The organism is Roseomonas sp. KE0001, from assembly GCF_016107285.1.
GTDB lineage: Bacteria > Pseudomonadota > Alphaproteobacteria > Acetobacterales > Acetobacteraceae > Pseudoroseomonas.
The window spans coordinates 285,047-398,488 of sequence record NZ_RCVQ01000005.1 but is presented as its reverse complement, the minus strand read 5'-3'; the positions used below and the strand labels follow the sequence as shown (position 1 = coordinate 398,488).

Here is a 113,442-nt window from a genome sequence, read left to right as displayed (position 1 = left end):
AGCAGCACCCAGACCAACCCCGAGATCACCGGCGAGACGGAGAAGGGCAGCTCGATCAGCGCCAGCAGCAGGGCACGGCCGGGGAAGTCGAACTTGGCGATGCACCAGGCGGCCGCCAGCCCGCCCAGGGTGTTGACCGGCACGGAGATCGCCGCGATCAGCAGCGTCAGGCGGATCGCGGCGAGGGCGTCGGGGTCGGTGATCGCGGCGACCACCGGCGTCCAGCCGCGGCGCAGCGCCTCCGTCGCCACGGCGAGCAGCGGCAGCAGCAGCAGCAGGCCGAGCACCAGCACGGCCAGCAGGATGGCCAGGCGGCGGACCCAGGGCGCCTCGGCCGCCACCTCGACACGGGGCTCGCCGCCGGGCCGCCTCATGCCGGCCGCCAGAAGCGGCTGGCCAGGTTGAGCACCAGCAGCAGAAGGAAGGACAGGAACAGCATGGCCAGGCCCACCGCCGCCGCGCCGGCGTAATCGAACTGCTCGAGCCGCACCACGATGAGCAGGGGCGCGATCTCGCTGACCATCGGCATGTTGCCGGCGATGAAGATGACGCTGCCATACTCCCCGATCGCCCGCGCCGCGGCCATGGTGAAGCCCGCCAGGAGCGCCGGGGCCAGGGCCGGCAGGATGACGCGCCGAAAGGTCTGCCCGCGGCCGGCGCCGAGGGTCGCCGCCGCCTCCTCCGCCTCGCGCGGCAGGTCGCGCAGCACCGGCTCCACGGTGCGGACCACGAAGGGGAGCCCGACGAAGGCCATGGCCAGCATCACGCCGAGCGGAGTGTAGGCGACCTTCACGCCCAGCGCCGCCAGCGGCGCGCCGAGCCAGCCGTTCGGCGCGTAGAGCGCCGTCAGCGCCAGGCCGGCGACGGCGGTCGGCAGGGCGAAGGGCAGGTCCACCATGCCATCCAGCAGGCGGCGGCCCGGAAAGCGGTAGCGCACCAGAACCCAGGCCGCCAGCAGGCCGATCGGCAGGTTCAGCGCCGCCGCCGCCAGCGCCGCCAGGAAGGAGAGCCGCAGCGCCGCCCAGACACGCGGCTCCGCCAGCGAGGCCCAGATCCCCGCCGGGCCCAGCTCCAGGGGCCGCAGCACCAGCGCCAGGAGCGGGATCAGCACGATCGTCGAGAGCCAGGCGAGGGTCAGGCCGAGACTGAGTCCGAAGCCGGGCAACACCCGGCGCCGCAGGCCGGAGGCGCCCCCGCCCCTCATCGTCCTGGTCGGTAGAGGCGGTCGAACAGGCCGCCATCCTCGAAGTGGTCCGCCTGGGCCTTGCGCCAGCCGCCGAAGAGCGGGTCGTCGATGGTGATCATCTCCAGCTGCGGGAAGCGGTCGCCGGCGGCGGCCAGGGCGGCGGGGTCGCGGGGGCGATAGAAATGCTGCGCCGCCAGGCTCTGGGCCTCGGGCTCGTAGAGCCCCTTCAGGAAGGCCTCGGCCGCGGCGCGGGTGCCGCGCCGGTCCACGTTCCGGTCCACCACCGCGACCGGCGGCTCGGCCAGGATGGAGAAGCCGGGATAGACGATGTCGAACTGCCCGCGGCCGAATTCGGCGAAGGCCAGATGCGCCTCGTTCTCCCAGGCCAGCAGCACATCGCCCTGGCCGCGCTGCACGAAGGTCGTGGTGGAGCCCCGCGCGCCGGTATCGAGCACCGGCACGTTGCGGAACAGCGCGGCGATATAGGTCTCGGCCGCCTGGGGCGAGCCGCCCGGCTGGCGCTGCGCCCAGGCCCAGCCGGCCAGGTAGTTCCAGCGCGCCCCGCCCGAGGTCTTGGGATTGGGGGTGATGACGGCGACGCCCGGCTTCGCCAGATCGCCCCAGTCGCGCAGCCCCTTCGGATTGCCCTTCCGCACCAGGAAGACGATGGTGCTCGTATAGGGGGCGCTGTTCTGCGGCAGGCGGCTCTGCCAGTTGGCGTCGATCAGCCCGCGCTCGGCGATGGCGTCGATGTCATAGGCCAGCGCCAGGGTCACGACATCGGCCTGCAGCCCGTCGATCACCGAGCGGGCCTGCCGCCCCGAGCCGCCGTGCGAGGTGCTGGCGCGGATGGTCTGTCCCGTCCTGCGCTTCCAGTCCTCGACGAAGAGCGCGTTGTAGGCGCGGTAGAATTCGCGTGTCGGGTCATAGGAGACATTGAGCAGCTGCGTCGCGCCCTGGGCGCGCGCGCCGCCGGCCAGGGCCGTGCCGAGCACCAGGCCGGCTCCGGCGACGCTGCGGCGGGAGACGGGAAATCCCTGCATGATGCTTCTCCTCCGGCGACGGCGGACCAGGCCCAGGGCGGGATCCTGGCCGCACAGGATAACAGAGACAGCGCCCGAAGCTGCAAGCGCCTGTCGGAGCTTTGTCCCAAGCGGGGCGTCCGGGCTGAATTCCGCTCCCCTGAATCGCCAATTCCGCGCCCGCGGCTGGATCTTGACGTTTTCAGAACGCTATTCGCGCGTCAACACAATTCAATGTGGTGAATTTGACGGCAGGCCCTATGGCGCGGGGGCGGCGTGCCGCAGGAAAGCGGCCAGTTCCCGATAGCTCTCCCGCCGCGGGTCCGTGCGCCGCCAGACCAGGCCGATGCTGCGCCCCACCCGAGCATCGGCCAGCGGCCGCATGGCGATCAGCCCGCCCAGGTCGGCGCCCTCCTGCACCGCCAGTTTCGGCAGCAGGGAGAAGCCTTCCCCGGCCGCGATCATATGGCGCAGCATCTCCAGGCTGCTGGCGAAGCGCTCTTCCCCGTCCGCGCGCGGCAGGCCGCAGAGGGAGAGCGCCTGGTCCCGCAGGCAATGCCCCTCCTCCAGCAGCAGCAGGCCACCGCCCTCGAGATCGGCGAGCGTCACCTCCGGGCGGGACTGCAGGGGATGGCCCTGGGGACAGGCCAGCAGGAAGGGCTCGAAGAACAGCGCCTCGCTGGCCAGGCCGGCGGAGGCGACCGGCAGGGCCACCAGGGCGGCATCCAGCTCCCCCTGTTCCAGCGCCCGCACCAGGGCGGCGGTGCGCCCTTCCTGCAGCCGCAGCACCAGTTGCGGAAAGCGGTCGCGCACGGCGCGCAGCACCATCGGCAGGTAGTAGGGGCCGAGGGTGGCGATGGCGCCCAAGCGCAGCGGCCCCGCCAGGGGGGAGGCCTGCTCCTGCGCCAGGTCGAGCAGGCGCCGCGCCTCGCGCATCACCGCGCGCGCCTGGGCCAGCAGCACCGCCCCCTGCGGCGTGACGCCGACGCGGCGGGCCTGCCGCTCGAAGAGCGTGACGCCCAGCATGGCTTCCAGCTTGCGGATCTGTTCGCTGAGGGTAGGCTGACTGACGCCGCAACGATCGGCGGCCTGGCCGAAGTGACGCAGTTCCTCAACGACCACGGCGTATTCCAGGTCGCGCAGGGACAGGCCGGCCAGGGTCTGTGCCGCCATGATCACCCCTTTCGATAGGTTAAGCCTATCGCAACAGAATAGAGGATCGATTTAACCGATCAAGCGGCGACTGGTAGAAGATCCTCACCCCTGCCGAGAGGAAATTCCGGAATGTCCGAAAACCGTAAGCCTCCCACCCTGACCACCACCGCCGGCGCCCCCGTCGCCGACAACCAGAACAGCCTCTCCGCCGGCCCGCGCGGCCCGCTGCTCCTGCAAGACTACCAGCTGATCGAGAAGCTGGCGCACCAGAACCGCGAGCGCATCCCCGAGCGGGTGGTGCATGCCAAGGGCTCCGGCGCCTATGGCACCCTGACCATCACCGGCGACATCAGCCGCTACACCCGCGCCAAGGCGCTGCAGCCCGGCGCGCGGACCGAGGCGCTGCTGCGCTTCTCCACCGTCGCCGGCGAGCGCGGCGCGGCGGACGCTGAGCGCGACGTGCGCGGCTTCGCCCTGAAGTTCTACACCGAGGACGGCAACTGGGACCTGGTGGGCAACAACACCCCGGTCTTCTTCGTCCGCGATCCGCTGAAGTTCCCCGACTTCATCCGCACCCAGAAGCGCCACCCGGCGACCAACCTGCGCTCGCCCACCGCGATGTGGGACTTCTGGTCGCTCTCGCCAGAGAGCCTGCACCAGGTCACGATCCTGTTCAGCGACCGCGGCCTGCCGCAGAGCTACCGGCACGTGAACGGCTATGGCAGCCACACCTACTCGCTCTGGAACGATGCCGGCGAGCGCCACTGGGTGAAGTTCCATTTCAAGACCCAGCAGGGCATCCGGACCTGGACCAACCGGGAGGCCAACGAGGTCATCGCCGAGGACCGCGAGAGCGCCCAGCGCGATCTCTACGAGGCCATCGAGCGCGGCGACTTCCCGCGTTGGACGGTGCAGGTGCAGATCATGCCGGAGCTGGACGCCGAGAAGACGCCCTACAATCCCTTCGACGTGACCAAGGTCTGGCCGCATGCCGACTATCCGCCGATCGACATCGGCGTGCTGGAGCTGAACCGCAACGCCAGGCACTATTTCGCGGAGATCGAGCAGTCCTCCTTCTCGCCCTCCAACATCGTGCCCGGCATCGGCTTCTCGCCGGACAAGATGCTGCAGGGCCGCATCTTCGCCTATGCCGACGCGCACCGCTACCGCGTCGGCACGCATTACGAGGCGCTGCCGGTCAACAAGCCGAAGGCGCAGGTCAACAGCTACCATGCCGATGGCGCCATGCGCTTCGACGCGCCGGTGGGCACGGACCACTACTACGAGCCCAACTCCTTCGACGGCCCGGTGCAGGACCCCGGCGTGAAGGAGCCGCCGCTGCGGATCTCGGGCGACGCCGACCACTACGACCACCGCGCCGGCAATGACGACTACACCCAGGCCGGCAACCTGTTCCGGCTGATGAACGCCGAGCAGAAGCGGCAGCTCTTCGAGAACATCGCCGGCGCGATGCAGGGCGTGCCCCGCTTCATCATCGACCGCCAGCTCGAGCATTTCCGCCGGGCGGACCCCGCCTATGCTGCCGGTGTCGAGGAGGCCATCAAGCGGGTCCATACCGCCCCGGCCTCGGCGCCGACCACCGCGGCCGACGTCGCCGCCGGATAAGGCTCCGGCCATCAGGAGGCCGGGCGCCGCGCCCGGCCTCCCCCTTCCCTCCCCGAGAGACTTCCCCGATGTCCGCCGTCCTCGACACCGCGCCGCCCCCGCTGGCGCGCCCGCGCCCGGCCGCCCTGCTGGCCGGGACGCGACAGAGCCCCCTCGCCCTGGCCCAGACCCGGCTCGTCCTGGAGGCGCTGGCGGCGGCCGGCGGCGCGGAGCCTGCCCTGGCCGTCCCGCTCGGCACCACCGGCGACCGTGAGGCCCGCCGCCTGGCGGATCTCGGTGGCAAGGGCCTCTTCGCCAAGGAGATCCACGAGGCGCTGCTCGACCGGCGGATCGACTTCGCCGTGCACAGCCTGAAGGACCTGGAGACCGAGCTGCCGCCCGGCATCGCCATCGCCGCCGTGCTGCCGCGCGCCGATGCGCGCGACGCGCTGGTGCTGGCCCCCTCCTGCCCGCCCGAGGAACACCGCCTGCCGCTGCCTTTCCTGCCCGTCGGCGCCCGCATCGGCACCGCCTCGGCGCGCCGCGCGGCGCAGCTGCGCGCCCTGCGCCCCGACCTGCGCTTCGGGCTGCTGCGCGGCAATGTGCAGACGCGGCTGGCGCGGCTGGAACAGGGCGACTTCGCCGCCGCGCCCCTGGCGCTGGCCGGCCTGGACCGGCTGCGCCTGCGGCACCGCGCCAGCCTGGTGCTCGAGCCGGAGGTGATGCTGCCCGCCGCCGGCCAGGGCATCGTGGCCATCACCGCGCGGGCCGGCGACCATGCCACCCGGCTGCGGCTGGCCGCCATCGACGATGCCGCGGCGCGGCTCGCGATGACCGCGGAACGGGCCCTGCTGACCGGGCTCGAGGGCTCCTGCCGCACGCCGATCGGCGCCCATGCCCGCCTGCTGCCGGGCGACAGGCTGCGGCTGGACGGGCTGGTGGCGCGGGAGGATGGTGGCTTTCTGCTGCGCCGCCATATCGAAGGCGCGCCGGACGAGGCCGCCCGCATGGGCGCCGCCCTGGCCGCCGAGCTGCGGCGCCTGAGCCCGGGAGACCTTCTCGCATGACCCGCCAGCCCCCCGGCGGCGCCTCCTCCGCCCCCGGCATCGGCGTGCTGCTGGTCAATCTCGGCACGCCCGATTCCACGGGCTACCGGGACATGCGCCGCTACCTGTCCGAGTTCCTGTCGGACCGGAGGGTGATCGAGAACAACCCCCTCCTCTGGCAGCCCTTGCTGCAGGGGGTCATCCTGACCACCCGCCCCTTCCGCAGCGGCGCCGCCTACCGCCGCATCTGGAACACGGCGCGCGACGAATCCCCCCTGCGCACCCATACCCGTGCCCAGGCGGCCCTGCTGCAATCGGCGCTGCTGCGGGATTGCGGGCAGGCGCCCGTCATCGACTGGGCCATGCGCTACGGCCGCCCCTCCATCGCCGAGCGGCTGTCGGCGCTGCGGGACCTGGGCTGCGACCGCATCCTGGTCGTGCCGCTCTATCCGCAGTACAGCGCCACCACGACGGCGACGGTGAACGACGACGTCTTCCGCGCCCTGATGCGGATGCGGCACCAGCCGGCGCTGCGCATCGCCCCCTCCTTCCCCGACCACCCGCTCTACATCGCGGCGCTGGCGGAGAGCCTGCGCGGGACCCTGGCCGGCCTGCCGCGGCAGCCGGAGCGCATCCTCGCCTCCTTCCACGGCCTGCCGGAACGCTACGTCGCCGCCGGCGACCCCTATCGCGCCGAATGCGAACGGACCATGGCGGCGCTGCGCGCGGCGCTCGGCCTCTCCGAGGCGGAGATGCCGCTCACCTTCCAGTCGCGCTTCGGGCGCGAACCGTGGCTGCAACCCTATACCGCCGAGACGGTGGTCGGCATGGCAAGGCAGGGGCTGCGTCACCTCGCCGTCATCACGCCCGGCTTCCTGTCCGACTGCATCGAGACGCTGGACGAGATCGGCCATGAGCTGCGCGACGAGTTCCTCGCCGCCGGCGGCGAAAGCCTGACGCTGATCCCCTGCCTGAATGACGGGCCGGGCGCCATCCGCCTGCTCGCGGCCATCGTCGCGCGGGAGACCTCCGGCTGGGGAGAAGTCCAGCCCCGCTGAGGGCGGCCTCCGGCGGAATTCATCCCGCCGGGCTTGCCGGGCGGCCGGACCGGGCGCAATTCTCCATCATGGAGTTCCATGCCCTCTACCGCCACGGCTTCGCCCGGGTGGCCGCCTGCACCACCCGCTGCCACCTGGCCGATCCGGCCCGCAATGCCGAGGCCATCCTGGCGGCGGCGCGGCGCTGCGATGCCGAGGGCGTGGCGCTCGCCGTCTTTCCCGAGCTGAGCCTGTCGGGCTACGCCATCGACGACCTGCTGCTGCAGGACACGCTGCTCGACGCGGTGGAGGCGGCGGTCGCGGAGCTGCTGGCGGCGACGGCGGCGATGCGCCCGCTGCTGCTGGTGGGCGCGCCGCTGCGCCATCGGGGCCGGCTGTACAATTGCGCCCTGGCCCTGCAGCGCGGCCGCCTGCTGGGTGTGGTGCCGAAGGTGCATCTGCCGAACTACCGCGAGTTCTACGAGCGCCGCCACTTCGCCGCCGGCGAGGGCACCGAGGGCGGGCACATCCGGCTCGCCGGGCAGGAAGCGCCCTTCGGCCCCGACCAGATCTTCCGCGCCGACGACCTGCCGGACCTCGCCATCCATGCCGAGATCTGCGAGGACGTCTGGGTGCCGGTGCCGCCCTCCAGCCAGGCGGCCCTGGCCGGCGCGCTGGTGCTCGCCAACCTCTCGGCCAGCAACATCACCGTGGGCAAGGCCGACACCCGCCGGCTGCTGGCGCAGGCGCAGTCGGCGCGCTGTCTCGCCGCCTATCTCTACGCCGCCGCCGGGGCGGGGGAATCCACCACCGATCTCGCCTGGGACGGGCAGGTCTCGATCTTCGAGAACGGCGCCATCCTGGCCGAGAGCGACCGCTTCCCCGAGGCCGACCAGATCGTCACCGCCGACATCGACCTCGACCTGCTGCGCCAGGAGCGCGCCCGCCAGGGCAGCTTCGACGACAACCGCCGCCGCCTGGCTCCCGCCTTCCGCGAGATCGGCTTCCGCCTCGACCCGCCCACCGGCGACATCGGCTTCCGCCGCGCGCTGGAGCGCTTCCCCTTCGTGCCCGCCAATCCGGAGCGGCTGCACCAGGACTGCTACGAGGCCTACAACATCCAGGTCTCCGGCCTGGTGCAGCGGCTGCGCGCCACGGGCAACGGCAAGCTCGTCATCGGCGTCTCCGGCGGGCTCGATTCGACCCAGGCGCTGATCGTCGCCGCGCGGGCCATGGACCTGATGCAGCGGCCGCGCACGGAGATCATCGGTTATACCCTGCCTGGTTTCGGCACCTCGGCCGGCACCAAGACCAACGCGCACCGGCTGATGGCGGCGCTCGGCATCGATGCCCGCGAGCTCGACATCCGCCCGGCGGCGCGGCAGATGCTGAGCGACCTCGGCCATCCCTTCGCCGCCGGCGAGCCGGTCTATGACGTCACCTTCGAGAACGTCCAGGCCGGGCTGCGCACCGACTACCTGTTCCGCGCCGCCAACCACGCCGGCGGCATGGTGCTCGGCACCGGCGACCTCTCCGAGCTGGCGCTCGGCTGGTGCACCTATGGCGTCGGCGACCAGATGTCGCACTACAATGTCAATGCCGGCGTGCCGAAGACGCTGATCCAGCACCTGATCCGCTGGGTGGCCGCCTCGGGGCAGTTCGAGGCGGAGGTGAACGAGACGCTGCTCTCGGTGCTGGACACCGAGATCTCGCCCGAGCTGATCCCGGCCGATGCCGAGACCCAGGCGCTGCAGAGCACCGAGGCCAGGATCGGCCCCTATGCGCTGCAGGACTTCAACCTGTTCTACACGCTGCGCTACGGGTTCCGCCCTTCCAAGATCGCCTTCCTGGCGTTGCAGGCCTGGGGCGATGCCGCCGCCGGCCGCTGGCCGCCCGGCTTTCCCGAGGCGCGGCGGCAGCATTACGACCTGCCGACCATCCGCCGCTGGTTGGAGGTCTTCCTGCAACGCTTCTTCGGCTTCAGCCAGTTCAAGCGCTCGGCCATGCCGAACGGGCCGAAGGTGGTGGCCGGCGGCTCGCTCTCGCCGCGCGGCGACTGGCGCGCGCCCTCCGACGGCAATGCCCGCGCCTGGCTGGAGGAGCTGCGCCGCAACGTGCCCGGCGACTGACACCGGCGGCTGGACACCGGCGGCTGACCGGCGCGCCGCCCTGCATCCCTCGCGCTCCTGGCTCATTCTTCACTCCGGGACAACGGGAGAAGGACGCCATGAGCAAGAAACCAGGTCTGCGCCAGGGCCCGCTCTCGGAGCGGTGCCTGCATCTCTGCATCGACATGCAGCGCCTCTTCGGACTGGGCTCGCCCTGGCACACGCCCTGGATGGAAAGGGTCCTGCCGGTGGTCGAGCGGCTGGTGGCGGCACATCCGGACCGCACGGTCTTCACCCGCTTCATCCCGGCCCGGCGCCCGGGCGAGGGGCACGGCACCTGGAAGCGCTATTACGAGAGCTGGTCGGAGATGACGCTGGAGGCACTGCCGCCCGGCCAGACCGAGTTGCTGCCCGAGCTGGCGCGCTTCGCACCGCCGGCGCGGGTGCTGGACAAGACCGTCTACTCGCCCTGGCTGGATGGCGCGCTCGACCGGCTGCTGCAGGAGCGCGAGGCGGACACGCTGATCATCAGCGGCGCCGAGACGGATGTCTGCGTGCTGGCGGCCGTGCTCGGCGCGGTCGATCGCGGCTACCGGGTGGTGGTGCCGATGGACGCCATCTGCTCCTCCTCCGACCGCACGCATGACGCGCTGCTGACCCTCTACAACGAGCGCTACGGCCAGCAGATCGAGACGGCGGACAGCGAGGAGATCCTGCGCGCCTGGGCCTGAGGGACGGGCGGCCTCACGCCTCCGGCGCGCCGCCGGGGGGATGGCGGGGGGGCAGGCTGGGCGCGAGGCGGTTGCGGGTCTCGCGCAGCGCGCGGTCCGCATAGCTGCCGCGCACCGCCTCCCGGCCCCCGGCCTCGTAGAGATCCAGCACCAGGGCGCTGTGGATCAGGCCGAGATGGCTGAAGGCCTGCGGGAAGTTGCCGAGGAACTCGCCCGCCTCGCCGATTTCCTCGGCATAGAGGCCGACATCGTTGGCCATCGCCACCAGGGCGGCGAAGCGCTCCCGCGCCTCTCGCTCGCGGCCGAGCGCCAGCAGCGCGTCGACCAGCCAGAAGGCGCAAAGGAGGAAGGTTCCCTCGTGCCCCGGCAGCCCGTCCTCGGTCTTGTAGCGATAGACCAGCGGGCCGTGCCCCAGCCGCGCGATCACGGCATCGACGGTGCGCTCCAGCACCGCGTCATCCAGCGGGAAGCCGAGCATCGGCGCCAGCAGCAGCGCCGCGTCCACGTCCTCGCCGCCCATGACCTGCGTGAGATGGCCGCGCACCGGATGCACGCCCTCGCGCCGGATCGCCTCCTCGATCGCCTGCCGCTCGCGCAGCCAGTGCTCGCGCGCTCCTAAGCAGCGGATGGCGCGGTCCAGTGCCACCCAGTTCATCAGCGCGGCATGGACGTAGTGCTGTTCCGGCTGGCGCGGCTCCCACAGCCCCGCATCCGGCTCGCGCCACTCCCGGGCCACGAGGTCGGCCAGGGCGATGGCGGTGTCGCGCAGCGGGCCTTCCACCGCGCCGCCGATGCTGTGGTGGAAATGGATCAGGTCCAGCACCTGGCCATAGACGTCGAGCTGGTGCTGCTCCGCCGCCTCGTTGCCGTTGCGCACCGGGCGGCTGCCGCGATAGCCCTCGAAATGCGCCACCTCCTCCTCTGCCATCCCCCGGCTGCCGGTGATGTCGAAGAGCGGCGGCAGGCGCCCGTTCTCGCCGCGGCAAAGGCCGAGGACGAAGTCGAGGAAGGCCTGCGCCTCCCGCACCTGGCCGTGCTTCTTCAGGGCATAGAAGGCCAGGCAGGAATCGCGCAGCCAGCAGAAGCGGTAGTCCCAGTTGCGAATGCCGCCGACCTCCTCCGGCAGCGAGGTGGTGGCGGCGGCCACCATGGCGCCGGTCGGGGTGTAGGTCAGGCCCTTCAGCACCAGGGCACTGCGCTCCACCATCTCGCGCCAGGGGCCGGCATAGGTGGCGCCGCGCGACCACTCGCCCCAGCGCCGGGCCGCCTCATCCAGCAGGGCCTGGAAGCCGGGCAGCTCCTGTGCCGCGCTGGCGGCATCGCCCAGCAGGAAGTGGCGCGCCGCCCCGGCGGCCAGGGTGAAGCGCGCCAGGGCGGCCTCGCCGGCCGGGGAGAACTCCACATCCGTCGCCAGGGAAGGACCCTCCGCCATATCGACCAGGCCGGGCGTCAGGCGCAGCGCCGGGAAGGCCGTGGCGAAGCCCGCCAGGGGCTGATGGCGCGCCACCATCACGACCTCGCCGACGAGGCCCTCGACGCGGCGCAGCAGCCGGTCCGGTCCCTGCCCGGAGGGCGGGCCGGCGACCAGGGCATCGGTCAGCAGCACCTCGCCCCGCGCCGTCCGGAAGCGGGTCTCCAGGATCATGGTGCCGGGGCGGTAGGCGCGCGTGACCGTGCAGGCCTCGGCCGGCCGGACCTGGAAGAAGCCGCCGCGGCGGCGGTCGAGCAGGCGCGAGAAGACCGGCTCGGCATCGAAGCGCGGCAGCGCCGCCCAGTCGATCGAGCCATCGCGCGCGACCAGCGCGCTGCCATGGCCGTCGCCCAGGAAGGCGTAATCCGCGATCGGCCGGTAGTCGCGCCCCGCCGGCTCGGCCTCGCCCTCCAGCGCCGGCAGAGCCAGCGGCTCGGAAGGCCGCATCAGCCGCGCCTCCGGCCCAGCGCGAGACCGACGCCGCAGGCCAGGGCCAGGGCCGCGCCGCCGGCCAGCGCCCGCGCCGCCCCGCCCGAGAGCCGCAGCGCCCGGTCCGTGGCCTCGGCGGCATAGGGGCCGTCCAGCCGGTCGAAGACGGCGCGCGGCTCGAAGAGATTCCCCGCCGCCTGGGCCGGGCGCGGCGGCGCGGCCGGATCCATCTGCCCGGAGGGCGCGGCGCGGGCCAGGTAGCGGTCGGCGAGGCCCGGCATCAGGGGCCCGAGCAGCGCCATCAGCCCCGCGCCGCCGAGCCAGTGCTCACGGCCGCCATGGATCAGCGCCGCCTCGATGGCGCGGGCCGCCGCCTCGGGCGTCACCGCGCGGCCCATCGGACGGGGGCGGTGCGGCAGGCGCGCCCGGGCCCAGGCGAATTGCGGGGTGTTGACCGCCGACAGGTGCACCTCGGTCACGCTGATCCCGCTGCCTTCCTGCCGCAGCTCGGCGCGGAGCGAATCCGTGAAGCCCTGGATGGCATGCTTGGCGCCGCTATAGGCGCCCTGCAGCGGAATGCCGTGATAGGCCAGCGCCGAGCCGACCTGGAGGATGCGGCCGGGCCGGTTCCGCCCCCGCATCCGCCGCAGGGCCGCCATGGTGCCGTGGACATAGCCCAGGTAGCAGACCTCGGTGACGCGGCGGAACTCCTCCGGGCTGACGTCATGGATCGGGGCGTAGAGCGTGACCATGGCGTTGTTGATCCAGGCGTCGATCGGGCCGAGCACGCGTTCGGCCTCGCTTGCCGCCGCCTCGACCGCCGCGGCATCGGCCACGTCGCAGGGCAGCGGCAGGGCCTCGGCACCCAGGGCCCGGACCTCGCGGGCCAGCGCCTCCAGGGGCTCGGCGCCGCGCGCGATCAGGCCGATATGCCAGCCGGCCCGCGCCAGGCGCAGCACCGTGGCCCGGCCCACCCCGGCCGAAGCCCCCGTGATCACCGCCACCCGGTCCCTGTTGCGCATGCCGGCTCCTTCCTCGAATGCCAGGGAAGAAGAGGCGGCCGGCCGGAAAGTTGCCGTTTTGTCATACGGTGCCGCTCTCGCTCCCCGCCCCGGCTTGCCGCATTCTGGAACCGGGGAGATGCCCGACGCGGACAAGGACCCGACGCGGACAAGGAAAGGTCATGCACGCCCGACGCTACAAGGGTCCGATCATCGACGCCCACCATCACCTGTGGGACCTGTCGATGCGCCGCCATCCCTGGATCTCGGGCCGGCATGTCGGCGTGCTGGGCGATGTCAGCCATCTGCAGCAGGACTACCTGATCGACGACCTGCTGGCGGACATGGCGGGCCAGGGCATCGTCGGCTCGGTGCATGTCGAGGCGCTGTGGGACCGGATCCACGATCCCTCGGAGGAGACGCTCTGGCTGGAGGGGCTGGCGCGCCCGGCGGGAATCGCCGGACGCTATGTCGGCTATGTGCCGCTCGCGGCCGGCGGCGCGGCCGAGATGCTGGAGCGCCAGCTCGCCGCCTCCCCCCGCCTCGCCGGCCTGCGCGAGACCATCCGCTGGCATCCCGATCCGGCGCGGAGCTGGACCCTGCGCGGCCTGACGGAGCACGCCGCCTGGCGCCAGGGGCTCGCGCTGCTGCGCGCGCACGGCCTGGTCATGGAGCTGCTCATGAACCCCTACCAGGCCGAGGAGGTGGCGGCGCTGGCGGCGGCCCTGCCGGACCAGGTCTTCATCGTCGACCACTGCGCCTCGCCGCTCGACCGCGATGCGGCGGGGCTGGAGCGCTGGCGCCGCGGGCTGAGGGTCCTGGCGGCGCGGCCCAATGTCGCCATCAAGCTCTCGCACCCGAGCGCCTACAGCGAGGGCACGGAGACAAAGGCGCTGGCGGCCGTGGTGCTGCCCTGCCTCGAGGCCTTCGGGCCCGGGCGGGCGATGTTCGGCAGCGACTATCCCATGGCCCGCCGCAGCATGTCCTACGCCGCCATCTGCGACGGCCTGCGGGAGATCCTGGCCCCCTTCAGCCCGTCGGAGCAGCGCGCCGTCTTTCACGACAACGCGGCGCGCTACTACCGCTTCCCACCCGCGGAACCGCCGCGCCTCAGCCCGCCAGATGGCCCGCGGACGGTGGCCCGGGCGGCCGGGACCCGGCGGCGGGGCTCGCCGAGGGAGAGGCCAGGGGAGCGGCCAGCGGATCCGCCGCCAGGGTGATCGGCCGGCCATGGGGTGTCGCCGCGGCCGCCCGCGCCCAGGCCTGGCGGCGCGCCTCCAGCGCCTCCGGCGCGACGATCCCCTTCTCCGCCAGCAAGGCCTCCAGCGCATCCAGCCACTGCGCGTAGTAGGAGCCGCCGCCGGAGGCGATGCAGCGGCCGAGCGCCTCCGCCCATTCGCCCCAGCCGAAGCATCCCGCCTCGTGCAGGGCCACGGCCATGGCGAAGGCCTGGGCTTCCCAGGGCTCGGCGAAGACCGGACCCTCCGCGTCGCGCGGCAGGCTCAGCGCCTCGGCCGTCGCATCGTCACACCGGCTCAAGATAGGACTCCCAGGCATCGAGGGTGACGGTGACGGCCGGATCGGCGCCCTCGCCCCAGAGCTCGCCGGCGGTGAAGCGGACGGCGTAGAGCCATTGCGGCGCCTCGTCGCCGCCCAGCGCCAGCGTGTCCGGAAAGACGAAGACGCCATGCACACGCTCGATGACACCCTGCCGCCCGCGCGCGTAGCGCGGCAGGCGGGTATGGCCGCTGGTCTGGAAGTTGCGCGCCCGCACGGCCTCCCCCTCGGCGAAGTGCGCCGGCGCCCCCGCCGGGCGGGAATAGGGCGAGCCGCGCGCCAGCATCGGCGCGACCTCGGCGGCGGCGAGCGGCTTCAGCGGCCTGCCGGGCCCGTATGCCTTGCCGTCGCGCAGTTCGGTCTCGGTCACCAGGCCCTTCTGCAGCAGCAGCTTCTCCAGACCCTTGATCCAGATCTCGTAGTAGCTGGAGGTCAGGTACTCGCCCGGCGGCAGGGTCTCCCGCGCATGCCGCGCGGCATCGATGCTCCATTGCCCGAGCGCCCCGGCCGCGAGCGTCACCGCCAGGGCGCGCCTCTCCCAGCCGGCATGGAAGCGGACCTCCTCCGGCTCCGGCCGCACCGGGCCGAAGCCCTGCATGCCGCCCAGGTCCTGCGCGCCGTTCATGCCGCCGGCTCGCGCGCCAGGGCGGTGCCGATCATGGAATCGCGGCTGACGAGATCGGCCAGCCGCGATTCCTCCCAGCCCTCGGTGCCGGCGGGCCGGCGGGGGATGACGAGGTAGCGCGTCTCGGCCGTGGAATCCCAGACGCGGATGCGCGTCGTCTCCGGCAGGGTGACGCCGAAATCGGCCAGCACGCCCCGCGGATCGAGCACGGCGCGGGAGCGGTAGGCGGGCGACTTGTACCAGGCGGGCGGCAGGCCCAGCACCGGCCAGGGGTAGCAGGAGCACAGGGTGCAGACGACCATGTTGTGCTCCGCCTCGGTGTTCTCCACCGCCACCATGTGCTCGCCCTGGCGCCCGGTATAGCCGAGGGAATGGATGGCGGCCGAGGCGTCGCGCCGCAGCCAGTCGCGGAAGTCGGGATCGGCCCAGGCCTTCGCCACGACGCGGGCGCCGTTGCGCGGGCCGATGCGCGTCTCGTAGGTCTCGATCAGCGCGTCCAGCGCGGCCGGATCGGCGTAGCCCTTCTCGACCAGCAGGGATTCCAGCGCGCGCACGCGCAGCGCCATCCCCGAGAGCTCGCTACCCTCGTCGTCATGGTCATGGTGGTGATGGTGATCGGGCCCACTCATCGCCGCTCTCCCTGCCTGGGGACACGACACCATTCCGCCGGGCGCCGAAGGGGTCAAGACCGGAGGGGGCGGGGCCGGAAATGTCGGGGGCGGCGGAGCACCCGGAGGCCTCCGCCGCGCGCCGTCAGCCGGCCTCGCCGAGGCGGCTCTTGAGATCCTTGGCCGGCTTGAACTTCACGGTGCGGCTGGCGGCGATCTCCACCACCTCGCCGGTGGCCGGGTTGCGGCCCTGGCGGGCGGCGCGCTCGCTCACCGCGAAGGAGCCGAACCCGGCCAGGCGAACCTCGCGCCCGGCCCCGAGGGTGTCGCCCAGGGTCGACAGCACGGCCTTCAGCACCGCATCGGCCTGGGTCTTGGGCAGGCCCGTGGCGGCGGCGGCGGAATCGATCAGATCCTGGCGGCTCAGCGGGCGGGTATCTTCGGTCAAGGCGTCACTCCGACTTGGTGGTAATGCCCGAGGAGAGACACAACCGCCCGTGGCCGGTCAAGCGCGCGCCCGGCCCGGAAGGCCCGCGAAGCCCCGCCTTCCACAGGTTTTTTGGCGGGACGGCCCGAAAATGACGCTCCTGTCATCCCCGGGCGGGCCGGGACCCGCAGCGGCGGGCTGGGCGGCGCGGCGGGCCCGGCCTAGAAGACGGGGAGAGACAGGGAGACAGAGAATGCCGGTTCACCCCCTTCACCGTCGCCAGGGCGCCGCCCGCTGATGCGGGTCCTCGTCGCCGGCCGCACCGGCCAGCTCGCCCTGGCGCTCTCCCGCCGCCTGCCGCGGGACGGGCACGAGGTCACCGCCCTGGAGGCGCCCGAGCTGGACCTGACGGACGCGGCCTCGATCGCCCGCGCCGTGGCCGACACGGCGCCGGAGGTCGTCATCAACGCCGCCGCCTATACGGCGGTGGACCGCGCCGAGGACGAGCGCGACCTGGCCTATGCCATCAACGCGACCGGCGCGGCCCTGCTGGCCGAGGCCGCGGCCCGGCGCGGCCTGCCCTTCGTGCATGTCTCCACCGACTATGTCTTCGACGGGCTGAAGGGCAGCCCCTATGTCGAGACCGACGCCGCCAGCCCGGCCGGTGTCTATGGCGCCTCCAAGCGCGCCGGGGAGGAGGCCGTGCTGGCCGCCAATCCCCGCTCCGCCATCCTGCGCACCGCCTGGGTCTGCAGCGCTGACGGCAACAACTTCCTCAAGACCATGCTGCGCCTCGGCGCCGAGCGGGAGACGCTCAGCGTCGTCGCCGACCAGCACGGCGCACCCACCTTCGCCGCCGACCTGGCAGAGGCCATCGCCCGGATGCTGCCGCGCCTGGCCGCCGCCGGGGCTGGCGACGAGGCCTTCGGCCTGTTCCACCTGACCGGCGCGCCCTGGACCACCTGGCACGGTTTCGCCGCCGAGATCTTCGCCCAGGCGGCGGAACGCGGCGCCAGGGTGCCGGCGCTGAAGGCCATCACCACCGCCGAGTATCCGACCAAGGCGCGGCGCCCGGCCGATGGCCGGCTGGATTGCGGGCGGATCGGCCGGGTGCACGGCATCGAGCCGGCGGACTGGCGCCGCTCGCTGGCCGCCGCGCTGGAGGTGCTGCTGCCCCGCTGAGGCGGGAGGGTCGATTGTGCTTGACGGCGCCGGCGCGGCTTTGCCACCCTGCGCCGCGTCCGCCGAAGCCAGGCAGGAGAGCGCGGCAGGCCCTCGTCAGAGGCGCCATGCCGCCGCCGACGGAGCAACCCCCCAGGAAACTCTCAGGCACCCGGACTGCAGGGCGAGGACGATCTGGAGAGAGGCGGACCGGGCATGGCCCCGGCACCGCCCGCCGAAGGGGATATCCCGGCGCGCCGGGTTAAGCTCTCAGGCACCGTGACAGATGGGGGCAGACGGCGCGGCCGAGGACCGCACCGCGCTGCCGCGCCATCCTCACGGAGACGGCTCGACCCATGAGCAAGATCGCCATCATCGGCGCCGGGATCACCGGCGTGACCACCGCCTATGCCCTGCTGCAGCGCGGCCACCAGGTGGTGCTGCTCGACCGGCACCGCTATGCCGCGATGGAGACCTCCTTCGCCAATGGCGGCCAGCTCTCGGCCAGCAATGCCGAGGTCTGGAACAGCTGGGCGACGGTGCTGAAGGGCATGAAGTGGATGCTGCGGCAGGATGCGCCGCTGCTGCTGAACCCCCGCCCCGGCTGGCACAAGTACAGCTGGATGGGCGAGTTCCTGGGACAGATCCGCCACTACCGCGCCCATACGATCGAGACCACACGCCTGGCCATCGCGGCGCGCAGGCACCTTTTCGACATCGCCGCGCTGGAGGGCATCGACTTCGACCTGGAGCGGCGCGGCATCCTGCACATCTACCGCGACCGGCCGGGCTTCGAGGCGGCGCAGCGCACCAACGCGCTGCTGACCGAGGGCGGGCTCGACCGCCGCGCCGTGACGCCGGAGGAGATGCGCGCCATCGAGCCGGCGCTGCAGGGCACCTATTACGGCGGATTCTTCACGCCCTCGGATTCCACCGGCGACATCCACAAGTTCACCCGCGGCCTGGCCGAGGCCTGCCAGCGCCATGGCGCCCGCTTCGTCGCCGAGGCCGAGGTCAGCCGCATCACCCACACCGCGCGCGGCATCGAGATCGCCTGGGACAAGGCCGGGCGGGGCGTGCCGGGCGGCGTGGAGGTGGTGGACCGCCTCGTGGTCTGCGCCGGCATTGCCAGCCGCCGCTTCGCCGCGCTGCTGGGCGACCGCGTCAACGTCTATCCGGTGAAGGGCTATTCCATCACCGTGCACCTGGACGATGCGCGGAGCCAGGACGCCGCGCCCCAGGTCAGCCTGCTGGACGACGCCACCAAGATCGTCACCAGCCGGCTGGGCCGCGACCGCTTCCGCGTCGCCGGCACGGCCGAGTTCAACGGCGAGAACCGCGACATCCGCGCCGACCGCGTCCGGCCCCTGGTCGATTGGGTGCGCGACCTCTTCCCCGAGGTCAGCACGGCGCGCAGCGTCCCCTGGGCGGGGCTGCGCCCGATGACGCCGGGCATGATGCCGCGCATTGGCCGCGGCAGTCGTCCGGGCGTCTTCTACAACACCGGCCATGGCCATCTCGGCTGGACCCTCTCCGCCGCGACGGCGCAGATGGTGGCCGAGGCGATCGGCGAGGAGGCGCGGCGCAACATCGCCGCCTGAGGCGGCCGGGCCGCGTTTCGCGGGATTGTGAGGCACGCCGGACTCCTCCGCGACTCCTGAGCCGAATCAATCGCTTGACGCGCCTCGTGACCGTCCCGCTAGCCTGCGGCGCATGAGCCTTCCTGTCCTCGCGGCGGCGCCCGACCCCACCACGCCGCTCTACTACGCGCATGGCTATGCGCTGCATCTCCTCTGCGCCTGCGGCCAGGAGGCCTGGCCGACGGTGGAGGAGATCGCGCTCTCGCGGCGTTTCGCCCGCGACACCCGCCTGGCCGACCTGCCGCGCCGCCTGCCCTGCGCGGGTTGCGGCGCGACGCCGGAGCTTCGGGCGGTCCTGCCGGCCCCCCGGGCGGGGCGGGGCGGGCGCTAGCACCAGCGGCGGCTTCACGCCCGGCGCCCTTCGGCGCACTCTGCCGCCTCGCGGGGAAGGAGCACGGCGATGCGGGGCATGGTGGTGGCGGCGCAGCCGGAAGCGGTGGAGGCCGGGGTCGAGGTGCTGCGGCGCGGCGGCAACGCCGTGGATGCCGCGATCGCCTGCGCCTTCAGCCAGGGCGTCGTCGATCCGCAGATGTGCGGCATCGGCGGCTTCGGCGCCATGCAGCTCTGCCTGCCGCGCCAGGGCGTGCACACGGTGCTGGAATTCTTCTGCCGCGCTCCGCTCGCCGCCACGCCCACGATGTGGACGGAGAAGTTCATCGGCCAGTCGCGCGACGGCTTCGTCTTCCTGCTCTCCGACCAGGGCAACGATCTCGGCCACGGCGCCATCGGAACGCCGGGCAATGTCGCGGGCTATTGCGAGGCGCTGTCGCGCTTCGGGACGATGCCGCTGGCCGAGGTGATGGCGCCGGCCATCGCCCAGGCGCATCGCGGCGTGCTGGTGCGGCCCTACATGCACTACTACTGGACCATCGACCACGGCGGCGACGGCCAGGTGAATGTCGAGGACAAGCTGCGCTTCAGCACGGAGGGGCGGCAGGTCTATTTTCGGCCGGACGGGCGGCTGAAGCGCCCCGGCGAGACGCTGCGCAACCCCGGGATGGCGCGCACGCTGGAGCGCATCGCCGCCGGCGGCGCGGAAGAGTTCTATCGCGGCGCCCTGGCGCGCGAGATGGTCTCGGACATCCAGGCGGGCGGCGGGCTGATCACCCTGGAGGATCTGGCCGCCTATCGCGTGCGGGAGAAGGCGCCCGTCTGGGGTCGTTACCGCGGCCTGCGCATCGCCTCCAACCCGCCGCCCGCCGGCGGCGCCTCGCTGATCGGGCTGCTGCAGATCCTCGGGCATTTCGAGCTCGGCGCGCTCGGCCATGGCAGCACGGAGCACCTGCGCCTGCTGGCCGAGGCGATGAAGTGGATGACCATCGACAGGGACGCCCATATGGGCGACCCCGACTTCGTCGACGTGCCGCTCGGCCGGCTGCTCTCGCCGGAGCACGCCGCCCTGCTCGCCGGCCGCATCCGCGCCGGCGAGGTGGCGCATGTCGAGCGCGCCGGGGAGCCCCTGGACCCGCCAGACACCACCGTGGTCTGCGTCGTCGATGCCGAGGGCAACGCCGTCTCGCTGACGCACACGCTGGGCATCCCCTCGGGCGTCATCACGCCGGGGCTGGGCTTCATGTACAATGGCTGCATGAGCGGCTTCGACCCGCGCCCCGGCCGCGCCGCCTCCATCGCGCCGGGCAAGAGCCGCGGCAGCGCCATGGCGCCGACGATCCTCTTCGAGGGCGAGGCCCCGGTCATGGTGCTGGCCGCGCCGGGCGGCACCTACATCGTCCCGGCCCTGGCCCAGGCGATCATGAACGTGGTGGATTTCGGCATGGGCATGGCCGAGGCCGTGGCGGCGCCGCGCATCGTCGCGCTGTCCGACACCATCGACCTCTGCAACCGCATCCCGCACGGCACCGAGGCGGCGTTGCGGGCCATGGGCTATCCCACGGCGCGCTCCTACCAGAGCCACGCCTTCGGCGCGCCGCATGGCCTGCTGCTGCGCGACGGCCGCTGGGAAGGCGGCGCCGACCCGCAGCGGGACGGGATGGCGATGGCGGCCTGAGCCGGACGGAAGCGCCGCCTCAGCCGCGGCGCGGCCCATCCTGGGCCGGATCGGTGCTCACCCAGTAGGTGCCCTCGAACGGCACGGCCGAGAAGCGGCGGTTGATCTCCTCCAGCGTCGCGGCGGGATCGAGATCGGCGAAGAGGTCCGGCCGCCCCCAGCGGGCCACCGCCTCGGCGGCGACCATGCCGATCGGGCTGCCGGTGAAGAAGTTCCACAGCCCGTGCAGCCGCCCGTCGCGCACCGCGCCGAGGCTGCGCCATTCCGCCTCGCGCGCCAGCCGGGCCAGGCTCTCCCGCGCCACGGCCGCCGGCACGCCGCTGCCCAGGGCCAGGCCGCCGTCCCGGCCATCGCCGGACAGCGCCAGGCCGGTGCCGATCACCAGATCCGGCCGCATCGCCAGCACCTGCTCCAGCCCGGTCAGGCCGCCATCCGCCAGCCCGGCCTGGCCCTCGGTCGCGTTGCGCAGCCCGGCGGGCGCCAGGTACTCGCCGCCGCCCGAGGCGCCGGCCACCCAGCAGCAGGGCCAGCGGCCGGGGAAGGCGGTCAGCAGGGCCAGGGGCCCCGGCGGGCGGCCGGCAACGCGCTCGCGGAGACGGGCCAGCCGCGCCTCGTGCAGGGCGACGAACTCCGCCGCGGCCTCGCGCCGGTCCAGCACCTCGCCCAGCAGGCGGATGCTGGGGCCGACATTCTCCAGCGGCCTGCGGAAGACATCGATGAACAGCACCGGGATGCCGGCGGCCTCCAGCAGCGCCAGCTCCTGCGCCGAATCGTCGCGCCGCCTCTGCCACGCGCCGAGGATGACGAGATCCGGCCGCAGCGAGAGCACGCGCTCCAGCGAGAAGGCCTGCCCCACCCCGCCCGTCACCTCCGGCACCGTGGCCAGCGCCGGGAAGCGGCGCAGCCAGGCCTCGTGGCTCCGCGGGTCGGCCTGGCGCAGATCACCGCCCATGCCGGCCAGCAGCGAGACCGGATCGGGGTGCAGAAGCCCCATGGCCAGGAGCTGGAAGCTCTCGCCCAGCAGGATGGCCCGTGGCGGCGCCTTCAGCGTCACGGTCCTCCCCGCCATGTCGGTGACGCGCCGCGGCCAGACGGGCTGCGCCGCGGCGCGGATCGCCGGCAGCACCAACGGCGTGGCCAGGAGCGAGAGGAAGCCGGCGCGGGTGAGGCGCACGGATCAGCCCAGCCCGTTCCTGACGAAGCGGCCACCGCGCAGGATGGCACGCAACGCCGCCTCCCGCTGCAGCAGCGCCGGGTCGCGGTAGGGATCGCCCTCGACCACCAGCAGGTCGGCATGGGCGCCGGGGGCGATGACGCCGATCTCCCCCTCCATCCGCAGCAGCCGCGCCGCGACGGTGGTGGCCGAGGCGATGATCTCGGCCGCCGGAAGCACCCGGGCGCGGATCTCGAACTCCATCGACTGGTGCCGGTGCAGCCCGCCCAGCAGGTCGGTGCCGAAGGCCATGGGCAGGCCGGCGCGGCGCATGATGTCGAGCGATTCGAGGCCCGAGCGCCGCACCGTCTCGATCTTGGCGACCGATTCCGGCTTCAGCCCCATGGCCGCGCCCTCCATCGCCAGGGCCTCGTAGGTGACCAGCGTCGGCACCGCGATCGCCCCGGCCGCCGCCGCCTGCGCCGCCGTCTCGGCGGTGATCAGGTTGCAGTGCTCCAGGGAATGGACCCCGCATTCCACCGCCCGGCGGATCGCCGCGTCGGTGTAGAGATGCGCCGAGACATAGGTTCCGAAATTCTCCGCCTCCTCGACCACCGCGCGGATCTCCTCGCGCGAGAAGCCGAGGGCGTGGATCGGGTCGCTCGGCGAGGCGACGCCGCCATTGGCCATGATCTTGATGAAGCGGGCCCCCGCCTTCAGCTCCTCGCGCGCGGCGCGGCGCACGGCGTCCACGCCGTCGCAGAGGCGGCCGAGCGCGCCGACCCGTTCGGAGAAGATGCCGGGCCGGTCGTCGAAGGGGCTGCGCAGGTCGGAATGCCCGCCGGTCTGGCTCAGCGCCTTGCCGCAGACGACGAGGCGCGGGCCCTCCACCAGCCCCTCCTCGACCGCGATGGCCAGGCCGGCATCGGCGCCGCCCACGTCGCGCACCGTGGTGAAGCCGCGCATCAGCATGCCGCGCATCACCGCCCCGGCGCGGAAGGCCGCCAGCGAGGAAGGCTGCATGGCATTGGCGCCCAGATCGACCATGGCGGCGATGACGTGGACATGCGCGTCGATCAGGCCGGGCATCAGCGTGAGGCCATCGAGGTCCAGGCGCGTCGCCGAGGCGCTGTGGATCGGGCGGTCCGACACCTCGCGCACCCGGCCGCCCTCGACCAGCACGGAGAAGCCGTCCAGCAGCCGGTCCCGCGCCGGGTCCAGCAGGCGTCCGCCGGTGAAGAGGAAGGATTCCATCGCGCTGCTCCATGCTCGCCGGCGTGGCCGGCGGCCCGCCTCTTGCTTCCTCCTCTAGGCACTTCAGCAGGGAGCGTGAAGATGGCTTTGTCACGTCGCGGACTCATGGCCGCCGGGGCCAGCGGATTGATCGGCGGCGGGTTGGGCCTGCCCATCCCGGGCGCAGTCCGCGCCGCGCATGCCCAGGCGCCGGGCACGGGTGGCGGCACCATCCGCTACGGCATCTCGATGGCCGACATCCCGCAGACCACCGGCCAGCCGGACCGCGGCGCCGGCGCCTACCAGTTCACCGGTCACACGATCTACGATCCGCTGGTGGCCTGGGAGATGGATGTCGCCGAGCGCCCCGGCAAGCTGGTGCCCGGCCTCGCCACCTCCTGGGAGACCGATCCCGCCGACCGGACGAAGTGGATCTTCCGGCTGCGCCCGGGCGTCACCTTCCATGACGGCAGCGCCTTCGACGCCGATGCGGTGATCTGGAACTTCGAGAAGGTGATGAACAGCCAGGCGCCGCACTTCGACAACCGCCAGGCGGCGCAGGTGCGGCCGCGCCTGCCCTCCGTCGCGGCGTGGCGGAAGCTGGACGCCATGACGGTCGAGGTCACCACCAAGGCGGTGGACAGCCTCTTCCCCTACCAGCTGCTGTGGTTCCTGATCTCCTCCCCCGCGCAGTACGAGAAGCTCGGGCGGAGCTGGGAGAAATTCGCCTTCGAGCCCTCCGGCACCGGCCCCTTCCGGCTGGCGAGGCTGGTGCCCCGCGCCAGCGCCGAGCTGGTGCGGCATGACGGATACTGGAACCCGGCCCGCCGGGCCAGGGCGGAGCGCATCATCCTGCTCTGCGCGCCGGATGCCGTCTCGCGCACCAACGCGCTGATCGGCGGGCAGTTCGACATGATCGAGACCCCCGCGCCCGACATGGTGCCGCAGCTGCGCGCCTCCGGCTCGCGCATCGTCGAGAACGTCACGCCGCATGTCTGGAACTATCATCTCTCGCTGCTGGAGGGCTCGCCCTGGCGCGACATCCGCCTTCGCAAGGCGGCCAACCTCGCCATCAACCGCGAGGAGGTGGTGGCGCTGATGAACGGCCTGGCCAAGCCGGCGGTGGGCGTGGTGGACCCCTCCTCCCCCTGGTTCGGCAAGCCGGGATTCGAGGTGAAGTACGACCCCGACGCCGCGCGCAAGCTGGTGGCCGAGGCCGGCTACGGCCCCCGCAACCCGCTGAGGACAAAGTTCCTGGTGGCGACCGGCGGCTCGGGGCAGATGCTCTCCATGCCGATCAACGAATACTGCCAGCAGTCGCTGCGCGAGGTCGGGCTGGAGATCGAGCTGGTGCCGGTGGAGCTGGAGGTGCTCTACACCTGCTGGCGCCAGGGCGCCGCGGGGGAGCTGGCGAAGCGCAACGCCGTCACCGCCAACAATGTCGCCTATGTCACCTCCGACCCGCTCTACGCGCTGATCCGCTTCTTCCATTCGAAGCAGGTCGCGCCGACGGGGGTGAACTGGAGCCACTTCAGCGACGCGGAGGTGGACCGGCTGATCGACCAGGCGGTGACCAGCTTCGACACCGCCGAGCAGGACCGGCTGATGGCCGAGGTGCACCAGCGCGTGGTGGACGAGGCGTTGCTGGTCTTCGTCGTGCACGACACCAACCCGCACGCGATGACCCGCAAGGTCGCCGGCTACACCCAGGCGCAGCACTGGTTCCAGGACCTGACGACGCTGGCCTGAGGCGCCGCCGGGAGGGCCGCGCCCCTCCCGGCCCCGCCGCTCACAGCGGCGGGCGCCGCTCCATCCAGCCCGCCGCCTGCTCATAGGCCTGGGCAACGCGCAGCAGCATCGCCTCGTCATGGTTGCGCCCGACGAGCTGCACCGAAAGGGGCAGGCCATTGGCCGCGAAGCCGGCCGGCACGGCGAGGGCCGGATGACCCGTCGCGTTGAACGGGCCGGTCAGGGGATGCTGCCGGCGGAACGGGCCCTCATCCACCGCATCGACCCGCGGCGCGGCCGCGGCGATGTCGGGGCAGAGGATGGCGTCGCAGCCAGCGAGCACGGCATCGACCTCCGCCGCGATCATCCGCCGCAGCCGCTGCGCCTGCACGTAATGCGGCCCGGTCACGAAGGCGCCGACCATCAGCCGCTCCCGCGTCACACGGCCATAATCCTGCGGCCGCTCGCGCAGGTCCCGCTGGTGGATGGCGAAGCCCTCGGCCAACAGGATGACCTGCAGGCAGGCATCCATCACCCGTCGCGGCGGCAGCCTCACCTCGACGATCTCGGCGCCGAGCAGGGCGAGCAGCTCGGCGGCGGCGGATAGCGCCGCCGAGGTCTCGGCATCCAGCAGCGCCTCCTCGTTGAAGCGCGGGGCGATGCCGATGCGCAGGCCGGCGACACCGGCCCGCAGCTCGCGCAGATAGTCGCCGGGCGGCACCGGGGCCGAGGCCGGGTCGCGCGGATCGTGCCCGGCCAGCACCTGCATGGCCAGGGCGCAGTCCTCCACCGTCCGGGTCAGCGGGCCGGTATGGTCCATGCCGAAGCTCAGTGGCACGACGCCGTGGCGGCTGAGCCGGCCATAGGTCGGCTTCAGGCCGACCACGCCGCAATAGGCGGCGGGCAGGCGGATCGACCCGCCGGTGTCGCTGCCCATGGCCAGCCCCACCATGCCCGAGGCGACGGCCACGCCGGAGCCGGAGCTGGACCCGCCGGCGAAGTGCTCGACATTCCAGGGGTTGCGCGCGTTCGGCCAGGGCAATTCGTCGGTCGGGCCGCCGCGGGCGAACTCATGCGTGGACAGCTTGCCGAGCAGGACCATGCCGGCCGCCTCGAGCCGCTCGGTCGCGTCGCTGTCGGCCTCGGCCACATGGCCGAGGCGCAGCCGGGAATGCGCCGTGGTGGGCAGGCCGGCGGCGTCGTAGATGTCCTTCAGCGCGAAGGGGACGCCGTGCAGCGGCCCGCGCCGGCGGCCGGCACGGATCTCGGCCTCGGCGCGGCGGGCGGCGGCCAGGGCGCGGTCCGCGGCCAGGGTGACGAAGGCATGCAGCCTGCCGTCGAGCGCGGCGATGCGCGCCAGCGCCGCCTCGGTCAGGGCGGTCGGGGATTCACCGGCGGCGATGCGCGCCGAGGCCTCGGCGAGGCCCGGGACCGGCGGCGGAAGGGCGGCGCTCACGACCGCCCCGCCGCCCGCCCGGCGCCCGGCGCCGCCGGCGTGAAGACGGCCGCCGGCTCGGCCGCGTAGGGGTAGGGCTCGTCCAGCACCGAGGCCAGCTCGGCATAGGCCAGATAGGCTTCGTACATGGCCGGCTCACGTTCGGGCGGGACGCTGATCCCGGCCCGCGCGAGGCAGGCCCTGAACTCGGCACGCAGATCCTGAGGCATCGTTCGTTCTCTCCAGTCGGGCGCCGCGGCGATCAGCCCATGCGGATCGGCGTCAGGTCCTGGAACCAGGACTGCGCCTGCACGAAGCCCTGCACCCTGGGGCTGATCGCCCGGGGATTGAGGTCGTGCGCGGCGAAGAGGAACAGCGCCTCGTCGACGATCTTCTCATGGACCCTGGCCAGCAGCGCGTCCTGCTTCGCCGCGTCGAAGGTGTTGTAGACCTCGGTGAACAGGGCATCGAAGGCGGGATCGTTGAACCAGCCCCAGTTGACGCCGCGCGGCGCGTGCAGATCCGATTTCAGCAGGCGGATGAAGGCGCTGTAGGGGTCGAAGGCGGCGTAGGAGAAGTTGATGCCGGTGCAGCCGCGCACATTGGGGCCCTTGGCGCCGCCCTGCCAGATGGTGATCAGCGTGTTCCAGTCGAAGACCTCGAAGCTGATGTCGAAATAGGCCTCCTTCAGCGCCTGCTGGATGTACTCGTTCATGGGCAGCGGCTGCATCTGGCCGGAGCCCGAGGAGGAGATGCCGATCCGGGTGCGCAGCGGGTTGGCGGCGCTGAAGCCGGCCTCGCCCATCAGCTTGCGCGCCTGCGGGAGGTCATGGACCAGCTTGAAGGACGGGTTGCCGGCCCAGGGGTTGCCCGGCGGCACCAGCCCGTTGCCCTCGATCATCAGCCCGCCCAGCAGTTCCTTCAGCTCCGCGCGGTTCAGCGCCAGGTTGGCCGCCTTGCGCACGCGGATGTCGCGCCACGGCGAGCCCTCGACCATCGAGAGGTGCCAAGTCCAGTTGTGCGGATAGGCATTGGTGATGATCCGGAAGTTGGCCGCCCTGAGGCTGTCCAGCGCATCCGGCGGCGGCGCCTCGATGAAGTCGACCTGTCCGGAGCGCAGCGCGGCGACGCGGGTATTGGCCTCGGGCAGCGGCAGCAGGGTCAGCCGCGCCGACTTCGCCACGCGCGCCTTGTCCCAGTACTCGTCGAAGCGGGCCAGCTCCGCCCGCTCACGCACGCTGAAGCTGGTGAGCTTCCACGGGCCGGTGCCCACCGCCTTCAGCAGGTAGTTGTCCCAGTTGCTGCCGGCCGCCTCCCAGGCGCCCTTGTGCACCACGCCGAGCCAGGTCAGCGCGTAGGGGATGGTGCTGTCGGGGATCGAGGTCTCCAGCCAGAAGCGGCCATCCTCCCCGGCGCCCCAGCGCGCGAGCGTCGGGAAGCGGGGCGTCACCTGGGCGGAGGCGCGGGCGTCAAACCAGGGCGCGTCGCGCTTGAAGGCGCGGTCGAAGGTGAAGACCAGATCCTCGACCGTCAGCACATGGCCGTCATGGAACGGCACGCCCTGCCGCAGGGTGAAGAGCCAGCGCTTCGGGTCGCCGGGATCGACGGCCCATTCCGTCGCGAGGCCGGGCTTCAGCGTGGCCGCCTTGTCGGACTGCGAGAGATCCCACATCACGAGCTGGTCGTAGAGGGTGATGCCCATGAAGCGCTGCCCCTCGCCGCCCTGGTCGGGGCAGCCGTTGGAGAGCGGCACGGCCGAGGCCGTCATGCCGACGCGCAGATGGCCGCCCGGCGCCTGGGCCAGGGCCGGGTCCCAGCCGATGGCGGCGGGACCCATCCAGGCCGGCAGGGCGGCGGCGGCAGCGGCGGCGGAAGCGCGGAACAGGCCGCGGCGGTCGAGAGAGAAGGTCATGTCCGGCTCCGGGAGGCGGGGTTCAGGAACGCACGTCCATGGCCGAGCGAAGCCCGTCGCTGACCAGGTTGAAGCAGATGCTGGTGGCGAAGATGCAGAGGCCCGGCAGCATGGCGATCAGCGGCTGGCTGTAGATCGCGGTCCGCAGCGTGTTCAGCATCAGCCCCCATTCGGCCTCCGGCGGGCGGGTGCCGAGGCCGAGGAAGGAGAGGCCCGAGGCCAGGATCATCGAGACGCTGATCAGGCTCGTGGCATAGACGAAGATCGGGCCCAGGACGTTGGGCAGGACATGCACCCGCACCACCGTCAGCGCGCCGGCGCCGCTGGCCCGCGCCGATTCCACGTAGTCGAGGTTGCGCACGGCGGTGGTGGTGGTCTCGGAGACGCGGATGATCTGCGGGATGAAGACCAGCGTCAGCGACAGCATGGCGTTGGAGATGCCCGGCCCCAGCGCGCCGCTGATGGCGACGGCCAGCAGCACCGAGGGGAAGGCGTAGAACACGTCGGTCGTGCGCATGATCAGCATGTTCACCCAGCCCCCGGCGAAGCCCGCGACGATGCCGAGCAGGCCGCCGATGCCGAAGGCGATGATCACCGGGGTGATGCCGAGGAACCAGGAGAGCCGGCCGCCATAGAGCAGGCGTGTCAGCATGTCGCGGCCCAGCTCGTCGGTGCCGAGGGGGTAGCGCCCGTCCTGGAACCAGACCGGCTTCAGGCGGCGGATCATGCTGGTCTGGTAGGGGTCGTGCGGCGCGATCCAGGGGGCGAGCAGGATCGCCGCCAGCATCAGCAGCAGGATGGCGCCGCAGACCAGCGTCACCGGATCGCGCGAGAGGCGCTTCATCACCCCGGCCCAGTAGCCCTTGCTGCGGGCCGGCGCGGCGGGCGTTGCGAGAAGGGTGGGGTTGTTGGCCACGGCGCTGTTCATGTGCGGCGGATCCGGGGATCGAGCGCGGTCTGCAGCAGATCGACCGCGAGGTTGAGCACCACGAAGAAGAGGGCGAGCACCAGGATCGTGCCCTGCAGCACGGGGATGTCGCGCTGGAAGATGGCGCTGTTCAGCAGGAAGCCGGTGCCGGGCCAGGAGAAGACGGTCTCGACCAGGATGGAGCCGCCCATCAGGTAGCCGAGCTGGAGGCCCATGATGGCCAGCACGCTGGGCGCCGCGTTCTTCACCACGTGGCGCACGACGCCGCCCCGGCGCAGCCCCTTGCCGCGCAGCGTGGTGATGAAGTCCTGGTTCAGGATCTCGACCACCGTGCCACGCACGGCGCGGGTGACGATGCCCATCGGGATGACGCTCAGCGTCAGCGCCGGCAGCACCAGGAACTGGATGTGCTGCCAGTCCCAGGCCCAGGAGGCCGAACCGCCCGGCCCCGCCCCCATCGCCGGCAGCGCGTTCAGCATGACGCTGAACACCACCACCATGACCATGCCGAGCCAGTAGTGCGGCACCGAGACGCCGGCCGAGGCGAAGGCCACCGCCAGCTTGTCCACCCAGGTGCCGCGGAAGGCGGCGGCGAGCGTGCCGAAGGCGGTGCCGGCGAGGAAGCCGATGCCGGCCGCGGCCAGCGCCAGCATCAGCGTGTTGCCGACGGCGGCGTAGAGATCCTCCGAGACGCTGCGGCCGGTGGCCAGCGAGCGGCCGAGATCGCCCTGCAGCACATGCCAGAGCCAGAGCACGAACTGCACCGGCAGCGGCTTGTCGAGCCCGTATTCGCGGCGGATCTGCTCGACCACGGCGGCCGGGGCGTCGGCGGGGACGATGGCGTTGACCGGGTCGCCCGGCGCGATATGCACCAACAGGAAGCAGACCAGGCTGACCGAGAGGGCAATCGGCACCGCGTAGAGCAGGCGGCGGAGCAGGTAGAAGAACATGGCCTTCTCCTCAGGCGGCGGCGTGCAGGGCGAGGTCGGGCACCCGCACGCAGCGGGCGGCGCGGCCGGGCTCGGGGCTGCGCCGGGACGGCACCGCGGCCAGGCATTCCTCGGCGGCGAAGGCGCAGCGCGGCGCGAAGGCGCAGCCCTGCGGCAGCCGCTCCAGGTTGGGCGGCGCGCCGGGGATGGTGGTCAGCCGCTGGCCGCGCAGCCCGGCATGCACCGTGGCGCCGAGCAGCCCCTGGGCATAGGGATGCAGCGGCCCGCGCATCAGCGCCTCGGTCGGCCCCTCCTCGATGAAGCGGCCGGCATACATGACGGCGATGCGGTCGGCGATCTCGCCCGCCACGCCGAGGTCGTGGGTGACGAAGATCACCCCCATGCCCAGCTCCTGCTGCAACTGGCGCAGCAGGAGCAGGATCTGGATCTGCACCGTGGCGTCGAGCGCGGTGGTCGGCTCGTCGGCCAGCAGCAGCTTCGGCCGGCAGGAGAGCGCGATGGCGATCATGGCGCGCTGCCTGAGCCCGCCCGAGAGCTCGTGCGGATAGGCGGCGAGGCGGCGCTTCGCCGAGGGGATCTGCACCAGTTCCAGCAGCTCCAGCGCCCGTGCCTCGGCGGCCGCCCGGCCGACGCCCTCGTGCCGGATCACGGTCTCGGTGATCTGCCGGCCGATGGTGAAGACCGGGTCGAGCGCCGTCATCGGCTCCTGGAAGATCATGGCGACGCTGCTGCCGCGCAGATCGGCCATCGCCGCCTCGGAGGCACCGATCACATCCCGTCCGGCGACCCTCAGCGTGCCCTTCAGCACGGTGCGGCGCGGCGGGTTCAGGCGCATCAGCGCGCGCAGCGTCACCGACTTGCCGGAACCGCTCTCGCCCAGGATGCACAGGCTCTCGCCCTGGGCCAGGTCGAAGTCGACGCCGTTGACGGCATGCACCGTGGCATCGCGTGAGACGAAGCGGACCTCGAGGTCGCGCACATGGACGAGCGGTGCGGGGGACGCGCTCATGCCGCCGCCTCCAGGGTGGGCGCGCGCGAGTGGCCGCTGCCGGGGACCAGCATCAGGCAGGCCGCCTCCTGGCCGGAGGGCGCCGGGCTGAGCGCCGGCACGCGGCCGGCGCAGAGGTCCTCGGCATATGCGCAGCGGGTGCGGAAGCGGCAGCCGGAGGGCGGGTTGATCGGGTTCGGCGGGTCGCCCGAGAGCGGTGGCTCGGTGCGGCGGCGGCCGGGGATCATCGAGGGCCGGCTGGCCAGCAGCGCGGCGGTGTAGGGATGCGCCGGCGTGTCGTAGATCGCGTCCACGGCGCCGATCTCGGCGACCTGCCCGAGATACATGACCAGCAGCCGGTCCGACATGTACTGCACGACGTTGAGGTCGTGGCTGATGAAGAGATAGGTCAGGCCGAACTGCGCCTTGAGGTCGGTCAGCAGGTTCAGCACCTGCGCCTCGACCGACTTGTCGAGCGCCGAGACGGGCTCGTCGAGGATGATCAGCCGTGGCCGCAGCGCCAGGGCGCGGGCGATGTTCACCCGCTGCCGCTGCCCGCCCGAGAGCTCGTGCGGATAGCGGCGGGCGAAGTTGGCCGGATCGAGCCCGACGGCGGCGAGCAGCTCGCCCGCGCGCGCCAGCGCGTCGCGTCCGGCCAGGCCGTGCACCTTCGGCGCGAAGGCGATGCTCTCCTCGATGGTCAGGCGCGGGTTCAGCGAGGCGTAGCTGTCCTGGAACACCATCTGCACCTGGCGGCGGTATTCCTTCAGCGTCATGCCGCCGGGCCCGACCGTCTGGCCGTCGAAGATCACCTCGCCCGCCGTGGGCCGCATCAGCGCCATGATGAGGCGGGAGGTGGTGGACTTGCCGCAGCCCGATTCTCCCACGATGCCGAGCGTCTCGCCCTTGCGGAGGGAGAAGCTGACGCCGTCCACCGCCTGGACGACGCCGGCACTGCGGCCGAAGAATCCCGATGAGAGGGGGAAATGCTTGGTCAATCCCCGCACCGTCAGCAGCGGCTGGGCGGGGCCGCCGAGATCGGGCATGGGATGCAGGATGGACGGGGTCGTCAGCGGACAGGCCCTCCGGGGCTGCTGGAAGGAGACGGCAATCACCAAGCAGGTTTCGTGCCAGCGGAGGCCATGCCGCCGGAGGAGGACCACGCCCGGCCGCCCTCGGCTTGCGGCCGGGCAGGACCGGCCATAGCCTGGACCGCCCGCAACGGAGAGACGCCCATGCCTGTCGGATTCCGCATCCTGCCACGCCGTCGCAAAGCGGAATCCCGCTGGATCGAGGCCTTCCGCCCGCTGCCCGTCGCCAATGTCAGCGACGTCATGGCGCGGATGACGGCGGGCGGCCCGCGCCTCCGTCCGATGCATCGCGCCGGTGCCACCGTGCTGGCCGGGCCGGCGCTCACCGTGCGCACGCGGCCGGGCGACAATCTGATGATCCACAAGGCGATCGGCCTGGCGGAGCCGGGTGATGTCATCGTCGTCGATGGCGGCGGCGACCTGACCAACGCGCTGATCGGCGAGCTGATGCTGGGCCAGATGATCTTCCGCAAGCTCGGCGGCATCGTCATCAACGGCGCCATCCGCGACAGCGCCGCCATCGCCGGGCAGGACTTCCCGGTCTATGCCGCCGGCGTCACCCATCGCGGCCCCTACAAGGACGGGCCGGGCGAGATCAACGTGCCGGTCGCGCTGGACGGCATGGTGATCGAGCCGGGCGACCTGATCCTCGGCGATGCCGACGGCCTGCTCTGCGTGCCCTATGCCGAGCTGGAGACGGTGCAGGCGGCGGCGGCGGCCAAGCAGGCGGCCGAGGCGAAGCAGATCGCCGAGATCGAGGCCGGCACCAACGACACGGGCTGGGTGGACGCGGCGCTGCGCCGCCTCGGCTGCGAGGGGCTGGACTGATCACGGCGGCCGGCCCCTCCCGCCGCGCGGCCTGAGGCGGAGCGGCGGCGATGCGCTGGCGCTGGCTGCGCCGGGGCCTGTCGGCCCTGCTGCTGCTGCTGTTGCTCGGCGCCGCCTGGCGCGGCACCGACTGGTATCGCGTGCGCGATCTCGTGCTGTCGGAGGAGCCGCCGCGCCGGGCCGCGCGCCTGGCCCTGCCCGCGCGGGACAGCAGCCTTTCCGTCGACCTGCGCGTGTCCTTCGATCTGCTCCGCCAGGCGGTGGAGCAGCGGCTTCCCGCCTCCTTCAGCCATGCCGGCGAAGGGGAGGACACGCGCTACGACTTCACCCTCCGCCGCACCACGCCGGTCGCCTTCTCCGAGGCCGGCGGGCGGCTGCGCGCCAGCTTCGGCGTCGATGCGCGAGGCACGGCGGGGCTGCGCGGCTGGCTCGCCGACACCGTCGGGCTGGGGCGGAAGAACTTCCAGGCCGCCGCCAGGGTGCAGGCGGATCTCGGCCTGCGCCTGGACCAGGGCTGGTGCCCGCATGTCGCCATGGACATCGCCTATGACTGGACCGAGGCGCCGCGGCTGGAGGTGATCGGCGGTGTCTGGATGGGGGTCGAGGGGCAGTTGCGCACCGCCGTCGATGCCGCCCTGCGCGAGCTTCCCGCGCAGCTGCACGGGCTGATCCCCTGCGAGCGGGTCCGCGCCGAGGTGGCGCAGCTCTGGCGGCGCCAGGAGATTCCGCTGCAGCTGCCCGCCGCGCCGCCGCTTTTCGTGCAGATCGAGCCGGTCTCCCTCGGCACGCCCGGTCTCGTCGTCGCGGCGGACCATCTGCGGCTGCCGCTGTCGCTCCGTGCCCGCACCGCCGTCACCGACACGGCGCAGAAGGCCGCCCCCGCTCCGCCGTTGCCGCCGCTGCGCGACCTGCCGCCGGAGGCGAGCCGCCTGCGCCTCGCCATCCCCGTGCGCGCCGGCTACGACATGGTGCGCGACTGGATGATGCGGGAGTTCGGCGGGCGCGATTACCCGCTGGATGTCGCCGGATGGACCGTCCGGCTGCAGATCCGCGACATCTTCCTCTACCCCAGCGATCCCGGGCTGGCGCTGGCCGTCCGCTTCTCGGCCAGGACGCCCGGCGGCTGGCTCGACACCTCGGGCCGGGTGATCTTCTGGGCCCGCCCGGTGCTGGAGCAGGGCGGCACGCGGCTGCGCCTGACCGAGCTGCGCTTCGCCCGCGAGCTGGACAACCTCGTCTGGTCCATCGCCAGCGCCGCCTTCGAGGAGCGGATCCGCGCCCGGCTGAGCGAACTGGCGGTCTACGACTTCGCGCCGCTGATGGCCGAGGGTCTGGCCCGGCTGCGCCGGAGCCTGGACGATCCGGCGCTGACCGCCGGCCTGCGCCTGGAGGTCGCGAGGCCCCGGCTGCGGCTGGAGCGGATCGTGGCGGAGGAGGACGCCCTGACGGTGCTGGGGGCGGCGGAGGCGGAGGTGGCGGCGGAGCTGGCCATCCTGCCGGAGGGGGGCTAGGCCGGCCCGCCGGACCGCGGCGGGAGGCCGGTCACCGCCCTGGAATGTTCTGTTTTCAAGGCTCTTCCTCCGGCCGGCTGGCAAGGTTCACAGGGACGCCGCCGCCCGGCCCGCTTGCCCCTACCCACCGGCCGGGCCTAATCACACGCCCCTGCCCCGCCGCCGCAGGAGGATCCATGCGCAACGACCCGATGTCCCTCGCCACCCTGTCGGCCGAGGTCGAAGCCAGGAGCCCCGCCTTCGCCGCCATGGCCGACCGGATCTGGGGCCATGCCGAGCTGCGCTTCCAGGAGCACCGCTCGATCGAGGAGCAGATCGCCCTGCTGGAGGCGGAGGGCTTCCGCGTCACCCGCAATCTCGGCGGCATCCCGACCGCCTTCATGGCCGAGGCCGGCTCCGGCGGCCCGGTCCTGGGCTTCCTCGGCGAGTTCGACGCCCTGGCCGGGCTGAGCCAGGAGGCCGGCATCGCCGAGCAGAAGGCGGTGACGCCCGGCGCCACAGGCCATGGCTGCGGCCACAACCTGCTCGGCGCCGGGGCCATGCTGGCCGCCGTCGCGGCGCGCGATGCCCTGGCGGCGCAGGGCCTGCCGGGCACGGTGCGCTACTACGGCTGCCCCGGCGAGGAGGGCGGCTCGGGCAAGACCTTCATGGCCCGCGCCGGCGCCTTCGACGACCTCGACGCCGCCGTCTCCTGGCATCCGGGCGTGGTCAGCAGCGTCATGTCCTCCCGCTCGCTGGCCAACTTCCAGGTCTACTTCCGCTTCCACGGCCGCGCCTCGCACGCCGCCGGCTCGCCCTGGCTGGGCCGCTCGGCGCTCGATGCCGTGGAGATCATGAATGTCGGCGTGAACTATCTGCGCGAGCACATGCCGCTCGACTGCCGCGTGCACTACGCCATCACCAACAGCGGCGGCAATTCGCCCAATGTGGTGCAGGCCGAGGCGGAGGTGCTCTACCTGATCCGCGGACCGCGCGTGAAGGAGGCGCAGGCGCTGTTCGAGCGGGTGAAGGCCTGCGCCGAGGGCGCCGCCGTCATGACGGGCACCCGCATGAGCCTGGAGATCGACAAGGCCTGCTCCGACACCATCCCCAACACGGCGCTGGAGATGCGGATGTTCGAGAATCTCGCCGCCCTCGGCGCTCCCGCCTTCGACGAGGCCGACCTCGCCTATGCCCGCGACATCCGCCGCACGCTGAGCGAGGAGGACATCGCCGACAGCATCGGCGCCGTCGGCGCGCCGGAGGCGGTGGGCGGACAGCCGCTGCACCAGGGCGTGCTGCATTTCGACGGCCAGTCGCGGCCCGGGAACGGCTCGACCGATGTTGGCGACGTCAGCCAGATCGTGCCGACGGTCCAGTGCTGGGGCGCCACCTGGGCGGTCGGCACGCCCTTCCACACCTGGCAGGCCGTGGCCCAGGGCAAGAGCCCGCATGCGCACAAGGGCATGGTGCAGGCGGCCAAGGCCATGGCGGCGACGGCGCTCGACGCCTTCCGTGACCCGGAGTTGCTGGCCCGCGCCAAGGCCGAGCTGCGCGAGCGCACCGGCGGCAGGCCCTATGCCTGCCCGATCCCGGCCGAGGTGCTGCCGCCGCCGCTGCGCGCGCCGCGGGCGTGACGGCCTGACCTATCCCGCCTTGGCCTATCCCGCGTCGGCCTATCCCGCATCGGCCTATCCCGCGCATGCCGCGAGATAGATCCGGGCCAGGGCCTCGATCCCCGCCTGGTCCTCCGGCGTGAAGCGGGCGGGGCGCGGGCTGTCGAGGTCGATCACGCCCAGCACGGCGCCGTCCCGCAGCAGCGGCACCACCAGCTCGGAGCGCGAGGCCGCGTCGCAGGCGATGTGGCCGGGAAAGGCGTGCACATCCTCGACCAGCACGCTCTCCCGCCGCACCACGGCGGCGCCGCAGACGCCGCGCCCGACCGGGATGCGGACGCAGGCGGGCTTGCCCTGGAAGGGGCCGAGCACCAGCATCCCGTCCCGCATGAGGTAGAAGCCGGCCCAGTTGAGGTCGGGCAGGCTGTGGAACAGCAGGGCGGACATGTTGGCGGCATTGGCCACCGGGTCCCGCTCGCCCCGCAACAGGGCCTCCAGCTGCACCGCCAGCTCGCGGTAGAGCCCGGGCTTGTCGGTGCTGGTCAGGATCGCGGCCTCGAACATGTCTGTCGCCTCCTCGTTTCCGGCTGATGCGGCGGCCGCGATATAGGCGGCCCGCCTGCCGCGGCCAATGTTCCCCGCTCAGCCGGGGCGGAGGCCGGACAGCTCGCCCAGCCGCTCCGCGGCCACGCGGTTGCTCTCCGCCTCGATGGCCCGGTAGTGACGGATCACCGTCTCGCCCGCCGGTGTCAGCCGCGCGCCGCCGCCCCGGGCGCCGCCCGTCGCGGTCTCCACCACCGGCCGGCCAACGGCCTGGTTCAGCGCCTCAACCAGCTCCCAGGCGCGGCGATAGGACATGCGCAGGGCGCGCCCGGCCCCCGAGATCGAGCCGTTGCGGCCGATCTCTTCCAGCAGACGCACCTTGCCCGGGCCGATCCGCCTGCCGCCGCCCAGATCCAGGCGGATGCTCAGGCGCGGCGCTTCCTCGGCGCCGTCGGCGGCGGCAGGGCGGAGACGGGGCATGGCGGCAACTCCATCACGCCCTCGCGGCGGGCGCAATCGTAGCTCTCCGCCGTCTCGGCCACGCTGCCGAAGCCGTGCCGGCGCAACAGCCCCTGCCCCTCCGGCGAGAGAATGAAGAAGGAGAGCCACGCCGCCTCGGGCCGGCCGGAGAGCAGGGCCAGCGCGAAGTCGGTGGTGGCGGCGAGATCGGCCGGCAGGTCCAGCACCCTGGCGCCCGGGCAGGCGGCCAGCGTGACGGCGGCACCGCAGCGCAGGCCGAGGGCCAGATCGAAGCGGCCGGTGCGCAGGCCCCGACCCAGGCCGCGCCCGGTGCCGGCGAGATGCGGCAGCGGCAGCGCCCGCGCCTCGGTCGCCGCCCGGGCGCCGGGTGCGAGCAACTCCGCCCGGTCCAGGACGCCGCCGGCCAGGGCGGCGCCATCGGCGGCGACGGCGAGACCGAGCCGCAGCCCCGGGTCCAGCAGCAGATCCAGCGCGGGGCGCGGCCGGTCCAGCAGGCCGGGCCGCAGATAGAGGCAGGGCAGGCCGCGGGCGAAGACCACGGCGGGCGCCGTCGATCCCGGCCGCGTCGCCGCCCGCGCCCGGGCCAGGCCGGCCACGGCGATGAGATCCGGTGCCGGGTAGATGTCGAGGCGATGGCGCATATCCTGCGGCGGGGTCGAAACGACCCGCGCCGGCGCGCGATGCGTCCTGGTGAAGGCCCCGGCGATCTCGCCCAGGACGGTTTCCAGCCCCTCCTGCGCCAGCAGCGTAACCTCGTTCCCCATGCGGGCGCCCTCACTCCGATGCCGGGCCGCCTGCCTCCGGGGTGGTGGCGCTGAAGGCGACGGACTTGACCAGCGCCCAGACGGGCATCCCCGGCACAAGCGCGAGTCTTACGATAGCATCTCTCGTTATGCGGGAAAGTATCCGCGTGTCACCGACCTTCAGTCGCAGCATGATTTCCGCCGGGCGAGGGCTCTCGATGGCCTCGATCTCCGCCGGCAGGATGTTCTGCACGGAGAGGCCGGCCGGCCTTTGCGTGGCGATCGAGACGTCCCGCGCCCGCATGCGGAGCCGCAGGGCGGAACCGGGCGCGGCGGCCAGCAGCGACACCAGCAGCGTGCCCCCGGCGAAGGACAGGCGGCTCAGCCCCCGGTCCGGCAGGTGCTCCAGCACCGTGCAGGCCAGCACCGCCCCGGCATCGCGGCGCAGGGCGAGCAGTGGCAGGTCGGTCCGGAGGGAAAGCGCCTCCGGCGTGTCCTCGGCCAGGACGCGGCCGGCCTGCATCAGCACCATGCGGTCCGCCAGGTGGTCCACCTCCTCCAGCGCGTGGGTGACGTAGAGGAGGGGGATGCGCAGCCGCTGCCGCAGGCGGGCGAGGAAGGGGAGCAACTCCGCCTTGCGGCCGGCGTCCAGCGCCGCCATCGGCTCGTCCAGCAGCAGCAGCCGGGGCCGCGCCAGCAGGGCCCGGCCCAGCGCCACCCGCTGCCGCTCGCCGCCCGAGAGCGCCGCGGGGCGGCGGCCCAGCAGGGGCTCGATGCCGAGCAGGGCCACCACCTCCCCGAAGCTCGGCTCCTCCCCCTCCGCCTCGCGCGGCGCCCGGCGCTGGCCGTAGCGCAGGTTGCCCTCCACCGAGAGATGCGGGAACAGCCGGGCATCCTGGAACACCACGCCGCAGCGCCGCTTCTCCGGCGGCAGCACCCGGCGCGCGGCGCTGTCGAGCAGCACCGTCGCGCCCAACAGGATGCGGCCGGCATCGGGGCGCAGCAGGCCGGCGACGGCGGCCAGCACGGTCGACTTGCCGCAGCCCGAGGGGCCGAACAGCGCCGTCACCCGGCCGGCGGGCGCGGTGAAGGCGGCGTCCAGCGCGAAGCCCGCGTTCCCCCCGCCGTCTGGAAAACGATGCCGCAGGGCCACCTCCAGCGGCGGTCGGAGCGGGTCCGGGCCGTGCGGCATCAGCGCGGGCCCTGGCCCAGCAGCACCCGCATGCGGCGCCCCAGCATCTCGGCCAGCAGCAGCCCGGCCACCGCCAGCACCAGGGAGAAGCCGGCCAGGCGGGCGGCCGTCGCCTCGCCCCCCGGCGTCTGGGTGGCGGCATAGATGGCCAGCGGCAGGGTCTGGGTCTCGCCGGGAATGTTCGAGGCGAAGGTGATGACGGCGCCGAACTCACCGAGCCCGGCGGCGAAGGCGGTCACGGCGCCGGAGAGGATGCCCGGCAGGGCGAGCGGCAGGGTGACGGTCAGGAAGCGGTCCAGCGGGCCGGCGCCAAGGCTGCGGGCCGCCGCCTCCAGGCCGGGATCGACGGCATCGAGGCTGAGCCGCACGGCCCGCACGATGAGCGGGAAGGACATCACCGCCGTGGCCAGGGAGGCGCCGGCGGTGGTGAAGACCAGCCGTAGGCCGAACCAGTCGTTCAGCAGCGCGCCCACCGGCCCGCGCACGCCGAAGGTGACGAGCAGCAGCCAGCCCACCACGACCGGCGGCATGACCAGCGGCAGGTGCACCAGGGCATCCAGCAGCGCCCGGCCCGGGAAGCGGCCGCGCGCGAGCAGCCAGGCCGCCAGCACCGCCGGCGGCAGGCCGAAGGCCACCGAGCGCAGCGCCACGGCCAGGCTGAGGCGGACCGCCTGCCACTCCTCCGGGCTCAACCCCAGCGCCCCGCCCTCCATGCGCCCTCCATCCCCCTGGCCTAGGGCGCGCGCAGGCCGAAGCCGAAGCGGCGCCAGGTGTCGGCGGCCCGCGGACCGGACAGGAAGTCCAGCAGGGCGCGGGCCTCGGCATTCCCCTCGGCGCGGCGGGTCAGCGCGAAGGGGTAGGTCACCGGCGGATGGCTGCCCGCCGGGAAGGTGCCGACCACCTTGACGGCCGGCGCGGCGGCCGCGTCCGTGGCATAGACGATGCCGAGCGGCGCCTCGCCGCGCTCGACCAGCAGCAGGGCGGAACGGACATTGTCGGCGCGGGCCAGACGCGGCGAGACCGTCTCCCACTGCCCCATCCAGCGCAGCGCCGCCTCGGCGTATCTGCCGGCCGGAACATGGGCGGGATCGCCGGTCGCGATGCGGCCGGCGGGCCCGGCCATGGCCAGCAGGTCGCTCTCCCGCTCCAGGGTGACAGCGGCCTGCGGCGAGGCGGCAGGCGCGATCAGCACCAGCGTATTGGCCAGCGGGCTGCTGCGGCTGGCGTCGAGGATCAGGCCGCGCTGCTGCACGTAGTCCATCCAGGGCTCGTCGGCCGAGAGGAAGAGATCGGCCGGCGCGCCCTGCTCGATCTGCCGCGCCAGGGCGGAGGAGGCGGCGAAGGACAGGCGTGGCGCCGGGTGGCCCTGGGCGCGCCACTGCTCGGCCAGGGCGCGCAGCGCATCGGTCAGGCTGGCGGCGGCGAAGACGGTGGGGCCTTCCTGGGCCCGGGCCACCGGCGCGGCGGCGAGGCCGGCCAGCAGCAGCAGGGCCGCGAGGCTTCCACGGAGGACGGAACGGCGCGTCATGGCGGGGCTCCCATCGTTGTTCCCGATTGAATATATCGTGGGGCGCCGGCTGCCAATCTCCACCTTCGCCTCAGCCCCTCACACGCCGGCCTCTCCCCCGGGCGGCCGCAGCCGGCGGGGCCGCCGGGTGGCGGGGGCCTCCGCCAGGCCGGCCTCGCTCATGGTGGCCAGGTCGAAGTAGTCGCGCGTGCCGGCATAGCCCTGGCCGCCCATCCGCCCCACCAGATCCAGCACGGCGGGATCGACGTGGAAGCGCGCATCCACCGCGTCGGCGCGGATATGCGCCTGCACCACCGTGCCCAGCACCACCTCGCGCGAGCCGCCGAGATCCAGGAAGGAATGCAGCCGGCACTCCAGCGCCGCCGGGGCGAGCGCGATGCGCGGGCTGGCCACCGCGACGCCCGGCCGGGTCTCCAGCCCCGCGCGGGCCAGCTCGTCGACCTCCGGCCCGAAGGGCACGGCGGTGACGTTCATCGCCTCCATCAGCGCGTCCGACACCAGGTTGACGGTGAAGACGCCGGTCTCGCGGATGTTGCGGCCGGTGTCCTTGGGGGTGCCGTCGGGGCGGAACTCGATGCCGAGGGCGACCACCGGCGGATCGGCCGACAGGCAGTTGAAGAAGCTGAACGGCGCCGCATTGGCCCGTCCCGTGTCATCCACCGTCGTCACCCAGGCGATCGGCCGCGGCATCACCGTGCCGATCAGCAGCTTGTAGCGCTCGCGCGGGCCGAGGGCGGTGAAGTCGAAAGCGGCGGTCTCCATCGGCGGGCGGTCTCCGGAAGGTCGGGTTCGGGGGCCGGATTGCTCCGGCGCGGCGGCTTCCCATAGGCTGCGGCGGCGGTCCGGTCGATGCCGCGACGCGAAGCGAGGGGGGAAAAGTGCCATGACCGCCGATCTGCTGCTGAGGAATGTGCGCCCGATGGGCGGCGCGGCCACGGATGTCCTGCTGCGCGACGGCCGCATCGCCCGCATCGCGCCGGATCAGCGGGTGGAGAGCGGCGGGATGGAGAACGTGGTCGTGGAGGACGGCGGCGGCGCCATTCTCCTGCCCGGCCTGGTCGAGGCCCACACCCATCTGGACAAGACGCTCTGGGGCATGGGCTGGGTGCCGAACAGCGCCGGCCCCTCGCTGCAGGACAAGATCGACAACGAGCGGGAGAAGCGCCGGGCCCTCGGCATCGATCCGGCGCGGCAATCGGCCCGGCAGGTGGTGCAGTCGGTGGCCAAGGGCACCACGGCGATCCGCAGCCATGTCGATGTGGATACGGTGGTCGGCCTCGCCGGCGTGGAAGGGGTGCTGGCGACGCGCGAGCGCCTGGGCGGGATCTGCGCCATCGAGCTGGTGGCCTTCCCGCAATCCGGCCTGCTGGTGCGCCCCGGCACGCTGGCGCTGATGGAGGAGGCCATGCGCCTCGGCTGCGAGGTGGTGGGCGGCCTCGACCCCTGCGGCATCGACCGCGACCCGAAGGGGCATCTCGACGCCGTCTTCGAGCTGGCGCAGCGCTTCGGCCGGCCGGTCGACATCCATCTGCATGAGGCCGGCCTGCTCGGCGCCTTCAGCATGGAGCTGATCTTCGAGCGGGTGCGGGCGCTCGGGATGCGGGGACAGGCGACGATCAGCCACGCCTTCTGCCTCGGCGACCCGGACACCGCCCTGGTCGAGCGCCTGCTGGCCGAGATCGCCGCGCTCGACATCGCCATCATGACCACCGGCAGCGCCAGCCGCCCGGTGCCCGCCGTGGCGCGGCTGGCCGCGCTCGGCATCCGCACCTGCGCCGGCTCCGACGGCATCCGCGACTGCTGGAACCCCTATGGCGATGGCGACATGCTGGAGCGCGCCATGCTGATCGGCCTGCGCAACAACTTCCGCCGGGACGAGGAGATCGCCCTCGCCCTCGATGTCTGCACCCGCGGCGGCGCCTCGGTGATGCGGCTGCCGGATTACGGGCTGGCGGAGGGCTGCGTGGCCGATCTCGTTCTCGTCGCGGGGGAGAGCCTGGCCGAGGCGGTGGTCGCGCATCGCGAGCGGAAGTTGGTGCTGCGGCGGGGCCAGGTGGTGGCGCGGGACGGCAGGGCCCTGGTCACGGTTCCCTGAGGCGGGCCCTTGTCCCCGCCCTCCCCGACGCGGCTCCATTGTTGGCGAGGGGGGATTGGCCCTAGAGTCACCCCGCCATCCGCGCGGATGGCCTGGAATGGCTGGTTGCGGGGGGCTGGCAGAAAACCGCCCCGGAGGGCGGAAGGCCGGGAAGGCCATGCTGCATCCGGATCGCTACTGACACGTTTCAGCCTCATCGACAGCCGTAAACGCGATAACCCTGGAGAACGGGATGCCAGCCAAGAAGACCGGTGAAGCCAAGGCCACCACCAAGCCGAAGGCCACCACCAAGCCCAAGGATGGCAGCAAGCCGAATGCCCTGCAGAAGCCGCTGACCCCCTCGGCCGAGCTCGCCGCCATCGTGGGCGACGGCCAGATCGCCCGCGGCGAGGTGGTCAGCAAGGTCTGGGACTACATCAAGTCGAACAACCTGCAGAATCCCGAGAACAAGCGGGAGATCCTGGCGGATGCGAAGCTGGAGAAGGTCTTCGGCAAGCCCAAGGCGACCATGTTCGAGATGAACAAGTTCCTGGCCGCTCACCTGAAATAGCCTCCTCCTGGGAGGAGGCGCCGGGGACGCGCGAGGCGTCCCCGCATGTTCCCCGTCATCCCGTGACGAGCTTGCAACCACCGTCGGCGATGGGCCGGAAGGCCTGATCCGCCGGTGTGGTGCCTACCAGCTTCAACAGGTCCCACGGGCCGCTGCTCTCCTCCGGCTTCTTGGCCTCGAAGAGGTAGGCCGGGTGGATCTTGCGCCCGTCGGCCCGAATCAGGCCCCGGCCGAAGCAGTCGTCATCCGTCGGCATGGCTTTCATCGCGGCGCAGACTGCGCGCCCATCCGCCTTGGCGCGTGCCACGCCCATCTCGGCCACCACCTTCAGGTAGTGCAGTGTGGCCGAATAGGCCGAGGCATGGTCCATGTTCGGATAGTTGCCATTGGCCAAGCGCGGCCTGACCCGCTGGGTGAAGGCCCGCGTGCGGTCATTCAGATCCCAGTAGAAGGTCTCGGTCAACGTCAGCCCCTGCGCGACATTCAGGCCGAGGGCCTTGACGTCCTGGATGAAGGCGACCAGCGCGGCAATGCGGATGCCCTGGCGGTTCAGGCCGAATTCTGCCGCCTGCTTGACGCAGTTCAGCATGTCGGTGCCGGCATTGGCGAGGGCGAGGACGTCGGCCCTGCGCGCCCGCGCCTGGATCAGGTAGGAGGAGAAGTCCGTATTGCCCGGGAAGGGATGCAGGGCGGCGCCGACGACCTCGCCACCCTCCGCCTCGATCATCCGCGTGGCATCGGCCTGCATGGTCTTGCCGAAGGAATAGTCGGCCACCAGGAAGAACCAGCGTTTGCCGCCGGCCCGCACCAGGGAGCGGGCGGTCGAATTGGCATTGCACCATGTGTCGTAAGGCCAGTGAATGGTGTTGGGGCTGCACTGGCGGCCGGTCAGCTCGGAACTGGCGGCGCCGGTGTTGAGGTGCAGCTTGTTGCGCTCCGTCACCAGGCCGTTCACCGCCAGGGCGATGGCCGATTGCCCTGCATCCATCACCACGTCGACATCCCCCTGGTCGAACCACTGCCGGACGATGTTGAGGCCGACATCGGGGCGGTGCTGGTGATCCGCAAGCAGCACCTCGACCTTGATGCCGCGCTCGGCGGCACCGAAGTCGAGCACCGCCTGCTCGGCGCAAATGGCGCCATTCTGGCCCGTGATGTCCTTGTAGGCGCCGGACAGATCAGTCAGCACGCCGATGCGCAGGGTGTCGCCCTTCTGCGCCCGCGCGGGCCGCTGCATGCCGGGCGCGAGGAGTGTGGCCGCGCCAGTGCCCAGCAAGGCGCGACGGCCCAGCCCCGAAGATACCAGCCCCGAAGATACCTGCATCTTGAATCCCTCCCTGATATCGCAATTTCATTGAATGAAATTGCATTTCAGGAATGATGGCAGTTTCTCGAACGGGATGGAATGTGATTCACGCCCCGACGCCGCTCAGGCCAGGGCGGCGTCGAACCCATCCGGCACCACGCCGCGCGGCGCGGCGGCGGCATAGGGGCCTCGTGCCAGGAACCGGCCGGAGCCGGGGCGCGCCAGCACCTCCCCCTCGCGCACCGCCACCTCGCCGCGCCGGATCGTTACCACCGGCCAGCCCTTCACCGCCATCCCCTCCCAGGGGGTGTAGTCGATGGCGTGGTGCAGTTCGGCATTGCGGATGGTGCGCTCGGCATCGGGGTCCCAGAGCGCCAGGTCGGCATCGGCGCCCGGCATCAGGCTGCCCTTGCGTCCCTCCAACCCGAAGAGCCGCGCGGCGTTGGCGGAGGAGAGACGGACGAAGGCCGGCAGGTCGATCCGCCCTTTCGATACGCCCTCGGAGAACAGCACCGGCAGCCGCGTCTCGATTCCCGGCACGCCGTTCGGGATGGCGTTGAAGGCCGGGGTGCCATCGGGGCGGGAGGCCGCCTCCCCCGTGCCATAGGCGCTGCTCCCCGCCACGCGCTTCTGCGTGGCGAAGGAGAAGCCGCAATGATCGGAGCTGACGACGTCCAGCGTGCCGTCCTGGATGCGCGCCCAGACCCGCTCGCGCTCCGCCGCCTCGCGCAGCGCCGGGGAGCAGACCGCCTTGGCGCCGGCGAAGTCCGGCCCAACCAGATCCTCGTGCGAGAGCGTCAGATACTGCGGGCAGGTCTCGCCCCAGACCTTCACGCCGCGCGAACGGGCCCGGGCGATCTCGGCCGCCGCCTCCTCGCAGGAGACATGGAACACCTGGATCGGCTGGTCCACCAGCTCGGCGAGCGCGATGGCGCGGTGCGTCGCCTCCCGCTCCACCACCGGCGGGCGCGACCAGGCGTGCTGCAGCGGATCCGTCAGCCCGGCCTTCAGCAGGGCCTGGATGCGCCAGCCGATGGCATCGAAATTCTCGCAATGCACGGTGACGAAGGCCCCGAGCCGCTTCGCCGTGGCCAGCACCTCCAGGTACTGCGCATCGGTCAGGCGCAGCGGGTCATAGGTCAGGAAGACCTTCAGGCTGCGGATGCCGCGGGCGACCAGCGCCGGCACCTCGCGCGCCATGACCTCGGGCGTCGGGTCGGTGATGATCTGGTGGAAGGAGTAGTCGGCGCGGGAGGCGCGGGCGCGCGCCTCGTAGCCGGGCGCGCTGGCGGCCAGGCTGTGGCCCTTCCATTGCGGCAGGAAGCAGAGGAAGGCGGTGGTGCCGCCGGCCAGGGCGGCGGCCGAGCCGCTGTCGAAGCTCTCCTCCTGCGCCGAGCCGTCCTGGCCCAGCTCCTCCAGATGGCAATGCGAATCCAGCCCGCCGGGGGTGACGATCAGGCCGCGCGCGTCGATCTCCTCGGCGCCGCGGCCGAGCCCCCGGCCGAGCGCCGCGATGCGCCCCTCGCGGATGCCGAGATCCGCCTCGAACACTTCCGCCGCGCTGGCCAGGGTGCCGCCACGGATCACCAGGTCGAAGTCATGCGCCGCCATCGGTCGCTCCTTTTCCGTCTCTGTTCCCGGGATCAGTCGCGCAGCGCGCCGAAGAGGCGGCCCCAGCCTTCGACGCGGGCGGGATCGACGCCGGCGAGGACCAGGCTCTTCCAGACCACCGTCGCGATGGTGTCATAGACCGGCAGGCCCAGTTCCGCCTCCATCGCCTCGACCAGCGGCGCGGCGCGCAGATTGGTGCAGACCACGGCCAGGGCGTCCGCCCCCTCCCCGGCCACCGCCCGCGCCAGGTCGCGCAGCCGCCCGGCCCCCACCTCGGAGAAGGCGAAGTTCTCGCTGAGGCCGAGATGCCGCTCGGCGGCGCAGGGAAAGCCGAGCGCCGCGTAGTTGGCCAGGATGCGGGACTGCACGTCGTCGGTATAGGGCGTCACCAGGCCCAGGCGCTGCACGCCGGTCCGGCGCAGGATCTCGTTCAGCGCCAGCATCGAGGTGGTGGCGGGGATGCCGGTGGCCTCGGTGATGCGGCGGCAGAGCCGCTCATCCGCCTCGAAGCCCAGCCAGCCGGAGGAGGTGCCGTTCCAGGCGATGACATCGACCCGGGCATGGCCCAGCAGTTCGGCGGCGCGCAGGATCTCGCTATCGTCGAACTGCGCCAGGGCGCCGGGCGACAGGGCGATCTCGGTGACGCGGAAGCGGGCGAAATGCGCCGAGACCTCGGGCAGGCCCGCGACCATGGCCTGGGTCACCGGCTCCAGCACGGTGTTGGAAGAGGGCGTCAGCATGCCCAGCAGAACGCGCCGGGGCGTCTCGGTCTCGGCCATGATCGTCTCCATCGGCGGTCGGGGCGGCGGAAAGCCAGCAAGCAGCATGCCAGCCAGGGCGGCGGGCGCAATCCACCCCGGCCGCCGATTTGACGCGGCCCCGCCGGGCCGCAACTCTGTGCCCGGCCGATGGGACGGCCGCGGGGAGAGGATGGGGCGGGATTTCGACACGGTGGTGCTGGGCGGCGGCATGATGGGCGCCGCCATCGGCTACGGCCTGGCCCGGCTCGGGCAGCGCTGCGCCATCCTGGACGAGGGCGACACGGCCTTCCGCGCCAGCCGGGGCAACTTCGCGCTCGTCTGGGTGCAGAGCAAGGGGCTGGGCCTGCCCGCCTACTCCGACTGGACGCGGCGCTCCGCCGCGCTCTGGCCCGGCTTCGCCGCCGCGCTGCGGGAGGAGACCGGCGTGGATTGCGGCCTGTCCCAGCCCGGCGGCTTCACCCTGCTGCTCTCCGAGGCCGAGGCCGCCCGCCGCGTGGATCTCATGACCCGGCTGCAGGCCCAGCCGGGCTTCAATCCCTTCCCCTGGGAGATCTGGGACCGTGCCCGGCTGCGCCAGGTCTTTCCCGGCATCGGGCCCGAGGTGATCGGTGCCTGCCACACGCCGCTGGATGGGCATGTGAACGCGCTCCGCGGCTTCCGCGCCCTGCACACCGCCTTCGCGCAGCGGGGTGGGGCTTACCGGCCGGAACATCCGGTCGAGCGGCTGGAGGCGCTGCCGGGGGGTGGCTTCCGCATCGCCACCCCGCACGGGGCCTTCTCCGCCGGGCGGGTCGTGCTGGCCGCCGGCAATGCCAATGCCCGGCTGGCGCCGATGCTCGGCCTGCGCGCGCCCGTGCGGCCGCAACGCGGCCAGGTGCTGGTGACGGAGAAAGCGGCGCCCTTCCTCACCCATCCCGTCGTCAACCTGCGGCAGACCGACGAGGGCGGCATCATGATCGGCGACAGCGCCGAGGAGGCGGGCTTCGACACCGGCCAGGGCCTCGGCGTCATGGCGCTGATGGCGCGCCGCGCCGCCCGCATGTTTCCCGACCTCGCCCGGCTCAACATCGTCCGCGCCTGGTCGGCCCTGCGGGTCATGACGCCGGATGGCTTCCCGATCTACGAGGAATCGGACAGCGCCCCCGGTGCCTTCCTCTGCAACTGCCACAGCGGCGTCACCCTGGCCGCCGCGCATGCCCTGGCGCTGGCGCCCATGCTGGCGGAGGGCCGGCTGGAGGCCGCGACCCTCGGCCCCTTCACCGCCCGGAGGTTCGATGTTCCAGCGACTGCCTGAGGCGCGCCGCCCCGCCCTGCCCTTCCTGCTGGATGGCGCGCCGGCGGAAGGGCGCGAGGGCGACAGCGTCGCCGCCGCCCTGCTGGCGCTGGGCCAGGATGCCTGCCGCGAGAGCGCGGTCTCCGGCCAGCCGCGCGGCGGCTACTGCATGATGGGCGTCTGCTTCGACTGCCTGGTGGTGATCGACGGCATTGGCAACCGCCAGGCCTGCCTGACGCCGCTGCGCGCCGGCATGGTGGTGGAGACGCAGCGCGGCCGGCGGGAGCCGGCGCGGTGAGTGCCCCGCCCCCAGGCGAAGCCGCCCCGCGCGACGCCTATGACATCGTCGTCGTCGGCGCCGGCCCGGCGGGGCTGTCCGCCGCCGCCGTGGCCGCCGGGCAGGGCGCCTCGGTGCTGCTGCTGGACGAGGGGATGGGACCGGGCGGGCAGATCTATCGTGGCATCGCCAACCCCGCCCTGCCGGACCGCCGCATCCTCGGCGCCGATTACTGGAAGGGCGAGGCGCTGCTCCGCGCCTTCGCCGCCAGCGGCGCCGCCTATCATCCCTGCGCCGCCGTCTGGCATCTGGATGCGGCGCGGCGGGTGGGCTTCTCGCGGGAGGGCAGGGCGCATCTGGTGCAGGCCGGGCAGGTGGTGCTGGCGACCGGGGCGCTGGAACGTCCCTTCCCCGTCGCCGGCTGGACGCTGCCGGGCGTGCTGAGCGCCGGCGCGGCGCAGACGCTGCTGAAGGCGCAGGGCCTGGCCGCCACGGGCCGCGTCGTGCTGGCCGGCTGCGGCCCGCTGCTCTGGCTGCTGGCCAGCCAGCTCGTCGCCGCCGGGCGGCCCCCGGCCCTGCTGCTCGACACCACGCCGGCGGGCAACTGGCGCCACGCCCTGCCCCACCTGCCGGGCTTCCTGGCCTCGCCCTATGCCCGCAAGGGGCTGGCGCTGATGGCCCGGGTGCGGCGCGCCGTGCCGGTCATCGGCGGCGTCACCGATCTGGCCATCGAGGGCGAGGCGCGGGCCGGGCGCGTGACCTATCGGCGGGGCGGCGCGGCCCCGGCCGGCCTGCCGGTGGACCATGTGCTGCTGCACCAGGGCGTGACGCCCAACCTCAACCTGGCCGCCGCCGCCGGCTGCGCGCTGGACTGGGAACCGGTCCAGGCCTGCTTCCAGCCGCGCACCGATGCCTGGGGCCTGACCACCCGGCCGGGGATCTGGCTGGCGGGCGACGGGGCGGGCATCGCCGGGGCCGAGGCCGCCGCGGCGCGCGGCAGCCTGGCCGGCCTCGCCGCCGTCGCGGCGCTCGGCCGGATCGATGCCGCCACGCGCGACCGGCTGGCCGCCGCCCCCCGCGCCGCCCTGGCGCGCCATCGGCGCGGCCGCGCCTTCCTCGACCGGCTCTACCGCCCCGCCGGCCACTTCCGCCGCGCCGCCGACGCGGCGCTGGCCTGCCGCTGCGAGGAGGTGACCGGCGCCACCCTGCGCGAGGCGGCGGAGCGGCTGCAGGTGCCGGGCCCCAACCAGATGAAGGCCTTCCTGCGCTGCGGCATGGGGCCTTGCCAGGGGCGGCTCTGCGGCCTGACCGTCACCGAGACCATCGCCGCCGCGCGGCGGCTCTCCCCGGCCGAGATCGGCTACTACAACCTGCGCTCGCCGGTGAAACCGCTGACCCTCGGCGAGCTCGCCAGCCTGCCGCATGACGAGGCCGATCTGCGCGCGACGGGAGGGGCGTGAGGGCCGGCCCCGCCTGACCCCGTCCCGCTTGACCAAGCCTGCCCGATCTGCCCCGATCCCCGCCCATGACCGACCGCAACCCCCTGCTCGCCCCCTGGACCACGCCCTTCGGCCTGCCGCCCTTCGACCGCATCCTGCCGGAGCACTTCCCGCCCGCCTTCGAGGCGGCCATGGCGGAGCATCTGGAGGAGATCGCCGCCATCGGGGCCGACCCGGCGGAACCGGACTTCGCCAATACGATCGAGGCGCTGCAGCGCAGCGGCCGGGCGCTGGCGAGGGTGGGCAATGTCTTCGGCAATCTCGTGGTCAGCCAGGGCGGCGAGGCGCTGGAGGCGCTGGACCGCGCGCTCTCCCCCCGCCTCGCCCGGCACGGCATGACCGTCTCGCTCGACCCGGCGGTGTTCCGCCGCGTGGACCGGCTCTGGCGGCGGCGCGACAGGCTGGCGCTGGAGGAGGACCAGCGCCGGCTGCTGGAGCGGGCGCATCTCGGCTTCCTGCGCGCCGGCGCGGCGCTGGACGAGGCCGCCAAGGCGCGGCTGACCGCCATCTCCGCCCGCCTGGCCGAGCTGCACACCGCCTTCGGTCAGAATGTGCTGCATGACGAGAAGAGCTGGTCGCTGCCGCTCGAAGAGGCCGATCTGGAGGGCCTGCCGGACTTCCTCCGCGCCGGCGCGGCCGAGGCGGCGGCTGAGCGCGGCCTGCCGGGCCATGTCATCACCCTCGGGCGCGCCCTGATCGAGCCCTTCCTGACCTTCTCGCCCCGGCGCGACCTGCGCCGCGCCGCCTATCGGGCCTGGATCGCCCGCGGCACGCATCCCGGCCCGCAGGACAACCGCCCGCTGATCCCCGAGATCCTGGCGTTGCGGGCCGAGCGGGCCAGGCTGCTGGGTGCCGCGGACTTCGCCACCTTCCGCCTGTCGGATTCCATGGCCGGCACGCCCGAGGCGGCCGAGGCGCTGCTGGCCGAGGTCTGGGAGCCGGCGAAGGCCAGGGCGGCGCGCGAGCGGGAGAAGCTGCTCGCCCTCGCCCGCGCCGAGGGGCTGGAGGGCCCGCTGGAAGCCTGGGACTGGCGCTACTACGCCGAGCGCGTGCGGCGCGCCGAGTACGATTTCGACGCCGCCGCGCTGAAGCCCTATCTCGTGCTGGAGAATATCCAGCAGGCGGCCTTCGACACCGCCTCGCGCCTGTTCGGCCTGGAGTTCCTGCCGCGCCCCGATCTGCCCCTCTACCATGCGGATGTGCGGGCCTATGAGGTGCGCAACGCGGAGGGGCATGTCGGGATCTTCCTGGCCGACCCCTTCGCGCGGCCGGACAAGCGCTCGGGCGCCTGGATGAGCAGCTACCGCGACCAGGAAGCCATGCCGGGCGAGGCGGCGGTGTCCGCCATCGTCGTCAACAACAACAATTTCGCCCGCGCCGAGCCCTGCCTGCTCAGCTTCGACGATGCCGAGACCCTGTTCCACGAGTTCGGCCACGCGCTGCACGGCCTGCTCAGCCGCGTGCGCTATCCGGCGCAGTCCGGCACCTCGGTGCGGCGCGACTTCGTCGAGCTGCCCTCGCAGATCTACGAGCACTGGTTCGCCCTGCCGGAGACGCTGCGCCGCTACGCCCGCCACCACGAGACCGGCGCCGCCGTGCCCGAGGCCGTGATCGGGCGGCTGCTGGCGGCGCGCGACTTCAACCAGGGCTTCGCCACGGTGGAGTATGCCGCCGCCGCGCTGATCGACCTGGCGCTGCACCGCCATCCCGACCCGGGGGCCCTCGACATCGAGCGCTTCGAGCGGGACTTCCTCGACGGCATCGGCATGCCGCGCGACATCGGCATCCGGCACCGGCCGGCGCATTTCCAGCACCTCTTCGCCGGCGGCGGCTACGCGGCGAGCTACTACGCCTATCTCTGGTCCGAGGTGCTGGACGCCGATGGCTACGCCGCCTTCGAGGAAGCCGGCGACCCGTTCGATCCGGCGCTGGCCGCCCGGCTGCGGACGCTCCTCGGCGCCGGCGACACACGCGACCCGATGGCGCTCTACGAGGCCTTCCGGGGCCGCCGGCCCACGACCGCCGCCCTGCTGCGCAGCCGTGGCCTGGCCGCCGGGTGAACCTCAGAGCATCGGCCGGCCGCCCGTCACCGGGATGATGGCGCCGGTGATGTAGCTGCCCTCGTCGGAGGCCAGCAGCACATAGGCGCCGGCCAGCTCCGCCGGCTGGCCGGCCCGCCCGATTGGCGTGTTGCCGCCGAAGCTCTCCACCTTCTCCGGCGGCATGGTGGAGGGGATCAGCGGCGTCCAGATCGGGCCCGGCGCCACGCCGTTCACCCGGATGCCCTTCTCCGCCACGAGCTGCGCGAGCCCGGCCGTGAAGTTGGCGATGGCGCCCTTCGTGGTGGCATAGGCCAGCAGGTTGGGCGAGGGATCGTCGGCGTTGATCGAGGTGGTGTTGATGATCGAGGCGCCGGGCTTCATCCGCGGGATCGCCGCCTTGCAGAGGTGGAACTGGCTGTGGATGTTGACCCGGAAGGTCAGCTCCCATTCCTCGGCGGTGATGTCGCCGATCTCCGCGAAGGTGGCCTGGTGCGCCGCGTTGTTGACCAGGATGTCGAGCCGGCCGAAGGCCTCGAAGGCCCGGTCCACCAGGGCCTGGCAATGGCTCTCGTGCTGGATGTCGCCCGGCACCAGAACGGCGCGGCGCCCGGCCTTCTCGACCCAGCGCGCAGTCTCCCGCGCATCCTCCTCCTCGTCGAGATAGGAGATCAGCACATCCGCCCCCTCGCGGGCGAAGGCGATGGCCACCGCCCGGCCGATGCCGGAATCGCCGCCGGTGATCAGCGCCGCCCGGCCGGCGAGGCGGCCGCTGCCGCGATAGCTGTCCTCGCCATGGTCGGGGCGGGGCGTCATGGCGTCCGTGCGGCCCGGCATCGCCTGCTGCTGCCGCGGCTGCGGCGGCCTCGGATAATCCTTCTGCGTGTCGCCGGTCATCTCCGGTCCCTCCTCTGTCCGTCCGGGTAATGCGGGAGGTGCGCGGAAGGCTTCACGCAGGCATGGCGAAGTCGACCGGCCGGGGCCCCGCGCGGCGCCGCCGGGCGGAGGCGCACCCGATCACCGGCATCAGGCGGTGGCCTCGAAGAGCTCGCGCCCGATCAGCATGCGGCGGATCTCGCTGGTGCCGGCGCCGATCTCGTAGAGCTTGGCGTCGCGCAGCAGCCGCCCGGCCGGATAGTCGTTGATGTAGCCGTTGCCGCCCAGGCACTGGATGGTCTCCAGCGCCATCCAGGTGGCACGCTCGGCGGCATGCAGGATGGCGCTGGCGGCATCCTGCCGCGTCACCCGCCCGGCGTCGCAGGCGCGCGCCACTGCATAGACATGCGCCCGGGTGACGCTGAGCGCGGTGTACATGTCGGCGAGCTTGCCCTGCATCAGCTGGAAGGTGCCGATCGGCTGGCCGAACTGGCGCCGCTCGTGCAGGTAGGGCAGGGCGAGGTCCAGGCAGGCCTGCATGATGCCGAGCGGCCCGGCGGCGAGCACGGCGCGCTCGTAATCCAGCCCGCTCATCAGCACGGCGACGCCGCCGCCCTCGGCGCCCAGCACATTCTCCGCCGGCACCGCGCAGTCCTGGAAGATCAGCTCGCAGGTGTTGGAGCCGCGCATGCCGAGCTTGTCGAGCTTCGGCCCGGTGGAGAAGCCGGCGAAGCCCTTCTCCACCAGGAAGGCGGTGATGCCGCGCGCCCCGGCGGCCGGGTCGGTCTTGGCATAGACCACCAGCACATCGGCATCCGGTCCGTTGGTGATCCACATCTTGCCGCCGTTCAGGCGGTAGTGCCCGCCATGCCGCTCCGCCCGCAGCCGCATCGAGACCACGTCGCTGCCGGCGCCGGCTTCGCTCATCGCCAGGGCGCCGACATGCTCGCCCGTGATCAGTCGCGGCAGATGGCGCGCCTTCTGCGCCGGCGAGCCGTTGCGGCGGATCTGGTTGACGCAGAGGTTGGAATGGGCGCCATAGGACAGCGCGACGGAGGCGGAGGCGCGGCTGATCTCCTCCATCGCCACCACATGATCGAGATAGCCCATGCCGGCCCCGCCATGCTCCTCCTCGGCGGTGATGCCGAGCAGGCCGAGCGCGCCGAGCTTCCTCCAGAGATCGGGCGGGAAGGCGTTGTCGCGGTCGATCGCGGCGGCGCGCGGGGCGATCTCGGCGGCGGCGAAGGCGGCGACCTGGGCGCGCAGGGCCTCGGTGGTCTCGCCCAGGCCGTGATCCAGCCCGGTGACGTCAAGACGGGCAGCGGTGGACATGCCGGCTCCTCCCTCATCGGGGCCTTCGCCGGCCCTCTGTTCAACGAACGTATGTTCGTTTATTTCCAAGGGCAAGGGAATACGGGGACATCCGGCCTTGGCACGCATCGCGGGTTCGCACGGCCCCACCACCGCCGCCGCCATCCGCCGCGCCGGCCTGGCGCTGATCCACCGCCACGGCTACGAGGCGACGAGCCTGCGCCAGCTCGCCGCCGCCGTCGGCCTGCGCCCCGCCTCCCTCTACAACCACTTCCCCACCAAGCAGGCCCTGCTCTTCAGCCTGATCCACGACCACATGATCGACCTGCTGGCCGGCACGGAGGCGGCGCTGGAAGCGGCCGGGCGCGGCCCGCTGGCGCGGCTGCGCGCCTTCCTGGCGCATCACCTGCGCTACCATCTCGATCGCAAGGCCGAGGTCTTCATCGCCAATTTCGAGCTGCGCGCCCTGGCGCCCGGGAACCACGCCGCCGTCATCGGCCTGCGCCGCCGCTATGAGGGGCTGCTGATCGGGCTGCTGGAGGAGGAGGCCGCGGCCGGGCGCGTCACCCTGCCGGATGCGCCGGTCACCGCCTATGCCGTCCTGGCCATGCTGACCGGCGCCTGCACTTGGTACAAGCCCGAGGGCCGGCTCGACCCGGAGGCGATCATCGCCCTCCACACCGACCTCGTGCTGCGCGGCCTCGCGGCGGCGCCCCCCCTTGCCAGGGCCGCCTCCGGGCCGGAATAACACCTCCGGTGACCCGCTTCCGCTTCCTGCACGCCGCCGACCTGCATCTCGACAGCCCGCTGCGCGGCCTCGACGCCGATGCCTCCGCCCCGGCCCGGCGCATCCGCGAGGCCAGCCGCGCCGCGCTGGACAATCTGGTCGGGCTGGCGCTGCGCGAGCGCGTCGACCTGCTGCTGGTGGCGGGCGACCTCTATGACGGCGACTGGCAGGACTACCGGACCGGCCAGGCCCTGGTCGCCGCCTTCGCCCGGCTGACGCGGGCCGGCATCCGCGTCGTCGCCATCCGCGGCAACCACGATGCCGAGAGCGTGCTGACCCGCAGCCTGCGCCTGCCCGAGGGCGCCACCCTGCTCTCGCACCGCCGGCCGGAAAGCCTGGAGCTGCCGGAGCTCGGCCTTGCCGTGCACGGCCAGAGCTTCGCCCAGCGCGCGGTGGTCGAGAACCTGGCGCTCGTCTATCCGCCGCCGCTCGCCGGGCGCTTCAACATCGGCCTGCTGCACAGCTCCGCCGCCGGCCACGCGGCGCACGAGACCTATGCTCCCTGCGCGATCGCCCAGCTCGCCGGCCATGGCTACGACTACTGGGCGCTCGGCCATGTGCATGAGCGCGCCGTGCTGCACGAGGCGCCGTGGATCGTCTTTCCGGGCAATCTCCAGGGCCGGCACATCAACGAGCCGGGCGCCAAGGGCGCCAGCCTGGTGACGGTGCGGGAGGGGCGCGTCGCCGCCGTGGAGCACCATGCGCTGGACGTGGTGCGCTGGCAGCGGCTGGCGCTGGACCTGAGCGGGGCCGCCGACCTCGCCGCCGTGCAGGACCGCGCGCGCGACGCCATCGGCGCGGCGGTAGAGGCGGCGGAGGGCCGGCTGCTGGCCCTGCGGCTGGAGCTTGGCGGCACCACGGCGGCGCATTCCGCCCTGGCGCGCGACCCGGAGGCGCTGCGCGCCCATCTGCGCTCCGCGGGGCTGGAGGCGGCCGAGGCGGACAGCTTCTGGATCGAGGCGGTGCGCCTCGCGACCCGCGCGCCCGGTGCCGCCCGGGCGGCGGGCGACGATGCGCCGGCCCGGCTGCTCGGCGCCGTGCGGGACATCGCCGCCGCGCCGCGGACCGCGCCGGAGCTGGCCTCGGCCCTGCAGGACTACGCGACGCAGATGCTGGCCCGCGCGCCCGGCCTGCGCGAAGCCCTGCCCGCCGGCCATCCCGCCCTGCTGCTGGCCGAGGGGGAGCTTCCCCCCGAGCTGCTGCGCCAGGCGCGCGACCTGCTGCTCGCCCGCCTGACCGAGGAGGAGGGGGCATGCGGCTGACCGCGCTTTCCCTGCACCACTACGGCAGCTTCCGCGACACGGTCCTGGCGCTGGATCCGGCGCCCGGCCGGGTCAATCTGATCCTGGCGCCGAACGGCGCCGGCAAGTCGGTGCTGCGGAGCGCGCTGGGCGACCTCCTCTTCGGCATCGGCGCGCAGACCCCGATGGGCTTCCGGCACGGCTACGGCGGCATGCAGCTGCGGGCCGAGGGCGCCGGCCCGGATGGCGCGGCCTTCGTGCTGGAGCGCCGCAAGGGCCGTGGCAACACCCTGGCCGGGGCGGACGGCCAGCCCCTGCCGCCGGCCCTGGCGCAACGGCTTCTCGGCACGGCCGACCGGGCCTTGCTCGAACGGCTCTTCGCCCTGGACACCGAGCGGCTGCGCGCCGGCGGCCAGGCGCTCCTGGCCAGCGGGGGCGACCTCGCCGAGGCGCTGCTGCAGGCCGCCGGCGGGCTGCGCCGGGCGCGCGATCTGCGCCAGGCGCTGGAAGGCGAGCGCGACCGCTGCGCGCCGCTGCGCCGGTCCGCGCAGCGCCCCTTCCACCAGGCCGCGGACCGGCTGAAGGACAGCCGCCGCCAGTTGCAGGACAGCCTGATCCGCCCCGCCGCCTGGCGCGAGCGTGAGGCGGTGCTGGACGCCGCCCGCCAGGCCCTGGCCGAGGCCCGCGCGGCCGAGCGCGCGGCGGCGCAGCGACTGCATGTGCTGGAGCGGCAGCGCCGTATCCGGCCGCTGCTGGCGCGGCACGCCGAGAGCCTGGCCTGGTTGGCCGCGCATCCGGAGGCGCCGCTGCTGCCCGAGGATCTGTCGGCCCGGCTCGCCGCCGCGCGGGACGCGGCACGGCGGGCCGAGGCGGCGCTGCACCTCGCCGAGACGCAGCAGCGCGAGGTGCTGGCGGAGCTGGAAGGGCTCTCGCCGGACCAGGCGGTGCTGGAACAGGCCGCCGCCATCGAGGCGTTGCAGGCCGGTTCCGGCGTCGCCGCCCGCGCCCGCTGCGACCTGCCGGGGCTGGAGCACCAGCTGGCGGAGTGCCGCGCCGCGCTGCTCGCCGAGTGTCGCGCCCTTGGACTGCCCGAGGCGACGGCCGAGGCCGCCACGCCGCTGCCCGCCCTGTCCCTGCTGGCCGAGGCCCGGCGCCTGGCCGAGCTGCACGGCACGCTGACCGAGGCGCTGGCCCGCGCGGCGGCGCTGACCGCCATCCGCGAGGCGGCACTGCGGGAGGAGGCGGCCGTGGCGGCGCAGCCCGTGCCCGCCCTGCCGGAGGGGCTCGAGCCCCTGCTGGAGATGCTGGGCGCCGAGGGCGACCCGGACCGCCGCCTGGCCGCCGCCGCGCGACAGGCGGAGGAGGCACGGGCCAGGCTGGCGGTCCAGCTCGCCCTGCTGCCGGCGCCGCTGCGCAACCCCGGACGGCTGCGCGACCTTCCCCTGCCGGAGCCCGGGGCGTTGCGCCGGCTGGCGCTGGCGCATCAGGCGGCGCGCGAGCGGGCCGGCCATGCCGGGGCGGAGGCCGGACGGATCGCCGCCGCGCTGCGGACCGCGCGGCAGGACCGCGCCGCGCTGGATCGCCAGGGCGGCCTGCCGGACGCCGAGGCCCTGGCCCGCCTGCGGGCCCGGCGCGAGGCGGGCTGGCGGCTCATCTATCGCCGCCACTTCGCCGGAGAGGCGCCGGAGACGGCCGAGGAGCAGGCCTTCTGCCACGGCGAGCCGCTGCCGCTCGCCTATGCCCGCGCGGTCGCGGAGGCCGACCGGCTGGCCGACCGCCGGCTCGAGGAAGCGGAGCGCCTTGCCCGCGCCGCGGCGCTGGATGCCGCCATCGCCGATCTGCGGAGGGCGCTGGAGGCGGCGGAGGAGACGGCCGGACAGGCCGCCAGGGCCGAGGAGGAGGCCGCCGCCGCCTGGGCCGCGGTGGTCCTGCCGCTCGGCCTCGACGGCATGGCCGGTGACAGCGAGGTGGAGGCTTTCCTGGCCCGGCGCGAGACGGCCCTCGCCGCCGCCCTGGCGCTGGAGGAAGCGGAGGCGGCGTGGCGGGAGATCCAGGCGGGGCAGCAGGCCGCCGCGCGACGCCTCGCCACGGCGCTGGCCCTGCCAGGCGAGGCCGAGGCCGGGCTGCGCGCCCTGCTCGACCGGGCGGAGGCCCTGCGGCGCGATGCCCGGCAGGCCGCCGCCCGCCATGCCGCGAGCGCGGCGCGCCGCGACCGCGCCGCCGAGGCCCTCGCCGAGGCGCGCCGGGCCGAGGCCGAGGCCGGCGCGCGCCTGGCGCTGTGGCGCGAGGACTGGCGGCAGGCCCTCGGCGGCCTCGGGCGCGACCCCGCCGAGCCGCCGGGCCAGGCGCTGGAGGCGCTGCGCCGGATGGAGGCGCTGCCGGCCCTGCTGCGGCAGCGCGCCACGCTGGAGCAGCGCCTGGCCGACCTGCGGCACGACCTGGACAGCTTCGCCGCCGGGACCGCCGGCCTCACCCCCTCCGGCGAGGACGGCACCGACGCCTTCGTCCGGGCCGAGCGGCTCGGCCAGCGGCTGCGCGAGGCGCGCGACCTCGCCGCCCGCCGCGCCGCCCTGCGGGGCCAGGCGGAGACGGCCGCCCGGAACCGCGCCGCCTGCCGCGAGGCGCTGCAGCGGGCCGACATGGCGTTGCAGGGCATCGTGGCGGCCGCGGGGACGGAGGATGCCAGGGCGGCGGAGGAGCGCATCGCCCTGGCGGAGCAGCGCCGGCGGCAGGAGGCGGCGCGTGACGAGGCCCTGCGCGACCTGCTGGAGGCGGGGGACGGGCTGAGCCTGGCGGCGCTGGGCGAGGAGGCCCGGGGCTTCGGCGCGCTGCCGCTGGAGGAGGCCCTGGCCGAGGCGCGCGCGGCGCAGGAGGCGCAGGCCGGCGCCATCGCCGCGGCCGCCCACCGCGCCGCACAGCTCGAGGCGGAGCAGGCCGCGCTGGTCGGCGACGACACGCCGGCCCGGGCGCTGCAGGAGCAGCAGGCGGCCCTCGCCCAGCTCGGCCGCATCCTGGAGGACGCGCTGCTGATGCAGGCGGCCTCGGGCCTGCTGGACGCCGCCATGGGCCGCCTGCGCGAGAGCGGGGACGACCGGCTGCTGCGGCGGATCGGCGCCGCCTTCGCCCTGCTGACCGAAGGCGCCTACCCCGTCCTGGCCTCCCGCGAGGATGCGCGCGGCGTGGCGCATCTGGTGCTCCGGCACCGGGACCATCCGGAGGAGGAAGTGGCGATCGAGGGCCTTTCGGAAGGCACGCGGGACCAGCTCTTCCTGGCGCTCCGGCTGGTGGCGATCGAGGACCATGCCGCCGCCGCGCCGCCGCTGCCCTTCCTCGGGGACGACATCCTGCAGAGCTTCGACGACCGCCGCGCCGGCGCCGCCTTCCGCGCGTTGCTGGCGCTCAGCCGCCACACCCAGGTGATCCTGCTGAGCCACCACGGGCATCTGGCCGAGGTGGCGGCCGGGGCGCTGCCGGAGGGCGCGCTGAACCTGCTGCGCCTGCTGCCCGAGGCGGTGCCGGGATAGGGGCGTCCAACGGCCGTTGGACGGGGCGCCGGCTCCATGACCCGGCTCAGCGGAAGGGCGGCTCGTCGAAGGCGCGCAGCTTGCGGGAATGCAGCGCCGTGAGCTGCTCGCGCAGGATGCCCAGCGTCTCGATGCCGATGCGCAGATGCTCGCTCACGGCGCGCTGGTAGAAGGCGGTGGCCGCGCCGGGCAGCTTGATCTCGCCGTGCAGCGGCTTGTCCGAGACGCAGAGCAGCGTGCCATAGGGCACGCGCAGCCGGTAGCCCTGCGCCGCCAGCGTGCCGCTCTCCATGTCCACGGCGATGGCGCGGGAGAGGTTGATGCGCAGTCGCTCCTGCGACCAGCGCAGTTCCCAGTTGCGGTCGTCGTAGCTGACCACCGTGCCGGTGCGCAGCCGGCGCTTCAGCGCCTCGCCCGCCGCGCCGGTGACGCGCGCGGCGGCATCCTGCAGGGCGAGCTGCACCTCGGCCAGGGCGGGTACCGGAATCTCCGGCGGCAGCAGCTCGTCGAGGATCTTGTCGCGCCGCAGGTAGCCGTGGGCCAGCACGTAGTCGCCGATCTCCTGGCTGGGCCGCAGACCGCCGCAATGGCCGATCATCAGCCAGCAATGCGGCCGCAGCACCGCGAGATGGTCGGTCACGGTCTTCGCGTTGGAGGGGCCGACGCCGATATTGACGATGCTGATCCCCTCCCCCTCGGCGCGCAGCAGGTGGTAGGCCGGCATCTGGAAGCGCTGCCAGGGGCTGGCGGCGACCAGCGCGGCCGCCTCGCCGGGCGCCATGCCGCGCCGCACCGTGCCGCCGCCGGGCAGCACGAGCCGGTCGTGCGGGCTCGCCGGATCGGCCAGCTCGGCCAGGCCCCAGGCGACGAACTGCTCGACGTAGCGCTGGTAGTTGGTCAGCAGGATCCAGGGCTGCACGGCGCGCCAGTCGGTGCCGGTGTAGTGCACCAGCCGGCGCAGCGAGTAGTCGACCCGCGCGGCATCGAACAGCGCCAGCGGCCGCGGCGCGCCGGGCCGATGGCGCCAGAGTCCGTCCGCCACCTCGTCGCCCACGGCGGAGAGGCGGGGCACCGGGAAGTGCCGCGCCAGCTCGGCGGCCCCCACCCGGCCGCGCGCCAGCTCGTCGCCGCCTTCCAGGACGTAAGGGTAGGGGATTTCCTGGCTGCTCGGCCCGACCTCCACCGTGGCGCCGTACTCCGCCATCAGGGGTCCAAGCTGCTGCAGCAGGTAGTCATGGAAGCCCGCCGGCTGGGTGACGGTGGTGGCATAGACGCCGGGTTGCTGCAGCTTCCCCCAGGCGCGCCGGGTGCGCGGCGGCGGGCGGTCGGAGGTCCAGGCGAGGCGCAGCGCGGGATAGCGGAAGGCCTCGCGCTCGGCGCGGCTGGGCGGGGCGCCGCCGCTGATGAAGCGGTCCAGCGCGGTGCGCTCCGCCTCCACCGCCGCATCGTAGAGGCTGGTCAGCCGGGCGACGGCGGCCTCGGGACTGTCGCAGGGCTGGTGTGTGCTGAGGGCCATGCAGGCGATATAGAATGGCCGCGCCGGGCCGGTAAGCCGGGGCGGCATGATCCCTCCGTGACGCCGGCGGCAGGGCGCCTCCCCTTCCCGGCCGCCGGACTGTGATCGGACGCACAGCCTGGCCGGCCGCCTTCTGCTCCGCTGCGGCGCGGCCGCCCAGCCCCGGGAGGCCGGCCCAGGGGAAGGCGGGGATGGGGACCAGGCTCGGCACGATTGGCGCTTCCGGCCCGCCCGGACCCGAGCCGGCAAGGCGGGCGGCCGAGCTGCGGCCCCGCTATCACGGCCTCACCATCCTGGCCGGCTGGGATGCCGGGCTGCGGAGCTACTGGCTGGAGGTGACGCGGGTGCCGCCGCCCGAGCATGCGGAGGATCGGCTGGTCTTCCGGGCCGGCCAGGCCGAACGGGAGATCCCCGATCTCGCCGCCCTGGCGGCCATGCTGTCCCCCTATGCGGAGACCGACGAGCCGGCGCTGCGCCGCCTGCTGGAGGAGACGGCGGGGACGAGCCTTCCCGCCGGCGCCCCGGCGGCCGCTTGGCGGCCGGCGGAGGGGGCACAGCCCGCCGGATGACCGCGGCGGGCGGGCTCAGGACCCGGCGGCGATGCGCCGGCAATGCTCCAGCGCCGCCTGCACGAGCTTGTCGCCGGCCTCTGGCGTGCGGAAGGCGGAATGGGCGGAGAGGGTGACGTTCTCCAGCGTGGTCAGCACATGGCCGGCGGGCAACGGCTCGATGTCGAAGACGTCGAGCGCGGCATGGGCCAGGGCGCCGGAGCGCAGCGCCGCGACCATCGCCGCCTCGTCCACCACCGCGCCGCGCGCCGTGTTGACCAGCACCGCGCCGGGCCGCAGCCGGGCCAGGCGCTCGGCGGAGAGGAAGCCGCGCGTCTCGTCATTCAGCAGCAGATGCACGGAAAGCACATGGCTCTCGGCCAGCAGCCGGTCGAGCCCGACGAACTCGACGCCCTCGGCGCTTTTGGGCGTCCGGTTCCAGGCGAGCACCGTCATGCCGGCGCCACGACAGAGCCGCGCCATCTCGGCGGCGATGCCGCCGAAGCCGAGCAGGCCGACGGTCTTGCCGGTCAGCTCCAGGCCGTCGGTGCGCAGCCAGCGCCCGGCGCGCATGCCCCGGTCCATGCCGGCGATGCCCTTGGCGGCGGTCCACATCAGCGTGAAGGCCATCTCGGCCACGGCGGTGTCGCCATAGCCCTTGATGATGTGCACCGCGATGCCGCACTCGGCCTTCAGCGCCTCGGGGTTCATGTAGGAGCGCGCCCCCGTGCCGAGGAAGACGACATGCCGCAGGCCCGGCACCTGCCGCGCGATGTCGGTCGGCAGGGCGGTGTGGTCGATGATGGCGATCTCGTGGCCGGCCAGCACGCCCGGCAGCGCGTCCGGCGTGATGTCCGGCTGCAGGTTGATCGTCACCTCCGGATCGGCGTCCCGGCGCAGGCGGCGGAAGACCGCGCCCAGCGCCTCACCGGCATCGACGAAACAGGCGCGCATGGGACTCTCCTCGGAGGTGGCGGGCCGCGGGGCCCGAGGGCATAGAGGAGGCCCCCTGGCCGCGCAATGATCCGCCCGCCTCAGGCCTGGGGACGGTTCCGCAGGGCCTCGGCCTGGGCGTAGAACTTCTTCTCCCAGTCCTTGTGGTTGTCGGCACCCTCGCGGATGAAGGGCGTGAAGATGGCGAGGTTGAGCAGGGCCCAGTTGACCAGCCGCGCCGGGAAGCCGAGCGGCTTGACGAAATCGACGAACAGCACGACGCGGACCTTGTCGGTGTGGTTCCAGGCCTCGTGCTCATAGGCGTCGTCGAAGATCAGCGCCTTGCCTTCCTGCCAGTGGCAGACCTGCTTGTCGACACGGATGGCGAGCTGGCCCTCCTCCGCCTGCGGCACGATCAGGCCGAGATGCAGCCGCAGCACGCCGTTGTAGGGGCCGCGATGCGCCGGCAGGTGCTTGCCCGGCTCGAAGATGGAGAACATCGCCGTCTGCAGGCCGGGGATCTTCCGCACGATCCGCCAGGTCTCGGGACAGGTCCTGGTGTTGCGCTCGGAGGTGACGCCGTAACCGGTCAGGAAGAAGGTCTTCCAGCGGTTGTCGGTGCTGATCGTCTTCACGTCCGTCGCGATGTCGTGGAAATTCGGCAGATCCTCCCGCCGCTCCAGCACCTTCTCCAGCTCCTTCCGGATCAGCGGCCATTCGCGCTCGATCTCGGCCGCCCAGGGGAAGGTCGCGTTGTCGTAGACGGGCGGGTTGCCGACCTTGGAATGGCGCAGGTTCAGCCGCTCCGCCCAGGCGACGATGCCCATGAACATCCGCGTGAGGGCGCTGGGCCGCTCCATGGGCGCCATGCCCGCGGTGCCGAAGGTCTGGGCGGGCTCGCCGGGCCGGGCGGTCTGGGTCGGGGAGTGCTGCACTGATGTCATCCTCTGATCGTGCCGGACGGCGCTGCGGCCGCCCGGCTGGCCGCCGGGGTTCTTGCCCTTGCCCTCGGGCCGGGTCCGGCGGAAGCCATCGCCGGCGGCGCCTCGGGTGTCACGGATTATTAATAGGCGCTCTCATCTGACTGTAAATTGCGCGGTGCGGACCGGTTGCGGAGTCGGCCGGGCTAGCCAGGGCTAAAATTGTCGATAATCTTGTCGATCAAGCTCCCGGCCCCCGCCGGGGGGACGTGGAAACCCTCTATGCCGGACACCGTCAGCGCCAGGGCCGAGGCCGCCCCGACCCCCCGCCTGCTCGCCAGGACCCTGGAGGAGGACATCGTCCTCGGCCGCCTGCACCCGCGCGAAAGGCTGGTGGAGGAGGAGCTGATCCAGCGCTTCGGCGCCACCCGCCACGTCATCCGGCTGGCCCTGACGGAGCTGGAGCGCATCGGGCTGGTCGAGCGCATCCCGCATCGCGGCGCCCTGGTGCGGAGCTACGCGCCGCAGGATGTGCGGCAGCTCTACAACCTGCGGGAGCTGCTGGAATGCGAGGCGGCGCGGCTGATCCCCCGCCCCCTGCCCGCCGCCGACCTCGCCGCCATCGAGACCCTGCAGCGGGAGCACGATCGCGCCGCCGGCGCGGCCGATCTGGCCGCCCTGTTCCGGGCCAACCAGGCCTTCCACCGCCGCATCAACGACTGTTGCGGCAATGCCTTCCTGGCGACGGCGATCGAGGCGGCCGCGCAGCGCGCCCATGGCATCCGCTTCCTCGCCTCGATCTCGCCCGAGGCGCGGGAGGCCGCGCGGCGGGAGCACCACGCCATGATCGCGGCGCTGCGCGCCGGCGATGGCGAGACCCTCATCGCCCTCACCCGCGCGCATCTCCAGCCCTCGCAGGCCGCCTATCTCCGCGCCTATGGCGGCGGTCCCTGAGCCGGCGCCCTTCCCCTCCACCCGGCGCTCCCTGGCGCCCAACCCCGCGAAGTCCAGCATCATGAGCGACGACACCCCGCACGGCCTGTCCCGTGGCCTCACCAACTATGGCGACCGCGATTTCGCCCGCTACCTCCGCCTCTCGATGGCCCGCGCCATGGGCTATTCGACCGATCTGCTGAGGAAGCCCGTGGTCGGCATCGCCAGCACCTACAGCGAGTTCAACAACTGCCACCGCGGCGTGCCCGAGCTTGTGACGGCGGTGAAGCGCGGCGTGCTGGCGGCGGGTGGCCTGCCGCTGGAATTCCCCACCATCTCGCTCGGCGAGGTCTTCCTCAACCCGACCAGCCTGTTCTTCCGCAACCTGATGGCGATGGACACCGAGGAGATGATCCGCGGCCAGCCGATGGATGCCGTCGTGCTGGTTGGCGGCTGCGACAAGACGGTGCCCGCCCAGCTCATGGGCGCGCTCTCCGCCGGCCTGCCGACGGTGCAGGTGGTGACCGGCCCGATGATGACCAGCCGCTGGCGGGGCGAGCGACTCGGGGCCTGCACCGATTGCCGCCGCTTCTGGGCCAAGTACCGCGCCGGCGAGATCGACGACGCCACCATCGAGGAGGTGGAGGGCAATCTCGCCACCACCGCCGGCACCTGCGCGGTGATGGGCACGGCCAGCACCATGGCCTCGCTGGCCGAGGCGCTGGGCATCATCCTGCCCGGCACCGCCGCCATCCCGGCCGTGCATGCCGACCGCATCCGCGCCGCCGAGGCCTCGGGCGCCGCCGCCCTGGCGCTGGCCCGCGCCGGCACCACCATCCGCGACATCATCACCCCGAAATCGGTGGAGAACGCGCTGCGCGTGCTGCTGGCCATCGGCGGCTCGACCAATGCCATCATCCACCTGACCGCCATCGCCGGCCGCGCCGGCATCCCCGTGGACCTGCACCGGCTCAACGAGCTGTCCGACACCACCCCCGTCCTGGTGGACCTGAAGCCGACCGGCCCCTTCTACATGGAGGACCTGCACGCGGCAGGCGGCATCGGCGCCGTGCTGCGCGAGCTGAAGCCGCTGCTGCACCTCGACTGCCTGACCGTCAGCGGCGAGACGCTGGGCCAGCGGCTGGAGGGCGGCCCCGGCCATGTGGATCATGCCGTGGTGCGCCCCCTGGCCGAGCCGCTGCAGCCGCAGGGCGGGCTGGTGGCCCTGTTCGGCTCGCTGGCGCCGCGCGGCGCCATCCTGAAGCGCGCCGCCGCCGACCCGAAGCTGTTCGAGACCGAGGCGCGGGCGGTGGTCTTCAGCTCGCTGGAGGACCTGGCGGCGCGGATCGACGATCCCGACCTCGACGTGCGCCCGGACGATGCGCTGGTGCTGCAGAACGCCGGCCCGCTCAGCCCCTCCGGCATGCCCGAGGCCGGCTACCTGCCGATCCCGCAGAAGCTGGCGCGCGCCGGGGTGAAGGACATGCTGCGCATTTCCGACGCGCGGATGAGCGGCACCGCCTATGGCACCATCGTGCTCCACGTGACGCCGGACGCCGCGTCCGGCGGGCCGCTCGGCCTGGTGCGGGACGGGGACCGCATCCGTGTCTCGGTGCGGGAGCGGCGCCTCGATCTGATGGTCGAGGCGGCCGAGCTGGAGCGGCGCCGGGCCGAGACGCCGCCCGTCACCGCCCAGGCCAAGCGCGGCTATGCCAGCCTCTACCGGCGCGAGGTGCTGCTGGCCGATCAGGGCTGCGACTTCGATTTCCTGCTGGAGAACCCGCAGGGCGCCGCCCGCGGCGGTTGAGCGGCCGGGGGGCGCTTTGACACCGGGGGGGCGGCCGGCCCAGAAAGGCCGGCCCGCCGGCCTGCCCTCGGCCCGGCGCGAGATGCCAGCACAGGCCGGAGCCGCATGAACGACCAACCCACCCCGGCGGCGAATCCGCCGGCGCCCCCCGCCGGCACCGCGCCGAAGCGGCAGCTCCGCATCGTCCTGGCCGGGGCGCTGCTGACGATGATCCTGGCGGCGCTCGACCAGAACATCGTCAACACCGCCCTGCCGCGCATGGTAGGGGAGCTGGGCGGCATGGCGCATCTCTCCTGGGTGGTCACCGCCTTCATGCTGACCTCGACCACCACCACGCCGCTCTACGGCAAGCTCTCCGACACCTTCGGCCGCCGCACCCTCTTCTTCCTGGCCATCCTGATCTTCCTGGGCGGCTCGCTGCTCTGCGGCGTGGCGCAGTCCATGGGCCAGCTCATCGCCTTCCGCGCCATCCAGGGCATCGGCGCGGGCGGGCTGCTGACCCTCTCCCAGGCCGCCATCGGCGATGTCGTCTCGCCGCGCGAGCGGCCGCGCTACCAGGGTCTCTTCACCGGCACCTTCGCCCTGGCCAGCGTCGCCGGGCCGCTGCTCGGCGGCATCATCACATCGGCCCTGTCCTGGCGGTGGGTGTTCTACGTCAACCTGCCGATCGGCCTGCTGGCCCTGGTGATGATCGGCCTCGGCCTGCCGCGCTCCACGACGCCGCCGAACCGGCGGCCGGTGGACATCCCCGGGGCGGCCCTGCTGGCGGGCGCCACCACCGCCCTGCTGCTGCTGCTGGCCTGGGGCGGCAGCGAGTTCCCCTGGGCGTCCTGGCCCGCCCTCGGCATGGCGGCGCTGTCCGTGACCCTCTATGCCCTCTTCGCCTGGCGCGAGCTGCGGGCGCCGGAGCCGCTGATCCGCCTGCCGCTGTTCCGCAACCCGGTCTTCGCCCGCGGCGTGGTGGTCGGCGGCATGATGACCTTCGCCATGCTCGGCTCCACCGTCTTCCTGCCGCTCTACTTCCAGCTGGTGCTCGGCATGGACCCCGCCCATGCCGGCGCGATGATGCTGCCGCAGGTGGTCGGCATGGTGCTCAGCTCGGTCGTCGGCGGCCGTATCGTCTCGAAGCTCGGGCGCAACAAGCTGTTCCTGCTCGCCGGGCTGGGGCTGGAGGCCCTGGCACTGGCCAGCCTGGCGCTCTTCGCCTGGTTCGCCGCCCCGCCCATGGTCTTCCTGGTCTCGATGGGGCTGCTCGGCCTCGGCATGGGCATGGGCATGCCCAACCTGACGACCGCCGTGCAGAACGCCGTGGCGCACCGGGAGCTGGGTGCCGCGACCGGCGCCATGACCTTCCTGCGCTCGCTTGGCGGCGCGCTCGGTGTCGCCGCCTCCGGGACCATCATGACCTCGCGGCTGCAGAACGCCTTCGCCGGGCTCGATCCGGCCGAGGTGGCCCAGGTCACGGCGCATGGCGTGGAGGCGCTGGCGCGCTTCACGCCGGCCCAGCAGGCCGCCATGGCCGATGCCTATCGCGCCGCGCTGACCGGTTGCTTCCTGCTCAGCGGCGCCGTCATGACGGCCGCCTTCCTGCTGGTGCTCGGCCTGCCGGAAGTGACGCTGCGCGACCGCATCGGCGACGAGGCCGGACCGCCTCCGCGCTGAAGGCTCCTCTGCGGGGACTCCGGCCCGGCATATGCCCTTTGTGCAGGCGCGAAGGCCCGGCCTAGACTGGGCCCCGGCGCGCCGCGGCCGGAGAGCGCAAGACCGGTCCGCCACGACACTTCCTCCGCGAGCAGGGATGCATGGCCCAGATTCTACCCGTTCCGACCTTCGACTGCGTGATCTTCGGTGCCACCGGAGACCTGACCATGCGCAAGCTGCTGCCGGCGCTGTTCCATCGCTTCCGCGACCGGCAGTTCGACGAGGCCTGCCGCATCCTCGCCGCGGCGCGGACCGAGCTGGAGGAGGACGCCTACCGCCGGCAGGCCGAGGCGGCGCTGCGGCGCCATGTCGCGGTGGAGACGGTGGAGCAGGAGGAGGAGCTGCGCCGTTTCCTCGCCCTGCTGCGCTATCTGCGCATCGACGGCGCCGGCGAGGCGGGCTGGGACCGCCTCGCCGCCCTGCTGGCCGAGCGGCCGGAGCATGTACGGCCCTTCTACCTGGCCACCTCGCCCGAGCTCTATGGTCCGATCTGCCGCAACCTGGCCGAGCATGGGCTGATCTCGCCCCAGGCCCGGGTCGTGCTCGAGAAGCCGATCGGGCATGACCTCGCCTCCGCCCGCGCCATCAACGACGCGGTCGGCGCCGTGGTGCCGGAGGCGCAGCTCTTCCGCATCGACCACTACCTCGGCAAGGAGACGGTGCAGAACCTGCTGGCGCTGCGCTTCGCCAACACGATCTTCGAACGGCTGTGGAATGCCGACGTCATCGACCATGTGCAGATCACCGTGGCAGAGACGGTCGGTGTCGAGGGGCGCGGCGGCTATTACGACCGCTCGGGCGCGCTGCGCGACATGCTGCAGAACCACATGCTGCAGCTGCTGTGCCTGCTGGCCATGGAGAGCCCGGTCTCGCTCGACGCCGACGCGGTGCGCGACGAGAAGCTGAAGGTGCTGCGCGCGCTGCGCCCGATCACGCCGCTGGAGGCGCCGGGCTTCGCGGTCCGCGGCCAGTACACGGCCGGCGCCGTCGGCGGGCAACCGGTGCCGGGCTATCTGCAGGATCTGGGCGAGCCGACCAGCACGACGGAAAGCTTCGTCGCCATGAAGCTGCAGATCAACAACTGGCGCTGGGCCGGCGTGCCCTTCTACCTGCGCACCGGCAAGCGCCTACCGTGCAAGGTCTCCGAGATCGTCGTGCAGTTCCGCACGCCGCCCTTCACGCTGTTCCCAGCGGAGGCCAGCATCACCGAGCCCAACCGCCTGCTGATCCGCCTGCAGCCGGCGGAGGGGATGCGGCTCGAGATGATGACCAAGGAGCCGGGGCCGGGCGGGCTGCATCTCCGCCCCACCGGGCTCGACATCTCCTTCGAGAAGACCTTCGGCCAGAGTTTCCCGGACGCCTATGAGCGGCTGCTGATGGATGTGGTGCGCGGCAATGCCACGCTGTTCATGCGCCGCGACGAGGTGGAGACGGCCTGGACCTGGGTCGAGCCGCTGCTGCGCGCCTGGGCCTCGACACCACAGCCGCCCCGCCCCTATCCGGCCGGCAGCTGGGGTCCGACCGCCGCCATCGCCCTGATCGAGCGCGATGGCCGCACCTGGTATCAGGAATAGGGCTCAGCTCAGCACGGGCAGCAGCGCGGCCTGCATCCGCGCCACGCAGGCGGCCTGATGGCGGGTCTCCGTCTTCTGGAAGATCCGCGCCTGATGCGTCCGCACGGTGGTGATGCGAAGACCCTGCATGGCGGCGATCTCAGCCGCCGTCAGGCCGGCGAGCATGCCCGACGCCACCCGGACCTCGGCCGGCGTCAGGCCGAACAGGGCCGGCAGTTGCGCCCCCAGCTCCTGCCGCGTCATCACCTCCTTGGCGACGACCAGCGCGCGGGGCGCCTGCCGCCCCTCAGCCGAGAGCGGGCTGACCTGGAGGCTGAGCGGCACGGCCGACCGGCCCGCGACGGTGGCCAGGAAGCCGCCCCGCCGCTCCAGCTCGGTGCCGAGGCAGGCCTGCTGCACATACTGGCGCAGCCGCGCCACCACCGCCCCGTTGCCAAGCCCGAGGGCGGAGATGCCGTGGTGCCGCGCCGCGCCGATGCGGGCCAGCAGCATCTCCCCCGCCCGGTTGGCGCGCAGCACCTGGCCATCGGCGCCAACCTCGTAGATGGCGATGTCCAGCAGATCGAGCCCGTCCACGATGCCTTCCCGCGGGAGGCGAAGCCCGCCGAACCGGTCGCGCTGCCCCAGGCCGGCGCGGATGAACGGCATCAGCTTCCGCATCAGCCGGTAGTCCTCGGCATCGAAGGCCGGGCGGGTGCGGCCCCGCTCGACATGGATCGCCCAGCCATCGCCCGGCCCGTCGATGCGGCAGCCGATCGAGGCATACATGTCCTGTGGCCGCATCCACTCGTTCCAGAACGCGCTGTCGTGCAGGCCGGCGGGTCCGAGCAGCTTCTGGTCGCAGTAGATGGAGCCGGGGGCCAATGGCCTCGCTGCCTGCCAGACGAGATTGCCGCGCCAGTAGTGCTCGGCATAGCTGCGCAGATAGCCCTCGGTGTGACCGACGCCGAAGACGTCCTGCGCCTCCGGAGGGTGGCCGAGGCGGCCCAGGCACGCGGTGGTGCCGCCGAAGAGCTGGCGCAGTTCATGAAGCGCGGCGCCCAGCCTGCTCTCGTCGCAGGCCGCTTCCTGCCATAACCCGGCCACATCCAGCACGGCGTCCAGCGTCACCCGCTTCATGCCCGTGCCCCCTGTCGCAGCGACCCCGGAAGGTTCATTCCGGATTACATGAGAAAGGCGGAGGACAACGCAAGGCTTATGGTGCGCCGTCGCGGAGGCGTCAGAGGCGCTCCATCCTCGCCGTGATCTCCAGCGGCGGGGCGCTGTAGGGCGAGGCGGTGATCAGCAGGTCGGCGTCGGCGCGCGCATAGTCGGCGGCATTCCCCTCGGTCACGCCCCCCGCCGCGGCGATGACCGGGCGCCGGGGGTGATCGGCGAGGGCGCGTGTCACCTCCGCCAGCTGGGCCGGGCTCAGCCCGCCACATTGCACGATGTCGACGCCGGCATGGGCCAGCAGCACCGCCTCGTCCACCGTCCCGGCCTCCACGGCGATGCTGCGCTCCGGCTGCGCCGCGCGCAGGCGCGCCACCCAGCGATAGGCGGGCTCGCGGCCCAGGAAGGCGCGGTGCGGGGCGCCGACCAGGATGCTGTCCGACAGGCCGAGGCGGTGCGGCACGCAGCCGCCGGCGGCGATGGCGCGGAGCATCACGTCCCTGGCGCCGGGCAGATGCTCCCGCGGGCAGGCGACCGCGATGCCCGGCTTCTCCCGGCGCGCGACGGCGCGAATGCGGGCGGCCTGCGTGGCGATGCCGGAGGTGGTCGCCATCAGCGCCTGCGCCACCCTGGTGGCCTGATGCAGCGCGGCGGCCGGTCCGGTCGCGGTCAGGATCGGGCCGCCCTGATCCAGCAGGGCGCCGGAGGCGGCGACACGGTGCACGGCGCTGCAGCCCGCCAGCAGGAAGAGCCGTTCCGCCTCCTCCGAGCAGCACAGCGTCATGGTCCGGCCGGCGCAGAGCTGCACCTGCCCCACCGCGTCCCCGATGCCGAGGCCCAGGGTGGTGATGTCACCGTAGGGAGCCTCCTCCCGCAGCATCTCCTCCAGGCGAGCGGCGCGAAGCGGCAGCATCACCGGCAGCAGCCCCCCTGGCCGGGCTGCGCGGATCGGAAGGCGGAATGCGTCATGGACAGGTTTCCTCGGTGGCCGGCAGGGGCCGCCAGGCGCGAGGGCCAGGGCAGGAAGGCGGGCGCCGGCGGCGGGAACACTCTCCTGCCTGTGAGGCCCGCCCGCAAGGCGACCCCGCCGCATGGCAGGGCGGCCGGCGGTGCAGGAATTGCCCTGCCCCGCCGGCCCGGATCAGCCCTCGGCCTCGCGGGAGAGCGCGCGCAGGGCCTCGCGATATTCCTGCCCCAGCCGGCCGCAGAGCTCGGCCACGGTCGGCACGTCCTCGATGCTGCCGACGCCGTGCCCGGCCGACCAGATGTTCTTCCAGGGTCGGTGCTCGGCATCGGTGTGCTTCTCCGGCCGCGGCGGCAGGTTCTCCGGATCGAGCCCGGCGGCGACCAGGCTCTGGCGCAGGAAATTGGCGTTCACGCCGCTGATCGCCGGGGTGTAGATGACGTCCCGGGCCTTGGCCTCCAGCAGCATGGCCTTGTAGTCCGGCGGGCCCATGCTCTCCTGCGTGGCGATGAAGCGGGTGCCGAGATAGGCCAGGTCCGCCCCCATCAGCCGCGCGGCGGCGACATGCGCGCCCGTGCTCATGGCGCCCGAGAGCAACAGGGTTCCCTGGAAGATCTGCCGCAGCTCGGCCAGGAAGGCGAAGGGGCTGAGCTGGCCGGCATGGCCGCCGGCCCCGGCGCTGACGGCGATCAGCCCATCCACCCCGGCCTCCGCCGCCTTGGCGGCGTGGCGCAGGTTGACGACATCGTGGAAGACCAGCCCGCCATAGGCATGGACCGCATCCACCAGCTCCTTCACCGCACCGAGCGAGGTGATGACCAGGGGCACGCGGTGCTCCACCGTCCGCGCCAGATCGGCATCCAGCCGGGTGTTGGAACGGTTGACGATCAGGTTCACGCCGAAGGGCGCGGCGCCGGGCTGGCCCTCCAGCCGCCCGGCGATCTCGTCCAGCCAGTCGCCATAGGCCTCGCTGCTGCGCTGGTTCAGCGAGGGAAAGGTGCCCAGCACCCCGGCGCGGCAGGTCTCGACCACCAGATCCGGCCCGGAGACCAGGAACATCGGCGCGGCGACGATGGGGAGCGCGAGGCGGCCCTCGAGGGCGGGGGGCAATGGCATTCTCGTCATCTCCTCAGTGTTTGGCCTGGTGGTTTGACCCAGCTCGGCGCGGGGCCGGCCTTGTCCCGCCAACCTATCGGAGCGGGGCCGTGGCGGCCAAGCCCCCCGCCCCGCGACGGGCCCGCAGGGGACGGGCGGGGGATCGCGGGGCTGAAGATTTCGTGTCGCCCCTCCCGCCGCCCGCCGACCCACCGCATATCCGGTGGCCGAAGGCTCCGATGGAGAGATCCCTTGTCGCGATCCGCGCCGCATCACCTGTCCCTGGTCTCGACGCAGGCGGAGCTGACCGACGCGCTGTGGCACCAGCTGCGCCGCGAGGCGGAGGCCGCCCAGACCGCATCGCCGACCCTGGCGCCGCTCTTCCTGGAATCGATCCTGAACCAGCCCGACTTCCCCACCGCGGCGTTCCACCGCATCGCCGCCCGGTTGCGCAACGACACCATCTCGCATTCCATCATCTTCCAGGCCTTCCAGCAGGCCAGCCGGGCCGATGCCGCGCTGGTGCTGGGGCTGAAGGCGGATATCGCCGCCGTCTTCGAGCGCGACCCGGCCTGCGAGCGGCTGATCGAGCCCTTCCTGTACTTCAAGGGATTTCACGCCATCCAGCTGCACCGGCTGAACCACTGGCTCTGGAAGCAGGGGGAGCGGGATCTCGCCCTCTACCTGCAAAGCCGCGCCTCGGAGGTGTTCCAGGCCGATATCCACCCGGCCGCCCGGATCGGCCGGGGCATCCTGCTCGACCACGCGACCGGGCTCGTGATCGGCGAGACGGCGGAGATCGGCGACGATGTCTCGCTGCTGCAGGGCGTGACGCTGGGCGGCACCGGCAAGGAGGCGGGGGACCGGCATCCCAAGATCCGGCGCGGCGTCATCATCGGCGCGGGGGCGAAGATCCTGGGCAATATCGAGGTCGGCGAGGATGCCCGCATCGCCGCCGGCTCGGTGGTGCTGGCGCCCGTGCCGCCGCGCACCACCGTGGCGGGCGTGCCGGCCCGGCCGGTCCGGATGGACCAGGGCGCCGCCTCGCCGCGCAGCGCCGACGAGATCCTGGCCGAGATGGCCTATACGGCCTTCGACTACACGATCTGAGAAGCCCCGCCGTCCCGCCCCGGCGGGCCTCAGCCCGGCAGGAAGTCCGGAACCGAGAGATAGCGCTCCCCGGTGTCATAGTTGAAGCCCAGCACCTTCGCGCCCTGCCCCAGCTCCGGCAGCTTGGCGGCGATGGCGGCCAGCGTCGCTCCGGAGGAGATGCCGACCAGCAGGCCCTCCTGCAGCGCCGAGCGGCGGGCATAGTCCTTGGCCGCATCGGCCGCGACCTTGATGACGCCATCCAGCAGGTCGGTGTGCAGGTTGGCCGGCACGAAGCCGGCACCGATGCCCTGGATCGGGTGCGGCGCGGGCGATCCGCCGGAGATCACGGGCGAGGCCTCGGGCTCCACGGCGAAGACCTTCAGCGCGGGCCAGGCCTGCTTCAGCACCTGGGCGCAACCGGTGAGGTGGCCGCCGGTGCCGACGCCGGTGATCAGCGCGTCCAGCCCCTCGGGGAAGTCACTCAGGATCTCGCGCGCGGTGGTCCGGACATGCACGTCGATATTGGCCGGATTTTCGAACTGCTGCGGCATCCAGGCGCCGGGCGTCTCGGCCACCAGCTCCTTGGCCCGCTCGATGGCGCCCTTCATGCCCTTCTCGCGCGGCGTCAGGTCGAAGGTGGCGCCATAGGCCTGCATCAGCCGGCGGCGCTCGATGGACATGGATTCCGGCATGACCAGGACCAGCCTGTAGCCCTTCACCGCCGCGACCATGGCCAGCCCGATGCCGGTATTGCCCGAGGTCGGCTCGATGATCGTGCCACCCGGCTTCAGCCGGCCCTCCGCCTCCGCCGCCTCGACCATCGACAGGGCGATGCGGTCCTTGATCGAGCCGCCGGGATTGGCGCGCTCGGACTTCACCCAGACCTCGGCGTCGGGGAAGAGGCGGCCCAGGCGGATGTGCGGCGTCTGGCCGATGGTCTCGAGAACGGAGGTGGCGCGCATCGGTGTCTCCCGGCTTGTGTTGCCGCTGACTTGGGGTGTCCGGCGCGCGGATGCTATGGGGGGAGCCGCCCCGCCGCCAAGCGGGGCCGTCACCCTATTCGTTCAGCCCGCGGCCGGGATAGGGATGCTGCCTCACCCAGTGCCGGGCGATGTCGATGCGCCGGGTGATCCAGACATCCTGATGCCTCTGGATATGGTCCAGCAGCCGCGCCAGGCCGGCCGCCCTGGCCGGATGGCCGATCAGCCGCATGTGCAGCCCGACCGACATCATCTTCGGCGTCCGCGCGCCCTCGGCGTAGAGCGTGTCGAAGGCGTCCCGCACGAAGCTGAACCACTGCTCCGAGGTCCCGACGGCGCCGGCGTACTTGCCGTCATTGTTGGTCAGCGAATAGGGCACGACCAGATGGCCCTTGCCCTCCACCGTGACCCACCAGGGCAGTTCGTCGGCATAGCTGTCGCTGTCGTAGAGGAAGCCGCCCTCCTCGACCACCAGGCGGCGCGTGTTCTCGCTGGGTCCGTAGCGGCAGTACCAGCCATCGGGGCGGTGCCCCACCGTCCGCTCCAGCGAGGCGACGGCGCGGCGGATGTGCTCGCGCTCCTCGGCCTCGGAGAGTTCGTAGTGCTTCACCCAGCGCCAGCCGTGGCAGCAGACATCGAAGCCGCTCTCTCGGATGGCCGCCGCCGCCTCGGGGTTGCGCTCCAGGGCCAGGGCGCAGCCGAAGACCGTCATCGGCAGGCCACGCTCCTGGAACAGCCGCATCAGCCGCCAGAAGCCGACCCGGCTGCCATACTCGAACATGCCTTCGGCAGCGAGGTCGCGACCCTTCGGGATATGCGCGATGCCAGGGGCCTCGGTCAGGCCGTGCTCGGAATAGCCCTCGCCATCCTGCACCGAGGGCTCGGAGCCCTCCTCGTAGTTCATGACGAAATTGACCGCGACGCGTGCGCCGCCAGGCCACCGCGGGTCCGGCGGGTTGGCGCCATAGCCGATGAAGTCGCGCTTCACCTGATAGGTCATCGGAGGTCAGTCCAGGTCCAGGGTGAAGGGTTCGACGGGGACGAATTCCTCATCCCCCGGCCCGCCATCGCGCCACATGAAGACGGCGAAGCGGGCCGGCGCGCCGAACACCGTCATGCCGTGATGCCAGACATTGATGCCATAGGTGACGGCCTGGCCCGGGCCGGGCAGGAAGGCGCGCGCCCTGGCCATGTCCGGTCCGCCATCCGCGCCATGCGGCGCCACCAGCACCAGCCAGGCGGCGGCGCCGAGCGGAACGAAGCTCTGCGACGAGAACTCGTGCCGCTCCATCGCCTCGACACGCAGCCGCCGCGCGGGCTCGGGCTCCTTGCAGGACAGTGACAGGCTGGGCCAGGCGCCGGCCCGGCCATTGGCCAGCGCCGCCTCGTAGTAGAGGCGGCCGGCGGCCTCCGGCACCGTCAGCACCTCGCCGAAGGGCGCGAAGGCCTCGGCGGTCAGGGGTTCGGGCTTCAGCGTCATCCGGCCATCCTGCGGACCAGGCCCACGGCGCGGTCCATCACCACGAGAAGAAGGAAGGCGACAGCCACCAGCACGCCGGAGGCCGCCGCGACGCGCACGTCGAGCGAGGTCTCCATCATGCCCCACATGCGGATCGGCAGCATGTCCGTCTCCGCCGAGGAGAGGAAGAGGGAGACCGGCACATTGTCGAGCGAGGAGACGAAGGCGAGGAAGGCCCCCGCGGCCACGCCCGGCATGATCAGGGGCAGCACGACGCGCCGGAAGGTGCGCCAGGGCGAGGCGCCGAGGATGGCGCTGCTCTCCAGCAGGGCGGGATCGAGCCCCGCCGCGCTGGCGCCGATGGTGCGCAGCGCGAAGGGCGTCGCGATCATCGCATGGCCGGCGACCAGCAGCCCGAAGGACGGCGGCTGCCGCAGCCAGGAGAAGAACATCAGCGTCGCCAGGCCATAGGCGATGCCGGGCAGCACCAGCGGCGCCATGAAGCCGCCTTCCGCCATGCGCGCCCAGGTGGCGCGGGAGCGGGAGATGGCCAGCGCCGCGCCGGTCGCCAGGGCGGTGGAGAGCGCGGCCGTGCAGGCGGCGACGGCCAGGGAATTGCCGGCGGCGACATGGATCTGCGCCGAGCGCGCGGGGTCGAAGAGGTCGGCGTACCAGCGCAGGGTCAGGCCCGGCGGCGGAAAGCGCAAGGCCTGCGAGGTGGTGAAGGAGGTGAGCAGCACGATCAGCACCGGCCCGATGAGGATCAGCAGCCCGATCGCGGCCAGGGCCAGGATCAGCAGGGCCAGCGGCTTGTCGCGGGCGGCGAATCTAGACATGCGCGGCCTTCCTTCCCACTGCCGAGAGCGCCGCCGCGACGGCCAGCACCGAGGCCATCAGCGTCAGCGCCAGGGCCGCCGCGAGGGGCCAGTTGAACACCACCATGGCCTGCTGCCAGACCAGCGACGGGAGATAGGCCAGCCGGCCGCCGCCGATCACCGACTGCGAGATGAAGGCGGTGGAGGCACTGGCGAAGACCAGCGTGGCACCGGCCAGCAGGCCGGGCAGCGCCATCGGCAGCACGACACGGCGCAGCGTGCGGAACAGCGAGGCGCCGAGCGAGGCCGAGGCGTCGAGCAGCGCCGGGTCGATGCGTCCGAGCGAGGCGATCAGCGGCAGCAGCATCAGCGGCATCTCGATCTGCGTCAGCGCCAGGATCAGCCCGGGTTCGGTCTGCAGAAGCGGGATGGGCGCGCTGGTCAGACCCGTGGAAAGCAGCGTGCTGTTGATGACGCCCTCCCGCCCCAGGATGACGATCCACGCGAAGGTCCGCACCACCACCGAGGTCAGCAGCGGCAGCACGGCGGCGAGCAGGATGATCCGCTTGAGGGCCGGCCCCGCCACCATGTGCAGCAGCGCCAGGGGCACCGCGAAGAGCAGGGTGGCGAGCACGGTGAGGGCGCCGAGGCGCAGCGTGTTCAGAACCGCCTGGCGGTGGAAGGAATCGCCCAGCACGTCGCGCCAGGCCGCGAGGCTGGCAGTGTCGAGATTCTCGTCCGTCGCGAGGGAGGTCGCCGCCAGCAGCAGCAGCGGCGAGAGGAAGAACAGCAGCTGCGCCAGGGCGAGCGGCAGCGCGAGCCGCCACGCGCCCCGCTCGCTCACTTGGCCATCTCGCGGTTGAAGCGGTCGATCCAGCGCGGCCGCTGCGGATTGATCTTGGTCCAGTCATGCGTGACGAAGGTCCTGAGGTCGTCGATCGACTTCATCGGCACGTCGGCGCCCGGCTTCACCTCGGTGTTGACCGGCACGAAGAAGTACGGCGCCTGCGACAGCGCCGACTGCACCGGCGTGCTGATCATCGTGTCGATGTACTGGTAGGCGGCGTCGATGTTCTTGCTGCCCCTGGCGATGTGCATCGTGGTGCCGAAGGCGGCAGCGCCGCTCTCCGGCACCGCGAACTCGATGTCCACGCCACGCGACTTCAGCAGCGTCACCGTATAGGTGTTGGTGTACATCAGGCCGATCTGTCCCTGCTGGAACAGGCCCGGCATGGCGGCCGGCTGCGCCACGGCGGCGACATCGGGCAGGATCTTGCGCAGCGCCTCGAAGAGCGGTTCCATGTTCTCCTCGGAGCCGCCGACGGACTTGGCCATCTCGATCAGCGAGATGGTGCCGAAGGTGGTGCCGAAGCCGGTCAGGCCGAGCTGCTTCGCGTATTCGGGCCTGAACAGGTCCGCCCAGCCCTTCGGCTTCTCCATCTTCTTCGGATTGTAGGCGATGCCGACGACCTGCGCCGCGACCCCGGCGCCCACCGCGTCCGCGTAGCCGGCGGGCAGCTTGCCGCGGTTGCTCAGGCGGCTCGGATCGAAAGGCTCGAAGAGCTTCAGGTCCATGCCGCTGACGCGTGGGCCGGGATCGAGCACGAAGACATCGAAGGGCGCGACCCCGCGCGCCGCGCGCGCCTTGGCGATCTGGTCGACGGCGAAGAGCGGCTCGAAGGCCACGTCGACGCCGTGGTTCTGCTTCAGCGCCGGCGCCAGCACGGCCCGCAATGCCTCGTCCCAGCCGCCCGGATAGACCGCGGCGGTCATGCTGCCGGCGGCCCGCGCCGGCCCGGCCGGCAGGGCGGCGGCGCCCAGCAGCCCGAGGGTGGCGCTCAGGGCGTGGCGGCGGCTCATTTCGATCATGTCGCGTCTCCAACGGGGAAAAGGGCCGGACGGGCGCCGGGCGAGAGGCCGATGCGCACCGGTCCGGGCGAGGGCGGCGCGCCGTGTCGCGCCTGGTGCAGCTTGAGTTCGGTGTTGCCGGCCTCGACGTCGTGCACGAGGGCCGGGCCCAGCGGGAGTGAAAGGCGCAACCGCGCCGGCCAGCTCCCGGCTGTCTCCGGCGCGTCCGGATGCAGCATGAGATGCTCGGGCCGCGCGCTGAGCAGCACCCGTTCGCCCAGGGCGAAGCCGCGCTGGCTGGGCACCGTGACCGTGGCGCCGACATCGAGGCGGATGCGGTAATCCTCGCCCTGCCGCGCCTCGATCTTGCCATGCAGCCGGTTGCTGGTGCCGACGAAGCCGGCGACGAAGGGCGTGGCGGGAGTGTCGTAGACCTCCGCGGGCGCCGCCACCTGCTCCACCTGGCCGCGGTTCATCACCGCCATGCGGTCGGCCATGCTCATCGCCTCGTCCTGGTCGTGCGTGACCAGCACGGCGGTGACGCCGAAGCGGCGCTGGATGCGCTTGATCTCGAGCTGCAGGTCCAGCCGCAGGGCGCGATCGAGCGCGGCGAAGGGCTCGTCGAGCAGCAGGATGCGCGGTTCGGTGGCCAGTGCGCGGGCCAGCGCCACGCGCTGCTGCTGCCCACCCGAGAGCGCGCGCGGGCGCCGCTCGCCGAACGCCTCCATGCGAACGGCGGCGAGCGCCGCCTCGACGCGGCGGACGATCTCCGCCTTCGGCCGGCCCCGGGCTTCCAGTCCGTAGGCGACATTCTGCGCCGCCGTCATGTGGGGGAAGAGGGCGTAGGACTGGAAGACGATGCCCACGCCACGGCCGCCGGGCGGCAGGTGATCGATCGGGCGGCCATCGACCAGCACGCGCCCGGCATCGGCGCGGATGAAGCCGGCGACCGTGCGCAGCAGCGTTGTCTTGCCGCAGCCGGAGGGGCCGAGCAGAGCCAGGATCTCGCCGGGCTCCACGGTGAGGGTCACGCCATCCACCGCGGTCGCGCTGCCATAGCGCACGCGGATTCCGTCCATGTCGAGACGATGGCCGGCGGTGGACGTTTCGATCGGAGAGGTCTTCAGCATCGCGCTCGTCGGCAGCAAGAGTTGTGCCAGCGACAGAAGTTCCGCCACGGGCAAGAATTCCGCCACGGTGTCGCGATCAGGCGAGAAGCTCCTCCAGCGCGCCTGTCAGCACGGCGAGGCCGGCGGCGAGGTCGGCCATGTCGAGCGTCTCGTCCGGATTGTGGCTGCCGTTCTCGTTGCGCAGGAACAGCATGGCGGAAGGAATGCCCAGCCCGGCGAAGGTGGCGCAGTCGTGCCCGGCGCCCGAGGCCATGCGCATCATGCCTGTCCCCGTCCGCTCGCCGGCGCGCCAGAGGATGTCCTGAATGCGCGCATCCATCCGGGCGGGCGCGGCATGGGTGCCGGGGCCGAGGTCGAAGCGCACGCCGCGCTCCGCCTCCAGCCGCGCCGTCTCCTCCCGCAGCCAGCGGTCGGTCTCCGCCAGCAGGGCGGCATCCTCGCTGCGGATATCGAGGCTGAAGCGCAGGAAGCCCGGCACCTTGGTCGGCGCCTGGTGGGCCGGATCGGTCGCCAGGATGCCCGCGGTGCAGACCAGGTCGGCCCCGGCCCGCTCCATCTCGATCCAGCGGCGCTCCAGCGCGGCGATCAGCGCGACGCCGGCCAGCGCGGCGTCGCGCCGGAAGGCCCTCGGCACGGCGCCGGCATGGGTATGTTCCCCGCTGACGCTGGCGCGCGGATAGCGCAGGCTGCCGCGGATGCCGGTGACGATCCCCACCGGCAGCCCGGCCGCGACCAGGGCGGGCCCCTGCTCAATATGCGGCTCCAGGAAGCAGGCGATGCGCGCCGGGTCCATCAACGCGCGGCCCTCGCGGATCGGCGTCGGGTCGAGCCCCTCCTCGATCATGTGTTCGGCGAGGGTGCGGCCCGTGTCGGCGCGGCGCAGCTGGTCCGGCGTCTCGGGTGGCAACAGGCCGAACAGCGCGCGGCTGCCGAGATAATGCGCCGCGAACCAGCACATTTCCTCGGCACGGATACCCAGGATGATGAGATCGCGGGCAGTCCGCGCCCCCTTGCGCCGGAGCCGGGCGGCGGCGGCGAGGCCCATGACCACCCCGGCGGCACCATCGTAATTGCCGCCATGCGGCACGCTGTCGAGATGCGAGCCGATCACCACCGCCGGCAGATCACGATCCTGACCCGGCAGGGTCATCCGCAAGGTGCCGATGGCATCGACGGCGACCTCCAGGCCAAGGGTGGCGGCGGCCTCGGCCATCAGGGCGTGGGCGACGCGCTCGCCGGGACCGAAGGAGGCGCGGGTCACGCCCGGCGCATCCAGGCTGGCGGCGCGCAGCCGTGCCAGGAGGGTTTCGGCGAGGGCGGATTCGGGAGCGATGTCGCAGGGCATGGCGCCGCGTCTTGCATCGCCCGTGCCAGGGCGGGCGGCCTCGCGGGCCGCCATTGGCCCCAGCCTTGCCAGGGCGGGGCCACCTCACGGAAGGAGATCCCGCATGACCCGCGACATGATCGGCTATGGCGGCCAGTGGCCTGACCTGCGCTGGCCCAACGGCGCCCGCCTCGCCGTCTCGGTGGTGGTGAACTTCGAGGAGGGCGCCGAGCAGCAGGTCGGCGATGGCGACGCGCAATGCGAGCGGATGGGCGAGGTGATCAGCGTCGTGCCGGCGGGCCGGCGGGACATCGGGCAGGAGCAGATCTTCGCCTACGGCACCCGCGCCGGCCTCTGGCGGATGCTCGATTCGCTGCGGCGCCACAAGGTGCCGGCCACCTTCCTGATGTGCGGGCGGGCCGTGGCCCGGGCACCGGCCCTGGCCCGCGCCGTGACCGAGGCGGGGCATGAGGCGGCGGCGCACGGCTGGCTGTGGCGACCGCATGCGGACTACACCTCGGCCGCCGAGGAGGCCGCGGACCTGTCGCGCACCGCGCGCGCCATCGAAGACGCTACCGGGACGCGTCCCATCGGCTTCTTCTGCCGCGGATCCGAGAGTCCCTGGACTCGGGAGCTACTGCGGGACCAGGGATATCTCTATATTTCCAATGCCTTTGACGATGACTTGCCCTACCGCGACAGCAACCGGCCGGGCCTCATGGTTATTCCTTACGCGCTCGATACAAACGACATGAAATTCTTCCATCCCAATGGATTTGTTCGATCTGTTGAGATGCTCGATTATATTTCGGACGCGCTGGAGGTGCTTCTGCGCGAGGGCGAGGAAGGGAAACCCCGGCTGTTGAATATCGGCTTCCACCTTCGGATCTGCGGCCGGCCGGGGCGCTTTCCCGCCTTCGAGGGCACCCTTGCCAGGCTCGCGGCCCTGGGTGACAGGGTATGGCTGGCCCGGCGGGCGGAGATCGCGGCCCACTGCGCCCTTACCCTGCCGGGTTGAAAACCGACAGATTGCACCATTTTTCGTCTCAAAGGCTTTGGTAAGTCTAAATGACTGCACAGTAATAAAATCAAGTCAGAATTCCTTGTTCGGGCGATAAAGACAGCGCACCCCGAAATACTCGGGCGCAGCGAACCAATCCGCCTCAGAAGAGGAAATTCGACATGAAGCTCAATCGAATCAACGTGCCGACCGGGGTCTCGCTGCAGTCCGTGCCAGGCCTGCGCGAGGATCCGCGCGCGGCCATGGCGCAGCGTCTGCCTGCTGCCCTGCAGCCCTTCCTGACCTGGCTGACCGCCAAGCCGGCCCCTGGCGAGGCCGCCCGGGAAATTCCGGCCCGGCGCTACGTCGCCGGCGGCCTGGCCTGGATGGCCGCGGGATGCGCCCTGAGCGCCACGGCGCTGCTCGCCGCGCTGCCCTGGCCCGTCGCCCTGCTGATGCTGGCCGCCGGCCTGACCGCCACCAGCTCCGGCCTTGGCCTCTACCAGGTCGTCATCTTCCATCACTGCTCGCACGGCACGGTGTTCCGGTCGCGTGAGCGGAACCGTCAGGTCGGGCGCCTGGTTTCGGCGCTGCTGCTGTTCACCCGCTTCGAGGACTATCAGCGGGACCACATGATGCATCACAGCGCCAACAAGCTGCTGACGGATGAGGACGAGTTCACCGGCTTCGTCTTCGGTGTCTGCGGCCTGGAGCCCGGCGTGCCGAAGCGCGAGTTGTGGCGCCGGGTGGTGATGAACCTGATCTCCCCCGCCTTCCACGCCCGCTTCCTGCTGCGCCGCGTCAAGGCCGCCATGTTCAGCGGCGATCGCCAGCATGACTGGATGGCTCGCGCCGGCCTGGCGCTGCCGTTGCTGGTCGCCGCGGCCACGGGCGCCTGGGGTGCCGTGCTGGTCGCCTGGTTCCTGCCGCTGACCATCCTGCTGCAGATCGCGACGGTCTTCCGCATCCTCTGCGAGCACCGCTTCCCCGATGTCGCGCTGATCGAGGCGCGCGGCAAGGCCTTCGTCTGCGCCTCCACCGTCGGCGTCTTCCCCGGCGCCCTGCCGCCCGAGGCGCCGGCGACGAGCCTGCGCGGCGCCCTGGCCTGGACCGGCTGGTGGGCGCGGATGCTGACCGCCGTCCTGTTCAGCCGTGTTTTCGTGCTGGTGGGCGACGCGCCCTGCCACGACTTCCATCACCGCCGTCCGGCGACCCGCAAGTGGACGGATTACGCCCGTGCCCGGCAGCAGGACGAGGATGCCGGCTCCCCGGGCTTCCCCATGAACTACAGCGAGAACTGGGGGCTGATCCATGCCGTCGACCGCAACCTGGCCACTCTCGCCGCGACGCCGCCCGGGGCCGTGGCCTGAGCCGGAAGGGGGCCCGGACGCCCGGCCCCTGCCCTCAGGGCTTGGCGGAGGGGGGCGCCGCGCCGCGGTGCAGCGCCTCCTCCGGCAGGCTGATCCAGACGCAGGTGCCGGCATCGCGCGCGCTCTCGATGGTCAGCTCCCCGCCATGGGCCCGGACCAGCCCCCGCGCGATCGGCAGGCCGAGGCCCGTGCCGGGCGAGGAGCGGCTGAACTTGTTGTCGAGCTGCTGGAAAGGCTCGAGGGCGCGCGGAATGTCCTCGGCGAGCATGCCGATGCCGGTGTCGCGCACGCAGAGCCGGATGCCCTCCGCCTCCGGCGCGACCTCGACCCGGACCTTGCCTCCGGCCGGGGTGAAGCGGATGGCGTTGCTCAGCAGGTTGTCGAGGATCTGGCGGAACCGCGTGCGGTCCACCTTCAGCCAGAGCGGCTCCTCGCCGAGCTGGCTGCCCAGGGAGATCCCGCGCTCGGCGGCGAAGGCCGTGGCGGCGCCCAGGCTTTCCTGCACCATGTCCTCCAGCCGCGCCCAGCGCAGCGACAGCGAGGTGCGGCCGCGCGCCAGGCTGGAATAGTCCAGGATCTCGTTGATCAGGGCCAGAAGGTGGTTGGCCGAGGTCAGGATGTGGGTGTTGTACTGGCCGATCTGCTCGGGCGTCGGATTGAAGGTCGAACCCGTGGCCATCATCTCCGAGAAGCCGATGATGGCGTTGAGCGGCGTGCGCAGCTCATGCGTCAGCGTCGCCAGGAAGCGCGAGCGGGTGGAGCTGGCCTCCTCCGCCATGCGCCGCGCCTCGCGCATCTCGACCTCGGCCCGCTTGCGCAGCAGGATGTCGATATAGACCGAGAGCGCCCCCTCGACGATCTCCTGATCCGCCTCCTCGAAAGGCCGGCTGACATTGCTCTCGCTCTGGTTGCCGAGAATGAGGGCGAGGCCCGAGGTCGCGTCGTAGGCCCACAGGATGTAGGGCAGCCGCAGGATGGCGGTGAGTTCATAGGCCGGCGGCTCGATCCGGCTGCGCGAGGTGGTGAAGAAGAAGCCGGGCGTGGCGGGCAGGCTGACCGGCGCCGGCAGCTCGCCGCCAAGGCCGAGCGCATGGGTCACGGTGAAATGCCCGCTTCCGGGCCTGTCCTCCCGCAGCAGCGCGGCACGGTCGCACATGGTGTTGTCGAGCAGGATGGCGAGCATCGGCCCGCCCAGCGCCTCGGGCGACGTGCTGTGGTCGATCAGCCGATAGGCCTCCCGGATCAGCTTGGCCACGGTGCGGCTGCGCCGCGCCTCGCGGAAGGCCTGGCTCTGCTCCTCCTGCAGGCTGAGGAGACGGGCGCCCAGCATGTTGCATTCGCGGCGGTAGTAGGCGAGTTCGCGCTCGAGCTGCCCGGCCTTGCCGCTCTGTGGCATGACGTTCATCGAGGGCGGCGGCGCAGGATGGCCAGCACGCCAGTCCAGTCCAGCGGGCGGGAATAACCCTGGAACGGCGCGATCTCCACGCCGGAATAGAAGCCGGCGAAAGGCACCGGCAGGTCGAGCCCCTTGACGACCATCTCCGCCTCCTCCCGGAAGGCACCGCTGCGGGCGCTCGCCCGGCCGGCGCAGTCGATGTAGAGAGCCAACTGGTTGTCGTCCTCCCTCACGGCCTCGCGCAGGGAGGCCACGCCGTGCCGGACGGATTCCAGCATCAGGGAATTGTCCCGCGCCATGATCTGCACCTGCGCGCCGGTGAAGAAGTCGGGCTCGAACAGGGTCACGGACCCATTGGACGGGCTGGCGCGCAGGATCAGCCGGTTCACATAGGCGTTCTCGTCATAGGGGGCGAAGGGATCGCCCTGCTTCTGGCCGAGCGTGGCCAGCAGGGACAGCTCCTGGCCCTGGGACTCTCCAAGCTGCAGTCCCAGCATGCGCTCGATCACCACCAGGGCGGGCTCCCCGTCCAGCTCGTAGACATCCGCTCCGTCGATCCGGGTGATCTCCATGAAGGTGCTCACCGGCCGACAGCCGTGCAGGATCTCGCACACCACCTCGATCTCGGGCGGGAAGACCAGGGCCACCGCCAGATGGTGGCGGACCCGGTCGCCATCCAGCACCCAGCCATCGGAGAGATTCATGTCGGTCAGCAGGCCACCGCCGAAGAGGCGGACCTGGCGATCGCTCAGCCCGGCATGGAAACCGCTGACGATCTGGCTGGCCGGGTGCAGCCGCAGCGGCGGCCGGCTGGCGACGCTGTCGTACAGCAGCAGCACGGCGGCGTCCTCGGAGGCCAGATCGGCCACGCGCCGCCCCAGGCGCTCCCCCGCCGTCACCTCGTCCGGCGCCATCTCCTCGATGAGGATACGGGGCGTGACCCAGCCGGAGAAGGCGATCACCACGAGTTCCAGGCCGCTGTAGCCGATCCCCTGCCGCGTGATGCCCCCGGCGGAGGCGCCGCCCACCACGGGCACGTCGGAGAGGCTCTCCTTGAGCACGACCATCACCGTTTCCGGATCCAGTTTGCCGCCGCAGAAGACGAGCAGCAGATCAGGTTGCCGGGCCCGGAGGGCGTCGGCACAAAGGCGGGCAGCAATGCGGGGGTCACTGTGGCGAGAGTAGGTGACCTCTATCAAGGTACGCGCTCCTGGGGCAGGCCTTGCCTGTAAGCACAACTATACCGCAGGGGCGAGAAATCCTATGCTCTTTTGCTGGCCACTATCCTGAAATCACTTTTCCGTGACGGTCTCGGCTGACATAAACCTCCGGTCTCCATCAATACTGTTTCAGCACCCTATGGTTGTGTAGGTGGATCATTCCGCCGCCGCCGGCTGACTGCGCGTCATCTGGATGCGCTGCCGCCGCAGGCCCAGTTGCCGGTCGGCGATGACGCCCATCAGGATCACCGCCCCCATCACCGCGAAGTTGAGCGAGGAGGGAATGCCCAGGATGTTCACCAGGTTCTGCAGGATCTGCAGCAGGACGGTGCCGAGCACGATGCCGAGGATGCTTCCCTCGCCGCCCCGCAGCGAGCAGCCGCCGAGCACCGCAGCGGCGATGGCGTAAAGCTCGTAGAAGCTGCCGAAGGAGGAGGGGGAGACGGAGCTCGTGTAGAAGACCAGCAGCACGGTGGCCAGCCCCGCCAGGCCGCCGCCCAGCAGATAGGCCCCCATGATGACGCCGTCGGTGTTGATGCCGGAGTGGCGCGCCGCCTCCTCGTTGCGGCCCACCGCGTAGAGATGCCGCCCGAAGACCGTCCTGTGCAGCACCACCGCCATGACGCCGGCGACGAGCAGGAGGATCAGGAAGGGATTGGGGATGCCGAGGCTGCGGCCCGAGGCCAGCCAGGCGAGGGTGTCGAGCTCGGCCCCCGCATAGCCGAAGCCGATGGTGGAATCCTGCGTGTAGTAGCGGGCGATGCCGCGATAGATCAGCAGGCCGCAGAGCGTGACGACGAAGGGCTGCAGCTTCAGCCGCGTCACCAGGAGCCCGTGCAGCAGACCCAGCACCAGCCCCGCCCCCAGCACCGCCAGCACCGCCAGCGGCCAGGCCAGCTCGAAGTTCACCAGCAGATCGACCAGCACCACGCCGAGCAGCGCAAAGATCGAGCCGACCGAGAGGTCGATGCCGCCGGTGATGATGATCAGCCCCTGGCCGATGGCGAAGATGCCGAAGAGGCCGATCAGATTGGCCATGTTCAGCAGGTTCACCCCGGACAGGAAGAGCGGGTTGAGCGCCGCGGTGATGCCGCCGATCACGATCAGCAGCAGGGCGAGGCCGATTTCCTTCTTGCTCATGCCGGCAGGCTCTCCTGTTGTCCGGCGGCGTCCGGCGCCGGCACTTCCCCGATGGCCAGCCGCAGCACCGCCTGCTCGCTGAAGCCCTCCCGCTCCAGGCCGCCGCTGATGCGGCCCTCATGCATCACCAGGATGCGGTCGCTGACGCCCAGCACCTCCTCCATGTCGCTGGAGATCATCAGGATGGCGACGCCGCGATCGGCCAGGGCGCGCATCAGGGCATAGATCTCTCCCTTGGCGCCGACATCGATGCCGCGCGTCGGCTCGTCGAGCAGGATGACGCGCGGCGCCATGCTGAGCCACCTGGCCAGCACCACCTTCTGCTGATTGCCGCCGGAGAGGTCGCCGACCCGCGCCGCGGAGTCGGGCGCCCTGATGCGGAGGGCCGCCCGCTGCGCCTCGCTGGCCGCCCATTCCGCCGCGCGCCGGATCAGGCCGAAGCGCGCATAGGCCGGCGCGCTGGCCAGGGTGACATTCTCGACGATCGGCATGTCGAGCACCAGGCCATCCCGCTTGCGGTCCTCGGGCACCAGATAGATCCCGGCCTCCACCGCCTCCCGCGGGGAGGCCAGGCGCAGCGGCCGCCCGTCCAGAAGGACCGCCCCGCCCAGCGGCGGGTCCAGGCCGAAGAGGCTGCGCGCCAGGGAGGTCCGGCCGGCACCGACGAGTCCGGCCAGGCCGAGGATCTCGCCGGGCCTGACATGGAGGTCCACCGCCTGCCCGGGAAAGGCCGGCGTGACCAGGCCGCGCGCCTCCAGCCCGCCCGCCCCGGCCGCCCGGCCCGGCGGCGCGTAGAGCGCGCGCAACTCGCGCCCGATCATCAGGCGGATCATCGCCGCATGGGCGATCTCCTCGCGCGGCAAGGCACCGGCCAGCCGCCCGTCGCGCAGGCAGACGACCCGGTCGGCGCAGTCGATGATCTCGCCCAGCCGGTGGGTGATGTAGATCAGGCCGGTGCCACCCGTCCGCAGTTCCTTCACCACGGACAGCAGCCGCGCCGTTTCCGACAGGGTCAGGGAGGAGGTCGGCTCGTCCAGGATGATGATGCGCGCCTCGGCGGCCAGCGCGCGGGCGATCTCCACCAGCTGCCGCTGCGCGATGGACAGCTCCGCCACGGGCGTCTCCGGCGCGAAGTCGGCGCCGAGCCGCCGCAGCAGCGGCGCCACCCGCGCCGCGGCGGCACGGCGGTCGAGCAGGCGCAGCGGCCCGCCCCGCACCGACTCCCGGCCGAACAGCACATTGCCGGCGACATCGAGATTGTCGAAGAGGTTGAGCTCCTGATGCACGAAGGCGATGCCGGCGGCGCTTGCCTCGGCGACGCTGAGCGAGGCGCGATCCCGGCCGGCGATCCGGATGCGGCCCTCGCTGGGCGGCAACACGCCGCCCAGGATCTTCATCAGCGTGGACTTGCCGGCGCCGTTCTCGCCGATCAGACCCAGCACCTCGCCGGCCTCGAGGCACAGGTCGACGCCGTCCAGCGCGCGGACACCGGGATAGCTCTTCCCGATGCCCTTCAGTTCCAGCAGCGGCGCCACGGGCGCTCAGCGCCCGCGCAGCAGTTCGCGCATCTGGGCCTGGAACTCGGCGACGTTGGACTTGTCGATGATCCGGGTGGGAATGATGATCTGCTTGCTGGCGGGAATGAAGCCACGGTCGTTGTTCAGATACCGCACCATCCCGACCATGCTCTGGTAGCCGAACTCGAAGGGCTGCTGCACGACGGTGGAGAGGATCGTGCCATCGGCGACCCCGCGCAGCGTCAGCGCGTCCTCGTCGAAACCCACGACCTGCACCTTGCCCTCCCGCCCGGCCGCCTTCACGGCCTGGTAGATCTGCGGCGTGTTGTAGGCCCAGAGGCCGACCAGCAGATCGATGTCGCTGTAGCGGGCGAGCGTGTCCTCGACATTGCGCTTGGCGCGGGCGATGTCGGATTCATCGGTGCGGATGTCGACGACCTGGATCTGGCTGCCCTGCAGAGCCTCGCGGATTCCCTGCACGCGCTCGCGCGCATTGTCGGCATCCATGGTGCCGACGAAGAGCATGGCCTTGCCGCCCTTCGGCAGGGCACGCTTCATCTGGGCCCCGGCCTCGCGGCCGGCGGCGACGTTGTCGGTACCGATATAGACGGCGCGGTTGCTGTTCGGCGCGTCGGAATCGCTGGTGAAGAGCACGGCCTGCGCCGCGGCGCGGTTCAGCATCTCGGTCGAATTGGCCGGGTTGATCGGCGAGATGGCGATGCCGGCGACGCGGCGCGCCAGCAGCTCGTCGACGATGCGGCGCTGCTCGGCGGCGCTGGCCTGCCCGGGCACGATCATCTCCATGGCGAAGTCGGGATGCTCGCGATTGGCCTTCTCGATGCCGCGCCGGCAGATGGTCCAGAAATCCGCGGAAACATTGACGACGAAGGCGAGGCTGCGCTTCTCCTGCGCGCCCGCGCCGCGCGGCAGGCCGGCCAGGGCCAGCGCCGCCGGCGCCGCCAGAATTGAACGACGCTTCATATCCGCTCCTGTCGGTTCCTCCGGACTCCGTGCGGGGCACGCAGTCCTCAGCCTCGTTGGCCGGGCTGTTGCGCCGAGGCTAGCAGAGGCGCCGAGCCGGCGGGCAGGCGTCGCGCCCCGCCTACACGAAGCTGTGATGCCTCACGTCCATCCGCCATCCACCACGAATTCCTGCGCCGAGCACATCGCCGAAGCGTCGGAGGCCAGGAACAGCGCCATCTCGGCGATATGCTCCGGCATCACCCGGCCGGCCAGCGCCTGCCCCGCCTCGATCTCCTTCTCGGCGGCCGGCGTCACCCAGAGGCGAAGCTGCCGCTCCGTCATGACCCAGCCGGGCACCAGCGTGTTGACGCGGATGCCCTGCTTGCCGAAGTCCCGCGCCAGGCCGCGCGTCAGGCCGTGGATCGAGGCCTTGGCCATGGTGTAGGCCGGCATGCCGCCCTGCCGGAGCTTCCAGCTCACCGAACCGAAGTTGACGATGGAGCCGCCGTCGGCACGCCGCATCTGCGGCAGCACGGCCTGGGCGGCGAAGAAGACCGGGCGCTGGTTCACCGCCATGCGGTCGTCCCAGTACTCGGGCGTGACGCGTTCCACGGCGTGGCGCTCGTCATGCGCCGCGTTGTTGAGCAGCACGGTGATGTCGCCATGCCGCCCGCCGGCCCGCTCCACGGCCGCGCGCAGCGCCCCGATGTCGCGTAGATCGCAGGGGATGAAGAGCGGAGGGTGCTCGACCTCGTCCTCCCGGCAGGATTCGACGAGGGCCTTGCTCTCGTCGAGCGCGATGTCCACGAAGGCCACGCGACTGCCCTGCAGGGCGAAGGCGCGTGTCAGGGCGGCGCCGATGCCGCTGCCGCCGCCGGTGATGAAAACGCTGCGCCCGGCGAGGTCCGGATAGACGGCCTTGGGTTGCATGTCGGTGATCCTTGCGCTTCCCCCGAGACCGCAGGGTGGGCCGTCGACGCCGCCCGGCGCAAGCCCCCAGGCAGTAGTCTCCAGTCGGCCCCGATCTTTGTCTTGGCTTCCCGGGCCGAGCGAAGATAGGCTCGGCGCGGGTGATGCGAATCACGAGGAGGAGCCGCTTGGCCTATGCGCTTCAGCAGCTGATCAACGGCATCTCCCTCGGGATGATCTATGGCCTGATCGCCGTCGGCTACACCATGGTCTACGGCATCATCGGCATGATCAACTTCGCTCATGGCGACATCTTCATGATCGGCGCCTTCCTGTCGCTGATCTTCCTGCTCCTCGTCACCGCCGGCGGGCTCGACGGCGCCGCCGCCATCCTCCTGGTCCTGGTCCTCTCCATGGCCTTCACCGCGCTCTACGGCTGGACGGTCGAGCGGATCGCCTACCGGCCGCTGCGCGGCTCCTTCCGCCTAGCGCCGCTGATCTCGGCCATCGGCATGTCGATCGTCCTGCAGAACTACGTCCAGGTCAGCCAGGGCGCCCGGGTGAAGCCGATGGAGCCGCTGGTGCGCGGCGGCATCACCGTCATGCGGGACGGCGATTTCGCCGTCCAGCTCTCCACCATGCAGATGCTGATCGTCGCGGTCACGCTGTCGGTGCTGGCGGTCTTCACCTGGCTGGTCACCCGCACGCCGCTCGGCCGCGCCATGCGCGCCTGCGAGCAGGACCGCCGGATGGCCAGCCTGCTCGGCATCGACACCGACCGCACCATCAGCATCACCTTCGTCATCGGCGCCGCGCTCGCCTCGGTGGCCGGCACCATGTACCTGCTGCGCTATGGCGTGATCGATTTCTACATCGGCTTCCTGGTCGGCGTGAAGGCCTTCACCGCCGCCGTGCTGGGCGGCATCGGCAGCCTGCCGGGCGCCGTCCTGGGTGGCCTTCTGATCGGCCTGATCGAGACCTTCTGGTCGGCCTACTTCAGCGTGCAGTACAAGGATGTCGCGGCCTTCTCGATCCTGGTCCTGACGCTGGTGCTGATGCCCACCGGCCTGCTCGGGCGGGCGGAGGTGGAGAAGGTATGACGGCACCGGCGGCGCGGCCGGCCCTCGCGCCGGCGCTCAGGGATGCCGCCCTGGCCGCCCTCATCGCGCTCGGCCTCTTCCTGCCGCTGGTCGGTCTCCGCACCGATGTCGGCCCGGGCGGCGGCCTCTTCCTGCGGACCCGCTGGCCGGATGTCGCGCTGCTGGTCGGCGTCGTCTTCCTCGGCCGGCTCGCCGCGCGCCTCTGGCAGGACTGGCGCGCGGCGCGGCGCGGCGCATCGCTGCCGAAGCGGCTGGCGGGCCCGCTGTCCCGCTCGGGCCGTCTGGTCGCGCCCCTCCTGCTCGCCTTCGCCCTGCTGCTGCCGGTCATTCCGGGCATCGGCCGCTACGAGCTCGATCTCGGCATCCTGGTGCTGACCTATGTGATGCTGGGCTGGGGGCTCAACATCGTCGTCGGCCTCGCCGGCCTGCTCGACCTCGGCTATGTCGCCTTCTACGCCGTTGGCGCCTACTCCTATGCGCTGCTGGCGCAGGCCTTCGGCCTTTCCTTCTGGATCTGCCTGCCGCTCGCCGGCCTCCTCGCGGCCTTCTGGGGCATCCTGCTCGGCTTCCCGGTGCTGCGGCTGCGCGGCGACTACCTGGCCATCGTCACCCTGGCCTTCGGCGAGATCATCCGGCTCGTGCTGCTGAACTGGGTCTCACTGACCGGCGGCCCCAACGGCATCTCCGGCATCCCGCGCCCCAGCTTCTTCGGCCTTTCCTTCTCGGCGGGCGGTGGTCCGGGCAGCTTCGCCGACGCCTTCGGCCTGGAGCCGAGCCCGACGCACCGTGTCGTCTTCCTCTATTACCTGATCCTGGCCCTGGCCCTGCTCACCAACTGGGTGACGCTGCGCCTGCGCCGCCAGCCGCTCGGCCGTGCCTGGGAGGCGATGCGCGAGGACGAGGTCGCCTGCCGCAGCCTCGGCATCAACATCACCACGACGAAGCTCACGGCCTTCGCCCTCGGCGCCATGTTCGGGGGTTTCGCCGGCGCCTTCTTCGCCACGCGCCAGGCTTTCATCAGCCCGGAATCCTTCACCTTCATCGAGAGCGCCATCATCCTCGCCATCGTCGTTCTCGGCGGGCTGGGCAGCCAGCTCGGCGTGGCCATCGCAGCACTCGGGCTGATCGGCGGCTTCGAGGTGTTCCGCGACCTGCAGGAGTGGCGCATGCTGGTCTTCGGCGGCGCCATGGTGCTGATCATGATCTGGAAGCCGCGCGGCCTCGTCGGCAGCCGCACGCCCTCCGTCGCCCTGGGACAGCGCCGGACGATCAGCGCCAGCATGGTCGCGGAGGGCCGTGGCTGATGCGGCCGATCCTCTCGGTCGAGGCCCTCACGATGCGGTTCGGTGGCCTGACGGCGGTGCGGGAGGTGTCCTTCGCCGCCGCCACGGGGGCCATCACCGCCGTCATCGGTCCGAACGGCGCCGGCAAGACGACGATGTTCAACTGCATCACCGGCTTCTACCGGCCGAGCGAGGGCAGCATCACGCTGCACCGGCCGGAGCGGCCCGTCGCCCTGCACCGGCTGGCCGGGCACCGCATCGCCCGCGCCGGCGTGGCGCGGACCTTCCAGAATGTCCGCCTCTTCGGCGGCATGACGGTGCTGGAGAACCTTTTGGTGGCGCAGCACCGGCGGCTGATGGCGGCGACGGGCTTCGGCATCGGCGCGGTCCTCGGCCTCTCCGGCTACAGGGCGGCGGAGGCGGCGGCCATCGGCCGCGCCACGGCCTGGCTCGAGGCCTGCGGCCTGCTCGACCGCGCCGACGATCCCGCCGCCAGCCTGCCCTATGGCGCGCAGCGGCGGCTCGAGATCGCACGCGCCATGTGCACGGAGCCCGCGCTGCTCTGCCTCGACGAGCCCGCCGCCGGGCTCAATCCGCGTGAGTCCCTGGCGCTGGGCGCGCTGCTGCGCGCCATCCGTGACGGCCGCGCCGCGGAGGGCGCCTCGCCCTGCTCCATCCTGCTGATCGAGCACGACATGGGCGTGGTCATGGGAATCTCGGACCACATCGTCGTGCTGGACCATGGCAGCAAGATCGCCGATGGCCTTCCCGCCGCGATCCGGGCCGACCCACGCGTCATCGCCGCCTATCTCGGCGAGGGCGAGGGCGAGGACGAGGAGGACGAGGCGGATGCGGGCGCCGCCGGGGACGGACCCGCCGCATGACGCAGCCCCTGCTCGAGATCCGCGAGGTCTCCACCTTCTATGGCGCGGTCGAGGCCCTGAAGGGCGTCTCGCTGCAGGTGGCCGCCGGCGAGATCGTCACGCTGATCGGCGCCAACGGCGCCGGCAAGTCCACCCTGCTGATGACCATCTGCGGCGATCCGCGCGCCCGCTCCGGTCGGATCGTTTTCGACGGGCGGGACATCACCCAGGAGCCGACCCACCGCATCATGCGGAGCGGCATCGCGCAGTCGCCCGAGGGGCGGCGCGTCTTTCCGCGCATGAGCGTCCATGAGAACCTGCTGATGGGCGCGCAGAGCGCCGGTCACGACCCCGGTCCCGGCCTGGAACAGGCCTTCGAGCTTTTCCCCCGCCTCAAGGAACGCGAGGCGCAGCGCGCCGGCACGCTCTCGGGCGGCGAGCAGCAGATGCTGGCCATCGCCCGCGCCCTGATGTCGCGGCCGCGCCTGCTGCTGCTGGATGAGCCCTCGCTGGGCCTGGCGCCGCTCGTCTCGCGGCAGATCTTCACCGCCATCCGCCGGCTGAACGCCGAGACCGGGCTGACCGTGCTGCTGGTCGAGCAGAATGCCAATCAGGCGCTGCGCCTCGCGCACCGGGCCTATGTGCTGGTCACCGGCAAGGTCACGCTCTCGGGCACCGGCCGCGCATTGCTGGCGCGGCCGGAGATCCGCGACGCCTATCTGGGCGGTTGAGCCGGGCGGTTGAGCTGGGCGGTTGACGATCGTTCCTTCCGAGGAACGTGCTGGCGAAGCGTGGCGAAGCCTCATAGGCTCGCCGGGGCGAGGCGGATCGCGGGGCGGCATGCGCCCGCGGCAGGCAAGCGGAGGCAGATCATGGTGCAGCGCAGACAGATTCTCGGCGGTGCGGCGGCTCTTACCGCCCTGGGCATGACCGGTCCGGTGCGCCGGGCCGCGGCGCAGTCGGGCGGTATCCGCATCGCCTCCGTCGGGCCGATGACCGGGCAATACGCCGCCTTCGGCGCGCAGCTCCGCGCCGGGGCCGAGCAGGCGGTGGCCGACTTGAACGCGGCCGGCGGCGTGCTCGGCCAGCAGCTCGCGCTCGAGATCGGCGATGATGCCTGCGATCCGCGCCAGGCGGTCTCGGTGGCCAACCAGATGGCGAGCCGGCAGGTGAAGCTGATCGCCGGGCATTTCTGCTCCGGCTCCTCCATCCCGGCCAGCAAGGTCTATCTGGAGGAGGGCGTGCTGCAGATCAGCCCGGCCTCGACCAATCCGAAGTTCACCGACGAGGGCGGCTGGAACACCTTCCGCACCTGCGGCCGCGACGACCAGCAGGGCATCGTCGCCGGCCAGTACATCGCCAGGACATATGGCGGGAAGAAGGTCGCCATCCTGCACGACAACTCGGCCTATGGGAAAGGACTGGCCGACGAGACGAAGAAGTCGCTGAACGCCGCCGGCATGACCGAGGCGCTCTATGCCGCCTATACCCCCGGCGAGCGCGACTATTCCGCCCTCGTCTCGCGGCTGAAATCCGCCGGCGTCGACGTCATCTATGTCGGCGGCTACCACACCGAGGCCGGTCTGATCCTGCGCCAGGCCAAGGAACAGGGCATGCCGGTGACGCTGATCGGCGGCGATGCGCTGGTGACCAACGAGTTCTGGCAGATCACCGGCGCGGCGGGCGAGGGCACGCTGATGACCTTCTCCTCCGATCCGCGGAAGCGCCCGAGCGCCGCCGAGGTGGTGGGCCGCTTCCGGGCGAGGAACGTCGATCCCGAGGGCTATGTCCTCTACACCTACGCCGCCGTCCAGATCTGGGCGGAGGCGGCGAAGAAGGCCAATAGCACCGATCCCCGCAAGGTGTCGGACGCGCTGAAGGCGGGCGGCCCCTGGACCTGCGTGCTCGGCTCCGTCAGCTTCGACCGCAAGGGCGATGTCACCGTGCCGGACTATGTCTTCTACGTCTGGAAGAATGGCGCCTATGCCGAGGTCTGAGCTTCCCCTCGACCTCCCCCTCTGACCTCCCCCTCTGGCGCAGGGGCCGGCCCGGGGGCAATGTCGCAACCGGCCGGCTCGTGGCACGTTCGCCGCGGGTCGGCGCGGCCGATAGGACGCCAGCGGGAAGGATGACCAGAGATGCGGCTTGATGGGCCGGAGAGCCGGAATGTCGAGGACCGGCGCGGGGCCGGCGGCTTCCGCCGGGGCGGGATCGCCGTGGGGGGCGGGCTGGGCGGCGTCGCCCTGGTGCTGTTGCTGATGTTCCTGGGGGTTGATCCCTCGATCCTGCTGGATGACGGCTCGCTGAACCCGCAGCAGCAGCAGGCGGAGCAGCGGCAGGCCACCCCCTCGGCGGACGATCCCGGCCGCCGCTTCGTCGCCCAGGTGCTGGGCGATACGGAGATGGTCTGGAAGGACCAGTTCCAGAAGATCGGCCGCGCCTACCGCGACCCGGTGCTGGTGCTGTTCAGCGGCGCGACACAGTCCGCCTGTGGCGCGGCCCAGTCGCAGGTCGGGCCGTTCTATTGCCCGAACGACCAGCGCGTCTATATCGACCTCGACTTCATGGCGCAGTTGCAGCGGCAGCTCGGGGCGAATGGCGATTTCGCCGCCGCCTACATCATCGCGCACGAGGTCGGCCATCACGTGCAGAACCAGCTCGGCATCCTGGAGCTGACACGCGGCATGCAGCAGCAGGCGACCGACCGCGCCGAGGCCAATGCCATCCAGGTCCGTGTCGAGCTGCAGGCCGACTGCTTCGCGGGACTCTGGGCGAATCACGCGGAGCGCGCGCGCAGCATCCTCGAACAGGGCGATGTCGAGGAAGGGCTGAATGCCGCGGCCGCCGTCGGTGACGACCGCCTCCAGCGCCGCAGCCAGGGCCAGGTGCAGCCGGAGAGCTTCACCCATGGCTCGTCCGAGGAGCGGATGCGCTGGTTCCGCACCGGCCTGCAGCGCGGCGAGCTGGCGGCCTGCGACACCTTCGCCGGCCTGCGCTGATGCGGCGGCCAGGGGACACCGCACCGCTTCCCCCCACACCGCTTCCCTTGGCGCTCAGCATGGGCGAGCCGGCTGGCATCGGCGGCGAGATCGCGGCGGGAGCCTGGCGGGCCCTGCGGGACGGCGGCCCGGCCTTCTTCCTGGTGGGCGACGCGGCCGTCCTGCCGCCTTCCCTGCCCGTGCGGCGGATCGGCGCCGCGGCGGAGGCGGCGGCCTGCTTTCCGGAGGCCCTGCCGGTGCTGCACCGGCCGCTCGCCGTGCCGCCCGAGCCGGGCCGGCCGGACCCGCGCAACGCCCCGATGGTCATCGGCGCCATCGAGACGGCGGTGCGGCTGGTCCGGCAGGGCGCGGCCGCCGCGCTGGTGACCAATCCGATCCAGAAATCCGTCCTGACCGCCGCCGGCTTCCGCCATCCCGGGCACACCGAGTTCCTGGCCGAGCTGGCGCCGGGCGACGGGCCGCCGGTGATGCTGCTCGCCGCCGCCGGGCTGCGCACCGTGCCGGTCACCATCCATCAATCACTGCGCAGCGCCATCGACAGTCTGGAGCCGGCGCTGATCGAGCGCATCGGCCTCGCGACCGCCGCCGGGCTGCGGCGGTCCTTCGGCATCGCGGCGCCCCGCCTGGCCGTCGCCGGCCTCAACCCGCATGCCGGGGAGGACGGCACCATGGGGCATGAGGACCGCGAGATCGTCGCCCCCGCCATCGCGCGGCTGCGCGCGCGGGGGGTCGATGCCCGCGGCCCCTTCCCCGCCGATACCCTGTTCACGCCGCAGGCGCGGCGCGGCTACGACGTGGCGCTCTGCATGTATCACGACCAGGCGTTGATCCCGGTGAAGACGCTGGACATGGCGGGCGGGGTCAACGTCACCCTCGGCCTGTCCATCATCCGCACCAGCCCCGACCATGGCACGGCGCTGGATATCGCCGGCCAGGGCCGCGCCAGCCCCTCGAGCCTGATCGCCGCCCTGCGCCTGGCCGGGGAGATGGCCCGGCACGCCCACCTTACTTCATCCCTTGGCCCCTCCGAGGAGAGATCCGCGTGAATCCCCTGCGCCTGTCGGTCAATGTCGATCATGTCGCCACGCTCAGGAACGCCCGGGGCGGCCGCTTCCCCTGCCCGGTGGAGGCGGCGCGCTGCTGCATCGGCGCCGGTGCCGACGGCATCACGGTGCATCTGCGCGAGGACCGACGGCATATCCGCGATGAGGATGTGCGGCGCATCCGGGCGGAGCCGGGCCTGCGGTTGAACTTCGAGATGGCGGCAACGCCCGAGATGGTGGGGATCGCGCTCGAATTGCGGCCGGCGGCCTGCTGCATCGTGCCGGAGAAGCGCGCCGAGCTGACCACCGAGGGAGGGCTCGACCTGCGCGCCGCCGGGGCGCCGCTGGCGGAGGCCATCGGAAGGCTGGCCGGCGCCGGAATCGAGGTCGCGGTCTTCGTCGAGCCAGACCCGGAGCAGATCGCCCTCGCCGCCGCCCTGGGCGCGCAGGCCGTGGAACTCCACACCGGCACCTATGCCGATGCGCCGGAGGCGGCGCGAGGGCCGCATCTGGCGCGGCTTCGCGCCGGCGCCGAGGCGGCATCGGCACAGGGCCTGCTGTGCCATGCCGGTCATGGCCTGGACGAGTGCAGCGTGGGAGGGATCGCGGCCCTGCCGCAGATCTCGGAAGTCAGCATCGGCCATTTCCTCATCGGCTCCGCCGTCTTCCATGGGCTGCCCGGCGCCATCGCGCGGATGCGGGCCGCGATGCAGGCGGCCCGAGCCGCCTGATTCCATTATGAAATGGAATCGTTCCTGGCTTGCATACACCCTTTGGTTAAGGGAATATCTGAGATCAGCTTGTAGTTGCATGGGTCCATGGAACCGTTAGTTTTCGAAGCGGCGCTGGCCGATGGCCACAACGGCCTCCCCGCGCCGGTGGCAGCCGGCCGGAGTTCCGGCGCGCCATTGTCCCGGTCCGGCCTGCTCCTGAGAGGGGCCGCCCGGCGACCGATCATGGATCCCGGCCTCCCTGCAGCGCGGTGATGGCGAGGATGGTCGTCGCAGGACGCGTATGAGGCCGCTTCTCTCGCCCGCGGGTCGCTGGCCGCCCCGTGGCCGCCTGTCCATCACCGTGAACCTGCTGCTGCTCTGCGGCAGCCTGCTGATCCCTATCCTCCTGGCCTGCGGCGTCCTGCTGCACGCCTATTTCAGCAGCGAGGAGCGCGGCCTGCGGACCACGGCCGCGGACCATGTGCAGAACATCCTCTCGGTGCTGGATTCCACATTGGGTGGCCATCTGCGCCTGCTGGAGGTCCTGGCCGGGCATCCCTCGCTGGATGATCTGGGTATGGGGGCCGACCTCGCCCCCTTCGCCCGGCAGGCGGCGACGGTCGCGACCCTGACCGGCCCCGCGCGGATCATCCTGCGCGATCCGGCCGGCGGGCTGATCTTCAACAGCTCCCCCTCCCCGCAGGCCCTGCCCGAGTTCCAGGAAAGCCGGGACAGCCCCTATGTGGGCGATCTGCTGGTGACGCGGGCGGGGGAATACGTCTTCCCCATCACCGTGCCGGTCATCCGGAACGGCCTGCCCAGAGCCTACCTGACCCTTCTCACCCCCATCGATGTGCTCTACCGCAGCCTGAGCAAGCTGGCGCTTCCAGGCCGCTGGGTGGCGACGATCTTCGATAAGCACAGCCACGTCATGGCGCGCAGCCAGCACCATGACGAGTTCCGCGGCTACCGTCTGTCCGAGGAGGTGCAATCCCTCTTCAGGAGTTCCGCCGGCACCGTCCCGGTGCCCTCGCTCACCGGCGAGGATTCCCTGGTGGCCTTCCGCCGCTCGCCGCTCACGGGCTGGCGGGTGCACATCACCCTGCCGTACCAGCCGACCGAATCTCCGCTCCTGGCGTCCATCCGCCTGCTCGGACCGGCGGTGGCCTGGATCGCCGGCCTGGCGATGCTGATGGCCTGGCTCTTCGCGCGCCGCATCGCCCGGCCGGTCGAGGGGCTGAGACAGATGGCCCGCGACATGGGGCGGGGGCGCCGCCTGAGGCCGCCGCCGATGTATGTGCGGGAGCTGGCCGAGGTGGCCTCGGCCATGGTCGCGGCCAGCATCAACCTGCACCGCCGGCAGAAGGCCCTGGCGGAGAGCGAGGGGCGGCTCAGCCGCGCGCTCTCCGCCGCCCGCATCGCGGCCTGGGAATGGGAGCTGGGCTCCGACAGCCTCACCGGCTCGCCGGGGCGCGAGGCGCTGTTTGGCCGGGTGCCCGGCGCCCTGGGCACGATGAGCCGGCTGCTGGAGACCGTCCATCCCGAGGATGTGGCGCAGCAGCGCGTGGCGCTGATGGAGGCTGCGGACCCCGCCGGCCCCGGAATGCACGAGATGCTCTATCGCGTCGTCTGGCCGGACGGCCGGACCCGCTGGCTGCACAGCCAGGGCGCGGTGGTGGACCGCACCGCCAACGGCGCGGCCCTTCGCATGAGCGGCGTGGTCATGGACGTCACCGCCACGCAGGAAGCGGCCGAGCGGGAGAAGATGCTGAGCAGCGAGGTGGACCACCGCGCGCGCAATGTCCTGGCCGTCGTGCAATCGGTGCTGCGCATGAGCCGGGCCGAGAGCAGCGGCGACTTCGCCGCGACCGTGCGGGGGCGGGTGTCCGTCCTGGCCAGGGTGCATACGCTCCTGGCGCGCGATCGCTGGCTCGGCAGCGATCTTCAGTCCGTGGCGCGGGAGACGCTGCTCGCCGAGCTCGATCCCGCCCAGTTGACGATCCAGGGCGAGGCGCACGCCATCGTGCCGATCGCGGTCCAGCCGCTGGCCATGGCTCTGCACGAGCTGGCCACCAACGCGCAGCGGCATGGCGCCCTCTCGACGCCGCAGGGCCGTGTCAGCCTCGGCTGGCGCATCGAGGACGCGCAGCTGGAGATGCTCTGGATCGAACGGAGCGGCCCGAAGTCACCGGCCGCCCCGCCCCGGCGCGGCTTCGGCCTGAAGATGGTCGAAGGCGCGATCACCCACCAGCTGGGCGGCAGGGTGGAGATGCGCTGGCAGGAGGAAGGACTGATCTGCACGATCCGCCTGGATGCCCCGCGCGTCCTGCTTCAGGTTCCGGAACCCGCGGTGCCGCAGGCGGTTTGAGCGGGTGCTCCCGCCGCCACGCCGTCAGCCGGAAGCCCGGCCCGGCGGCAGGGCGGCGGGAGCCTCGAGCAGGAACCAGAGGCGCAGCATCAGATCCTCCAGCCGCCCCTGCCGATAGAGGCCCGCCCGGCGCAGCCGGCGGCAGCGCGCCAGTGGGGACAGCTCCGGCAGGGGGCGCAGCAGATCCAGCAGAACCCGCGAGTCCGGCGTCAACAGGGGCCGTGCCCGGTCGAGGGCCGCCAGATGCGCCTGGAACAGCGTCAGGAAGGCCCGGGCGCCCCGCTGCAGGGCGGCCACCGCGCGTCGCCCCGCCGAGGCCGGGCTGCCAACCGCATTGCCGCCATGCTGGCGGTAGAGCAGGGCTGGCTCCGGGTCGAAGATCACCGTGCCGCCCGCGCCCGTGACCATGAGATAGCTCCACCAGTCATGCAGGGAGCCGGGCGGCACGGCCGGCGCCGCCAGCATCAGGCGGCGCGCCGCGGGGTTCAGCACGGCGGTACAGCCCGTGACGATGTTCTGCACCAGGGCATTGCGGAATGCCGGCGGCTTGGGCGGAACCGGGGAGAGGCCGATCGGGCGCAGCGCCGCGTCCACCAGCCGCTGACGCGCGCAGTAGAGGGCCGGCTGGCCGGGCGGAACCTCCTCCAGCCGCCGCAGGGCGCGCGCGAGCTTGCCGGGCAGCCAGACATCGTCCTGATCGCAGAAGGCATAGGCTCCCGCCTCCGGTGCCGCCGCCAGCAACGCCATGAAGCTGCCCGCCGCCCCCGCCCTGCCCTGCGGCCCGGTGATCCGCGTCACGCGCCCGGCGCCCTCGCCTTCGGCGAAGGATCGCAGCAGCTCCGGCGTGGCGTCGCGCGAGGCATCGTCCCGCCAGAGCAGGCGCCAGTCCACCGGCTGCTGCGCGGCGATGCTGGCCAGTTGCGCCTCGAGGTGAGCAGCACCGTTGTAGGTGGCCAGAAGCACGGCCACGTCAGTCATGCGGGCCCTCCTCCCAGGGCGGCGGCGCCCTGAGACGGTGGCCGTCCCGCAGGTCCAGCAAGGGGCTGTAGAAGGGATCCTGCTCCAGTGCGCGGCCCCAGCGGGCCCGCAGCATCGCCTCCGCGGCAGCGCGGAGCGCGGGGTCGGCGGCCGGCCCGCCCTGCGGGTCCGGAGCGCCGATCAGGGTGGCATAGGGTGTCCAGAGGTTGCGCAGCCCCGCCTCGCGCAGGCGCAGGCCGAGGTCGAGATCAGCCCAGGGCGCCGGGCCGACGTCGGCCTCGCCCCGCTCCAGGTAGAGCGCCCGGCGGATCGCCATCGCCTCCCCGCTCACGGCCACCACGTCCCGGACCAGGCGGAACTGCCCGGCGTAGCCGGGATTGCCCAGGCCGAGCCCGCGTATCAACGGATTCTCCCCGACCAGCGCGCCGCCGGCGCCCAGCACGTAGCCGGCATGGCGCAGCCGGCCATCCGGGCCGGCCAGGGCGGCGCCGGCCGCCCCGACACCGGGCCGCAGGGCCAGGGAGACCAGTTCCCGCAGCCAGTCCGGTTCCGCCGGCATGAGCCCCGGCGCCAGCAGCAGCAGAACCTCTCCCGATGCCGCCTCGGCCGCGCGCCGCAGCGCACCGACCCCCGCCCCGGCCCCGGCCCTGCCGGCCGGCGGGGACGCGGAAGCCGCGCCGGTGGGCAGGACTTCCACATCCGGATAGTCGGTGCCGGCCAGCAACGCCTCCAACCGGGCGGGATCGGGCTCCCCCGCCAGGATCAGACTGACACGCGGCACCGGCTGCGGCAGGGGATGGAGGATCCTCGACCAGCCGGGCAGATCGGCATGCGGCACAACCTGGACGCCGGCCTCGCCACGATGGCCGAGATGCGCCTGCACGGCCTGCCGGCCCCGGCTGGCGCAGCGCTCCAGGGCGCCCTCGGAGAAGGATTCCGTGCCCGCCCCCTGGCGCCAGTGGTAGAGGGGGCGAGGGATATGGCGGATCTGCCCCGGCCCGGCGAGCGCGGCGCTCCGCAGGGCCAGATCCCAGTCCTGGCTGCCCTCGAAGCCCTCGCGCAGCCCGCCGAGCCTCTCCAGCAGATCGCGCCGGTAGACGCCCAGATGGCTAACCAGATTCTGTTGCAGCAGGAGTTCGGGGCTCCAGCCCGGCTTGGCATAGAGATCGTAGCGACGCCCCTGACCGTCAATCTTGTCCTCATCCGTGAAAATCAGGGTGACGTCAGGATGGCGCCGGATCTCGAGCGCCACGTGGAACAGGGCGTCGGGCGCCAGGAGATCGTCATGATCCATCAGCGCGACATGCGAGCCCCCGGCCAGGGCCAGGGCCGAGTTCGTGGCCGCGCTGATATGGCCGTTGCGCGGGCGCCGCACGACCTGGATGCGGCGATCCCGCGCCGCCGCCGCCTGCAGCACGGCCTGCACATGCGGCGCTGTCGAGGCATCGTCGGCGATGCAGAGCTGCCAATGCGGATAAAGCTGGGTCTCGACCGATTCCAGCGCGGCACGGAGGAAGGCCTCCGGTGCGTTGTAGACCGGCATGACGACGGAGATGCAGGGCGGGTCGCTCAGGCCGGCGACGGCCTGGAGCATGGCCGCCCTCTCGCTGGCGGACAGCGTGCCATGCCGCCGCAGCCAGCGCTGATACTCCGCCAGATCCGGCCCCGGCTGCTGCAGGCCGGCCAGCATGAGGAGCCGGCTGGTGCCCGGCAAGGTCTGTTGGGCGTTGCGCGCCATCCGGCGAAGCAGCCGCGCCAGGCGGGGGCTACGGCGCAGCCAGTGGCGCAGCCGCTGGGCCACAGGCAGGCCGGAGGCCGCCGGCGGTACCGGAGGGTGCTGGGAAACCATCGTGATTCTATCGGGTCCTGTCGCCGGGCAGAGCGCTCATCGCAGCGCTTATGACAAGGCCCCGAAAGGGTGGCAAATCCACGGCACCCGGCATCACCGTCGCGTGATGCCGGGTGCCGCCGGCGTGCCTCAGTTCACCACGGCGATCTGCTGCGGATCGAACTCGAGCCAGACCGTTTCGCCGATCTCGTGCACCTGCAACGGCGGAGCCGTGACCCTCAGGCTGAGCCCGCTCTCCCGCGGCCGCACCACATAGTCCCACGACTCGCCGAGATAGGTGCGCTGGGCCACGGTGGCCGCCAGGACGGGCCGGCCGTCCTGCGGGACCGGCTCCCTGCGGTGCAGGGCCATGCTCTGCGGCCGGACCGAGAGCAGGATCGGCCGTCCGGCATCAGAGGGCGAGCCGTTGAGCTGCGCCGCCTTCAGGGCGAAGCCGTCGAGCCCGATCTCGCCATTCGCCATCCGCCCTTCCAGCAGATTGGTCCGGCCGATGAAGGCGGCGACGAACCGCGTGCGCGGCCGGGTGTAGATGACATGCGGCGCATCCACCTGTTCGATCCGGCCGCTGTTCATCACCGCGATGCGGTCGGCGGTCGCCATGGCCTCCGACTGGTCGTGCGTGACATAGACGGTGGTGATGCGGAACTCGTCATGCAGGCGGCGGATCTCGAAGCGCATCTCCTCGCGCAGATTGGCGTCCAGATTGGAGAGCGGCTCGTCCAGCAGCAGAACGGAGGGCTGCACGACGATGGCGCGGGCCAGCGCCACGCGCTGCTGCTGCCCGCCCGAGAGCTCGGCCGGATAACGGTCGGCGAGATGCGACATCTGCACCACTTCCAGGATGCGGCCGATCCGCGCCTTGATCTCGGCCGCCGGCAGCTTCTGCAGCTTCAGGCCGAAGCCGACATTCTCCGCGACCGTCATGTTCGGCCAGATGGCGTAGCTCTGGAAGATCATCGACATGCGGCGCCGCTCCGGCGGCAACACCGCGCCGGGCGCCGAGAGGATCTCGCCGTTCATGCTGATGCTGCCGGCGGTGGGCTCGACGAAGCCGGCGATCATGCGCAGCGTCGTGGTCTTGCCGCAGCCGGAGGGCCCCAGGAGGGAGACGAACTCCCCCTCCTCCAGCGCCAGGTTCACATCGTCCACGACCTTGAGCTGGCCATAAGCCTTGCCGAGGCCCTTGAGCGTGAGGCGGGGCATGATCTCAGTTCCTCCGAAGCATGAAGTCGCGGCCCACCAGCTTCATGCCGATGGCGACCAGCACCAGGGTAATGGCGAGCAGGATGCCGCCGAAGGCCGCGAGCACCTCGAAATTCCCCGCCTCGCTCAGATCGTACAGCAGCACGGCCATGGTGCGGGTGCGCGGCCCGACCAGGAAGACAGCGGCGGACAGCTCGCGCGAGGCGACGATGAAGACGATCAGCCAGCCGCCGATCAGGCTGCGGCTGATCAAAGGCGCGGTGATCTTGCGGATGGTCAGCATCCGGCCGCCGCCCAGGATGCGCGAGGCCTCCTCCATCTCCGGATGCACCGAGCGCACCGCGGCCGAGGAATTGGCGAAGGCGATCGGCAGGAAGCGCGAGGTGAAGGCCAGGATGATGATCAGCGCCGTGCCGTAGAGCGCGACCGGCGGCGCGGCATAGGCGGCGTAGAAGCCGATCGCCATGACGATGCCCGGGATGACGAAGGGGGCCATGGCCAGGAAGCTGAGCGCGCCGCCGAAGGGCACCAGCCGCCGGGCGACGATATAGGCGATCAGCACCGCGATCAGCACGGCGAAGCTGGCGGCCGAGGCGGAATAGAGCAGCGTGTTCCAGATCGAGGTCAGCGCCATCTCGTGCCGGAACAGAAGATAGGTGTAGTTGTCCAGCGTGAAGTTGCCCCAGGCGAGGCCGCGACCCCAGGCCTTGGCGAAGGAGGCCTGCAGCAGCACGCCGAGCGGCATCAGCACGGCGAGCGCGCCGATGAAGGCGCAGTAGCCGAACATCGCCCAGCGCCAGCGCCCGAGCTTGATCGGCCGCCGCTCGCCGCCCTTGCCGGTCTGTGAGACGAAGCCCTTGCGCGCCAGCAGCAGCTTCTGCACCACGATCATGCCGATGGTGATGAGCAGCAGCGGCATGGCATAGGCCGCCGCCACCTCGACGCGGACGGGATATTCGAAGAACTGCCAGAGCTGCGTGGTGACGACGTTGATGCGCGCCGGGATGCCGATGATGGCCGGCGTGCCGAAGAGCGCGATGGTCTCCAGGAAGACGATGATGATGCCGCCCAGGATCGCGGGCCAGACCAGCGGCAGCGTCACCTTGCGCGTCGCCGCCCAGGTGCCCGCGCCGAGGATGTTGGCGGCGTCCTCCATCTCGGACGAGATCAGATCCAGCGCCGATTTCACGAAGATGAAGATCAGCGGGAAGGAATGCAGGGCGATGACCACGGCGAGGCCGGGGAAGCTGTAGACGTTCACCAGCGTGGAGCTGGAGCCCGTCACCCATTGCCAGGCCTGGTTGATGAATCCGGAATTGGGCCCGGCGAGCAGGATCCAGCCGACCGCGCCCAGATAGGGCGGCAGGATGAAGGCGCCCATCACGATGGCCCAGGTGAACCCCTTGCCCGGCATGTCGGTGCGCGACACCGCCCAGGCGAGCGGCACGGCGAAGATCACGGACAGGAAGGCGGAGGACGCGCCCAGGATGAGCGAGTTCACCAGCGCCTCGAGATACCGCGCGCGCCCATAGGCCTGGGCGTAGTTGGCGAAGGTGAACTCGCCCGTGGTGCGCGCCTCGAAGCTGACCACGAGCAGCTTGCCGATCGGCACCGCCACGAGGAAGAGCAGGGCGGCGACCAGCAGGATCCAGATCAGGTTCGAGGGCTCAAGGTAGCGGAGCCGGCGCAGCAGTCCCGGCCTTGGCTCCGTGACCCCGGCCGGCTTGGCCAGGATGGCGGCGGATTCAGTCATGCGGCAGAGGCTTTCCCATTTCGGCGCGCCCGGTTCGACACGGCGTCAGATCCCGAAGGTATCGCGCCATTGCTCCTTGACCTCCGGCACACCGGTCTCGATCTCCTGCGGTTCGGGGATCAGCAGCTTCACCTGGTCGAGCGGTGTGGCGCCGTCGGGCGGCGGCACGTCGGCACGAAGCGATTCGTTGTAGAATTCCCGCGTCACGCGGAAGTAGTCCGGCCCTGTGCAGTACTCCATGAAGAGCTTGGCGGCGTTCGGGTGCGGCGCGTTCTTCTGGATCGAGCTGGGTGAAGGCACCACCACCGTCCCGTCCTCCGGGTAGATCAGCTTCAGCGGATTTCCCCGCGCCATGCTCAGCAGCGTGCTGGCGGAGGGGATGGCCACGCCGATGCTGCGCTCGCCGGCGTTCAGAGCGGTCACCGGATCGATGCTGGAGCGGCCGATCTGCGGGCGATTGCGCTCGAGCTTGGTGAAGTAGTCCCAGCCGTAGAGCTTGCGCATCATCACCGTCCAGGCGCCGATGGCACCGCTATAGCCCGGATGCCCGACGGCCAGCTTGTCGCGCCACTTCGCGTCCAGCAGGTCCTGCCACCGGCGCGGCGCCTCGGACTCGCTCACCTGCCCTTCCCGGCGGGCGATGAGATGCACGCCGATGTAGAAGACGTGGAAGTGGTCCTCCGCATCACCGGCCTTGCGGACGAAGTCCAGCAGCCTTTCCGCGTTGCGCGGCCGATAGGCCAGCAGCCGCCCCTCCCGCTTCAGGAAGGTCGAGTGGCTGTAATCGGTCGAACTGAAGACATCGCATTGCGCGACGCCGGCCCGCATGTCCTGCGACAGGCGCTGGAAGGCGACCTGCGAGGCGCTGCGGACGACATTCACGCGGATGCCCGGATAGCGCTCGGTGAAGGCGCGCCCGACCGCTTCCGAGGGTTCGGCGCTCAACTGGCCGGAATACCAGGTGATCTCGCCCTCTCGCCGGGCTGCCTCGTAGAGCGCCTTCTCCTCGGGCGACATCGGCGTCGATGCGGCCTGGGCCGGGCTGCCGGCCAGGATGGCGGCAGCGGCCAGCACGCCGCGGCGGCTGATCTCCGTCATGATCCTCTCCTGTCGTTTCCTGCTTTGCCCCGGCGTCTCCGCACCGGGTTGTCCAGCCTGCTCAGACGCCGAAGGTGTCGCGCCAGAGTTCCTTGACCTCCTGGCCACCGCTTTCCACCTCCTCGGGCGTCGGCGTGATCATCAGGATCTTGTCGAGAGGTTGCGCGCCCGGCGGCGGCGGCACCTCGGGGCGGAGCGACTCCCCGAAGAATTCCCGCGTCGCCTGATGGTAGGCCGGGCTGGTGACGAATTCCATGAACAGCTTCGCCGCGTTCGGATGCGGTGCCTTGGCGAGCGCCCCGGTCGGGGAGGGCACCATCAGCGTGCCATCCGTCGGGTAGATCAGCGTGATCGGGTTGCCGCGGGAGATGCTCAGCAGCGTCGTGGCCGAGGGAATGGCCGCGCCGATGCTGCGCTCGCCGGCGTTCAGCGCCGTCACCGGGTCGCCGCTGGAGCGGCCGATCAGCGGATTGTTGCGCTCCAGCTGCTTGAAGTAATCCCAGCCGTACATCTTCTGCATCATCAGGCACCAGGAGGTGATGGCGCCGCTGTAGCCCGGATGGCCGACGGCGATCTTGCCCCGCCATTTCGGGTCGAGCAGGTCCTTCCAGCCCTTCGGCGCGTCGGCCTCGGTGACGGCGTTGTTATTCCGCGCCATGAGGTAGAGGCCCAGATAGGTGATCTGGAACAGCCCGTCGGGATCGGCGGCCTCGCGCGCCACGGGGATGAGCTTCGCGGCATTCTGCGGCCGGTACTGCATCAGCCGGCCCTCCCGCTTCAGATAGGAGGCGTGGCTGTAATCGGTGGAGCTGAAGACATCGCATTGCGAGACGCCGGCCCGCATGTCCTGCGCCAGGCGCTGGAAGGTCACCTGGGAGCTGCTGCGGACCACATTGACCTTCACGCCGGGATAGCGGGCCGCGAAGGCACGGCCCACCGCCTCGGAGGGCTCGGCCTGCATCTGGCCGGTGTACCAGGTGATCTCGCCCTCGCGCTTCGCCGCCTCGTGAAGCTCCTTCTCGTGCGGCAGCAGATCCTCGGCTTCCGTCCGCCGCCCGAAGCCGGCCATCGCCCCGCCGGCCGCCAGCCCGAACAGGATCCTCCTGCTGATCCTTACCATCTTGCTCTCCTCCGCTCTCTCCGCCGCGGCCGGTCTCTGCCCGCCTTGACGCTCGCCGGGACGCTCACCGGCCGCTGAACCGGGGCGCGCGCTTCTCCTGGAAGGCGCGCCGCCCCTCCGCATAGTCCTGGCTGTCGAAGCAGGCGCGGTTCAGCGCCTCGATCCGGCCAGGGTCGCGCCGCGCCGGATCGCCGGCGATCTGCTCGATGGCCTCGCGCGAGGCCCGGATGGACAGTGGCGCGTTGCGCGCGATCTGGCCGGCCAGCTCGCTGACCGTCGCCTCCAGCTGCGCGACCGGCACCACGCGGTTGACCAGCCCGAAGCCCAGCGCCTCCGCGGCGTCGAGCTGGCGGCCGGTGAACAGGATCTCCTTCGCCACGGCCGGCCCCGCCAGGGCGACCAGGTGCTCCAGGCTTTCATATCCGTAGGCGATGCCGAGCCGGGCGGCGGGAATGCCGAACCGGCTGTCCTCGGAGGCGATGCGGATATCCGCCATCAGCGCCGTGGCATAGCCGCCGCCGATGCAGAAGCCCTGGATCATGGCGATGAGGGGCTTGCCCAGCCCCTCCAGCTTCCGCCGCGCGTCACCGCTGCGCCGGCCATAGGCCTCCTGGGCGGCGGCGTCGGCGCGGATGCGGTCGAACTCGCTGATATCGGCGCCCGAGGCGAAGGCCTTGCCGCCGGCGCCATGCATGACCACCACCCGCACGGCCGGGTCGGCGGCGAAGTCCTCGGCCACCGCGCCGATCGCGTCCCACATGGCGAGCGAGATGGCGTTGCGCTTCTCCGGCTGATTGATGGTCAGCCAGCCGATCCCCGCCTCCTTCCGGCTCAGGATCCTGCCTTCGGCCAGTTGCTGGATTGGCATGTCCATGCGCTTCGTTCGCCTTCCCTGCTCCATGCTCGGAACAGGCGCCGCCGGCCGCGCGCCGGGCGACATGGCCCCGTCGCGGCATGGTCGGCCTTTCCGGCACATCCTCTCCCGTCGGGAAGCTTGTCACCGGCAATGCAGGCTGTAAACAATAAACACCAACGCCGGGGGATGCCCCCGACGAGAAACAATGGGAAGGAAACGACGTGACGCTTCTCGACAGGATCGGCGTGGATATCGGCCGCCGCTTGCCGCTGGAGGACGCCATCGAATGGGCGGCCCGCAACCAGGTCCGCTACATCGACATCCAGCTCGACACCGGCGCCAATCGTGTGGACCGCTTCGACGACGCCCGTGCCGCCGCCATCCGCGAACAGGCCGCCGCCCGCGGCGTCACGCTCGGCCTGCACACCCTCTCGGCCGTGAACGTGGCCGAATACTCCCCCTTCCTCTCGGAGGCGGTGGACGACTACATGCGGGCCTATATCGACCTGGCACCCAAGCTCGGCGCCGCCTGGATCGTCGTGCATGCCGGCTATCACTTCACCGCGGACGTGAAGCTCCGCATGGAGGCGGGGCTGGAGCGGCTGCAGCGCATGGTCGAGCATGCCGAGAAGCGCGGCGCCCTGCTGCTGCTTGAGAACCTCAACAAGGAACCGCAGGATGCCGAGGTGCATTACCTTGCGCACAGCATCGAGGAATGGCGCTACTACTACGAGCGGATCCACTCTCCCGCTTTCGCGCTCTCCTTCACCGCCAATCACGCGCATCTCATGCCGGAGGGTGTGGAAGGCTTCGTCTCCGCCATTCCGCTGGAGCGCGTGGCGGAGGTGCGGCTGGCCGACTGCTTCCGCAACGGGCATGAGCAGCACCTGCTGCCGGGAGAGGGCAATTTCGACTTCGGCGCCATGTTCGCCCTGCTGGAGGGCCGGGGGTTCCAGGGCCACTACATGAACGCCTTCGGAACCCTGGAGGACATGCAGAAGGCCCGCCACGACATGGCCGGCATGGCGCGCGAGGCCGGCCTCATGCCCGGCTGAGGCCAAGCCGGCCCTCGGGTGGGCCGCCGGCGGCAGGGCGCAGATCCGGACCGCCGGCCGGTGACTTTGCCGGCGCGTCTGCTTTATCCCTTGACGGAAGGCTCCGTTCTTCCGACGGATAGAGCGCAGCGCGCCGGAGGTTCACCACCCATGATTGCGACCCTCTCCCGATTTCGCTGCCCGACCCCCCTCCTGACACCGGCGGTGTCCTGATGGACGGGCATGCGACGGAGGCCGGCCCCCCGGACCTCTCGGCCTTCCCGGTCAGCGCCACGGTCTCGCTGCAGGAAGGCCATCTGATCACCCTGAAGCATGGCGACAGCTTCGCGCTCTTCGACCATGCCGGTGATCTCGGACCCGGTGCCCAGGGCTTCTACCACGGCGATACGCGCTACCTGTCCCTCTACACCCTCCTGCTGAACGGGGCGCGGCCGATGCTGCTCAGCGCCGCCCTGCAGGATGACAATGCCGCACTGGCCTGCGATCTCACCAACCCCGACCTGCCGGCGGCATCCGGCGAGGCGGCGGGTCTTCCCAATGACCGCATCCACCTGCGGCGCAGCCGTTTCCTCTGGGACAGCACCTGCCACGAACGCATCTCGGTGCGGAACTTCGACGACCGCCGGCGCCACGTCACCATCGAGCTCTACTTCGATTCCGACTTCGCCGATCTCTTCGAGGCCCGTGGCGCCGAGCGCCTCCGCCACGGCACGCGGCACGCGGCCGAGACCGGGCCGGCGGAGGTCAGGCTGGCCTATACCGGTCTCGATTCCGTGCGGCGCGAGACGCGACTGCGCTTCGACCCCACGCCGGAACACCTCGAATCGCATCGCGCGGTCTTCCGGTTCGACCTCCTGCCGGGCGAGCGGCGGGCCTTCTTCGTCGAGATCGGCTGTGACCGGCCCACCGCCGCCTGCCCGCCGCAGACGGCCTTCGGCCAGGCGCTGCGGCACTCCCGCCGCGCGCTCCGCATGGTGCAGGCCCGCCGAACCCGCGTGGAGACCAGCAACGACATCTTCAACGAGACGCTGCACCGCGCCGGGGCCGATCTCAGCATGCTGACCACCGACAAGCCGGAAGGTCCGTACCCCTACGCCGGCATCCCCTGGTACAGCACCGCCTTCGGGCGCGACGCGCTGATCGCCGCCTGGCACACGCTCTGGTACGATCCCGCCCTGGCGCGCGGCGTCCTCGGCTATCTGGCGGCCCACCAGGCGACGGAAACCGATCCGCTGACCGATGCGGAGCCGGGCAAGATCCTGCACGAGACGCGCCAGGGCGAGATGGCCATGCTCGGCGAGGTGCCCTTCCGCCGCTACTATGGCAGCGTCGATTCCACCCCCCTCTTCATCATGCTGGCCGGCGCCTATCTCGACCGCACCGGCGACATCGCGCATCTGCGGCGGCTCTGGCCAAACATCGAGGCGGCGCTCGGCTGGATCGAGGAGAGCGGCGACCCCGATGGCGACGGCTTCGTCGAGTACCAGCGCAAGCGGCCGGACGGGCTGCTGAACCAGGGCTGGAAGGACAGCCACGATTCCATCTTCCACGCCAGCGGCGAGATGGCGGAAGGCCCGATCGCCCTCGTCGAGATGCAGGCCTATGTCTATGCCGCCTGGCGCGCCGCGGCCGGCATCGCGCGGCAGCTCGGCCAGGCGGCCCGCGCCGCCGCGCTGGAGGAACGCGCCGCACGCCTGCAGCGTGATTTCGACACCGCCTTCTGGGACGAGGCGCTGGGCACCTATGTGCTGGCGCTCGATGGCCGCAAGCGGCCCTGCCGGGTCCGCGCCTCCAATGCCGGGCACGCGCTCTTCGCCGGCATCGCCCTGCCGCACCGCGCCGAGCGCGTGGCGCAGGCCATGATGGAGCCCGCCTTCTTCTCCGGCTGGGGCATCAGGACCCTGGCCGCCGGCCAGCCCCGCTACAATCCGATGAGCTATCACAACGGCTCGGTCTGGCCGCATGACAACGCGCTGATCGCGGAGGGCTTCGTCCGCTATGGTCAGACCGCCGCGGCCATCCGCATCTTCGAGGGCCTCTTCGCGGCCGC

General features: G+C 72.1%; 100 protein-coding genes and 2 riboswitches (2 of these 102 only partly in view). Of the genes, 42 read left to right on the top strand and 58 right to left on the bottom strand.

Features of this window, described 5'->3' with window-relative positions; genetic code table 11:
- The 4 genes from cysW to D9598_RS12845 all read right to left on the bottom strand — a co-directional run.
- A protein-coding gene (cysW, locus tag D9598_RS12860) for a sulfate ABC transporter permease subunit CysW (protein ID WP_198366909.1) crosses the window boundary here: on the bottom strand, positions 1-374 show its beginning. Its footprint begins 490 nt before the window's first position; only the first 374 of its 864 coding nucleotides appear in the window; its start codon is at positions 372-374; its stop codon lies off the left edge, out of view.
- Entirely contained in the window at positions 371-1,204 is an 834-nt protein-coding gene (gene cysT, locus D9598_RS12855) for a sulfate ABC transporter permease subunit CysT (protein WP_198366908.1), read from the bottom strand. Before cysT ends, cysW begins: the two co-directional genes overlap by 4 nt.
- Positions 1,201-2,229 carry a sulfate ABC transporter substrate-binding protein gene (locus D9598_RS12850; protein WP_198366907.1) on the bottom strand — a complete coding sequence of 343 codons (1,029 nt, stop codon included), beginning with the start codon at positions 2,227-2,229 and terminating at the stop codon, positions 1,201-1,203. Before D9598_RS12850 ends, cysT begins: the two co-directional genes overlap by 4 nt.
- A 237-nt stretch (positions 2,230-2,466) precedes the next feature.
- Complete coding sequence (locus D9598_RS12845; protein WP_198366906.1) at positions 2,467-3,381, bottom strand: LysR substrate-binding domain-containing protein; 915 nt, start codon at positions 3,379-3,381, stop codon at positions 2,467-2,469.
- A 111-nt stretch (positions 3,382-3,492) separates the two neighbouring features.
- Here D9598_RS12845 and D9598_RS12840 point away from each other — a divergent pair, with 111 nt between their 5' ends.
- From D9598_RS12840 to D9598_RS12820, 5 genes are all read left to right on the top strand, one after another.
- The gene (locus tag D9598_RS12840) at positions 3,493-4,989 is read left to right on the top strand and encodes a catalase (RefSeq protein WP_198366905.1); all 1,497 of its coding nucleotides are present in this window, start codon (positions 3,493-3,495) and stop codon (positions 4,987-4,989) included.
- A gap of 68 nt (positions 4,990-5,057) precedes the next feature.
- On the top strand, positions 5,058-6,035 hold the full coding sequence (hemC, locus tag D9598_RS12835; protein ID WP_198366904.1) for a hydroxymethylbilane synthase: 978 nt from the start codon (positions 5,058-5,060) through the stop codon (positions 6,033-6,035).
- The gene (hemH, locus tag D9598_RS12830) at positions 6,032-7,072 is read left to right on the top strand and encodes a ferrochelatase (protein ID WP_198366903.1); all 1,041 of its coding nucleotides are present in this window, start codon (positions 6,032-6,034) and stop codon (positions 7,070-7,072) included. The genes hemC and hemH overlap by 4 nt, the downstream gene beginning before the upstream one ends.
- A 68-nt stretch (positions 7,073-7,140) precedes the next feature.
- Complete coding sequence (locus D9598_RS12825) at positions 7,141-9,180, top strand: NAD(+) synthase (protein ID WP_198366902.1); 2,040 nt, start codon at positions 7,141-7,143, stop codon at positions 9,178-9,180.
- A 98-nt stretch (positions 9,181-9,278) separates the two neighbouring features.
- Positions 9,279-9,890, top strand: a complete 612-nt coding sequence (locus D9598_RS12820) for a cysteine hydrolase family protein (RefSeq protein WP_232477166.1) — start codon at positions 9,279-9,281, stop codon at positions 9,888-9,890.
- Positions 9,891-9,903: 13 nt separating this feature from the next.
- On the opposite strand, the gene D9598_RS12815 is transcribed toward D9598_RS12820, so the two are convergent.
- Both D9598_RS12815 and D9598_RS12810 read right to left on the bottom strand, forming a co-directional pair.
- The gene (locus D9598_RS12815) at positions 9,904-11,808 is read right to left on the bottom strand and encodes a glycoside hydrolase family 15 protein (RefSeq protein ID WP_198366901.1); all 1,905 of its coding nucleotides are present in this window, start codon (positions 11,806-11,808) and stop codon (positions 9,904-9,906) included.
- A complete protein-coding gene (locus D9598_RS12810) occupies positions 11,808-12,812 on the bottom strand; it encodes an SDR family oxidoreductase (RefSeq protein ID WP_198366900.1) in 1,005 nt (334 codons plus the stop codon). The genes D9598_RS12815 and D9598_RS12810 overlap by 1 nt, the downstream gene beginning before the upstream one ends.
- A gap of 161 nt (positions 12,813-12,973) precedes the next feature.
- Between D9598_RS12810 and D9598_RS12805 the strand changes: the two genes are divergently transcribed.
- Positions 12,974-14,011 carry an amidohydrolase gene (locus tag D9598_RS12805; RefSeq protein WP_198366899.1) on the top strand — a complete coding sequence of 346 codons (1,038 nt, stop codon included), beginning with the start codon at positions 12,974-12,976 and terminating at the stop codon, positions 14,009-14,011.
- Here D9598_RS12805 and D9598_RS12800 read toward each other — a convergent pair.
- The 4 genes from D9598_RS12800 to D9598_RS12785 all read right to left on the bottom strand — a co-directional run bounded on the left by D9598_RS12800 (position 13,902) and on the right by D9598_RS12785 (position 16,029).
- Entirely contained in the window at positions 13,902-14,330 is a 429-nt protein-coding gene (locus D9598_RS12800) for a nitrile hydratase accessory protein (protein WP_232477165.1), read from the bottom strand. The two genes, D9598_RS12805 and D9598_RS12800, sit on opposite strands and share 110 nt — an antisense overlap.
- Positions 14,317-14,973, bottom strand: a complete 657-nt coding sequence (gene nthB, locus D9598_RS12795; protein ID WP_198366897.1) for a nitrile hydratase subunit beta — start codon at positions 14,971-14,973, stop codon at positions 14,317-14,319. Before nthB ends, D9598_RS12800 begins: the two co-directional genes overlap by 14 nt.
- Positions 14,970-15,602: a nitrile hydratase subunit alpha gene (gene nthA / locus D9598_RS12790; RefSeq protein WP_198366896.1), complete on the bottom strand. Its 633-nt coding sequence runs from the start codon at positions 15,600-15,602 to the stop codon at positions 14,970-14,972. The genes nthB and nthA overlap by 4 nt, the downstream gene beginning before the upstream one ends.
- A 124-nt stretch (positions 15,603-15,726) precedes the next feature.
- Positions 15,727-16,029 carry an HU family DNA-binding protein gene (locus D9598_RS12785; RefSeq protein WP_232477164.1) on the bottom strand — a complete coding sequence of 101 codons (303 nt, stop codon included), beginning with the start codon at positions 16,027-16,029 and terminating at the stop codon, positions 15,727-15,729.
- A gap of 276 nt (positions 16,030-16,305) precedes the next feature.
- On the opposite strand from D9598_RS12785, the gene rfbD reads away from it, so the two are divergent.
- From rfbD to ggt, 4 genes are all read left to right on the top strand, one after another.
- On the top strand, positions 16,306-17,190 hold the full coding sequence (rfbD, locus tag D9598_RS12780; protein WP_198366895.1) for a dTDP-4-dehydrorhamnose reductase: 885 nt from the start codon (positions 16,306-16,308) through the stop codon (positions 17,188-17,190).
- A gap of 63 nt (positions 17,191-17,253) precedes the next feature.
- Positions 17,254-17,359: riboswitch (glycine riboswitch) on the top strand.
- A gap of 3 nt (positions 17,360-17,362) precedes the next feature.
- A riboswitch (glycine riboswitch) is annotated at positions 17,363-17,457 on the top strand.
- Between the two features lie 68 nt (positions 17,458-17,525).
- Positions 17,526-18,770, top strand: a complete 1,245-nt coding sequence (locus tag D9598_RS12775) for a D-amino acid dehydrogenase (RefSeq protein ID WP_198366894.1) — start codon at positions 17,526-17,528, stop codon at positions 18,768-18,770.
- A gap of 112 nt (positions 18,771-18,882) precedes the next feature.
- Positions 18,883-19,140, top strand: coding sequence for a hypothetical protein (locus D9598_RS12770; RefSeq protein WP_198366893.1), 258 nt, complete (start codon positions 18,883-18,885; stop codon positions 19,138-19,140).
- A gap of 69 nt (positions 19,141-19,209) precedes the next feature.
- Positions 19,210-20,817 (top strand): gamma-glutamyltransferase, encoded by a 1,608-nt coding sequence (gene ggt / locus D9598_RS12765; protein ID WP_198366892.1) that lies wholly within the window; start codon positions 19,210-19,212, stop codon positions 20,815-20,817.
- A 19-nt stretch (positions 20,818-20,836) separates the two neighbouring features.
- On the opposite strand, the gene D9598_RS12760 is transcribed toward ggt, so the two are convergent.
- Both D9598_RS12760 and D9598_RS12755 read right to left on the bottom strand, forming a co-directional pair.
- Entirely contained in the window at positions 20,837-21,991 is a 1,155-nt protein-coding gene (locus tag D9598_RS12760; protein WP_370592014.1) for an ABC transporter substrate-binding protein, read from the bottom strand.
- 3 nt (positions 21,992-21,994) lie between these two features.
- Complete coding sequence (locus D9598_RS12755) at positions 21,995-23,224, bottom strand: amidohydrolase family protein (protein ID WP_198366891.1); 1,230 nt, start codon at positions 23,222-23,224, stop codon at positions 21,995-21,997.
- A gap of 81 nt (positions 23,225-23,305) precedes the next feature.
- Here D9598_RS12755 and D9598_RS12750 point away from each other — a divergent pair, with 81 nt between their 5' ends.
- A complete protein-coding gene (locus tag D9598_RS12750) occupies positions 23,306-24,952 on the top strand; it encodes an ABC transporter substrate-binding protein (protein ID WP_198366890.1) in 1,647 nt (548 codons plus the stop codon).
- A gap of 40 nt (positions 24,953-24,992) precedes the next feature.
- Here the strand turns inward: D9598_RS12750 and D9598_RS12745 are convergent, their stop codons facing one another.
- Genes D9598_RS12745 through D9598_RS12715 form a run of 7 tightly spaced genes read right to left on the bottom strand, consistent with a single transcriptional unit; the run spans position 24,993 to position 32,259 of the window.
- Positions 24,993-26,387: an amidase gene (locus D9598_RS12745; RefSeq protein WP_198366889.1), complete on the bottom strand. Its 1,395-nt coding sequence runs from the start codon at positions 26,385-26,387 to the stop codon at positions 24,993-24,995.
- Positions 26,384-26,596 carry a hypothetical protein gene (locus D9598_RS12740; protein ID WP_198366888.1) on the bottom strand — a complete coding sequence of 71 codons (213 nt, stop codon included), beginning with the start codon at positions 26,594-26,596 and terminating at the stop codon, positions 26,384-26,386. The genes D9598_RS12745 and D9598_RS12740 overlap by 4 nt, the downstream gene beginning before the upstream one ends.
- Before the next feature lie 32 nt (positions 26,597-26,628).
- The gene (locus D9598_RS12735) at positions 26,629-28,278 is read right to left on the bottom strand and encodes an ABC transporter substrate-binding protein (RefSeq protein ID WP_198366887.1); all 1,650 of its coding nucleotides are present in this window, start codon (positions 28,276-28,278) and stop codon (positions 26,629-26,631) included.
- A gap of 22 nt (positions 28,279-28,300) precedes the next feature.
- The gene (locus D9598_RS12730) at positions 28,301-29,206 is read right to left on the bottom strand and encodes an ABC transporter permease (protein WP_198366886.1); all 906 of its coding nucleotides are present in this window, start codon (positions 29,204-29,206) and stop codon (positions 28,301-28,303) included.
- A complete protein-coding gene (locus D9598_RS12725) occupies positions 29,203-30,156 on the bottom strand; it encodes an ABC transporter permease (RefSeq protein ID WP_198366885.1) in 954 nt (317 codons plus the stop codon). Before D9598_RS12725 ends, D9598_RS12730 begins: the two co-directional genes overlap by 4 nt.
- Before the next feature lie 10 nt (positions 30,157-30,166).
- A complete protein-coding gene (locus D9598_RS12720; protein ID WP_198366884.1) occupies positions 30,167-31,165 on the bottom strand; it encodes an ABC transporter ATP-binding protein in 999 nt (332 codons plus the stop codon).
- Entirely contained in the window at positions 31,162-32,259 is a 1,098-nt protein-coding gene (locus tag D9598_RS12715; RefSeq protein ID WP_370592013.1) for an ABC transporter ATP-binding protein, read from the bottom strand. The genes D9598_RS12720 and D9598_RS12715 overlap by 4 nt, the downstream gene beginning before the upstream one ends.
- 120 nt (positions 32,260-32,379) lie before the next feature.
- Here D9598_RS12715 and D9598_RS12710 point away from each other — a divergent pair, with 120 nt between their 5' ends.
- The 3 genes from D9598_RS12710 (at position 32,380) to D9598_RS12700 (ending at position 36,190) form a co-directional block, all read left to right on the top strand.
- Complete coding sequence (locus tag D9598_RS12710; RefSeq protein ID WP_198366883.1) at positions 32,380-33,063, top strand: RraA family protein; 684 nt, start codon at positions 32,380-32,382, stop codon at positions 33,061-33,063.
- A 50-nt stretch (positions 33,064-33,113) separates the two neighbouring features.
- Positions 33,114-34,574 (top strand): DUF4403 family protein, encoded by a 1,461-nt coding sequence (locus D9598_RS12705; RefSeq protein WP_198366882.1) that lies wholly within the window; start codon positions 33,114-33,116, stop codon positions 34,572-34,574.
- Positions 34,575-34,750: 176 nt separating this feature from the next.
- Positions 34,751-36,190 (top strand): M20 family metallopeptidase, encoded by a 1,440-nt coding sequence (locus D9598_RS12700; protein ID WP_198366881.1) that lies wholly within the window; start codon positions 34,751-34,753, stop codon positions 36,188-36,190.
- Between the two features lie 54 nt (positions 36,191-36,244).
- Here the strand turns inward: D9598_RS12700 and D9598_RS12695 are convergent, their stop codons facing one another.
- The 7 genes from D9598_RS12695 to D9598_RS12665 form a co-directional block, all read right to left on the bottom strand.
- Entirely contained in the window at positions 36,245-36,733 is a 489-nt protein-coding gene (locus D9598_RS12695; protein ID WP_198366880.1) for a GAF domain-containing protein, read from the bottom strand.
- A gap of 78 nt (positions 36,734-36,811) precedes the next feature.
- The gene (locus tag D9598_RS12690; RefSeq protein ID WP_198366879.1) at positions 36,812-37,192 is read right to left on the bottom strand and encodes a winged helix-turn-helix domain-containing protein; all 381 of its coding nucleotides are present in this window, start codon (positions 37,190-37,192) and stop codon (positions 36,812-36,814) included.
- Positions 37,138-37,956, bottom strand: coding sequence for a substrate-binding domain-containing protein (locus D9598_RS12685; protein WP_198366878.1), 819 nt, complete (start codon positions 37,954-37,956; stop codon positions 37,138-37,140). Before D9598_RS12685 ends, D9598_RS12690 begins: the two co-directional genes overlap by 55 nt.
- A 10-nt stretch (positions 37,957-37,966) precedes the next feature.
- Positions 37,967-39,127: a molybdenum ABC transporter ATP-binding protein gene (modC, locus tag D9598_RS12680; protein ID WP_198366877.1), complete on the bottom strand. Its 1,161-nt coding sequence runs from the start codon at positions 39,125-39,127 to the stop codon at positions 37,967-37,969.
- Positions 39,127-39,840: a molybdate ABC transporter permease subunit gene (gene modB, locus D9598_RS12675; protein ID WP_198366876.1), complete on the bottom strand. Its 714-nt coding sequence runs from the start codon at positions 39,838-39,840 to the stop codon at positions 39,127-39,129. The genes modC and modB overlap by 1 nt, the downstream gene beginning before the upstream one ends.
- Positions 39,841-39,860: 20 nt before the next feature.
- Positions 39,861-40,655, bottom strand: a complete 795-nt coding sequence (gene modA / locus D9598_RS12670; RefSeq protein WP_198366875.1) for a molybdate ABC transporter substrate-binding protein — start codon at positions 40,653-40,655, stop codon at positions 39,861-39,863.
- 78 nt (positions 40,656-40,733) lie between these two features.
- Complete coding sequence (locus D9598_RS12665; protein ID WP_198366874.1) at positions 40,734-41,417, bottom strand: flavin reductase family protein; 684 nt, start codon at positions 41,415-41,417, stop codon at positions 40,734-40,736.
- Positions 41,418-41,538: 121 nt separating this feature from the next.
- On the opposite strand from D9598_RS12665, the gene D9598_RS12660 reads away from it, so the two are divergent.
- Positions 41,539-42,750 (top strand): amidohydrolase family protein, encoded by a 1,212-nt coding sequence (locus D9598_RS12660; protein ID WP_198366873.1) that lies wholly within the window; start codon positions 41,539-41,541, stop codon positions 42,748-42,750.
- Positions 42,751-42,982: 232 nt separating this feature from the next.
- Positions 42,983-43,300, top strand: coding sequence for an SWIB/MDM2 domain-containing protein (locus D9598_RS12655; protein WP_198366872.1), 318 nt, complete (start codon positions 42,983-42,985; stop codon positions 43,298-43,300).
- Positions 43,301-43,355: 55 nt separating this feature from the next.
- Here D9598_RS12655 and D9598_RS12650 read toward each other — a convergent pair whose 3' ends face one another.
- The 3 genes from D9598_RS12650 to D9598_RS12640 form a co-directional block, all read right to left on the bottom strand.
- On the bottom strand, positions 43,356-44,624 hold the full coding sequence (locus D9598_RS12650) for an ABC transporter substrate-binding protein (protein WP_198366871.1): 1,269 nt from the start codon (positions 44,622-44,624) through the stop codon (positions 43,356-43,358).
- Between the two features lie 105 nt (positions 44,625-44,729).
- Positions 44,730-46,217: a dihydropyrimidinase gene (gene hydA / locus D9598_RS12645; RefSeq protein WP_198366870.1), complete on the bottom strand. Its 1,488-nt coding sequence runs from the start codon at positions 46,215-46,217 to the stop codon at positions 44,730-44,732.
- Between the two features lie 32 nt (positions 46,218-46,249).
- On the bottom strand, positions 46,250-46,996 hold the full coding sequence (locus D9598_RS12640; protein ID WP_198366869.1) for an aspartate/glutamate racemase family protein: 747 nt from the start codon (positions 46,994-46,996) through the stop codon (positions 46,250-46,252).
- A gap of 151 nt (positions 46,997-47,147) precedes the next feature.
- Between D9598_RS12640 and D9598_RS12635 the strand changes: the two genes are divergently transcribed.
- From D9598_RS12635 to D9598_RS12620, 4 genes are all read left to right on the top strand, one after another.
- Complete coding sequence (locus D9598_RS12635; RefSeq protein WP_198366868.1) at positions 47,148-48,272, top strand: FAD-binding oxidoreductase; 1,125 nt, start codon at positions 47,148-47,150, stop codon at positions 48,270-48,272.
- Positions 48,253-48,549 (top strand): (2Fe-2S)-binding protein, encoded by a 297-nt coding sequence (locus tag D9598_RS12630; RefSeq protein ID WP_198366867.1) that lies wholly within the window; start codon positions 48,253-48,255, stop codon positions 48,547-48,549. The genes D9598_RS12635 and D9598_RS12630 overlap by 20 nt, the downstream gene beginning before the upstream one ends.
- Positions 48,546-49,988, top strand: coding sequence for an NAD(P)/FAD-dependent oxidoreductase (locus tag D9598_RS12625; protein WP_198366866.1), 1,443 nt, complete (start codon positions 48,546-48,548; stop codon positions 49,986-49,988). Before D9598_RS12630 ends, D9598_RS12625 begins: the two co-directional genes overlap by 4 nt.
- Before the next feature lie 65 nt (positions 49,989-50,053).
- Positions 50,054-52,087 (top strand): M3 family metallopeptidase, encoded by a 2,034-nt coding sequence (locus D9598_RS12620; RefSeq protein ID WP_198366865.1) that lies wholly within the window; start codon positions 50,054-50,056, stop codon positions 52,085-52,087.
- Positions 52,088-52,090: 3 nt separating this feature from the next.
- On the opposite strand, the gene D9598_RS12615 is transcribed toward D9598_RS12620, so the two are convergent.
- Both D9598_RS12615 and D9598_RS12610 read right to left on the bottom strand, forming a co-directional pair.
- On the bottom strand, positions 52,091-52,963 hold the full coding sequence (locus tag D9598_RS12615; RefSeq protein ID WP_198366864.1) for an SDR family oxidoreductase: 873 nt from the start codon (positions 52,961-52,963) through the stop codon (positions 52,091-52,093).
- Between the two features lie 129 nt (positions 52,964-53,092).
- Positions 53,093-54,274, bottom strand: a complete 1,182-nt coding sequence (locus D9598_RS12610) for an isovaleryl-CoA dehydrogenase (RefSeq protein ID WP_198366863.1) — start codon at positions 54,272-54,274, stop codon at positions 53,093-53,095.
- Between the two features lie 97 nt (positions 54,275-54,371).
- Here D9598_RS12610 and D9598_RS12605 point away from each other — a divergent pair, with 97 nt between their 5' ends.
- From D9598_RS12605 to D9598_RS12595, 3 genes are read left to right on the top strand one after another with little or no spacing between them, the layout of a single operon-like run.
- Complete coding sequence (locus tag D9598_RS12605) at positions 54,372-55,001, top strand: TetR/AcrR family transcriptional regulator (protein WP_232477163.1); 630 nt, start codon at positions 54,372-54,374, stop codon at positions 54,999-55,001.
- 8 nt (positions 55,002-55,009) lie between these two features.
- Positions 55,010-56,302: a DNA repair exonuclease gene (locus tag D9598_RS12600; RefSeq protein WP_198366861.1), complete on the top strand. Its 1,293-nt coding sequence runs from the start codon at positions 55,010-55,012 to the stop codon at positions 56,300-56,302.
- The gene (locus tag D9598_RS12595) at positions 56,293-59,805 is read left to right on the top strand and encodes an AAA family ATPase (protein ID WP_198366860.1); all 3,513 of its coding nucleotides are present in this window, start codon (positions 56,293-56,295) and stop codon (positions 59,803-59,805) included. The genes D9598_RS12600 and D9598_RS12595 overlap by 10 nt, the downstream gene beginning before the upstream one ends.
- Before the next feature lie 46 nt (positions 59,806-59,851).
- Here D9598_RS12595 and D9598_RS12590 read toward each other — a convergent pair whose 3' ends face one another.
- Entirely contained in the window at positions 59,852-61,369 is a 1,518-nt protein-coding gene (locus D9598_RS12590; RefSeq protein WP_370592012.1) for an AMP nucleosidase, read from the bottom strand.
- A 143-nt stretch (positions 61,370-61,512) separates the two neighbouring features.
- Between D9598_RS12590 and D9598_RS12585 the strand changes: the two genes are divergently transcribed.
- Positions 61,513-61,890 carry a hypothetical protein gene (locus tag D9598_RS12585; protein WP_198366859.1) on the top strand — a complete coding sequence of 126 codons (378 nt, stop codon included), beginning with the start codon at positions 61,513-61,515 and terminating at the stop codon, positions 61,888-61,890.
- A gap of 15 nt (positions 61,891-61,905) precedes the next feature.
- Here the strand turns inward: D9598_RS12585 and D9598_RS12580 are convergent, their stop codons facing one another.
- Both D9598_RS12580 and D9598_RS12575 read right to left on the bottom strand, forming a co-directional pair.
- Complete coding sequence (locus D9598_RS12580) at positions 61,906-62,823, bottom strand: NAD(P)-dependent oxidoreductase (protein WP_198366858.1); 918 nt, start codon at positions 62,821-62,823, stop codon at positions 61,906-61,908.
- Between the two features lie 80 nt (positions 62,824-62,903).
- The gene (locus D9598_RS12575) at positions 62,904-63,737 is read right to left on the bottom strand and encodes an aspartyl/asparaginyl beta-hydroxylase domain-containing protein (RefSeq protein WP_370592011.1); all 834 of its coding nucleotides are present in this window, start codon (positions 63,735-63,737) and stop codon (positions 62,904-62,906) included.
- A 267-nt stretch (positions 63,738-64,004) separates the two neighbouring features.
- Between D9598_RS12575 and D9598_RS12570 the strand changes: the two genes are divergently transcribed.
- The 4 genes from D9598_RS12570 (at position 64,005) to zwf (ending at position 69,737) form a co-directional block, all read left to right on the top strand.
- Positions 64,005-64,676 carry a GntR family transcriptional regulator gene (locus tag D9598_RS12570; protein WP_198366856.1) on the top strand — a complete coding sequence of 224 codons (672 nt, stop codon included), beginning with the start codon at positions 64,005-64,007 and terminating at the stop codon, positions 64,674-64,676.
- 61 nt (positions 64,677-64,737) lie between these two features.
- Positions 64,738-66,462, top strand: coding sequence for a dihydroxy-acid dehydratase (locus tag D9598_RS12565; protein WP_198366855.1), 1,725 nt, complete (start codon positions 64,738-64,740; stop codon positions 66,460-66,462).
- Positions 66,463-66,567: 105 nt separating this feature from the next.
- Positions 66,568-68,124 carry an MDR family MFS transporter gene (locus D9598_RS12560; RefSeq protein WP_198366854.1) on the top strand — a complete coding sequence of 519 codons (1,557 nt, stop codon included), beginning with the start codon at positions 66,568-66,570 and terminating at the stop codon, positions 68,122-68,124.
- Positions 68,125-68,264: 140 nt separating this feature from the next.
- Positions 68,265-69,737, top strand: a complete 1,473-nt coding sequence (gene zwf / locus D9598_RS12555; protein WP_198366853.1) for a glucose-6-phosphate dehydrogenase — start codon at positions 68,265-68,267, stop codon at positions 69,735-69,737.
- Positions 69,738-69,740: 3 nt separating this feature from the next.
- Here the strand turns inward: zwf and D9598_RS12550 are convergent, their stop codons facing one another.
- The 3 genes from D9598_RS12550 to D9598_RS12540 form a co-directional block, all read right to left on the bottom strand.
- The gene (locus D9598_RS12550; protein ID WP_198366852.1) at positions 69,741-70,856 is read right to left on the bottom strand and encodes a helix-turn-helix transcriptional regulator; all 1,116 of its coding nucleotides are present in this window, start codon (positions 70,854-70,856) and stop codon (positions 69,741-69,743) included.
- Positions 70,857-70,956: 100 nt separating this feature from the next.
- The gene (locus D9598_RS12545; protein WP_198366851.1) at positions 70,957-71,802 is read right to left on the bottom strand and encodes a ModD protein; all 846 of its coding nucleotides are present in this window, start codon (positions 71,800-71,802) and stop codon (positions 70,957-70,959) included.
- A 228-nt stretch (positions 71,803-72,030) separates the two neighbouring features.
- Entirely contained in the window at positions 72,031-72,969 is a 939-nt protein-coding gene (locus D9598_RS12540) for a nitronate monooxygenase family protein (RefSeq protein ID WP_198366850.1), read from the bottom strand.
- 231 nt (positions 72,970-73,200) lie between these two features.
- Here D9598_RS12540 and cysE point away from each other — a divergent pair, with 231 nt between their 5' ends.
- Positions 73,201-74,058 carry a serine O-acetyltransferase gene (gene cysE, locus D9598_RS12535; RefSeq protein WP_198366849.1) on the top strand — a complete coding sequence of 286 codons (858 nt, stop codon included), beginning with the start codon at positions 73,201-73,203 and terminating at the stop codon, positions 74,056-74,058.
- Positions 74,059-74,087: 29 nt separating this feature from the next.
- Here cysE and cysK read toward each other — a convergent pair whose 3' ends face one another.
- The 8 genes from cysK to D9598_RS12495 form a co-directional block, all read right to left on the bottom strand.
- Positions 74,088-75,002 carry a cysteine synthase A gene (cysK, locus tag D9598_RS12530; protein WP_198366848.1) on the bottom strand — a complete coding sequence of 305 codons (915 nt, stop codon included), beginning with the start codon at positions 75,000-75,002 and terminating at the stop codon, positions 74,088-74,090.
- A 94-nt stretch (positions 75,003-75,096) separates the two neighbouring features.
- On the bottom strand, positions 75,097-76,020 hold the full coding sequence (locus D9598_RS12525; protein ID WP_198366847.1) for an allantoinase PuuE: 924 nt from the start codon (positions 76,018-76,020) through the stop codon (positions 75,097-75,099).
- Between the two features lie 6 nt (positions 76,021-76,026).
- Positions 76,027-76,500 carry an ureidoglycolate lyase gene (locus D9598_RS12520; RefSeq protein WP_198366846.1) on the bottom strand — a complete coding sequence of 158 codons (474 nt, stop codon included), beginning with the start codon at positions 76,498-76,500 and terminating at the stop codon, positions 76,027-76,029.
- The gene (locus tag D9598_RS12515; protein ID WP_198366845.1) at positions 76,497-77,315 is read right to left on the bottom strand and encodes an ABC transporter permease; all 819 of its coding nucleotides are present in this window, start codon (positions 77,313-77,315) and stop codon (positions 76,497-76,499) included. The genes D9598_RS12520 and D9598_RS12515 overlap by 4 nt, the downstream gene beginning before the upstream one ends.
- Positions 77,308-78,138, bottom strand: a complete 831-nt coding sequence (locus D9598_RS12510; RefSeq protein ID WP_198366844.1) for an ABC transporter permease — start codon at positions 78,136-78,138, stop codon at positions 77,308-77,310. Before D9598_RS12510 ends, D9598_RS12515 begins: the two co-directional genes overlap by 8 nt.
- Complete coding sequence (locus D9598_RS12505) at positions 78,135-79,163, bottom strand: extracellular solute-binding protein (protein ID WP_198366843.1); 1,029 nt, start codon at positions 79,161-79,163, stop codon at positions 78,135-78,137. The genes D9598_RS12510 and D9598_RS12505 overlap by 4 nt, the downstream gene beginning before the upstream one ends.
- Positions 79,160-80,272 carry an ABC transporter ATP-binding protein gene (locus tag D9598_RS12500; protein ID WP_198366842.1) on the bottom strand — a complete coding sequence of 371 codons (1,113 nt, stop codon included), beginning with the start codon at positions 80,270-80,272 and terminating at the stop codon, positions 79,160-79,162. Before D9598_RS12500 ends, D9598_RS12505 begins: the two co-directional genes overlap by 4 nt.
- A 76-nt stretch (positions 80,273-80,348) precedes the next feature.
- Entirely contained in the window at positions 80,349-81,671 is a 1,323-nt protein-coding gene (locus tag D9598_RS12495; RefSeq protein WP_198366841.1) for a Zn-dependent hydrolase, read from the bottom strand.
- 49 nt (positions 81,672-81,720) lie between these two features.
- Between D9598_RS12495 and D9598_RS12490 the strand changes: the two genes are divergently transcribed.
- Positions 81,721-82,614, top strand: coding sequence for a polysaccharide deacetylase family protein (locus D9598_RS12490; RefSeq protein ID WP_232477162.1), 894 nt, complete (start codon positions 81,721-81,723; stop codon positions 82,612-82,614).
- 164 nt (positions 82,615-82,778) lie between these two features.
- On the top strand, positions 82,779-83,966 hold the full coding sequence (locus D9598_RS12485) for a fatty acid desaturase (RefSeq protein ID WP_198366840.1): 1,188 nt from the start codon (positions 82,779-82,781) through the stop codon (positions 83,964-83,966).
- Between the two features lie 34 nt (positions 83,967-84,000).
- Here the strand turns inward: D9598_RS12485 and D9598_RS12480 are convergent, their stop codons facing one another.
- From D9598_RS12480 to D9598_RS12455, 6 genes are all read right to left on the bottom strand, one after another.
- Positions 84,001-85,362, bottom strand: a complete 1,362-nt coding sequence (locus D9598_RS12480) for a sensor histidine kinase KdpD (protein WP_198366839.1) — start codon at positions 85,360-85,362, stop codon at positions 84,001-84,003.
- A 5-nt stretch (positions 85,363-85,367) separates the two neighbouring features.
- A complete protein-coding gene (locus tag D9598_RS12475; RefSeq protein ID WP_198366838.1) occupies positions 85,368-86,561 on the bottom strand; it encodes an FIST signal transduction protein in 1,194 nt (397 codons plus the stop codon).
- Positions 86,562-86,738: 177 nt separating this feature from the next.
- Positions 86,739-87,722 (bottom strand): ABC transporter permease, encoded by a 984-nt coding sequence (locus D9598_RS12470; protein WP_198366837.1) that lies wholly within the window; start codon positions 87,720-87,722, stop codon positions 86,739-86,741.
- The gene (locus D9598_RS12465; RefSeq protein ID WP_198366836.1) at positions 87,719-89,257 is read right to left on the bottom strand and encodes a sugar ABC transporter ATP-binding protein; all 1,539 of its coding nucleotides are present in this window, start codon (positions 89,255-89,257) and stop codon (positions 87,719-87,721) included. The genes D9598_RS12470 and D9598_RS12465 overlap by 4 nt, the downstream gene beginning before the upstream one ends.
- Before the next feature lie 6 nt (positions 89,258-89,263).
- Positions 89,264-90,220, bottom strand: coding sequence for a sugar-binding protein (locus D9598_RS12460; RefSeq protein ID WP_198366835.1), 957 nt, complete (start codon positions 90,218-90,220; stop codon positions 89,264-89,266).
- 141 nt (positions 90,221-90,361) lie between these two features.
- Positions 90,362-91,132 (bottom strand): SDR family NAD(P)-dependent oxidoreductase, encoded by a 771-nt coding sequence (locus D9598_RS12455; protein ID WP_198366834.1) that lies wholly within the window; start codon positions 91,130-91,132, stop codon positions 90,362-90,364.
- 167 nt (positions 91,133-91,299) lie between these two features.
- On the opposite strand from D9598_RS12455, the gene D9598_RS12450 reads away from it, so the two are divergent.
- From D9598_RS12450 to D9598_RS12410, 9 genes are all read left to right on the top strand, one after another.
- Positions 91,300-92,211, top strand: coding sequence for an ABC transporter permease subunit (locus D9598_RS12450; protein ID WP_198366833.1), 912 nt, complete (start codon positions 91,300-91,302; stop codon positions 92,209-92,211).
- A complete protein-coding gene (livM, locus tag D9598_RS12445) occupies positions 92,208-93,515 on the top strand; it encodes a high-affinity branched-chain amino acid ABC transporter permease LivM (protein ID WP_198366832.1) in 1,308 nt (435 codons plus the stop codon). Before D9598_RS12450 ends, livM begins: the two co-directional genes overlap by 4 nt.
- Positions 93,515-94,378, top strand: a complete 864-nt coding sequence (locus D9598_RS12440; protein ID WP_304621604.1) for an ABC transporter ATP-binding protein — start codon at positions 93,515-93,517, stop codon at positions 94,376-94,378. The genes livM and D9598_RS12440 overlap by 1 nt, the downstream gene beginning before the upstream one ends.
- The gene (locus D9598_RS12435) at positions 94,375-95,088 is read left to right on the top strand and encodes an ABC transporter ATP-binding protein (protein WP_198366831.1); all 714 of its coding nucleotides are present in this window, start codon (positions 94,375-94,377) and stop codon (positions 95,086-95,088) included. The genes D9598_RS12440 and D9598_RS12435 overlap by 4 nt, the downstream gene beginning before the upstream one ends.
- Before the next feature lie 141 nt (positions 95,089-95,229).
- Positions 95,230-96,354 (top strand): branched-chain amino acid ABC transporter substrate-binding protein, encoded by a 1,125-nt coding sequence (locus D9598_RS12430; RefSeq protein WP_198366830.1) that lies wholly within the window; start codon positions 95,230-95,232, stop codon positions 96,352-96,354.
- A 141-nt stretch (positions 96,355-96,495) separates the two neighbouring features.
- Positions 96,496-97,356, top strand: a complete 861-nt coding sequence (locus D9598_RS12425; RefSeq protein WP_198366829.1) for a neutral zinc metallopeptidase — start codon at positions 96,496-96,498, stop codon at positions 97,354-97,356.
- Positions 97,356-98,402, top strand: coding sequence for a 4-hydroxythreonine-4-phosphate dehydrogenase PdxA (gene pdxA, locus D9598_RS12420; protein WP_198366828.1), 1,047 nt, complete (start codon positions 97,356-97,358; stop codon positions 98,400-98,402). Before D9598_RS12425 ends, pdxA begins: the two co-directional genes overlap by 1 nt.
- A gap of 5 nt (positions 98,403-98,407) precedes the next feature.
- Entirely contained in the window at positions 98,408-99,130 is a 723-nt protein-coding gene (locus tag D9598_RS12415; RefSeq protein ID WP_198366929.1) for a pyridoxine 5'-phosphate synthase, read from the top strand.
- A gap of 283 nt (positions 99,131-99,413) precedes the next feature.
- Positions 99,414-101,480, top strand: a complete 2,067-nt coding sequence (locus D9598_RS12410; RefSeq protein ID WP_198366827.1) for a sensor histidine kinase — start codon at positions 99,414-99,416, stop codon at positions 101,478-101,480.
- 24 nt (positions 101,481-101,504) lie between these two features.
- Here D9598_RS12410 and D9598_RS12405 read toward each other — a convergent pair whose 3' ends face one another.
- From D9598_RS12405 to D9598_RS12375, 7 genes are all read right to left on the bottom strand, one after another.
- On the bottom strand, positions 101,505-102,458 hold the full coding sequence (locus D9598_RS12405) for a glycosyltransferase (protein WP_198366826.1): 954 nt from the start codon (positions 102,456-102,458) through the stop codon (positions 101,505-101,507).
- Positions 102,451-104,307 (bottom strand): glycosyltransferase, encoded by a 1,857-nt coding sequence (locus tag D9598_RS21490; RefSeq protein ID WP_198366825.1) that lies wholly within the window; start codon positions 104,305-104,307, stop codon positions 102,451-102,453. The genes D9598_RS12405 and D9598_RS21490 overlap by 8 nt, the downstream gene beginning before the upstream one ends.
- A gap of 129 nt (positions 104,308-104,436) precedes the next feature.
- Positions 104,437-105,510: an ABC transporter ATP-binding protein gene (locus tag D9598_RS12395; protein ID WP_198366824.1), complete on the bottom strand. Its 1,074-nt coding sequence runs from the start codon at positions 105,508-105,510 to the stop codon at positions 104,437-104,439.
- A gap of 4 nt (positions 105,511-105,514) precedes the next feature.
- Positions 105,515-107,263 carry an iron ABC transporter permease gene (locus D9598_RS12390; RefSeq protein WP_198366823.1) on the bottom strand — a complete coding sequence of 583 codons (1,749 nt, stop codon included), beginning with the start codon at positions 107,261-107,263 and terminating at the stop codon, positions 105,515-105,517.
- 45 nt (positions 107,264-107,308) lie between these two features.
- Positions 107,309-108,361 (bottom strand): ABC transporter substrate-binding protein, encoded by a 1,053-nt coding sequence (locus tag D9598_RS12385; RefSeq protein ID WP_198366822.1) that lies wholly within the window; start codon positions 108,359-108,361, stop codon positions 107,309-107,311.
- A 61-nt stretch (positions 108,362-108,422) separates the two neighbouring features.
- Complete coding sequence (locus D9598_RS12380; protein WP_198366821.1) at positions 108,423-109,481, bottom strand: ABC transporter substrate-binding protein; 1,059 nt, start codon at positions 109,479-109,481, stop codon at positions 108,423-108,425.
- Positions 109,482-109,545: 64 nt separating this feature from the next.
- Positions 109,546-110,355 (bottom strand): enoyl-CoA hydratase, encoded by an 810-nt coding sequence (locus tag D9598_RS12375; protein ID WP_198366820.1) that lies wholly within the window; start codon positions 110,353-110,355, stop codon positions 109,546-109,548.
- A 203-nt stretch (positions 110,356-110,558) separates the two neighbouring features.
- Here D9598_RS12375 and D9598_RS12370 point away from each other — a divergent pair, with 203 nt between their 5' ends.
- Together D9598_RS12370 and D9598_RS12365 are read left to right on the top strand one after the other, a co-directional pair.
- Positions 110,559-111,392, top strand: coding sequence for a TIM barrel protein (locus D9598_RS12370; RefSeq protein WP_198366819.1), 834 nt, complete (start codon positions 110,559-110,561; stop codon positions 111,390-111,392).
- A gap of 212 nt (positions 111,393-111,604) precedes the next feature.
- Positions 111,605-113,442, top strand: the 5' portion of a protein-coding gene (locus D9598_RS12365) for an amylo-alpha-1,6-glucosidase (protein WP_198366818.1). It continues 364 nt past the right edge of the window; only the first 1,838 of its 2,202 coding nucleotides appear in the window; it begins with the start codon at positions 111,605-111,607; its stop codon lies off the right edge, out of view.

Coding starts and splice junctions, on each gene's coding strand:
- cysT (WP_198366908.1), bottom strand. CDS start 1,204: ATGAGGGGCGGGGGCGCCTCCGGCCTGCGGCGCCGGGTGTTGCCCGGC.
- D9598_RS12850 (WP_198366907.1), bottom strand. CDS start 2,229: ATGCAGGGATTTCCCGTCTCCCGCCGCAGCGTCGCCGGAGCCGGCCTG.
- D9598_RS12845 (WP_198366906.1), bottom strand. CDS start 3,381: ATGGCGGCACAGACCCTGGCCGGCCTGTCCCTGCGCGACCTGGAATAC.
- D9598_RS12840 (WP_198366905.1), top strand. CDS start 3,493: ATGTCCGAAAACCGTAAGCCTCCCACCCTGACCACCACCGCCGGCGCC.
- hemC (WP_198366904.1), top strand. CDS start 5,058: ATGTCCGCCGTCCTCGACACCGCGCCGCCCCCGCTGGCGCGCCCGCGC.
- hemH (WP_198366903.1), top strand. CDS start 6,032: ATGACCCGCCAGCCCCCCGGCGGCGCCTCCTCCGCCCCCGGCATCGGC.
- D9598_RS12825 (WP_198366902.1), top strand. CDS start 7,141: ATGGAGTTCCATGCCCTCTACCGCCACGGCTTCGCCCGGGTGGCCGCC.
- D9598_RS12820 (WP_232477166.1), top strand. CDS start 9,279: ATGAGCAAGAAACCAGGTCTGCGCCAGGGCCCGCTCTCGGAGCGGTGC.
- D9598_RS12815 (WP_198366901.1), bottom strand. CDS start 11,808: ATGCGGCCTTCCGAGCCGCTGGCTCTGCCGGCGCTGGAGGGCGAGGCC.
- D9598_RS12810 (WP_198366900.1), bottom strand. CDS start 12,812: ATGCGCAACAGGGACCGGGTGGCGGTGATCACGGGGGCTTCGGCCGGG.
- D9598_RS12805 (WP_198366899.1), top strand. CDS start 12,974: ATGCACGCCCGACGCTACAAGGGTCCGATCATCGACGCCCACCATCAC.
- nthB (WP_198366897.1), bottom strand. CDS start 14,973: ATGAACGGCGCGCAGGACCTGGGCGGCATGCAGGGCTTCGGCCCGGTG.
- nthA (WP_198366896.1), bottom strand. CDS start 15,602: ATGAGTGGGCCCGATCACCATCACCACCATGACCATGACGACGAGGGT.
- rfbD (WP_198366895.1), top strand. CDS start 16,306: ATGCGGGTCCTCGTCGCCGGCCGCACCGGCCAGCTCGCCCTGGCGCTC.
- D9598_RS12775 (WP_198366894.1), top strand. CDS start 17,526: ATGAGCAAGATCGCCATCATCGGCGCCGGGATCACCGGCGTGACCACC.
- D9598_RS12770 (WP_198366893.1), top strand. CDS start 18,883: ATGAGCCTTCCTGTCCTCGCGGCGGCGCCCGACCCCACCACGCCGCTC.
- ggt (WP_198366892.1), top strand. CDS start 19,210: ATGCGGGGCATGGTGGTGGCGGCGCAGCCGGAAGCGGTGGAGGCCGGG.
- D9598_RS12755 (WP_198366891.1), bottom strand. CDS start 23,224: ATGGAATCCTTCCTCTTCACCGGCGGACGCCTGCTGGACCCGGCGCGG.
- D9598_RS12750 (WP_198366890.1), top strand. CDS start 23,306: ATGGCTTTGTCACGTCGCGGACTCATGGCCGCCGGGGCCAGCGGATTG.
- D9598_RS12740 (WP_198366888.1), bottom strand. CDS start 26,596: ATGCCTCAGGATCTGCGTGCCGAGTTCAGGGCCTGCCTCGCGCGGGCC.
- D9598_RS12735 (WP_198366887.1), bottom strand. CDS start 28,278: ATGACCTTCTCTCTCGACCGCCGCGGCCTGTTCCGCGCTTCCGCCGCC.
- D9598_RS12730 (WP_198366886.1), bottom strand. CDS start 29,206: ATGAACAGCGCCGTGGCCAACAACCCCACCCTTCTCGCAACGCCCGCC.
- D9598_RS12725 (WP_198366885.1), bottom strand. CDS start 30,156: ATGTTCTTCTACCTGCTCCGCCGCCTGCTCTACGCGGTGCCGATTGCC.
- D9598_RS12720 (WP_198366884.1), bottom strand. CDS start 31,165: ATGAGCGCGTCCCCCGCACCGCTCGTCCATGTGCGCGACCTCGAGGTC.
- D9598_RS12710 (WP_198366883.1), top strand. CDS start 32,380: ATGCCTGTCGGATTCCGCATCCTGCCACGCCGTCGCAAAGCGGAATCC.
- D9598_RS12705 (WP_198366882.1), top strand. CDS start 33,114: ATGCGCTGGCGCTGGCTGCGCCGGGGCCTGTCGGCCCTGCTGCTGCTG.
- D9598_RS12700 (WP_198366881.1), top strand. CDS start 34,751: ATGCGCAACGACCCGATGTCCCTCGCCACCCTGTCGGCCGAGGTCGAA.
- D9598_RS12695 (WP_198366880.1), bottom strand. CDS start 36,733: ATGTTCGAGGCCGCGATCCTGACCAGCACCGACAAGCCCGGGCTCTAC.
- D9598_RS12690 (WP_198366879.1), bottom strand. CDS start 37,192: ATGCCCCGTCTCCGCCCTGCCGCCGCCGACGGCGCCGAGGAAGCGCCG.
- D9598_RS12685 (WP_198366878.1), bottom strand. CDS start 37,956: ATGGGGAACGAGGTTACGCTGCTGGCGCAGGAGGGGCTGGAAACCGTC.
- modC (WP_198366877.1), bottom strand. CDS start 39,127: ATGCCGCACGGCCCGGACCCGCTCCGACCGCCGCTGGAGGTGGCCCTG.
- modB (WP_198366876.1), bottom strand. CDS start 39,840: ATGGAGGGCGGGGCGCTGGGGTTGAGCCCGGAGGAGTGGCAGGCGGTC.
- modA (WP_198366875.1), bottom strand. CDS start 40,655: ATGACGCGCCGTTCCGTCCTCCGTGGAAGCCTCGCGGCCCTGCTGCTG.
- D9598_RS12665 (WP_198366874.1), bottom strand. CDS start 41,417: ATGGAGACCGCCGCTTTCGACTTCACCGCCCTCGGCCCGCGCGAGCGC.
- D9598_RS12660 (WP_198366873.1), top strand. CDS start 41,539: ATGACCGCCGATCTGCTGCTGAGGAATGTGCGCCCGATGGGCGGCGCG.
- D9598_RS12655 (WP_198366872.1), top strand. CDS start 42,983: ATGCCAGCCAAGAAGACCGGTGAAGCCAAGGCCACCACCAAGCCGAAG.
- D9598_RS12650 (WP_198366871.1), bottom strand. CDS start 44,624: ATGCAGGTATCTTCGGGGCTGGTATCTTCGGGGCTGGGCCGTCGCGCC.
- hydA (WP_198366870.1), bottom strand. CDS start 46,217: ATGGCGGCGCATGACTTCGACCTGGTGATCCGTGGCGGCACCCTGGCC.
- D9598_RS12640 (WP_198366869.1), bottom strand. CDS start 46,996: ATGGCCGAGACCGAGACGCCCCGGCGCGTTCTGCTGGGCATGCTGACG.
- D9598_RS12635 (WP_198366868.1), top strand. CDS start 47,148: ATGGGGCGGGATTTCGACACGGTGGTGCTGGGCGGCGGCATGATGGGC.
- D9598_RS12630 (WP_198366867.1), top strand. CDS start 48,253: ATGTTCCAGCGACTGCCTGAGGCGCGCCGCCCCGCCCTGCCCTTCCTG.
- D9598_RS12620 (WP_198366865.1), top strand. CDS start 50,054: ATGACCGACCGCAACCCCCTGCTCGCCCCCTGGACCACGCCCTTCGGC.
- D9598_RS12615 (WP_198366864.1), bottom strand. CDS start 52,963: ATGACCGGCGACACGCAGAAGGATTATCCGAGGCCGCCGCAGCCGCGG.
- D9598_RS12610 (WP_198366863.1), bottom strand. CDS start 54,274: ATGTCCACCGCTGCCCGTCTTGACGTCACCGGGCTGGATCACGGCCTG.
- D9598_RS12595 (WP_198366860.1), top strand. CDS start 56,293: ATGCGGCTGACCGCGCTTTCCCTGCACCACTACGGCAGCTTCCGCGAC.
- D9598_RS12590 (WP_370592012.1), bottom strand. CDS start 61,369: ATGCCGCCCCGGCTTACCGGCCCGGCGCGGCCATTCTATATCGCCTGC.
- D9598_RS12585 (WP_198366859.1), top strand. CDS start 61,513: ATGGGGACCAGGCTCGGCACGATTGGCGCTTCCGGCCCGCCCGGACCC.
- D9598_RS12580 (WP_198366858.1), bottom strand. CDS start 62,823: ATGCGCGCCTGTTTCGTCGATGCCGGTGAGGCGCTGGGCGCGGTCTTC.
- D9598_RS12570 (WP_198366856.1), top strand. CDS start 64,005: ATGCCGGACACCGTCAGCGCCAGGGCCGAGGCCGCCCCGACCCCCCGC.
- D9598_RS12565 (WP_198366855.1), top strand. CDS start 64,738: ATGAGCGACGACACCCCGCACGGCCTGTCCCGTGGCCTCACCAACTAT.
- D9598_RS12560 (WP_198366854.1), top strand. CDS start 66,568: ATGAACGACCAACCCACCCCGGCGGCGAATCCGCCGGCGCCCCCCGCC.
- zwf (WP_198366853.1), top strand. CDS start 68,265: ATGGCCCAGATTCTACCCGTTCCGACCTTCGACTGCGTGATCTTCGGT.
- D9598_RS12550 (WP_198366852.1), bottom strand. CDS start 70,856: ATGAAGCGGGTGACGCTGGACGCCGTGCTGGATGTGGCCGGGTTATGG.
- D9598_RS12545 (WP_198366851.1), bottom strand. CDS start 71,802: ATGCTGCCGCTTCGCGCCGCTCGCCTGGAGGAGATGCTGCGGGAGGAG.
- D9598_RS12540 (WP_198366850.1), bottom strand. CDS start 72,969: ATGCCATTGCCCCCCGCCCTCGAGGGCCGCCTCGCGCTCCCCATCGTC.
- cysK (WP_198366848.1), bottom strand. CDS start 75,002: ATGCGCGCCACCTCCGTTCTCGAGACCATCGGCCAGACGCCGCACATC.
- D9598_RS12525 (WP_198366847.1), bottom strand. CDS start 76,020: ATGACCTATCAGGTGAAGCGCGACTTCATCGGCTATGGCGCCAACCCG.
- D9598_RS12520 (WP_198366846.1), bottom strand. CDS start 76,500: ATGACGCTGAAGCCCGAACCCCTGACCGCCGAGGCCTTCGCGCCCTTC.
- D9598_RS12515 (WP_198366845.1), bottom strand. CDS start 77,315: ATGTCTAGATTCGCCGCCCGCGACAAGCCGCTGGCCCTGCTGATCCTG.
- D9598_RS12505 (WP_198366843.1), bottom strand. CDS start 79,163: ATGATCGAAATGAGCCGCCGCCACGCCCTGAGCGCCACCCTCGGGCTG.
- D9598_RS12500 (WP_198366842.1), bottom strand. CDS start 80,272: ATGCTGAAGACCTCTCCGATCGAAACGTCCACCGCCGGCCATCGTCTC.
- D9598_RS12495 (WP_198366841.1), bottom strand. CDS start 81,671: ATGGCGGCCCGCGAGGCCGCCCGCCCTGGCACGGGCGATGCAAGACGC.
- D9598_RS12490 (WP_232477162.1), top strand. CDS start 81,721: ATGACCCGCGACATGATCGGCTATGGCGGCCAGTGGCCTGACCTGCGC.
- D9598_RS12485 (WP_198366840.1), top strand. CDS start 82,779: ATGAAGCTCAATCGAATCAACGTGCCGACCGGGGTCTCGCTGCAGTCC.
- D9598_RS12480 (WP_198366839.1), bottom strand. CDS start 85,362: ATGCCACAGAGCGGCAAGGCCGGGCAGCTCGAGCGCGAACTCGCCTAC.
- D9598_RS12470 (WP_198366837.1), bottom strand. CDS start 87,722: ATGAGCAAGAAGGAAATCGGCCTCGCCCTGCTGCTGATCGTGATCGGC.
- D9598_RS12460 (WP_198366835.1), bottom strand. CDS start 90,220: ATGAAGCGTCGTTCAATTCTGGCGGCGCCGGCGGCGCTGGCCCTGGCC.
- D9598_RS12455 (WP_198366834.1), bottom strand. CDS start 91,132: ATGCAACCCAAGGCCGTCTATCCGGACCTCGCCGGGCGCAGCGTTTTC.
- livM (WP_198366832.1), top strand. CDS start 92,208: ATGACGGCACCGGCGGCGCGGCCGGCCCTCGCGCCGGCGCTCAGGGAT.
- D9598_RS12440 (WP_304621604.1), top strand. CDS start 93,515: ATGCGGCCGATCCTCTCGGTCGAGGCCCTCACGATGCGGTTCGGTGGC.
- D9598_RS12435 (WP_198366831.1), top strand. CDS start 94,375: ATGACGCAGCCCCTGCTCGAGATCCGCGAGGTCTCCACCTTCTATGGC.
- D9598_RS12430 (WP_198366830.1), top strand. CDS start 95,230: ATGGTGCAGCGCAGACAGATTCTCGGCGGTGCGGCGGCTCTTACCGCC.
- D9598_RS12425 (WP_198366829.1), top strand. CDS start 96,496: ATGCGGCTTGATGGGCCGGAGAGCCGGAATGTCGAGGACCGGCGCGGG.
- pdxA (WP_198366828.1), top strand. CDS start 97,356: ATGCGGCGGCCAGGGGACACCGCACCGCTTCCCCCCACACCGCTTCCC.
- D9598_RS12410 (WP_198366827.1), top strand. CDS start 99,414: ATGAGGCCGCTTCTCTCGCCCGCGGGTCGCTGGCCGCCCCGTGGCCGC.
- D9598_RS12405 (WP_198366826.1), bottom strand. CDS start 102,458: ATGACTGACGTGGCCGTGCTTCTGGCCACCTACAACGGTGCTGCTCAC.
- D9598_RS21490 (WP_198366825.1), bottom strand. CDS start 104,307: ATGGTTTCCCAGCACCCTCCGGTACCGCCGGCGGCCTCCGGCCTGCCT.
- D9598_RS12395 (WP_198366824.1), bottom strand. CDS start 105,510: ATGCCCCGCCTCACGCTCAAGGGCCTCGGCAAGGCTTATGGCCAGCTC.
- D9598_RS12390 (WP_198366823.1), bottom strand. CDS start 107,263: ATGACTGAATCCGCCGCCATCCTGGCCAAGCCGGCCGGGGTCACGGAG.
- D9598_RS12385 (WP_198366822.1), bottom strand. CDS start 108,361: ATGACGGAGATCAGCCGCCGCGGCGTGCTGGCCGCTGCCGCCATCCTG.
- D9598_RS12380 (WP_198366821.1), bottom strand. CDS start 109,481: ATGGTAAGGATCAGCAGGAGGATCCTGTTCGGGCTGGCGGCCGGCGGG.
- D9598_RS12375 (WP_198366820.1), bottom strand. CDS start 110,355: ATGGACATGCCAATCCAGCAACTGGCCGAAGGCAGGATCCTGAGCCGG.